This is a genomic window from Glutamicibacter sp. Je.9.36, from assembly GCF_051129975.1.
GTDB lineage: Bacteria > Actinomycetota > Actinomycetes > Actinomycetales > Micrococcaceae > Glutamicibacter.
This window is the reverse complement of the sequence record NZ_JBCPSN010000005.1, coordinates 224,617-317,889: the sequence shown is the minus strand read 5'-3', so window position 1 is coordinate 317,889 and position 93,273 is coordinate 224,617. Positions and strand designations below refer to the sequence as shown.

General features: G+C 60.5%; 87 protein-coding genes, 4 tRNA genes, 1 pseudogene and 1 riboswitch (1 of these 93 only partly in view). Of the genes and pseudogenes, 56 read left to right on the top strand and 36 right to left on the bottom strand.

From position 1 onward, the window contains the following. Positions 1 to 50: 50 nt before the first annotated feature. On the bottom strand, positions 51 to 707 hold the full coding sequence (locus AAZQ98_RS14310) for a GNAT family N-acetyltransferase (RefSeq protein WP_105656966.1): 657 nt from the start codon (positions 705 to 707) through the stop codon (positions 51 to 53). Between the two features lie 165 nt (positions 708 to 872). Here AAZQ98_RS14310 and AAZQ98_RS14305 point away from each other — a divergent pair, with 165 nt between their 5' ends. Beyond that, positions 873 to 1,772 carry a rhodanese-related sulfurtransferase gene (locus AAZQ98_RS14305; RefSeq protein WP_105656965.1) on the top strand — a complete coding sequence of 300 codons (900 nt, stop codon included), beginning with the start codon at positions 873 to 875 and terminating at the stop codon, positions 1,770 to 1,772. A 54-nt stretch (positions 1,773 to 1,826) separates the two neighbouring features. Here the strand turns inward: AAZQ98_RS14305 and AAZQ98_RS14300 are convergent, their stop codons facing one another. Then, positions 1,827 to 2,405, bottom strand: a complete 579-nt coding sequence (locus AAZQ98_RS14300; protein ID WP_434693187.1) for a GNAT family N-acetyltransferase — start codon at positions 2,403 to 2,405, stop codon at positions 1,827 to 1,829. A gap of 73 nt (positions 2,406 to 2,478) precedes the next feature. Between AAZQ98_RS14300 and AAZQ98_RS14295 the strand changes: the two genes are divergently transcribed. The 6 genes from AAZQ98_RS14295 to proC all read left to right on the top strand — a co-directional run bounded on the left by AAZQ98_RS14295 (position 2,479) and on the right by proC (position 10,459). Then, positions 2,479 to 4,068, top strand: a complete 1,590-nt coding sequence (locus AAZQ98_RS14295; protein WP_434693185.1) for a DUF7059 domain-containing protein — start codon at positions 2,479 to 2,481, stop codon at positions 4,066 to 4,068. 23 nt (positions 4,069 to 4,091) lie between these two features. Beyond that, a complete protein-coding gene (locus tag AAZQ98_RS14290) occupies positions 4,092 to 4,742 on the top strand; it encodes an ArsR/SmtB family transcription factor (protein ID WP_105657083.1) in 651 nt (216 codons plus the stop codon). 149 nt (positions 4,743 to 4,891) lie between these two features. Continuing rightward, positions 4,892 to 7,681 carry a type I DNA topoisomerase gene (gene topA / locus AAZQ98_RS14285; RefSeq protein ID WP_434693181.1) on the top strand — a complete coding sequence of 930 codons (2,790 nt, stop codon included), beginning with the start codon at positions 4,892 to 4,894 and terminating at the stop codon, positions 7,679 to 7,681. A gap of 32 nt (positions 7,682 to 7,713) precedes the next feature. Next, positions 7,714 to 8,733, top strand: a complete 1,020-nt coding sequence (locus tag AAZQ98_RS14280) for a Ppx/GppA phosphatase family protein (protein WP_434693179.1) — start codon at positions 7,714 to 7,716, stop codon at positions 8,731 to 8,733. 54 nt (positions 8,734 to 8,787) lie between these two features. Next, the gene (locus AAZQ98_RS14275; RefSeq protein ID WP_105656960.1) at positions 8,788 to 9,612 is read left to right on the top strand and encodes a sugar phosphate isomerase/epimerase family protein; all 825 of its coding nucleotides are present in this window, start codon (positions 8,788 to 8,790) and stop codon (positions 9,610 to 9,612) included. Between the two features lie 4 nt (positions 9,613 to 9,616). Then, a complete protein-coding gene (proC, locus tag AAZQ98_RS14270) occupies positions 9,617 to 10,459 on the top strand; it encodes a pyrroline-5-carboxylate reductase (protein ID WP_434693177.1) in 843 nt (280 codons plus the stop codon). A gap of 75 nt (positions 10,460 to 10,534) precedes the next feature. Here proC and AAZQ98_RS14265 read toward each other — a convergent pair whose 3' ends face one another. Beyond that, a complete protein-coding gene (locus AAZQ98_RS14265) occupies positions 10,535 to 11,173 on the bottom strand; it encodes a potassium channel family protein (protein ID WP_105657082.1) in 639 nt (212 codons plus the stop codon). Positions 11,174 to 11,198: 25 nt separating this feature from the next. After that, complete coding sequence (locus AAZQ98_RS14260; protein ID WP_434693174.1) at positions 11,199 to 12,632, bottom strand: TrkH family potassium uptake protein; 1,434 nt, start codon at positions 12,630 to 12,632, stop codon at positions 11,199 to 11,201. Between the two features lie 205 nt (positions 12,633 to 12,837). On the opposite strand from AAZQ98_RS14260, the gene AAZQ98_RS14255 reads away from it, so the two are divergent. The 5 genes from AAZQ98_RS14255 to AAZQ98_RS14235 all read left to right on the top strand — a co-directional run bounded on the left by AAZQ98_RS14255 (position 12,838) and on the right by AAZQ98_RS14235 (position 16,800). Then, the gene (locus AAZQ98_RS14255; RefSeq protein ID WP_434693201.1) at positions 12,838 to 14,007 is read left to right on the top strand and encodes an acetoin utilization protein AcuC; all 1,170 of its coding nucleotides are present in this window, start codon (positions 12,838 to 12,840) and stop codon (positions 14,005 to 14,007) included. Positions 14,008 to 14,102: 95 nt separating this feature from the next. Then, positions 14,103 to 14,546, top strand: a complete 444-nt coding sequence (locus tag AAZQ98_RS14250; RefSeq protein WP_434693171.1) for an ArsR/SmtB family transcription factor — start codon at positions 14,103 to 14,105, stop codon at positions 14,544 to 14,546. Between the two features lie 191 nt (positions 14,547 to 14,737). Further along, positions 14,738 to 16,081 (top strand): NADP-specific glutamate dehydrogenase, encoded by a 1,344-nt coding sequence (gene gdhA / locus AAZQ98_RS14245; RefSeq protein WP_434693169.1) that lies wholly within the window; start codon positions 14,738 to 14,740, stop codon positions 16,079 to 16,081. Positions 16,082 to 16,337: 256 nt separating this feature from the next. Further along, positions 16,338 to 16,562 (top strand): helix-turn-helix domain-containing protein, encoded by a 225-nt coding sequence (locus AAZQ98_RS14240; RefSeq protein WP_013349804.1) that lies wholly within the window; start codon positions 16,338 to 16,340, stop codon positions 16,560 to 16,562. Positions 16,563 to 16,701: 139 nt separating this feature from the next. Next, entirely contained in the window at positions 16,702 to 16,800 is a 99-nt protein-coding gene (locus tag AAZQ98_RS14235) for a 30S ribosomal protein bS22 (RefSeq protein WP_005504750.1), read from the top strand. Positions 16,801 to 16,902: 102 nt separating this feature from the next. Here AAZQ98_RS14235 and AAZQ98_RS14230 read toward each other — a convergent pair whose 3' ends face one another. Beyond that, entirely contained in the window at positions 16,903 to 17,709 is an 807-nt protein-coding gene (locus tag AAZQ98_RS14230; RefSeq protein WP_434693164.1) for an HAD family hydrolase, read from the bottom strand. 62 nt (positions 17,710 to 17,771) lie between these two features. Here AAZQ98_RS14230 and AAZQ98_RS14225 point away from each other — a divergent pair, with 62 nt between their 5' ends. Further along, complete coding sequence (locus tag AAZQ98_RS14225; protein WP_332485935.1) at positions 17,772 to 18,017, top strand: glutaredoxin family protein; 246 nt, start codon at positions 17,772 to 17,774, stop codon at positions 18,015 to 18,017. Between the two features lie 27 nt (positions 18,018 to 18,044). Further along, a complete protein-coding gene (locus AAZQ98_RS14220) occupies positions 18,045 to 18,719 on the top strand; it encodes a redox-sensing transcriptional repressor Rex (protein WP_286134124.1) in 675 nt (224 codons plus the stop codon). Between the two features lie 106 nt (positions 18,720 to 18,825). On the opposite strand, the gene AAZQ98_RS14215 is transcribed toward AAZQ98_RS14220, so the two are convergent. Then, the gene (locus AAZQ98_RS14215) at positions 18,826 to 19,602 is read right to left on the bottom strand and encodes a DUF3824 domain-containing protein (RefSeq protein WP_105656954.1); all 777 of its coding nucleotides are present in this window, start codon (positions 19,600 to 19,602) and stop codon (positions 18,826 to 18,828) included. A gap of 174 nt (positions 19,603 to 19,776) precedes the next feature. On the opposite strand from AAZQ98_RS14215, the gene AAZQ98_RS14210 reads away from it, so the two are divergent. Genes AAZQ98_RS14210 through ccsB form a run of 5 tightly spaced genes read left to right on the top strand, consistent with a single transcriptional unit; the run spans position 19,777 to position 24,518 of the window. After that, positions 19,777 to 20,439 (top strand): histidine phosphatase family protein, encoded by a 663-nt coding sequence (locus AAZQ98_RS14210; protein ID WP_434693161.1) that lies wholly within the window; start codon positions 19,777 to 19,779, stop codon positions 20,437 to 20,439. Between the two features lie 6 nt (positions 20,440 to 20,445). Continuing rightward, on the top strand, positions 20,446 to 21,069 hold the full coding sequence (locus tag AAZQ98_RS14205) for a TlpA family protein disulfide reductase (protein ID WP_434693159.1): 624 nt from the start codon (positions 20,446 to 20,448) through the stop codon (positions 21,067 to 21,069). A gap of 8 nt (positions 21,070 to 21,077) precedes the next feature. Then, positions 21,078 to 21,833, top strand: a complete 756-nt coding sequence (locus AAZQ98_RS14200; RefSeq protein WP_332485938.1) for a cytochrome c biogenesis CcdA family protein — start codon at positions 21,078 to 21,080, stop codon at positions 21,831 to 21,833. Next, positions 21,833 to 23,461, top strand: a complete 1,629-nt coding sequence (gene resB, locus AAZQ98_RS14195) for a cytochrome c biogenesis protein ResB (protein WP_434693156.1) — start codon at positions 21,833 to 21,835, stop codon at positions 23,459 to 23,461. Before AAZQ98_RS14200 ends, resB begins: the two co-directional genes overlap by 1 nt. Further along, positions 23,454 to 24,518 (top strand): c-type cytochrome biogenesis protein CcsB, encoded by a 1,065-nt coding sequence (ccsB, locus tag AAZQ98_RS14190; RefSeq protein ID WP_105656949.1) that lies wholly within the window; start codon positions 23,454 to 23,456, stop codon positions 24,516 to 24,518. Before resB ends, ccsB begins: the two co-directional genes overlap by 8 nt. A gap of 265 nt (positions 24,519 to 24,783) precedes the next feature. On the opposite strand, the gene AAZQ98_RS14185 is transcribed toward ccsB, so the two are convergent. Further along, positions 24,784 to 25,227 (bottom strand): PLD nuclease N-terminal domain-containing protein, encoded by a 444-nt coding sequence (locus tag AAZQ98_RS14185; protein ID WP_434693151.1) that lies wholly within the window; start codon positions 25,225 to 25,227, stop codon positions 24,784 to 24,786. Here AAZQ98_RS14185 and AAZQ98_RS14180 point away from each other — a divergent pair. Continuing rightward, a complete protein-coding gene (locus AAZQ98_RS14180) occupies positions 25,128 to 25,571 on the top strand; it encodes a DUF4229 domain-containing protein (RefSeq protein WP_434693148.1) in 444 nt (147 codons plus the stop codon). The genes AAZQ98_RS14185 and AAZQ98_RS14180 overlap by 100 nt on opposite strands. A 134-nt stretch (positions 25,572 to 25,705) precedes the next feature. Here AAZQ98_RS14180 and AAZQ98_RS14175 read toward each other — a convergent pair whose 3' ends face one another. The 3 genes from AAZQ98_RS14175 to AAZQ98_RS14165 all read right to left on the bottom strand — a co-directional run bounded on the left by AAZQ98_RS14175 (position 25,706) and on the right by AAZQ98_RS14165 (position 28,783). Further along, positions 25,706 to 26,590, bottom strand: a complete 885-nt coding sequence (locus AAZQ98_RS14175) for a 1,4-dihydroxy-2-naphthoate polyprenyltransferase (protein WP_332502785.1) — start codon at positions 26,588 to 26,590, stop codon at positions 25,706 to 25,708. Between the two features lie 75 nt (positions 26,591 to 26,665). Continuing rightward, a complete protein-coding gene (locus tag AAZQ98_RS14170) occupies positions 26,666 to 27,793 on the bottom strand; it encodes an AMP-binding protein (protein WP_434693146.1) in 1,128 nt (375 codons plus the stop codon). Positions 27,794 to 27,820: 27 nt separating this feature from the next. Then, positions 27,821 to 28,783 (bottom strand): 1,4-dihydroxy-2-naphthoyl-CoA synthase, encoded by a 963-nt coding sequence (locus AAZQ98_RS14165; RefSeq protein ID WP_402695857.1) that lies wholly within the window; start codon positions 28,781 to 28,783, stop codon positions 27,821 to 27,823. A 185-nt stretch (positions 28,784 to 28,968) separates the two neighbouring features. Between AAZQ98_RS14165 and AAZQ98_RS14160 the strand changes: the two are divergent. Further along, a pseudogene (locus AAZQ98_RS14160) lies at positions 28,969 to 30,409 on the top strand (amino acid permease). 72 nt (positions 30,410 to 30,481) lie between these two features. On the opposite strand, the gene AAZQ98_RS14155 reads toward AAZQ98_RS14160, so the two are convergent. Beyond that, positions 30,482 to 31,909, bottom strand: a complete 1,428-nt coding sequence (locus AAZQ98_RS14155) for an MFS transporter (protein ID WP_434693142.1) — start codon at positions 31,907 to 31,909, stop codon at positions 30,482 to 30,484. A 336-nt stretch (positions 31,910 to 32,245) separates the two neighbouring features. On the opposite strand from AAZQ98_RS14155, the gene AAZQ98_RS14150 reads away from it, so the two are divergent. From AAZQ98_RS14150 to AAZQ98_RS14140, 3 genes are read left to right on the top strand one after another with little or no spacing between them, the layout of a single operon-like run. Then, complete coding sequence (locus tag AAZQ98_RS14150) at positions 32,246 to 33,469, top strand: thiolase family protein (protein WP_105656942.1); 1,224 nt, start codon at positions 32,246 to 32,248, stop codon at positions 33,467 to 33,469. Between the two features lie 2 nt (positions 33,470 to 33,471). Further along, positions 33,472 to 34,266: an enoyl-CoA hydratase/isomerase family protein gene (locus AAZQ98_RS14145; protein ID WP_332594626.1), complete on the top strand. Its 795-nt coding sequence runs from the start codon at positions 33,472 to 33,474 to the stop codon at positions 34,264 to 34,266. A gap of 2 nt (positions 34,267 to 34,268) precedes the next feature. Further along, complete coding sequence (locus AAZQ98_RS14140; protein ID WP_434693137.1) at positions 34,269 to 35,141, top strand: 3-hydroxyacyl-CoA dehydrogenase family protein; 873 nt, start codon at positions 34,269 to 34,271, stop codon at positions 35,139 to 35,141. A gap of 59 nt (positions 35,142 to 35,200) precedes the next feature. Here the strand turns inward: AAZQ98_RS14140 and AAZQ98_RS14135 are convergent, their stop codons facing one another. Continuing rightward, positions 35,201 to 36,058: a LuxR C-terminal-related transcriptional regulator gene (locus AAZQ98_RS14135; protein WP_434693134.1), complete on the bottom strand. Its 858-nt coding sequence runs from the start codon at positions 36,056 to 36,058 to the stop codon at positions 35,201 to 35,203. Between the two features lie 122 nt (positions 36,059 to 36,180). Between AAZQ98_RS14135 and AAZQ98_RS14130 the strand changes: the two genes are divergently transcribed. Then, positions 36,181 to 36,795: an acetate uptake transporter gene (locus AAZQ98_RS14130; RefSeq protein ID WP_434693132.1), complete on the top strand. Its 615-nt coding sequence runs from the start codon at positions 36,181 to 36,183 to the stop codon at positions 36,793 to 36,795. Positions 36,796 to 36,838: 43 nt separating this feature from the next. On the opposite strand, the gene AAZQ98_RS14125 is transcribed toward AAZQ98_RS14130, so the two are convergent. Then, positions 36,839 to 37,741, bottom strand: coding sequence for a serine protein kinase RIO (locus AAZQ98_RS14125; protein WP_434693130.1), 903 nt, complete (start codon positions 37,739 to 37,741; stop codon positions 36,839 to 36,841). 140 nt (positions 37,742 to 37,881) lie between these two features. Here AAZQ98_RS14125 and AAZQ98_RS14120 point away from each other — a divergent pair, with 140 nt between their 5' ends. Next, positions 37,882 to 38,598, top strand: coding sequence for a tyrosine-protein phosphatase (locus AAZQ98_RS14120; RefSeq protein ID WP_434693128.1), 717 nt, complete (start codon positions 37,882 to 37,884; stop codon positions 38,596 to 38,598). 109 nt (positions 38,599 to 38,707) lie between these two features. Further along, a complete protein-coding gene (paaZ, locus tag AAZQ98_RS14115; RefSeq protein ID WP_434693125.1) occupies positions 38,708 to 40,831 on the top strand; it encodes a phenylacetic acid degradation bifunctional protein PaaZ in 2,124 nt (707 codons plus the stop codon). 84 nt (positions 40,832 to 40,915) lie between these two features. Here the strand turns inward: paaZ and AAZQ98_RS14110 are convergent, their stop codons facing one another. From AAZQ98_RS14110 to AAZQ98_RS14085, 6 genes are all read right to left on the bottom strand, one after another. Then, complete coding sequence (locus tag AAZQ98_RS14110) at positions 40,916 to 41,644, bottom strand: nicotinamide mononucleotide transporter (protein WP_434693122.1); 729 nt, start codon at positions 41,642 to 41,644, stop codon at positions 40,916 to 40,918. Between the two features lie 216 nt (positions 41,645 to 41,860). After that, the gene (locus AAZQ98_RS14105) at positions 41,861 to 42,478 is read right to left on the bottom strand and encodes a TetR/AcrR family transcriptional regulator (RefSeq protein WP_434693120.1); all 618 of its coding nucleotides are present in this window, start codon (positions 42,476 to 42,478) and stop codon (positions 41,861 to 41,863) included. 32 nt (positions 42,479 to 42,510) lie between these two features. Then, positions 42,511 to 43,830, bottom strand: coding sequence for a phenylacetate--CoA ligase family protein (locus AAZQ98_RS14100; protein ID WP_434693118.1), 1,320 nt, complete (start codon positions 43,828 to 43,830; stop codon positions 42,511 to 42,513). 32 nt (positions 43,831 to 43,862) lie between these two features. Next, on the bottom strand, positions 43,863 to 44,309 hold the full coding sequence (locus tag AAZQ98_RS14095) for a hotdog fold thioesterase (RefSeq protein WP_434693115.1): 447 nt from the start codon (positions 44,307 to 44,309) through the stop codon (positions 43,863 to 43,865). 116 nt (positions 44,310 to 44,425) lie between these two features. Beyond that, positions 44,426 to 45,439 (bottom strand): GNAT family N-acetyltransferase, encoded by a 1,014-nt coding sequence (locus tag AAZQ98_RS14090; RefSeq protein ID WP_434693112.1) that lies wholly within the window; start codon positions 45,437 to 45,439, stop codon positions 44,426 to 44,428. A 20-nt stretch (positions 45,440 to 45,459) separates the two neighbouring features. Next, a complete protein-coding gene (locus tag AAZQ98_RS14085) occupies positions 45,460 to 47,613 on the bottom strand; it encodes a S9 family peptidase (RefSeq protein WP_434693109.1) in 2,154 nt (717 codons plus the stop codon). Between the two features lie 202 nt (positions 47,614 to 47,815). On the opposite strand from AAZQ98_RS14085, the gene AAZQ98_RS14080 reads away from it, so the two are divergent. The 9 genes from AAZQ98_RS14080 to AAZQ98_RS14040 all read left to right on the top strand — a co-directional run bounded on the left by AAZQ98_RS14080 (position 47,816) and on the right by AAZQ98_RS14040 (position 55,452). Next, complete coding sequence (locus tag AAZQ98_RS14080; RefSeq protein ID WP_434693107.1) at positions 47,816 to 49,282, top strand: amino acid ABC transporter substrate-binding protein/permease; 1,467 nt, start codon at positions 47,816 to 47,818, stop codon at positions 49,280 to 49,282. Then, on the top strand, positions 49,279 to 50,034 hold the full coding sequence (locus tag AAZQ98_RS14075; RefSeq protein WP_105656927.1) for an amino acid ABC transporter ATP-binding protein: 756 nt from the start codon (positions 49,279 to 49,281) through the stop codon (positions 50,032 to 50,034). Before AAZQ98_RS14080 ends, AAZQ98_RS14075 begins: the two co-directional genes overlap by 4 nt. Before the next feature lie 195 nt (positions 50,035 to 50,229). Next, a complete protein-coding gene (locus AAZQ98_RS14070) occupies positions 50,230 to 50,679 on the top strand; it encodes a DoxX family protein (protein ID WP_434693104.1) in 450 nt (149 codons plus the stop codon). Between the two features lie 141 nt (positions 50,680 to 50,820). Next, positions 50,821 to 51,807 (top strand): 1,2-phenylacetyl-CoA epoxidase subunit PaaA, encoded by a 987-nt coding sequence (paaA, locus tag AAZQ98_RS14065; protein WP_434693101.1) that lies wholly within the window; start codon positions 50,821 to 50,823, stop codon positions 51,805 to 51,807. A gap of 1 nt (position 51,808) precedes the next feature. Then, positions 51,809 to 52,099 (top strand): 1,2-phenylacetyl-CoA epoxidase subunit PaaB, encoded by a 291-nt coding sequence (gene paaB, locus AAZQ98_RS14060; protein WP_434693098.1) that lies wholly within the window; start codon positions 51,809 to 51,811, stop codon positions 52,097 to 52,099. Continuing rightward, the gene (gene paaC / locus AAZQ98_RS14055) at positions 52,096 to 52,956 is read left to right on the top strand and encodes a 1,2-phenylacetyl-CoA epoxidase subunit PaaC (protein ID WP_434693097.1); all 861 of its coding nucleotides are present in this window, start codon (positions 52,096 to 52,098) and stop codon (positions 52,954 to 52,956) included. The genes paaB and paaC overlap by 4 nt, the downstream gene beginning before the upstream one ends. A 37-nt stretch (positions 52,957 to 52,993) precedes the next feature. Next, positions 52,994 to 53,491: a 1,2-phenylacetyl-CoA epoxidase subunit PaaD gene (gene paaD, locus AAZQ98_RS14050; protein ID WP_332489069.1), complete on the top strand. Its 498-nt coding sequence runs from the start codon at positions 52,994 to 52,996 to the stop codon at positions 53,489 to 53,491. Beyond that, the gene (gene paaE / locus AAZQ98_RS14045; RefSeq protein WP_434693094.1) at positions 53,488 to 54,648 is read left to right on the top strand and encodes a 1,2-phenylacetyl-CoA epoxidase subunit PaaE; all 1,161 of its coding nucleotides are present in this window, start codon (positions 53,488 to 53,490) and stop codon (positions 54,646 to 54,648) included. Before paaD ends, paaE begins: the two co-directional genes overlap by 4 nt. Positions 54,649 to 54,666: 18 nt before the next feature. Further along, positions 54,667 to 55,452, top strand: a complete 786-nt coding sequence (locus AAZQ98_RS14040) for an enoyl-CoA hydratase/isomerase family protein (RefSeq protein ID WP_434693091.1) — start codon at positions 54,667 to 54,669, stop codon at positions 55,450 to 55,452. A 76-nt stretch (positions 55,453 to 55,528) separates the two neighbouring features. Here AAZQ98_RS14040 and AAZQ98_RS14035 read toward each other — a convergent pair whose 3' ends face one another. Next, positions 55,529 to 55,981 carry an Lrp/AsnC family transcriptional regulator gene (locus AAZQ98_RS14035; protein WP_013349765.1) on the bottom strand — a complete coding sequence of 151 codons (453 nt, stop codon included), beginning with the start codon at positions 55,979 to 55,981 and terminating at the stop codon, positions 55,529 to 55,531. Positions 55,982 to 56,207: 226 nt separating this feature from the next. Here AAZQ98_RS14035 and pdhA point away from each other — a divergent pair, with 226 nt between their 5' ends. The 4 genes from pdhA to AAZQ98_RS14015 all read left to right on the top strand — a co-directional run bounded on the left by pdhA (position 56,208) and on the right by AAZQ98_RS14015 (position 61,125). Beyond that, positions 56,208 to 57,371 (top strand): pyruvate dehydrogenase (acetyl-transferring) E1 component subunit alpha, encoded by a 1,164-nt coding sequence (gene pdhA / locus AAZQ98_RS14030; protein WP_434693088.1) that lies wholly within the window; start codon positions 56,208 to 56,210, stop codon positions 57,369 to 57,371. A gap of 1 nt (position 57,372) precedes the next feature. Beyond that, positions 57,373 to 58,455 carry an alpha-ketoacid dehydrogenase subunit beta gene (locus tag AAZQ98_RS14025; RefSeq protein WP_105656918.1) on the top strand — a complete coding sequence of 361 codons (1,083 nt, stop codon included), beginning with the start codon at positions 57,373 to 57,375 and terminating at the stop codon, positions 58,453 to 58,455. Beyond that, entirely contained in the window at positions 58,456 to 59,865 is a 1,410-nt protein-coding gene (locus AAZQ98_RS14020; RefSeq protein WP_434693084.1) for a dihydrolipoamide acetyltransferase family protein, read from the top strand. Between the two features lie 234 nt (positions 59,866 to 60,099). Further along, a complete protein-coding gene (locus tag AAZQ98_RS14015; protein WP_434693081.1) occupies positions 60,100 to 61,125 on the top strand; it encodes a hypothetical protein in 1,026 nt (341 codons plus the stop codon). A 25-nt stretch (positions 61,126 to 61,150) separates the two neighbouring features. Here AAZQ98_RS14015 and AAZQ98_RS14010 read toward each other — a convergent pair whose 3' ends face one another. Then, the gene (locus tag AAZQ98_RS14010; RefSeq protein ID WP_434693079.1) at positions 61,151 to 62,014 is read right to left on the bottom strand and encodes a phosphatase PAP2 family protein; all 864 of its coding nucleotides are present in this window, start codon (positions 62,012 to 62,014) and stop codon (positions 61,151 to 61,153) included. Positions 62,015 to 62,094: 80 nt separating this feature from the next. Here AAZQ98_RS14010 and AAZQ98_RS14005 point away from each other — a divergent pair, with 80 nt between their 5' ends. The 3 genes from AAZQ98_RS14005 to menD all read left to right on the top strand — a co-directional run bounded on the left by AAZQ98_RS14005 (position 62,095) and on the right by menD (position 67,186). Continuing rightward, complete coding sequence (locus tag AAZQ98_RS14005; protein WP_434693076.1) at positions 62,095 to 63,090, top strand: o-succinylbenzoate synthase; 996 nt, start codon at positions 62,095 to 62,097, stop codon at positions 63,088 to 63,090. 125 nt (positions 63,091 to 63,215) lie between these two features. Beyond that, complete coding sequence (locus AAZQ98_RS14000) at positions 63,216 to 65,339, top strand: PhoX family protein (RefSeq protein WP_434693075.1); 2,124 nt, start codon at positions 63,216 to 63,218, stop codon at positions 65,337 to 65,339. Positions 65,340 to 65,494: 155 nt separating this feature from the next. After that, the gene (menD, locus tag AAZQ98_RS13995; RefSeq protein ID WP_434693198.1) at positions 65,495 to 67,186 is read left to right on the top strand and encodes a 2-succinyl-5-enolpyruvyl-6-hydroxy-3-cyclohexene-1-carboxylic-acid synthase; all 1,692 of its coding nucleotides are present in this window, start codon (positions 65,495 to 65,497) and stop codon (positions 67,184 to 67,186) included. Positions 67,187 to 67,256: 70 nt separating this feature from the next. Here the strand turns inward: menD and AAZQ98_RS13990 are convergent, their stop codons facing one another. The 4 genes from AAZQ98_RS13990 to AAZQ98_RS13975 all read right to left on the bottom strand — a co-directional run bounded on the left by AAZQ98_RS13990 (position 67,257) and on the right by AAZQ98_RS13975 (position 71,256). Then, the gene (locus AAZQ98_RS13990) at positions 67,257 to 68,039 is read right to left on the bottom strand and encodes an amino acid ABC transporter ATP-binding protein (RefSeq protein WP_434693072.1); all 783 of its coding nucleotides are present in this window, start codon (positions 68,037 to 68,039) and stop codon (positions 67,257 to 67,259) included. A 14-nt stretch (positions 68,040 to 68,053) separates the two neighbouring features. Next, positions 68,054 to 68,845 (bottom strand): amino acid ABC transporter permease, encoded by a 792-nt coding sequence (locus AAZQ98_RS13985; protein WP_434693071.1) that lies wholly within the window; start codon positions 68,843 to 68,845, stop codon positions 68,054 to 68,056. A 111-nt stretch (positions 68,846 to 68,956) separates the two neighbouring features. Next, positions 68,957 to 69,745, bottom strand: coding sequence for an ABC transporter substrate-binding protein (locus AAZQ98_RS13980; protein WP_434693070.1), 789 nt, complete (start codon positions 69,743 to 69,745; stop codon positions 68,957 to 68,959). A gap of 173 nt (positions 69,746 to 69,918) precedes the next feature. Next, a complete protein-coding gene (locus AAZQ98_RS13975; RefSeq protein WP_434693068.1) occupies positions 69,919 to 71,256 on the bottom strand; it encodes an isochorismate synthase in 1,338 nt (445 codons plus the stop codon). A gap of 290 nt (positions 71,257 to 71,546) precedes the next feature. Here AAZQ98_RS13975 and AAZQ98_RS13970 point away from each other — a divergent pair, with 290 nt between their 5' ends. Then, on the top strand, positions 71,547 to 72,644 hold the full coding sequence (locus tag AAZQ98_RS13970; protein WP_434693066.1) for a polyprenyl synthetase family protein: 1,098 nt from the start codon (positions 71,547 to 71,549) through the stop codon (positions 72,642 to 72,644). Between the two features lie 83 nt (positions 72,645 to 72,727). On the opposite strand, the gene AAZQ98_RS13965 is transcribed toward AAZQ98_RS13970, so the two are convergent. From AAZQ98_RS13965 to AAZQ98_RS13950, 4 genes are all read right to left on the bottom strand, one after another. After that, entirely contained in the window at positions 72,728 to 72,898 is a 171-nt protein-coding gene (locus AAZQ98_RS13965; RefSeq protein WP_434693065.1) for a hypothetical protein, read from the bottom strand. 183 nt (positions 72,899 to 73,081) lie between these two features. After that, a complete protein-coding gene (locus AAZQ98_RS13960) occupies positions 73,082 to 73,594 on the bottom strand; it encodes an HIT family protein (RefSeq protein WP_434693063.1) in 513 nt (170 codons plus the stop codon). After that, complete coding sequence (locus AAZQ98_RS13955; RefSeq protein WP_105656905.1) at positions 73,594 to 74,028, bottom strand: hypothetical protein; 435 nt, start codon at positions 74,026 to 74,028, stop codon at positions 73,594 to 73,596. The genes AAZQ98_RS13960 and AAZQ98_RS13955 overlap by 1 nt, the downstream gene beginning before the upstream one ends. 18 nt (positions 74,029 to 74,046) lie before the next feature. Further along, entirely contained in the window at positions 74,047 to 75,450 is a 1,404-nt protein-coding gene (locus tag AAZQ98_RS13950) for a PucR family transcriptional regulator (RefSeq protein ID WP_434693060.1), read from the bottom strand. A gap of 114 nt (positions 75,451 to 75,564) precedes the next feature. On the opposite strand from AAZQ98_RS13950, the gene AAZQ98_RS13945 reads away from it, so the two are divergent. From AAZQ98_RS13945 to gabT, 3 genes are all read left to right on the top strand, one after another. After that, positions 75,565 to 77,172, top strand: coding sequence for a sodium-dependent transporter (locus AAZQ98_RS13945; RefSeq protein ID WP_400342026.1), 1,608 nt, complete (start codon positions 75,565 to 75,567; stop codon positions 77,170 to 77,172). Positions 77,173 to 77,174: 2 nt separating this feature from the next. Then, positions 77,175 to 77,318, top strand: coding sequence for a methionine/alanine import family NSS transporter small subunit (locus AAZQ98_RS13940; protein WP_332487043.1), 144 nt, complete (start codon positions 77,175 to 77,177; stop codon positions 77,316 to 77,318). A 206-nt stretch (positions 77,319 to 77,524) separates the two neighbouring features. Continuing rightward, positions 77,525 to 78,868, top strand: a complete 1,344-nt coding sequence (gene gabT / locus AAZQ98_RS13935; RefSeq protein ID WP_434693057.1) for a 4-aminobutyrate--2-oxoglutarate transaminase — start codon at positions 77,525 to 77,527, stop codon at positions 78,866 to 78,868. Between the two features lie 94 nt (positions 78,869 to 78,962). Here the strand turns inward: gabT and rarD are convergent, their stop codons facing one another. Continuing rightward, the gene (gene rarD / locus AAZQ98_RS13930) at positions 78,963 to 79,901 is read right to left on the bottom strand and encodes an EamA family transporter RarD (protein WP_434693055.1); all 939 of its coding nucleotides are present in this window, start codon (positions 79,899 to 79,901) and stop codon (positions 78,963 to 78,965) included. Between the two features lie 238 nt (positions 79,902 to 80,139). On the opposite strand from rarD, the gene htpX reads away from it, so the two are divergent. Together htpX and AAZQ98_RS13920 are read left to right on the top strand one after the other, a co-directional pair. Then, the gene (htpX, locus tag AAZQ98_RS13925; RefSeq protein WP_434693052.1) at positions 80,140 to 81,018 is read left to right on the top strand and encodes a zinc metalloprotease HtpX; all 879 of its coding nucleotides are present in this window, start codon (positions 80,140 to 80,142) and stop codon (positions 81,016 to 81,018) included. A 216-nt stretch (positions 81,019 to 81,234) separates the two neighbouring features. After that, positions 81,235 to 81,831, top strand: a complete 597-nt coding sequence (locus AAZQ98_RS13920) for a hypothetical protein (RefSeq protein WP_434693050.1) — start codon at positions 81,235 to 81,237, stop codon at positions 81,829 to 81,831. Positions 81,832 to 81,946: 115 nt separating this feature from the next. Here AAZQ98_RS13920 and AAZQ98_RS13915 read toward each other — a convergent pair whose 3' ends face one another. Next, complete coding sequence (locus AAZQ98_RS13915; RefSeq protein ID WP_105656897.1) at positions 81,947 to 82,435, bottom strand: YajQ family cyclic di-GMP-binding protein; 489 nt, start codon at positions 82,433 to 82,435, stop codon at positions 81,947 to 81,949. Between the two features lie 182 nt (positions 82,436 to 82,617). On the opposite strand from AAZQ98_RS13915, the gene AAZQ98_RS13910 reads away from it, so the two are divergent. Together AAZQ98_RS13910 and trxA are read left to right on the top strand one after the other, a co-directional pair. Further along, positions 82,618 to 82,699 (top strand) — tRNA-Tyr (locus tag AAZQ98_RS13910). Between the two features lie 141 nt (positions 82,700 to 82,840). Then, positions 82,841 to 83,215, top strand: coding sequence for a thioredoxin (gene trxA / locus AAZQ98_RS13905; RefSeq protein WP_105656896.1), 375 nt, complete (start codon positions 82,841 to 82,843; stop codon positions 83,213 to 83,215). A gap of 25 nt (positions 83,216 to 83,240) precedes the next feature. On the opposite strand, the gene AAZQ98_RS13900 is transcribed toward trxA, so the two are convergent. Continuing rightward, entirely contained in the window at positions 83,241 to 84,203 is a 963-nt protein-coding gene (locus tag AAZQ98_RS13900; protein ID WP_434693047.1) for a DNA-3-methyladenine glycosylase family protein, read from the bottom strand. A gap of 139 nt (positions 84,204 to 84,342) precedes the next feature. Here AAZQ98_RS13900 and AAZQ98_RS13895 point away from each other — a divergent pair, with 139 nt between their 5' ends. Both AAZQ98_RS13895 and AAZQ98_RS13890 read left to right on the top strand, forming a co-directional pair. After that, on the top strand, positions 84,343 to 85,707 hold the full coding sequence (locus AAZQ98_RS13895) for a pyridoxal-phosphate dependent enzyme (RefSeq protein ID WP_434693045.1): 1,365 nt from the start codon (positions 84,343 to 84,345) through the stop codon (positions 85,705 to 85,707). A 27-nt stretch (positions 85,708 to 85,734) separates the two neighbouring features. Next, the gene (locus AAZQ98_RS13890) at positions 85,735 to 86,892 is read left to right on the top strand and encodes a cystathionine gamma-synthase (RefSeq protein WP_434693042.1); all 1,158 of its coding nucleotides are present in this window, start codon (positions 85,735 to 85,737) and stop codon (positions 86,890 to 86,892) included. 88 nt (positions 86,893 to 86,980) lie between these two features. Here AAZQ98_RS13890 and AAZQ98_RS13885 read toward each other — a convergent pair whose 3' ends face one another. Next, positions 86,981 to 87,397, bottom strand: coding sequence for a hypothetical protein (locus AAZQ98_RS13885; RefSeq protein ID WP_434693040.1), 417 nt, complete (start codon positions 87,395 to 87,397; stop codon positions 86,981 to 86,983). 308 nt (positions 87,398 to 87,705) lie between these two features. Between AAZQ98_RS13885 and AAZQ98_RS13880 the strand changes: the two genes are divergently transcribed. Further along, on the top strand, positions 87,706 to 89,625 hold the full coding sequence (locus AAZQ98_RS13880; protein ID WP_434693038.1) for a DEAD/DEAH box helicase: 1,920 nt from the start codon (positions 87,706 to 87,708) through the stop codon (positions 89,623 to 89,625). A gap of 92 nt (positions 89,626 to 89,717) precedes the next feature. On the opposite strand, the gene thiC is transcribed toward AAZQ98_RS13880, so the two are convergent. Both thiC and AAZQ98_RS13870 read right to left on the bottom strand, forming a co-directional pair. Continuing rightward, positions 89,718 to 91,460, bottom strand: a complete 1,743-nt coding sequence (gene thiC, locus AAZQ98_RS13875) for a phosphomethylpyrimidine synthase ThiC (RefSeq protein ID WP_434693036.1) — start codon at positions 91,458 to 91,460, stop codon at positions 89,718 to 89,720. Next, a riboswitch (TPP riboswitch) is annotated at positions 91,457 to 91,564 on the bottom strand. (Overlaps the previous gene by 4 nt.) Positions 91,565 to 91,849: 285 nt before the next feature. Beyond that, a tRNA-Thr gene (locus AAZQ98_RS13870) sits at positions 91,850 to 91,921 on the bottom strand. A gap of 534 nt (positions 91,922 to 92,455) precedes the next feature. Between AAZQ98_RS13870 and AAZQ98_RS13865 the strand changes: the two genes are divergently transcribed. Together AAZQ98_RS13865 and AAZQ98_RS13860 are read left to right on the top strand one after the other, a co-directional pair. Continuing rightward, positions 92,456 to 92,527: transfer RNA gene (locus tag AAZQ98_RS13865), tRNA-Thr, on the top strand. A 47-nt stretch (positions 92,528 to 92,574) separates the two neighbouring features. Then, positions 92,575 to 92,651 (top strand) — tRNA-Met (locus tag AAZQ98_RS13860). 82 nt (positions 92,652 to 92,733) lie between these two features. Here AAZQ98_RS13860 and AAZQ98_RS13855 read toward each other — a convergent pair. Further along, positions 92,734 to 93,273, bottom strand: the 3' portion of a protein-coding gene (locus AAZQ98_RS13855) for a GTP pyrophosphokinase (protein ID WP_434693034.1). Its footprint extends 237 nt past the window's final position; the window shows 540 of its 777 coding nt (coding positions 238-777); its start codon lies beyond the right edge, outside the window; its stop codon occupies positions 92,734 to 92,736.

The following is a 93,273-nucleotide window of genomic DNA, read 5'->3' as shown; positions in this document are numbered from 1 at the left end:
TGCTTGACGCGGAAGCGTCAAGCACGGCGATAAGGATAATCTTGGAGGCTCTAGGCCTTGAACATGACAACCTTGCCCAGCGAAGTCCAGCCCAGCGAAGCGTAAAGCTGCTGGCCATCGACCGAAGCGATCAACAGGCCTTCATCAACATCGTGTTCCTGGGCCAGCGAAGCCAGCGCACGCATGATCAGGGTACCTAGGCCCTTGCGGCGGAAATCGGCGCCGGTGATGATGCGGTCGAAGATTGCGTATCCGCCAACTGCTGAGACATGGCCGGATGCCGCAACGACTTCCTGGTTGTCCTCGGGATGCAGCGAAACGTAGGCATGAGTGCCATCGCGTTCAATCTGGAAGACGAAGCCGTCTGCAGGCAGTGGGACCTCGACGTCGTGCACGGCTAGTTCGGTGACCATCAGTGCTTCGTCATCGGCAGTGACCTGCAGGCCTACTTCAGCCGCAATGGCAACCAGGTTCTCGGCGGAGTCGTCGAAAGCCGTCAGCCGACGGTTCGGGTGCTTCGTCAGGGTCTCGGCTACTGCTGCGAGTTCCTCTTTGGAGGGACCATAGATGACGTATTCCCAGTCTTCAGTGGTGTCGTGGCGCAGCGCAGCGTGGACCCGTCCTTCGTTGCGGGTTTCATAACCACGAGCCCCAGCCCAGCCTGCTACCCAGGTGCCAATCAGTTCATCGCTTGCGTTTGATGCCATAATTTGACCCTACCTTGTCTTTCCTAGGAATTAGCTGACATTGAACTAATCGTTGCCTACTTGGAACTATTGCACTGGCCGAGAGCCCGATATTTTCGGGAAAGATCAATGTGACATTGCTCTTTTCCTCGGCGTTTCGCGGCCAAAAGCTACTAACATTGTAGGGTGGCCATTCATCGTATTGTTCTGTATTACGCTTTTACTCCGCTCCCAGACCCGGAGGCAATCCGCCTTTGGCAGCGCTCGCTACTGGAGCGCTGGGGCTTGCGCGGACGCATCATCATCTCCAAAGACGGCATCAACGGCACCGTTGGTGGCGAGATCTCCGCAGTCAAGGCCTACGTCAAGGCCACGCGAGAACTGCCAGCTTTCAAGAAGATGGATATCAAGTGGTCGGAAGGTTCGGCAGAAGACTTCCCGCGTATCTCCGTCAAGGTTCGCGACGAGATCGTGACCTTCGGCGCTCCTGGCGAACTAGAAGTTGACGAGAACGGTGTGGTCGGCGGTGGCACCCACTTGCGCCCCGAAGAGCTTCACGAGCTGGTTGACAACAAGAAGAAGACCGGCGAGAAGGTCCATTTCTTCGATGGCCGCAACGCATTCGAAGCGCAGATCGGCAAGTTCAAGGACGCGATTGTCCCCGAAGTGGATACCACCCGCGATTTCGTTGCCGAGCTGGATTCGGGCAAGTACGACCACCTGAAGGACCAGCCGGTGGTCACCTACTGCACCGGCGGCATTCGCTGCGAAGTGCTTTCGGCTTTGATGGTCAAACGCGGATTCCAAGAGGTGTACCAGATGCAGGGCGGCATCGTCCGCTATGGCGAGAAGTACGGGGATGAAGGCCTATGGGAAGGCTCTCTCTACGTTTTCGATAAGCGCATGCACACCGAGTTCTCCGAAGACGCTGTCACCATCGGTGAATGCGTGGGCTGCCAGGGTCCAACCAACAAGTTCGAGAACTGCTCGGACCCGGCCTGCCGCAACCTGCGCCTGTTCTGCGAGGACTGCGCAAAGGACGAAGCACTGCGCCGCTGCCCAGACTGCAGCACCGTAGACGCCTAACTTCAGCTTTCACCAAAGGCGGCCTGGACTTTCCATAAGTCCAGGCCGCGTTTTCTATGCGGTCACCTTCGGCCACATTCCGCGCGACGCATCCTTGACTTCGACCTGTTCCACCTCGGTCCGGTAGATACTCAACCCTCGCGCCTGGTAGTTCGGTAGCGCCGCCGGTCCGTCCAATGAGCAGGTATGCAGCCATACCCGGCTGACTGCAGGCAGCTGCGGCCATCGTGAACCCAGGGTCCAGGCCTGTTGCAGTGCTTCGCTGAGCAGCACCCCGCCAAGGCCGCGGCCGGTAGCTTCGGGAAATAAGCCGAAGTAGAAGATCTCGACCTCGCTGCCGGCGTCCGCGACTTCCGTGACGAGCTCCACGTACCCCTGGGGAGCACCGTGCTGGTAGAGCACCCAGGTTTCAGAGCCCGGGCGTCGGAGCACTTCGTCCCACTGGTCTCGGGTCGATCCCAGGCGGTCAGCCCAGTTCAATTCGCTGCCCACGCTCTGATACAGGAACCGCGAAAATTCCGGGGTGATCTCCTTCGCCAGCTCGATCCGGGCGTCCTCGGGCAAGGACTTGGCCGAGCGAATGACATCAGCGGAGTCGAGTTGCTGGAGATAGGTCACCGTTACTTGGGTCATGCCCACATCATAGGTTGCCGTAGTTTGCCTGGCCTAGCTATCACCGGTTGAGTTACTCGGTAGACTTGGAGGTGTGAATGCTGCTGAATTTTCTTCCATTGATGACGCTCCCCAGAGCTACAATCAACTGCTCATCGACTCGCTAGCCAAAGACCTCACTGATGTCGGGTACAACTATGAAAATGTTGCGGGGCTGCTTGGTGAGGAAACTGCGGCAGCATTTGCCCGCGACCAGCTCCACCCTGCCTTGCGAAACCTGGATCGTAGCAGGCCAGATAGCTCTCTTGCCTGCGTGGTTCGCCTCTTCCAAATGGGCCAGACCCAGGAAGACGCGGCCATCAATGCCGCCTTCCCGACATTGAAGACCGACGGCTTGCTCAAGCTGGGCCTGATCGAGTCCTGGGCTACCGGTTACCGGGCCAAGATTGCCCTGGCGCTGCATTCCTCCGATGCTGACGGTGAATTGTGGGTGGCCCACGACCTGGGTGCCCACCAGCGTCCCGGCGTGTTGCGCACCGACCATGTGCTGGGCATTGGCCAGGCGTCCCTGACCCTGGCGCAGATCACGATCCGCGAAAAGGTCGAGCGCGCACTGGACTTGGGTACCGGCTGCGGCATCCAGCTGTTCCATCTGCTTTCGCACGCGGAGCATGTTACCGCCACCGACCTGTCGGCCCGAGCCCTGGGCTTCACCCGCTTCAACCTGATGCTCAACTACCAGGCCTTGGAACTGGATCCGGATAACCTCGAATCGCGGGTCACCCTGCTCCAGGGAAGCCTGTTCGATCCGGTGGCTGGATCCACTTTCAACCTGATCGCCAGCAACCCGCCGTTCGTGATTACCCCGCGAAGCAGCAACGAGCGCGCCAAGGACCGGTTCACCTACCGTGATGGCGGAATGGCCGGCGATACCCTAGTGAGCACCTTGATCGAGCAGGCTCCTGGCTTCCTGGCGCCGGGTGGCTGCATGCAAATGCTGTCAAACTGGGAGATTCCTCGCCTAGATGATGAATCTAACCAGCCGTGGGATGCCCGCGTGCGCCAGTGGTTCGGCGACCAGCTGGACGTATGGGTGATCGAGCGCGAGCAGACAACGCCAAGCGGCTACGCCGAGACATGGCTGCGCGACTCTTCCCAGACCGAGGACAGCACTTCATACATCTCCGCCTACAACGCATACCTCGATGACTTCGAGTCCCGCGGCGTGGGTGCCATCGGCTTCGGTCTGGTGTACTTCCGCCGTCCAGCCGCAGGCCATCCGGTACTGCAGCGCTACGAGCAGATCTCGCACCAGGTGGAACAGCCGCTGGCCCCGACCCTGCAGCGGGACATTGCCATGTCCGACCAGCTGGCAGCCGCCAATGAAGGGTTCAAGGATTGGCACCTGCTGGTGGCCGAGGATGTTACTGAGGAGCGCCATCAGCGTCCGGGGGCGGAGCACCCCGGGGTGATCTTGCTGCGGCAGGGGGCAGGGCTGCGCCGTACTGAATTGCTTGATACCGCGCAGGCAGGATTTGTTTCCGCCTGCGATGGTGATTTGTCGGTATCGCAACTAGTCAACGCGTTGGATTCCTTGATTGGAGAAGGGCAAGAAGACTTCGCGGACCTGCTTTATGAAGCAGTGAAGCGACTCTTGCGACATGGCCTGCTTCAGAAAATGTGAAACAAGCGCTAAAGTTTTTCCCTATGACACGGAACACAATTGAGGAACAAGGTGGGGCCGCCTCGCGCGATGAGGCGGAAATCCCACAAGTTGTCTCGATCACTGACCCCCAGGCGATTCGAGCGTTGGCCCATGACGCTCGACTGATCGTCTTGGATGAGCTCTTTGCTTCGCAGACCACCCGCACCGCTACAGAACTTGCATCCCTGTGTGCGCTGACACCTAGCGCCATGAGCTATCACCTCCGGGCCCTGGAGAAGTACGGGTACGTGATTCGTGCTGCCAGCGAAGGAGACGCACGCGAGCGGCGCTGGCGAGCGGCTGGTGAACGGCTAGAGCTGAACACGCAGATCGACTCGGCGAACGCCAAAACTGCGTACTTGAACGTGCAATTGAACGCATTCCGCACCCGGCTCAATGCTGAAGTCCAGCGGCGCGAGGCAGAAGCGAAGACCGGAATCGCTCCGGACCCCGATCGTCCGCCGATGCTGACTAGCGGTTTGGTCTTCCTCTCGGAAGCCAAGCAACGCGAGTTCAACCGCAGAATGCTGGATCTGGTCTACGAATACGAGGCACAGGCAACAGCCGAGGAACGCAGTATTGATTCGCGGCGTATGTTCTACTTAATCTCATTGCTTCCCGAATACCAGAGCATGGGGGAGGCATCATCATAAGTATGCCCGGCTCAGGGAGCGCAGATTCTTCGGTGTAAGATCATCGGGAAATGTGCTTATAGAGTAGGCATGAAGAACGAAGCTGCGATGGCGGATCGATCAGGGCCCGGAAATGGGTGTCCAAGGTCCGTGTTGTCTAAAGGAGTGCTGTGCCCCCCAAGGCCAAGGAAAAGACTGGTAAGAAACTCGTAATCGTGGAGTCTCCTGCCAAGGTGAAGTCGATCGCCAAATATTTGGGTGAAGGCTTTGACGTGGATGCCTCAGTGGGCCATATCCGCGACCTTCCGCAGCCCTCAGAACTGCCAACCGAGCTGAAAAAGACCTCAGTAGGCAAGTTCGCTGTCGATCTGGACAACGACTTTGAGCCTTACTACATGGTCTACCCGGACAAGAAGAAGCGCGTTTCCGAACTGAAGGCGAAGCTCAAAGAAGCTGACGAACTTTACCTCGCAACCGATGCGGACCGCGAAGGCGAAGCCATCGCGTGGCACCTGCTGCAGGTCCTGAAGCCAAAGGTTCCGGTACGCCGCCTGGCATTTACCGAAATCACCAAGGAAGGCATCGCCCGCGCACTGGAAAACATGCGCGAGCTCGATACCGACCTCGTCGACGCCCAGGAAACCCGCCGTGTCCTGGACCGCCTCTATGGTTACGAAATTTCACCGGTGCTCTGGCGCAAGGTGGCTCGCGGGCTGTCCGCAGGCCGCGTGCAGTCCGTGGCAACCCGTTTGGTCGTCGAGCGCGAACGCGAACGCATGGCCTTCATCCCCGCCGGATACTGGGATGTGAAGGGCAACTTCGCCACCAGTGAAGGCGAAGGCTTCGCAGCCAAGCTCTCGGCAGTGGACGGCGCCCGTGTCGCCTCCGGCCGTGACTTCGATGACCGCGGCCAGCTGAAGACCACCCGCAATAAGCTGGCCCACCTGGATCAGGAGTCGGCCCAGTCGCTGGTGGCGAACCTGTCGGACACCGGCTTTGCGGTGACCTCCGTCGAGGACAAGCCGTACACCCGTCGTCCGGCGGCCCCTTTCACCACCTCCACGCTGCAGCAGGAAGCATCCCGCAAGCTGCGCTGGAGCTCCAAGATCACCATGCAGATCGCTCAGCGGCTGTATGAAAACGGCTACATCACCTATATGCGTACCGATTCGGTCTTCCTCTCGGGCGAGGCAGTGAATGCCGCGCGCAAGCAGGCAACCGAACTGTATGGCGCGGATTCCGTTCCAGCCAAGCCGCGCGTTTACAAGGCGAAGAACGATGCCGCGCAGGAAGCCCACGAGGCAATCCGCCCGGCCGGCGACATGTTCCGCCGCCCGAAGGACGTGCGTTCCTCGCTGTCCAAGGATGAGTACGCACTGTACGAGCTGATCTGGAAGCGCACCGTCGCCTCGCAGATGGCCGATGCCAAGGGCTTCACCGCCACCATCAAGCTGCAGGGTACCGCCAGCGATCAGCGCGTGGCCGAGTTCTCGGCTTCTGGCACCGTAATCACCTTCCGCGGTTTCCTTTCCGCCTATGAGGAGGGCAAGGACGAGCAGGCTCTGGAAGCCGCAGCAGAGAATGCCGAGGCCCGACTGCCGCAGCTGTCTGTGGGCCAGCAGCTGGCTGGCGATGAGCTGACCGCTCTGGGCCACGAAACCTCCCCGCCGGCTCGTTACACCGAAGCTTCGATCGTGGCCGAGCTGGAAAAGCGCGAGATCGGCCGCCCGTCGACCTACGCGCCAACCATCTCCACGATCATGGACCGCGGCTATGTCACCAAGCGGGGCGGCGCCCTGGTGCCGAGCTGGATCGCCTTCTCGGTGATCCGCTTGCTCGAAGAGCACTTCGCGAAGTACGTGGACTACGATTTCACCGCCCGCCTGGAAGATGATCTCGATGAGATCGCCAAGGGCCATCGTGCCCGCACCGACTGGCTGAACCTGTTCTACTTCGGCAAGGGCGCGGAGACCGAATCCGAAGGCTTGAAGCATGTGGTCGATAACCTCGGCGACATCGACGCCCGTGCGATCAACTCGATCAAGGTCACCGACGACATCACCTTGCGTGTGGGCAAGTTCGGCCCGTACCTGGAACGTGCCATCCCGGAAGGCGCCGAGGAAGGCACCGAGCCGCAGCGCGCCAACGTGCCTGAGGATCTGGCCCCGGATGAGCTGACTGCTGAAAAGGCAGAGGAGCTCTTTGCCAACTCGCAGGTCTCCGAAATGCACTTGGGCATTGATCCGGAAACCGGTCGCCAGATCGTAGCCAAGGATGGCCGCTACGGCGCTTACGTCACCGAGATCATCCCGGAGCCAACCGAAGAGGAATTGGCGGCCCAGCCGGTCGAGTACTACAAGAATGGCAAGCCGAAGCCGCCGAAGAAGCCAACCAAGGTCAAGCCGCGCACCGCGTCGCTGTTCAAGTCCATGACTGTCGAATCAGTGACCTTGGAAGATGCCCTGAAGCTGATGAGCCTGCCTCGTGTGCTGGGTGCTGACGCTGAAGGCGAAGAGATCACCGTGCAGAACGGCCGCTTCGGTCCGTACCTGAAGAAGGGCAGCGATTCGCGCTCGATCGAGAGCGAAGAGCAGATCTTCACGATCACCTTGGACGAAGCGCTGGCGATCTACGCGCAGCCGAAGCAGCGTGGCCGTCGTGCCGCGGTACCGCCATTGGCCGAGTTCGGAGTGGATCCGACCAGCGAGAAGAACATCGTGGTCAAGGATGGCCGCTTCGGTCCGTACATCACCGATGGCGTCACCAACATCACCGTTCCGCGCACTACCTCTCTGGAGGAACTGACACGCGAGCAGGCTATCGAGCTGCTGGCAGACAAACGTGCCCGCGGACCGGTGAAGCGCACGGCAAAGAAGGCGCCGGCCAAGAAGCCAGCAGCCAAGAAGACCCCGGCGAAGAAGGCTACGGCCAAGAAGACGACCGCGAAAAAGACTGACTAGTCTTTCTTGCCAGGCCTAACGAGGAGCGCACCATGAGACTCGGTGTATTGGATATCGGTTCGAATACCGTTCACCTGTTGCTCGTCGATGCATATCCGGGAGCCCGCCCGGTTCCCTATGCCTCGCACAAGCGACCCTTGTCCTTGGTGCGCTACCTCAATGAGTATGGCGCCATAACTGAAGAGGGCCAGCGCGAGCTGATCTCCTTCATCAAGGAAGCCGCCAAGTTCGCCGAAAACCACCAGGTTGAGGACTTCATGGCTTTCTGCACTTCAGCGATTCGCGAATCCTCCAACGGTGCTGCCGTCCTGGAACGGGTCGAGGTTGAGACGGGCGTGAGCTTGATGGAACTGACCGGCGAAGAAGAAGCCGGCATGACCTTCTACTCCGTACGCCGTTGGTTTGGCTGGTCTTCGGAATCCATCCTGAACCTGGATATGGGTGGAGGCTCGCTGGAGCTGGCCTTGGGCGTTGACGAGTTCCCGCAAACAGCCTTCTCCGTGCCCCTGGGCGCCGGCCGGCTGACCCGCGAATGGCTACCAAACGACCTGCCGTCCATTAAGGAAGTCAAGGAACTGCGTACGTACGTGCGCGACGTTCTCACGGACCCAACTACCGAGCTGCGCCAGTATGGCAAGCCCACCTTGGCCACCGCTACTTCCAAGACTTTCCGCTCGCTGGCTCGCATCACCGGAGCCGCGCCGAGCACGGAAGGCCCCTATGTTAAGCGCGTGCTCAATCGCGACGCATTGAAATTGTGGACCAACCGATTGACCGCGATGAGCTGGGCTGAACGGGCAGAACTGCCCGGTGTCTCAGAGATTCGCGCCCCGCAACTGCTTGCCGGGGCGATTGTCGCTCATGAAGCGATGAGTGCCTTGAAACTGAAAACTGTGCGGATTTGCCCTTGGGCGATTCGCGAAGGCTTGATGCTGCGACGTTTTGATCACGTGATGTTTGACTCTGCGACACCGCTCAGTAGTAGCGTTGGAGTTGGGGAAGTAGCTCTGGATAACGAGAAGTACAAATTTCTCGCCAAACCCAGCAGCTAACCTTCTTGGCTAAGCGGTGCCCGCACAGTGGACACGGTAACAGGAGGCAAGAGCATGGAAGACCAGAAGAGCACAATGAAGGTGCCAGTCACCCTCTCTAGCGCGTCAGTTTATCCGCTGACCGTCCATGACGCCTTCGCGATGGCCAAGGACGTGGGATACGACGGGCTGGAAGTGCTGATCACCGGCAACGCAGCCAGCCAATCTGCGACCGCGCTCAAAGCCTTGATGGACAAGTACCAACTGCCGATCATGGCCATTCACGCACCGACACTGCTGCTCACCCAGCAGGTGTGGGGCTCTGCTTGGGCAAAGATCGAACGTTCGGTCATCCTGGCCCAAGCGGTCGGCGCAAATGTGGTTGTCGCCCATCCGCCATTCAGGTGGCAGGGCGCCTACGCCGAAGAATTCGCCGAAGGCGTGCAGCGATTGGTTGAGACCACGGGGATGAAAATCGCCGTGGAAAACATGTACCCATGGCGTGCCCGGGGCCGTGAAGCGAAAATGTACCTTCCGCACTGGAACCCAGTCCCGCAGCACTACCAGCATGTGACCTGGGATTTCTCCCATGCGGCGATTGCCAATATGGATTCGCGCCAAGCTGTCGAGGACCTGGGCCAGCGACTGGCGCACGTTCATCTGTGCGATGGTTTGGATAACGGCAAAGACGAGCACCTCGTGCCAGGCCTGGGCACCCAACCGGTGGCCGAAACGCTGCAATATCTGCGTGATGCCAATTGGAGCGGAACCGTAGCGGTCGAGGTCTCCACACGCAAAGCTCGCAACACCGGGCAAAAAGAAGAATGGCTGGGAAAGACCCTAGAATTTGCCCGCCAGCACTTAACAGTCGGCAGCGACCCCAAGCCAATGACACAATAGCCATATGAGTGAAGCAACAAAGAATCTGTCCCTGTCCTTCCTCGGCGCCGGCTCCATGAACGGCGCCATCCTGCGTGGCATCATCGCCTCGGGCCATGACCCGAAGCTCATCACCGCTACCGTGCGAAGCGATAATCGCGTAGCGGAACTGCGCGAATTGGGCATCAACGTCTTGGTCAGCGAGGAAGATCCCGAAGCCAACCGTCGGGCTGCCTCCAGCGCAGACATTATCTTCCTGGGCGTGAAGCCGGTAGGCATCACCGAACTGTGCGAGGAGATTTCCGGATCGCTGGACGCGCAGAAGGTCGTTGTTTCCGTAGCCGCCGCTATCACCCTGAGCAGCATGCAGTCTCATCTGCCAGCTGGCCAGCCGGTCATCCGTTCCATGCCGAACACCCCTTTGATGGTCGGTGCCGGCGTGGTGGGAATCAGCCCAGCGGCGAGCGTGAGCGACGAGCAGACCAAGTTGGTCACCGACCTGCTCTCCGGATCCGGCGACGTGCACGTCATCGACGAAGAGCAGCAAAATGCGCTCTCGGCAATTTCCGGGTCCGGTCCGGCCTATGCTTTCTACCTGGCTGAGGCCATGGCCAATGCCGGTGTGGCCATGGGCTTGGATGAAAAGCTTTCAATCGCGCTGGCACGTGCCACTGTGGCCGGTGCTGGCAAGATGCTCTCGAACCCTGACGCGGATCCCGCGGGCCTGCGCAAGGCGGTAACCAGCCCGAAGGGCACCACCGAGCAGGCTATCGCCACCTTCGATGAGCAGGGAATTCCAAAGATTATTGCTGCGGGCACGCAAGCGGCAGCCGCCCGTGCAGCGCAGCTGAGTGAAGAGCTCGGCTAGGAACGAGCATTCAATACGGCGGTGGCCGGTAACCAATTGGTTGCCGGCCATCGCCGTATTCCCGATCCTCGAGTCCTACGGGCGTGCTGCGAAACGCTCGAGCAGGTCCACGTGCCCCGAGACGATCAGGACATCTCGGCGCGTCACCATGGTATCCGGCATGGCGTAGGTGAAATCCTCGCCCGGGGACTTCACGCCAACGATCGTCACCCCGTACTTAGAGCGGACTTGGGACTGGGCCAAGGTGAAGCCCTGGGTCTCCTTGGGCGGGTACATCTTCACGATGGCGAATCCGTCATCGAATTCGATGAAGTCGAGCATGCGGCCACCGACCAGGTGCGCGGCACGTACACCGGCATCGGCTTCCGGGTAGATGACGTGGTTGGCACCGATGCGAGTAAGAATCTTGCCATGGGAGGGCGTAATGGCCTTGACCCACAGATGCTCGATGCCCAGATCCACCAGGTTCACGGTGATCAGCACGGATGATTCGATGGAGGTACCCACGCCCACGACGGCAGAGGAGAATTCCTGGGCGCCGAGCTGGCGCAGGGCGTCAATATTGGTCGCGTCGGCCGCGACCACGTGGGTCAAGGTGCTGGCCCACTGCTGAACGAGCTCCGGGCTGCGCTCAATGGCCAGCACTTCGCGCCCCTGCTTGACCAGCGTTTCAGCGACAGAAGCACCGAAGCGGCCCAGGCCGATCACCAGCACCGGGGCATTGTGGTCTATGTTCTTGTCAGCCAATGAGCGGCCTTTCTTCTGGGAGTCTGAACAGCGTATTGCGGTGGCGCATGGTCAATGCGCTGGCGAGCGTAATACTGCCGATGCGTCCGGCAAACATCAACGCGCTGAGCACATACTTGCCGGCCGGAGGCAATTCTTGGGAAACCCCGCTACTCAGGCCCACGGTAGCAAAGGCCGAGATCGACTCGAACAGTGCTCGCGAGAAGCCCACCGATTCGTCGATGGTCACAAGCGCGCCGGTAGCGACCATCACCAGCGAAGCACCCATGGCGACCACGGAGATGGCCACGCGCATGGTGCCCTGCGGAATCTGCCGGCCAAAGGCCTTCGCATCGGTATCGCCACGGACCTCGGCCAAGATCGCCAAGAACATCACGGCAATGGTGGTGACCTTGATGCCGCCAGCAGTCGAAGCTGAACCGCCACCGGCAAACATCAATGCGTCGGTCAACAAGATGGTCACCTGGTGGATGTCGTTCTGGTCCACCAGGTTGAAGCCGCCCGAACGGGTCATGGTCGAGGCGAAGAGCCCATGAATGAGCTTTTCGCTGATCGATAAGCCGCCGATGGTCTTGGGATTGGCCCATTCGAAGATCAGCCACAAGAAGGATCCGGCAAAGAGCAGGATAGTGGTGGTGAGCATCGTCAGCTTGGTGTGCAGGTTCCACTTCTTCATATTGAACTTGTGCGCCAGCAGCACCATGATCACCGGGAAACCCAAGGAACCGGTGAACACGCCGGCCATCAATGGGCCCAGGATCCACAGGTCGGTTTCGTAGGGAACCAATCCGTCGGAGTGCGGGGTGAAGCCTGCATTGTTGAAAGCCGAAACGGCATAGAAGATTCCATGCCAGATGGACGACAGGACGCTTTCACCCAGAATGTAGAAACGCGGGATCAGAAAGAGCGCGATGACCGCCTGCAGGCTGATCGCCGTGAGGATCACGATGCGCAGCAATGAGCTTACTTCACCCAGCGCTGAGGCTCCAGAACTGTTCATCGAATTCTGCGCCATCAGCTTGGCTCGCACGCCCAGCTTGCGGGATACCGCCAAGGACATGATGGAGGCCAGGGTCAGAATGCCCAGGCCGCCCATGAACGTTGCGACCAGCATGATCAGCTGGCCGGCGAATGACCAGTGCACAGCGGTGGAGACGGTCGTTAGGCCAGTAACGCAAACTGCCGACACCGCGGTGAATAATGCGTCATGCAGCGCGGTGGCTTCCCCTGTGGCCGAGGAAAACGGCGCCGCGAGCAGGGAGGTGAACAACGTGATTGCCAGCAAGAAGGCGCCAAGAGTTAAGCGCGCGGGGGAGCGCACGGTGAAGTCCGCAACTGCGATGCGAACGGTCAGCCATTTCTTGCGTCGCTGCTCGCGCATTTCAGCTGCCCGGGCGCTGGGGCCCGATGCACTGGCTGTGCTCATTTATTACTCGCCGTTTCCTGGGGAACAGTTCTTTGCCATGAGGATTTGAAGTCCTTCTAGTAATTTACGCGTTTCCACCGCTAAACGCTTGTGTTGCCCGGCTAAAGACCCGACAAGCCGCGCAAACTGCCATGAATTCATGAGTTGGGTCACTATCGGGTAGCCTGAAATCGTGTTAGATCCGCAGCATGCCCCACGGCCCACCATGGTGATGTGGGATGAAGAGTATCTGAAGTACAAATTCAGCGACTGGCATCCCATGCACCCTTCGCGGCTAGAACTGACCTATCGGCTCAGCGATGAGCTGGATATCTTCGATGCGCCGAACGTCACGATACAGGCTCCGGATATTGCCGACGATGCGGTCATCGGCTCCGTCCATGACCAGAGCTATATCGATCAGGTGCGGCGGGTGAGCCAGGATCCAACACTGGTTGCCGAAGAATTCGGCTTGGGCACCGAGGACGACCCGGTATTCGCCGGGATGCATGAAGCCGCCGGACGCATTGTTGGCGGTTCGGTAGCAGCGGCCCAAGCCATCATGGACCAAAACGTGGTCCGTGCGGTGAACTTCGCCGGCGGCATGCACCACGCCGCGAAAAGCAAGGCTAGCGGTTTCTGCATCTACAACGACGCTGCTGCCGCGATCCATCGCATGCTGGAGCAGGGTGCCCAACGCGTGGTCTACATCGACGTGGACGCGCATCATGGGGATGGCACCGAGTCGATCTTCTGGGATGACGAACGCGTGCTGACCATTTCCATCCATGAATCCGGGCTATCGCTGTTCCCCGGCACGGGATTCGCCAATGAAATCGGCGGCAAGAACGCCGAAGGCAGCGCAGTAAATGTTGCTCTGCCGGCAATGACCGGGGACTCCGGATGGATGCGTGCCTTCCATGCGATCGTTCCGCAGCTGGTACGCGCTTTCAAGCCCGAAATCATCGTCTCCCAGCACGGTTGCGATGCGCACCGCGATGATGACATGACCAACCTGAAGCTGTCTGTCGATGCGCAACGACAGGCGGCCCTGGATATATCCCAGTTGGCAGATGAGCTGTGCGAAGGCCGGTGGCTGGCTACCGGAGGCGGGGGATACAACGTCACCGCCGTCGTGCCGCGTACCTGGACCCACCTGACGGCGATTGTTGCCGGCAAGCCGGTGCCGTTGCGTACCTATGTTCCCGAGACCTTCCGCCGCTACGTTCTGGAAAGGTACGGCCGTGCCATGCCTTACCTCATGGGCGATGACGCCCAGCTGTGGTGGCGCAATTGGGAAGTCGGCTATGATCCGGCCGATCCGGTGGACCGAACCATCATTGCTACACGCAAGGAGATATTCCCGCTTTTCGGGCTCGATCCATGGTTCGACTAGCCTCGCATGGCTGCGGCCACCGGAGACAGAGGCGAGACTTCACAGCATTTTAGGCATGGTAATCGATGGCCAACCGTTCATATGCCGTTAGGGTTATGTGTGTGGCAATTGATGAAGTGTTTTCGGCGTTGGCTGAACCAACCCGACGAAAGATTATAGAAGCGCTCAAGAACGAGCCGAAAGCAGTGGGTACCCTGGTCACTGAACTGGAGATCTCGCAGCCGACTGTTTCCAAGCACTTGAAGGTGCTGCGCGAAGCTGAACTCGTGAGCATGGCCGCTGCCGGGCAGCGGCGCATCTACAGCATTGACACCTCAGCGCTGGAAGACCTCGTGCGCTGGTGCGCCGATTTGGTACCTGCCCAACCGGCGGGCCAGGATCTGGCAGCCACGCAGGCCGAAGCCGAGGGGCAGCTGGCCGCGGTGTCGAATCCAACCGCTCAGCAGATCGGCCGGCGCGTTGGCCAAGGCCTGGAACAAGTGACTGGACGTGCGCAGGAGTTTTTCGAGAAACTTCCGCGGTTCGGGCGTCGGCGCTAGCTCTTGTCCAGTCATCGGCGCTGCAACCGTGCAATATGGTCAATCTTTTAAGTTACGCCCGCAATCCTGTTTTATAACATGAAAATTTTGTTCAGAATGCCCAAGCATGGCATTCTCGTGTGCGGGGCAGTGACGCCGGCAACGAGGCCCCTTGTGCGCCTGTGCCTGCCCCAAGTGATGAGGAGAAAAACTTGGATAAGCACTTAGCGACGATTCGCGACGAAGTCTTCCGCCGCAATCCCGGCGAAGCAGAATTCCACCAGGCCGTCACGGAAGTATTCGACAGCCTTGAAGCTGTATCGGTCAAGCATCCTGAATACGCCGAAGCCGCAATCCTGCAGCGTTTGTGCGAACCTGAACGCCAGATCATCTTCCGGGTGCCATGGGTTGACGACGAAGGCCGCGTGCAGATCAACCGCGGCTTCCGCGTTGAATTCAACTCGGCTCTGGGCCCATACAAGGGCGGTCTGCGTTTCCACCCATCGGTTTACCTTGGCATCGTCAAGTTCCTGGGCTTCGAACAGATCTTCAAGAACTCCCTGACCGGCATGCCCATCGGCGGCGGCAAGGGCGGCTCGGACTTCGACCCGCGCGGCAAGTCCGATGGCGAAGTCATGCGCTTCTGCCAGTCCTTCATGACTGAGCTCTACCGCCACATTGGCGAATACACCGACGTGCCAGCTGGCGATATCGGCGTTGGCGGCCGCGAAATCGGTTACCTCTTCGGCCAGTACAAGCGCATCACCAACCGCTACGAGTCCGGCGTATTGACGGGCAAGGGCTTGAGCTGGGGCGGTTCCCTGGTTCGCCCGGAAGCCACCGGCTACGGCGCAGTGATCTTCACTGAAGAAATGCTCAAGACCCGCGGCCAGACTTTCGATGGCCAGCGCGTGGTCGTTTCCGGTTCGGGCAACGTGGCAATCCACGCCATCGAGAAGGCGCAGGCACTGGGAGCGAAGGTCGTTACGGCTTCCGACTCGGCCGGCTTCATCGTTGACGAGGGCGGGATCGACCTGGACCTGCTGCGTCAGATCAAGGAAGTTGAGCGCGGCCGCATCTCCGAGTATGCCGAACGCCGTGGCACCAAGAAGGTCAAGTACGTTGCCGGTGGCAGCGTCTGGGACGTTGCAGGCACCGTGGCACTGCCCTGCGCCACCCAGAACGAATTGGGCGCTGAGGCTGCAAAGAAGATGGTTGCTGCTGGCACCGTCGCCGTGGCCGAAGGCGCCAACATGCCTACCACCGCTGAAGCGACCTCGATCTTCCAGGATGCAGGGGTGCTCTTCGGCCCGGGCAAGGCTGCCAACGCTGGTGGTGTTGCTACCTCGGCTCTGGAGATGCAGCAGAACGCCAGCCGCGATGCATGGAGCTTCGAGCACACCGAGCGTCGCCTGACTGAGATCATGGTCGGCATCCACACCAGCTGTGCTGCTACTGCAGACGAGTACGGCATGCCGGGGAACTACGTCGCCGGTGCCAACATCGCGGGCTTCGTGAAGGTCGCAGACGCAATGCTCGCACAGGGCGTCATCTAATAATCTGCAGCGCTGCAATCCGCGTGAATTCATTGGGGACCCGGTGAAATCACGCGGATTGTCTCGTTCAGGCATCAAAAAATGTGATTCAGATGGTCACGTGTGTGTTTCGTGATGCAAAAGTTACAAAAGTGCGATTAGACTAGTACAAAGCGAACGTGAACCTGAACCGCCGATGTTGATCCAAAGTCGTGTAAGTTCATCTTCGCTAAATTAACGCGACGAATAAGAGATCAGCGTCAGGAGAATATCCCGCATGACGGATAAACAGAATTTTGCCGGAGCCCGTTTCATGACTGTGGCCGAAGTGGCCGACATGATGCGCGTTTCCAAAATGACCGTTTATCGGCTGATCCACGCCGGTGATTTACCTGCTGTTCAGTTCGGTCGCTCCTATCGCGTTCCGGAAAACGCCGTGGAATCATATCTGAATGCCGCGGCCATTGATCCGCAGCACGGTACCGGTTCTTACGGTCGATAGTCCGCGCGATGGTCAGAGCATGACCGAAAAGCGGGTAATCTGTTAAGGAACGTTTAACGTCCGGTCAACCTTGTCCTTGGGCTCGCGCGCAAGCAGGCATTTGGGGTTGACGCATTTATTTAGTTTGTGAGGAACCACTATGGGCTCTGTTATCAAGAAGCGCCGCAAGCGTATGTCGAAGAAGAAGCACCGCAAATTGCTTCGTAAGACCCGCCACCAGCGTCGTAATAAGAAGTAAATCTACTTCTGAGCATTTGCCGCTTGGCAATCATCGCCACCGCTTCACAGTGAAACTGTTGAACGGTGGCGATTGCTTTATCCAAAGCCGCCCAGCGCCGGTCTAAGAGCCGGAACGGCGCAGAATGGACCGTCGCGCCGCCCAGAGCGCACCAAGCACTCCAGCGGCCTTCAGGCCTAGTTTGGCAGCTCGCTGGCCGGTGCGGAAGTCGTAGACCTGCCAGCCGCGGCGCTTGGCGTAGGCGCGAAGCCGCGCATCGGGATTGATGCACACGGGATGTCCCACAGCTTCAAGCAAGGGAACATCATTGTAGGAATCCGAGTACGCCCATGATTTCGACAGCGAGATGCCACGAGCCTTCGCCAGGGTGCGCACCGCCTGCGCTTTTTCTGCAGCGTGCAGGATCGGGCTGGCCAGCGCTCCGGTGTAGAAACCGTCTTCGCTGGCCACTACGGTGCCCAATGCACCGGTAAGTTCGAGACGTTGCGAGATGACATTCGCCACTTCCAGGGGAGTGGCAGTGACTAGCCAGACTTCACGGCCCACCGTCCGATGCTGGCGAGCAATGGCTACCGTACCGGTCCAAAGCTTGGGTTCGATGTATTCGTCATAGATCTCGTTGCCGATCTGCTCGATCTCGGACACCGGGATCCCTCGGACCATCATCAACGCACGGTCGCGAATCTGGTGAATGTCCCCCAGATGCTCACCGCGCGCGGCGAAGCGCAACTGCTTGAGCGCGAACCAGAGGATTTCGCGGAATTGGAAGAAACGGCGCTCATGCAGTTTCCGGGCCAGCAGATACAGCGATGCACCGCGCACAAGGGTGTTATCGACATCGAAGAAAGCGGCGACCGTGTCCGGAGCCAGGGCGGAATTCGGGCTGGGGTGATGATCGATGGAAGACATTTGATCCAGTTTATTTCATTGCCAAGTTTAAGGGCGGTTACGGCTCGTGAGATTATAGGCAGGTGAGTACTTTGAATCAGATCCAGCTGTTGGTTCGAGAAGGCTGCCACCTGTGCCAGGCCGCACGCGCAACCGTGGCCGAGGTGACTGGCCGGTTGAATATGGAGTTTTCCGAACTGGATATTGACCAGCACCCTGAATTGCTGGCCAAGCACCACGAGGAAGTGCCGGTTCTGCTGATCAACGGAGAAGTCCGCGACTTCTGGCATATCGACGCACAGCGTCTGGAACGACTACTGAGCAGCTAGCCGCTGCCGAATAAATGAAAATGCGTTGTGCTCTTCAAGAGCACCGAAAAGTGCGGGAGAACGAAGATGTCAGAGCTTGAAGCCCGGGTCCTGCCTGAGGCCACGCTGGCTCGACTGACCCAGTACTTGCGCGCGCTGAACGCCTTGGAAGCCCAGGGCCTGGAACGCACCAGTTCCGGGGTGCTGGCCAAGGAAGCTGGAGTGAACCCTTCCATCCTGCGCAAAGACCTTTCCTGGTTGGGTTCTTACGGAACCCGCGGGGTGGGCTACGTGGTCCGCGAACTGGCAGAACATATCAGCCGCACCCTCGGCCTGAACCAGGACTGGCGTGTGGCCATCCTCGGCGCCGGTAACCTGGGGCGCGCGCTCAGCGGATATGCAGGCTTCAGGACTCGTGGCTTCAACGTCAAGGCGATCCTGGATATCGACCCCGCACTGGTCGGCAGCCCGGTCGGCGAGCTGCACGTGGAAGCGATCGCGGACTTGGCCGCAGTGGTTGAACGCGAAGAAATCAACATCGCTGTTCTGGCAATTCCGGGCGATGCTGCGCAGGACCTGGTCTACGAACTGGCCGCACTTTCGGTCCGCTCGGTGCTCTCGTTCGCACCGATGCCGCTTCGCGTACCCGCGGGCATGAACCTGCGGCGCGTTGATCTTTCCACTGAATTGCAGATCCTGGCATACCTCGCCGTGCAAGGCTGAAGCCGCGCAGACGACAAAAGGCGTAGCCGCGTCATCCCTTGGGTGGATGGAGCGGCTACGCCTTTATTCTCCCTGCCGGGCCTCGCGAAGAGGCTCGGCCATGCGTTTAGCGGAAGCCGGCCAGGCGAGCCTGGCGGCGCTGCGCAATGTATTGCGAAGAAGGGCGCAACCAGGCGAAGACCACGCCTGCAATGCCCAGCAAGATGCCCACAACGTAGACAGCGTTGATAATTCCGGCTTGAGTGTCAGCGAACATGCTGATCATTGGAACGATAGTCACCAGATTCAGCAGTGAAAGCGCACCGAGGATCGTGGCGATAATTCGCATGGCTCCCACGCCGCGGCCAACGAAGAAGCCCACCAGGAAATACAGGGCCAAGGTGATGATCATGGAGATAATCACGAAGGTCGACATCATGGAATTGACCTGGGCCATGAAGGCCTCAGGGCTTGCCATCATCTGTTCAACCAGTGGATCCTGCTCCATGCCCGGGGTGCTCTGCATCTGGTTCTGGAACTCTTCTTGCACCAGCGACCACTGCTGGCCAATCATGTTGGCCATCATGTTGGAGTTGGTCATCAGCCAGCTGGCGAGGGCACTGAAGATGCCCGCGAGCATGATCAAGCCAAAGGCGATAGCCAAGGTCCGCGGCCGCTCGGTCGGTGGCTGCACGCCGGCGTAACCGCCCTGCTGGGCATACTGGTCGTAGCCCGGTGCCTGCGGTTGCCCGTAAGGATTCGGATTCTGGCCGTACGGGTTCTGGCCGTATGGCGAGGGCTGCTGGCCATAGGGGTTTTCGCCGTACGGGTTCTGCGATGAACCCTGGCCGGAAGGGCCCGGGTTGTAGGGCTGGCCCGGCTGGTTAGGATCGTTGTCGCTCATGATGCGTCCTTCTGGGTCGAACTGTCTTATTAACTAAGCGTAGTGGCAGTCGATTGTGAGCAACCCCTCCGAAAGGATGGTTTTTCCATATGGGATTCCAATGCGTGTCCTGTGAATAGTTGACGGTGGCCACAATATGGCTAATTTGCACCGAATATTTGAGACACTGGAGGCATGCCTTTATCGACAGTCCATTTGTTGCGCCACGGGGAAGTTTTCAATCCTGACCGTATGCTCTACGGCAGGATCCCCGGCTTCGGGCTCTCGGAACTCGGATTCCAGATGGCCGATGGGGCAGGAGAATATTTTGCCAAGCGCCAAGCAGAAGGCGGCAACGTCGTGCGCCTGGTGGCCTCACCGCTCCTGCGCGCCCAGCAGACAGCCGCGCCAACCTCTAATGCTCTGGATCTGCAAGTCCACACCGACGAGCGGGTTATCGAAGCCGGCAACAAGCTGGAAGGGCTGTCCAAGGTTGCGGAGCACCTGCGCCAGCCGAAGTACTGGCCGCTGCTGGTCAACCCGCTGAAGCCTTCATGGGGCGAACCATATGCCCAGCAGGTTGCTCGCATGCGCCTGGCCATGGATGAGCACCGCAAGGCCGCCCTCGCCGAGCACGGTGAAGGAGCGGAAGTGATTATCGTCAGCCACCAGTTGCCGATCTGGGTCACGCGCCGCGCCGCCGAGAAGAAGCCGCTGTGGCACGATCCGCGCCAGCGCGAGTGCACCCTGGCTTCCATCACCAGCTTTGATTTTGAGGGAGACGATTTGGTCTCCGTGCGTTACACCGAACCGTGCCCCGAGCTACTTGCCGGCGCGGCGAATATCCCTGGAGCCTAAAGCAAAATGACAGATCCTGTGCCTAATCCTCGCCACTTGAGCCGCCGCACCATGTTGCGTTCGCTCATGGTTGCCGCCGCCGCGGTGCCCTTGGCTGCCTGCAGCGGCAAGGAAGATGCGCTGACCGCGCAAGCAAACAGCGGCGACGGCAAGAACTACATCGCTGGCGACGGCGCCGTGGAAGAGTACGAAGTCTCCAAGCGCAGCGAACCGGTTGCCCTCAAGGCCACGACCTACCATGGCACCGATATCGACTTCACGCAGTGGCAGGGCAAGCCCGTAGTCATGAACTTCTGGTATGCCGCCTGCGCTCCGTGCCGCATCGAGGCACCGGATCTGAAGGAAATCGCTGAAGGCTTTGGAGAGAAAGTCGAATTCATTGGCGTCAACGTACGCGATGAAGCCGAAGCGGCGAAGGCCTTCGAGCGCACTTTCGAGATTCCCTATGAGTCGGTACAGGACACCTCCGGGGACATCCAGCTGGCGATGACCAAGTACGTCCCGTTGCAAGCGGTTCCATCCACCTTGGTGCTGGACCGCCAGGGCCGTGTCCGTGCCCGCGTGATCGGTGCCGTAGAGCCTGGCACCCTGAAGGCATTGATCGACTCCGCTCTGACCGAAGAGTTGTGAGCTGATCAGTGACCACTAATCCCTTTGCCGACATCGTCCTGGACGGGTCGTTGCTGCTGGCTGCCCCAGTAGCACTGCTGGCCGGGCTGGTCTCTTTCCTTTCGCCTTGCGTCCTGCCGCTGGTGCCGGGCTATCTCGGTTACGTCACCGGGTTGACTGGTGCGGATCTGAAGGAGCACCGACGCGGCCGCGTGGTCTCCGGCGTACTGCTCTTTGTCCTGGGATTCTCCGTGGTCTTCATCGCAGCGGGCGTGCTTTTCAGCCAGGCCTCCGCGTGGCTCAGGTTCAACGGCTCCTGGGTCACCCAGGCATTGGGCCTGGTCGTGGTCTTCATGGGCATCGTGTTCATGGGCGGCTTCTCCTGGATGCAGCGTGACCGCAAGATCCACAGGAAACCGCCTGCAGGCCTGTGGGGTGCCCCGGTTCTGGGGCTGACCTTCGGCCTGGGGTGGGCACCGTGCATCGGCCCCACCTTGAGTGCGGTACTGATCATGTCCACCGGTGTGGACGCGAACGTAGGGCGTGGAACGCTGCTGACTGTGTTCTATTGCCTCGGATTGGGCTTGCCCTTCATCCTGATTGCAATGGGGTTGCAGCGCGGCATGCAGGCGCTGGCGTTCTTCCGCAAGCACCAGGTTTTCATCATGCGTTTGGGCGGGGGACTACTCATTGCCTTGGGACTGGTCATGGTGACCGGTCTGTGGGGAACATGGGTAGCAGAACTGCAAAACTGGTTTGCCAATGAAGTGAGGTTGCCAATTTAATGGCGAAACAACAACGGAATTCCAAGGGAACTGGCGACGCGCCTGCTCTGGGATTCATGGGTTCCATGCGTTGGATCTGGACCCAGCTGACATCGATGCCAACAGCCTTGTTCCTGCTGTTGCTGCTCGCCGTCGCTGCGGTACCGGGATCGATCTTCCCGCAGCGCGACGCCAACCCCGAATCTGTAGCCCAGTACCTGGAACAGCACACCACCGCTGGTCCATGGCTGGATCGCTTCCAGATGTTCGAAGTGTATTCATCGGTGTGGTTCTCCGCGATCTACATCTTGCTGTTCGTCTCGCTGATTGGCTGCATCATCCCGCGTGTGAAGAAGCACGCCAAAGCCTTGCGCACCCCGCCGCCGAGGACCCCGGTGCGCCTGGAACGACTGCCCCAGTACAGCTCGCATGAAATTCTGGAAGGCGAGACGGATACGCCCGATGACCAGCAGGTCATCGAGGATTCGTTCAGGATCCTGAAGAAGCGCGGCTACCGTGTCGAGCGCCGCGAGGATGCCACCGGGGCCTCGGTTGCCGCAGAGCGCGGGTATACCCGCGAAATCGGCAACCTGCTCTTCCACATCTCGCTGATGGGTGTACTGGCTTCGGCCGCGATCGGCGGAGCCCTGGGCTACACCGGGCAGCGCGTGGTTGTCGAGGGGGAGACCTTCGTGAATTCGCTGGTGGCCTACGACTCCTTCACCCCGGGCACCGGCTTCAATGCCGACAATTTGCCGCCCCTTGCTGTGACGCTGGACAAATTCGACATCATCTTCGACCGCGAATCCGAATCGCATTTCGGACAGCCGCTGGACTTCACCGCCCACGTCAAGGTGCGCGAATCGGCCGAAGCCGAGCCAGTGAAGCAGGAGCTGAAGGTCAACCATCCGCTGCGCATCAGCGGCGGTGACGTTTACCTGGTCGGCAATGGCTACGCCCCGGTGATCACCGTCAAGGATGGCAACGGCAACGTCTCCTATTCCGGCCCGGCGGTTTCCATTCCGCAGGATTCGGTCTACACCTCGATGTTCGTGCTGAAGGTTCCGGACGCCGAGCCATCGCAGCTGGGCTTCCAGGGCTTCTTGCTGCCAACCGCACTAGTGGATGAGAACGGCTTCGGCATCTCGGGCGACCCCAACGCCATCAACCCCCAGCTGCACCTGAACTCGTACTTCGGGGATCTGGGCCTTGACGACGGCAACCCGCAAAACGTGTTCGTTTTGGACACGGAGAAGATGGAACCGCTGAACAGCCGGGATTTGGATGCCGGCGGCATCATCCTCGAAGCGGGGCAGACCTACGAACTGCCCGACGGCAAGGGCTCGATTACCTTTGAAGACCTCAAGCGCTTTGTCGCATTGGACATCAATCATGACCCGGGCAAGCTGCCAATCGGCATTTTCTCAGGTCTGGCGCTGATCGGCCTTGCGGTCTCGCTGTTCACCCCGCGTCGCCGCGTCTGGGTGAAGCTGAAACAAGAAAACGGCAAGCGTAGTATCGAGTACGCACTGCTGGCACGTGGCGAGGATCCGCGTCTGGAACGCGAAGCTGCAGAACTACAGAAGATCTTTGACAAGGCTTGGCCATTGGCAAGCCAGGAGCAGAACCAAGGAGCAGTAAATGGATAACGCTGGGGCATTAGCGCCAATCAATGAAACGCTGGGTGAATACAGCCAGTTGTTCATGCTGCTGGCCGCCATGGTCTACGGAGTGGTCTTCATCATTTTCGCCTTGGACCTGGCAAAGACCAACAAGTCCATCAGCGAAATGGATTCCGAAGCGCTCAAGCGCGACGAGGAACTGCTGGTTAGCGCCGGCGGCGCCGTGGGCACCAAGCCCCGTTCGCGCCGGGGTGCCGCTGTGCGTGCCGACAACGTCGGCGAGCATATCGTGACCGACAAGATGGAGTACACGCAGTTGTCGGCCAAGCGCCCCACGGCTCGCATTGCCGTGGTGCTGATGTGGCTGGCCGCTGCCCTGCACGGCGGTGCCGTGGTTTCCCGTGCGATAGCCGCGCACCGAGTGCCCTGGGGCAACATGTACGAGTTCCTGTCCACCGGTGCATTCCTGGTGGCTCTGGTCTTCTTGCTGGTGCTGATCTTCAAGGACCTGCGCTTCATGGGATCCTTCATCTCCGGCCTGGTCACCTTGATGCTGTGCGGTGCCACCATCGGCTTCCCGACACCGGTTGGCCACCTCGTTCCTGCCCTGCAGTCGCCATGGATCGTCATTCACGTCTCCATCGCCGTCCTGGCGTCGGCACTGTTCGCCATCAGCTTCGCCATGAATGTGCTGCAGCTGGTACAGCATGCTCGCATGAACCGGCTGGCCGCTGGACAGGACGACAAGCTGCCCTTCATGCGCGTGGTGCCAGGTGCCGGCGCATTGGAGAACTTCGCCTACCGCATCAACACCATCGGCTTCGTGATGTGGACCTTCACTGTCATCGCTGGTGCGATCTGGGCTGAGGCTGCTTGGAGCCGCTACTGGGGCTGGGATCCAAAGGAAGTCTGGTCCTTCGTGATCTGGGTTGTCTACGCAGGCTACCTGCACGCCCGTGCCACCGGTGGCTGGACGGGCCCACGCTCGGCCTGGTTGTCGATCATCGGCTTCCTGTGCGTGGTCTTCAACTTCACCATCGTGAATATCTTCTTCGACGGTCTGCACTCCTACGCCGGAGTCTAGTTCCCCAGAATCCAGCACTGCGAGCGGTTTCCCCTTAGCGGGGAGGCCGCTCGCAGTACTTTAAGCGCTCGCTGCAGGCCCTGGTACTCAAGCGCGGGGCACTGACCGGCGCCTGCCCCCGTCCGCCCCTCCAGCGCCCGTAGAGGAAGCCCCGCGCCCCGGGCCGCCTGCAAGAATGCCCGAAGTTCCCACTAGGCATGAAAAAGCCCAGCGGCGCTGGCACGCGTGCTGGGCTGGTTGCCGGGATCCCGGCAGAACTAGGGGGTTATTCGGTTTCAGACGAAGAGCTGTCGGTGCCTTCTGGCTTGTTCTTGCGTTCTGCACCTGGCTTCGGTTCCTTGGCCTCAGGCTTGGCTGGTTTCTCGCCATCGGCCTTCTGCTCGTCTTCACGTTTCGTGAGGTCTTGCTCACGCGCCCTCGAGTCGGCTTCACGTTGCTGCTGGCGGCGCCAGACCTCCAGCTGGCGCAGGAAATCCTCATCGTCGTCCGGAGCCATGGACTTCTGTGCAGGGGCGCCATTTGACGCAACAGGGCGACCTAGGAGGAACCACAAACCGGCTCCGATGAGCGGAAGGAGGATGACGACCGCAATCCACGCAGGCTTAGGCAATGAACGAATGCTGCGGCGTTCTGCACGAGCGCATTCGATCAGGGTATAAATCGTCAAAGCAACCGAAACCACTGCGGCGAAAATCAATAAGCGGACCATGCTTCCATTCTAGTGATAATCCTGTTCACAGGTTCACCGGTAGACTTGAGACTATGCAGTTTGTGAAATATACCGTTATCCGCCTAGGCATATTCCTAGCCGTTTTCTTGGGCCTCTGGTTAGGTATGAAGTGGCCAATCTTCGTTTCCGGAATTATTGGCCTGGTCGTGGCCTTCGCGGTGGCCTACCTTTTCTTCAATAAACTTCGGCTAAAGGCGAACGAAGATATCCGCAACGCTTTCAACAAGACCTCGGCAAACAAGACCAGGATGCAGCTAGCTGATGAAGCCGTTGAGGATGAATTCGACGAATCACAGCGCAAGCAGGCCCCCGGCGCCGAGTAAATTTTCCCACGCAGGTTCACCTCGAACTGCATAGCCCAGCCATTCACGCATGGCCGGCAGGACAATTAACGAGATGGGCTGGCCGGATCAATTGATCCGGCCAGCCCATCTCGTTTTTCCTTCTGCAGCGGTGGCTAGGCCAAAACCTCGATGGCGATAGCCAAGGAGAAGAGCACCGCATACACGACATTGACCATGCCGGTCTGCTTGAGCACCAGCACCAGCTTTGGCAGCTGCTGCTCGCGAAGCATCAGCAGCGATGGTGCCACTGCAGGAACGAAGGTGAGCAGGACCAGCCACATCCACGGGAAGGCGCTGGTGGCCAGCAAGGGGAGCAGGATGGCTACCGCCAGCATCAGCACGTAGCTCAAGCGGGCATTGTGTTCGCCAAGGCGCACCGCCAAGGTAATCTTCCCCACCTCTTTATCGGTAGGAATGTCTCGCACATTATTGGCCATCAGCAGGGCGCAGCCAATCAGGCCGGTGCCGATGGCACCCCACAGCGAAGCCATGGTCAGCTGGTTGATCTGGGTGAAGGTGGTACCCAAGGTGGCGACCAAGCCGAAGAAGATGAAAACGTAAATATCGCCCAAGCCGCGGTAGCCGTACGGGTTCTTGCCGCCGGTGTAGCCCCAAGCGGCGAAGATCGCGGCGACGCCTACCAGCAGCAGCGGCCACGAGGAAGAAATGATGACTAGCACGAGGCCGAAGATGGCGGCTAGCCCGAAGCAGCCGAAAGCGGCATTGCGCACGTTCTTCGGCTCGGTGAGCTTGGAACCGGTCAGGCGCAGCGGGCCGACGCGTTCGTCATCGGTGCCTCGGATGCCGTCCGAGTAGTCGTTGGAGTAGTTCACTCCGACCTGGAGCAGCAGGCCCACCAGCAGAGCCAAGACGAAACGGAACCAATGAACGGTTCCAGTTTCGCCCAGCGCGGCTGCGGTACCGATGACAACCGGGGCAATGACGATAGGCAAGGTGCGCAAACGCGCCCCAGAAACCCACTGGGAAAGTGTGGCCACTTTCTGTCCTTTCAGGGCAAGCGGAAACTCGTACCCTCTAGTTTCCCGCGATTAGGCGTGCAAGGCGAATCGAGACTAGTCGCGAACGGCCAGTTCTTCGATGACCAGCTGTCGATTGAACTTGCCATTAGGCAGCTGCGGCAAGCCAAGAGGGTAGTGGCGCACGTGCTTGGGCACCGCTTCCTTGCCCAAGGTCCGGCGCACCGCTTCGAAGGCATCGGCGGTATTGGTCGGGCCCGCATAGGCCAGGCCGACGCTGTGGCCCCATTGCGGATCGGGTACCGGGACCACGATTGCCTGCGTGAAGAATTCTTCCAGCAGCCCTTCAATCTTCGATGCCGAAAGCTTGATGCCCCCGGTATTGATCACATCATCGATGCGTCCGATGATCTTCAAGCGCTGTTTTTCAACGGTGCCCAGGTCATCGGTGACGTACCAGCGGACACCATCGCGTTCAATGAAGTGCTCGGCGGTGGCTTCGGGGGAGTTGGCGTATCCGTCGGCGAGCATGGGGCCGGCGACCCAGATGCGCCCCTCATGCGCTGCCAGCTGCACGCCGGGAAGGGCCGTGCCGTTGTAGACCAGGCCGCCGGAAGTTTCCGAGGACCCATAGGTCTGGAAAATCTTCAGCCCATGGTGGCGGGCGCTGACCAGCAGGTCCTTGCTGGCTCGCGCGCCGCCCAAGAGGATGGCGTCGAAACGCTTCAGCGCCTGCAAGGTTTCTGGCGCCGGGTTATCCAGCAGCCGGGCAAGCTGGGTTGGAACCAGCGAGGTGATCCGGCGGGAGTCGATCATTTGATTGGCGGCTTCGGTGAATGCCGTGGCCGAGAAACTGCCCTCGGTGTCCATCACCACGGGCTTGGTGCCGGCGAACAATGAACGCGTCAGCACGCTCAGCCCCGCGACATAGTGCACCGGCAAGGCCAGCAGCCACTGGCCTTCGAAGCCGAGGAACTCGGCCGTGGCCTGCGCACTGGATGCCAACGCCGAAACGCTGAGCACCGTGCGCTTGGCCCGGCCGGTGGAACCGGAAGTCCGCACCACTGCCATGGGCTGCTCGAAACCTGGCAGGTCCTGTGGCGCCAAGTACTCGATGCGCCAGCCGTTGGGGTTGCCCTCATCGAGCAATACCTCAACAGCCGGGCCCCCGTCATTGGCTGCCGTAGCCAAGGCTGCGAGCAGTTCAGAGAGTTGTTCGTCCATATCCGGTCCTCGTTCCGTCGCGGAAGATTAGAAGTAGTAAGGGTAGTTGGACCAATCCGGGTCGCGCTTGCCCAGGAACGCGTCGCGTCCTTCTACTGCCTCATCAGTCATGTACGCCATGCGGGTGGCTTCGCCAGCGAAGACCTGCTGGCCGGCCAAGCCGTCATCGGCCAGGTTGAAAGCGAACTTCAGCATGCGGATGGCCTGCGGGGACTGGCGGGCGATGTCGGCAGCGTACTCCAGGGCCACCTCTTCGAGGCGTTCATGCTCTACCGACTCGTTGACGGCGCCCATGCGGACCATGTCATCGGCCGAGTACTCGCGGGCAAGGAAGAAGATTTCGCGGGCGGTCTTCTGCCCGACCTGGCGGGCGAGCAATGCCGAACCGTATCCGGCATCGAAGGAACCGACGGTAGCGTCGGTCTGCTTGAACTTGCCGTTCTGCTTCGAGGCAATGGTCAGATCCGAAACCACGTGCAGCGAATGGCCGCCACCGGCAGCCCAGCCGTTGACAACGCAGAGGACAACCTTGGGCATGGTGCGCATCAGGCGCTGGACTTCCAGGATATGCAGGCGCCCGGCACGCGCCGGGTCGATGGATTCGCGGGTCTCGCCTTCGGCATAGCGGTAGCCGTCACGGCCGCGGATGCGCTGGTCGCCGCCGGAGCAGAATGCGTGTCCGCCGTCCTTTTCCGAGGGGCCATTGCCGGTCAGCAGGACGGTGGCCACGTCGCTGGTCATGCGGGCATGGTCCATGGCGCGGAACAGCTCGTCCACGGTGTGCGGGCGGAAGGCGTTGCGCACCTCGGGGCGGTCGAAAGCGATGCGCACGGTCGGAAGGTCGCGCACGATGCTTCCATCGTCGGCTCGCTGGACCTGGCGATGGTAAGTGATGTCGGTGAAGTCGAATCCCTCGACCACGCGCCAGCGCGTTGGATCGAAGACATCGGAGACCTTCTCGGGCAATGCGGAATTATTCAGGCTACTCACCCTATGAATGCTAGTCGGTTTCGTCCGGAACTCTAAGAAAGGAGGAGTAGACTTTTCACGGCCCGACTCGCGGTTGCGCGTGGAATCCCCGCCCGTACGACTTGGACCATCCAGTGAATCACCGGATTCATTTCACGATTTTTGCACGGATTCATTGAACGCGTCCGTAGGTCAGGAGTTCATCTATGCCATCTGGTCAGCATCGCCCGGCAACCCCGGAAATCAGCGCCGAGGGCTACAAGAAATCCCTGAGCCGCCGCCACGTCCAGATGATCGCGATCGGCGGAGCCATCGGTGTGGGCCTGTTCATGGGCTCCGGCGGGCGCCTGGCCTCGACCGGTCCGGCGCTGGTGCTGTCCTATCTGGTAGCTGGCGCATTGGCCTACCTGCTGATGCGGGCACTGGGCGAACTGATCATGATACCGCCAGACTTCCGGTTCCTTCGTCTCGTATGCGGCTGAGCTCTTCGGCCCCAAAGGCGCCTTCATCTCCGGATGGATGTACGTGCTGAATTGGATCATGACCGGCATTGCCGAGCTGATCGCCATCGGCCTGTACTTCCAGTATTTCTTCCCGAATGTTCCGGTAACCGTTTCCGCGTTCTGCGCGTTGCTGCTGCTGGTGGCCATCAACCTCTTCAGCGCCAAGGCTTTCGCAGAATTCGAGTTCTGGGCAGCCTGCATCAAGGTGACCGCGATCGTCCTGTTCCTGGCCGTGGGGACATACATGGTGGTGACCAACGCACAGGTGGGAGACCACACCGCGTCGGTGGCCAACCTCTTCATCGGCGATGAGAACGGCGAGGGCGGTATGTTCCCCCGTGGTTTCTTCGTCAGCATCCTGGTTCTGAACTCGGTGATCTTCGCCTATAACGCCATTGAACTGGTGGGCATTGCCGCCGGAGAGATGGAGAACCCGGAAAAGGAAGTTCCATCGGCAATCCGTGCGGTGGTTGTTCGCATCCTGGTCTTCTACGTAGGCAGCGTCTCCCTGCTGGCCATGGTGCTGCCATGGAACGAATACGAATCCGGGGTCAGCCCGTTTGTCACGGTCTTCGAGAAGATGGGCCTGGGCTGGGTTGGCAGCGCGATGAACCTGGTGGTGATTACCGCTGCGCTGTCCTCGTGCAACTCGGGCCTGTATTCCATCGGCCGCATCCTGCGCACCATGAGCGGCAACGGGCATGCACCGCAGTGGCTCGCGAAGATGAACAAGCACTTTGTTCCGTCCACCGGCATTATCACCGTGGGCGTGGTCTATCTTGCCGGCGTCATCCTGAACATCTGGCTCGGTGATTCCTTCGCCTTCGACCTTGCCTTGAATACCGCATCCATCGGCGTGCTGTTCACCTGGGCCTCGATTTTCGGATGCCAGCTCATGCTGCGCAAGAAAAAGGGCTCTGTTTCCTCGCTGCCCATGCCCGGGTCGCCCATTACCGGTTGGGTCGGATTGATTTCCTTGCTGGTTATCACCGTCCTGATTTCTTTCGATACCTTGACCGGGGAAAATGGCGAGGTCTTCCCGGTGGGGCTGTACACGATCGCCACAATTCCGGTGTTCGCCTTGCTGTTGTGGGGCGGATGGCATTTTGCTCGCAAGCACGCCCGGGTGGGCATCGATTTCTAGGCCGCCAGCGACAATGCGCCAGCCGCCAAGGGGAGCAGTTCAACTGATGCGCCCCCTTGGCGGCTGGATGGCTCAGGACGTTCGGTTTTCATCCCGCTGCACCGTGGCGAGGATGCCGGTGTCCAAGGCATCGGGAATCGCGGTGCCGCGCAGCGAAGCGCCGGCGGTCTCCGGCATGAACTTGATGGCGATCGCACCAATCACGCACGCTGCCATCATGTAGATGGCCGGGAAGAGCAGGAAACCGGTGGCATTGATGGCCGCTTCGTTGACCATCGCGGCGGTGCCGCCGAAGACCGCCGTAGCGATGTTGTAGGTAATCGCGAATCCTGCGAAGCGCACCTGCGAAGGGAACATCGCCGGGAACGTCGCGGTAATCGTGGCCAACTGCGGAATGTAGAGCAGACCCAGCACGGCGAAGCCGACAATGGCCCAGGCGAAGGACTTGCCCATCAGCCAGAACATCGGTATTGCCAGCACGAACAGGCCAATGACGGAGGCGTACCACATTGGCTTGCGTCCGACCTTGTCCGAAAGCGAGCCCGCAAACGGAATAACGGCCATCATGGCCACCTCGCCTATCAGGATGGTGGCCAGCGAAGCGTTGGGGTCCAGCCCCAACTGGGTTTCCAGGTACGTCGGCATGTAGCTGAGCAACGTGTAGTTCACGACGTTCAGCGCGATGACCAGTCCGGTCATGGTCAGCATGGGGCGCCAGTAGGTGAATACCAGTTCCTTGAGCGACCCGCCCTGCTGGGCTTCGCCGGATTCTTCCATCTCCTGGAAGACCGGTGTGTCCTCCAATCTGCTACGCAGGTACAGGCCGATCAGGCCCATGGGCAAAGCGAGGAAGAATGGGATACGCCAGCCGTAAGCCATCATGGCTTCCTCGCTGAGCACCACCTGCAAGCCCAGCATCACGGCGGTGCCGAGGGCGAAACCGCCCAAGGTGCCGAATTCCAAGAAGGAACCGAAGAAGCCGCGTTTGCGATCGGGCGCATACTCGGCCATGAAGGTTGCCGCGCCGCCGTACTCGCCACCGGTGGAGAAGCCCTGGACCATGCGCAGCAGCACCAGCAGGATTGGAGCGGCGACGCCAATGGCTTCGAAGGTTGGCAGGATGCCGATGAGGAAGGTGGCCAGCGACATCATGATGATGGTCAAGGCCAGGATTTTCTTGCGCCCCAGCTTGTCGCCCAGCGGGCCCCAGACCAGGCCGCCAATCGGGCGGACCAGGAAGGAGAGGGCGAAGGTGGCTAGGGCCATGAAGGTGCCGCCCTCGGTGGGGAAGAAATGGGCGGTGATGTAGGTGACGGCCACGGCATAGACACCGTAGTCGAACCACTCGGTCATGTTGCCCATGGCCGATGCCGCGGTGGCCTTGCGAACTTCTTGCCGGCCTTCTTGCGTGTTCATGTCCGGCCCGATGTCATGGTCCAGGTCGGGAGTGAAATTATGTGCATTCGAGTTGTCGTTTGGCTGGCTATGTTCCGGTTGCATTGCTGCTCCGTTGTTTTCAGCTTTCCGTCGACCGATCGCCCTAAGGCCAGGTAGGAATTCATGGCCTTGGCCGCGGTCCACGATCCGGGCGTTCCCCGGAGTCGGTTAAATACCAGAGGCTATTCGAATCAATTTTCAAAATCAACCACTGACATGGAATTGATTGTCCGCAATTGCGGACAGAACGGGGGTTGGCCCGTGGCCCGGCCGTGTGGTGCCGGCGGGCTGGAAATGGTCAATTGTGAAAATCCGGCGACCCGCGACTTTATTATTGAACGAATGGTCGGTAAGTTTAGGTGTTGAGGGTCACTAACCATTTTGGCATAAGGAGCACAGATGACCGAGGCATTTCTCGTAGGTGGAGCACGCACGCCGGTAGGCCGTTATGGAGGTGCGCTCAGTGCCGTGCGCCCCGATGACCTGGCCGCGCTGACTATTCGCCGAGTCATTGAAGACGCGGGCATCGATCCGGCCGACGTTGATGAAGTCATCTACGGAAACGCCAACGGCGCGGGCGAAGAGAACCGCAATGTTGCCCGCATGGCTGCGCTGCTGGCCGGCCTGCCCGTGACCGTCCCGGGCATCACGGTCAACCGCCTCTGCGCCTCGGGCATGAGCGCCATCACGATGGCCAGCCACATGATCAAGGCCGGCGCCGCGGACATCGTGATCGCCGGCGGCACCGAATCCATGTCGCGGGCACCTTGGGTCATGGAAAAGCCTTCCAAGGCCTTCGCCAAGCCGGGGGCAACCTTCGACACCTCCATCGGCTGGCGCTTCACCAACCCGCAATTCCTCTCCGGCCAGTACTCGCGCGATGGCAAAGCCACCTTCTCGATGCCGGAAACCGCCGAGGAAGTCGCCCGCGTCTACAACATCTCGCGTGAGGATTGCGACCAGTTCGCCGTCGAATCCCACGCCAAGGCCATTGCCGCCATCGAGGCCGGGCATTTCCGCGATGAAATCGTTCCGGTCACCGTCAAGGGACGCAAGGCAGAGAGCATCGTGGACACCGACGAGGGACCACGGCCAGGGACCACCATGGATGTGCTTTCCGCCCTGCGCCCGGTAGTCAAGGGAGGAAGCGTCGTCACTGCTGGCAATGCGTCGACGCTGAACGACGGAGCGTCGGCAATCCTCGTAGTCTCCGAACGGGCCATCAAGAAGTACGGGCTGGCGCCGCGCGCCCGAATCGTCGATGGGCAGGCCGCGGGCCTGGAACCAGAAATCATGGGCATGGGACCGGTCCCGGCGACCCGCAAGGTACTTGAACGCGCGGGACTGGGCATTGACCAGATCGGTGCCATGGAAATCAATGAAGCCTTCGCCAGCCAGTCCCTGGCCAGCATGCGCGAGCTGGGGGTCGATGCAGGAATCGTCAACCGCGACGGCGGCGCCATCTCGCTGGGCCATCCGCTGGGTTCCAGCGGTTCCCGCATTGTCATCACCCTGCTGGGCCGCATGGAACGGGAGCTGGCTTCCGAGCAGCGCAAGCTGGGCATTGCCACCATGTGCGTTGGCGTGGGCCAAGGCACCGCGATCTTGCTGGAAGGCGTCTAGAAGTGGGCGATTTGAACAGCGGGTTCACCACCCTCAAGCTGACGGAAACAGATGACCGCCTCTGGGTGCGCCTGCACCGCCCAGCGGTCCGCAACGCCATTGACCAGGCCATGGTCGACGAGCTGCACACCATCTGCGATTATCTGGAGAAGAATCCCAAGATCCTGATTATGGCTGGCACCCCCGCAGAGGCAGCGAGCGAAGCGAATCCCAAGGGGCGCAAGGGCATCTTCGCTTCCGGAGCCGATATTTCCCAGTTGCGCGAACGCCGCCGGGATGACGCGCTCGCCGGGATCAACTCGGGCATCTTCGACAGGATCGCCAAGTTGCCGATGCCGGTGGTTGCGGCACTGGACGGCTTCGCCCTGGGCGGGGGCGCCGAACTGGCCTACGCCGCGGACTTCCGCATCGGCACCCCTGAGCTGCGCATGGGCAACCCGGAAACGAATCTGGGCATCATGGCCGCCGCAGGCGCCACCTGGCGCCTGAAGGAACTGGTCGGCGAGCCGCTGGCCAAGGAAATCCTGCTCGCTGGCAAGGTGCTCACCGGCGAGCAATGCCTGGCCGCCAACCTGGTGACCGAACTGCATCCGGCTGCCGAGCTGGATGCCGCCGCCGATGCCTTGGCAGATCGCATAGCAGCCCAGGATCCGCTGGCGGTGCGCATCACCAAGTCCGTCTTCCATGCTCCGCGCGAAGTCCATCCGGTGATCGATACCTTGGCCCAGGGCATGCTTTTCGAGTCCCAAGCCAAGTTCGACCGCATGCAAGCATTCCTAGATCGAAAGAAGAAGTAACCATGAGCGCACAAACCAGCTTCACCACCGGTGCGTTGCCGCAGCAGATGGGCGTGCTCGGCGGAGGACGCATGGGTGCAGGCATCGCCCACGCCTTCTTGACCAGCGGCAGCGCAGTTCTCGTTGTTGAACGCGACGACGAGGCGGCGCAGGCGGCCTATGAGCGCGTAGCCGGATCCGTGGACAAGTCCATTGCCCGTGGCCAGATCAGCGAAAGCCGCGAAGAGGTTTTGGCCCGTTTCTCCACCAGCACCGACTACGAGCAGTTCGCCAGCGCGCAGCTGGTGGTTGAAGCCGTTCCGGAAATCTGGGATCTGAAGGTTTCTTCCCTGCAGGCCGTGGAGCAGGCGCTGAACGCCGAGGCGGTGCTCGCTTCGAACACCTCGTCGCTGTCGGTTAGCGGCTTGGCCAAGGAATTGCAGCGTCCCGCGAACTTCCTGGGCTTGCACTTCTTCAACCCGGTTCCCGCCTCCACCCTGATCGAGGTCGTGATCGGCAAGCAGACCGATAAGACCCTGGTGGACGCATCGCGCGGATGGGTTCAAGCACTGGGCAAGACTGCAGTGGTGGTCAATGACGCTCCCGGGTTCGCTTCTTCCCGCTTGGGCGTGGCTATCGCCTTGGAAGCCATGCGCATGGTCGAGGACGGCGTAGCCAGTGCCGAAGACATCGATAACGCGATGGTCCTGGGATACAAGCACCCTACCGGCCCGCTGAAGACCACCGACATTGTCGGTTTGGATGTGCGCCTGGGCATTGCCCAGTACCTGCACGAGACTCTGGGGGAGCGTTTCGCTCCGCCGCAGATCCTCAAGGACCTGGTGGCCCAGGGCAAGCTCGGACGCAAGACCGGCCAGGGCTTCTACAGCTGGTAAACGGCTGAAGCCAGTTGCGAGGCTCGTAGCCCGGGTCCCGGGGTCCCCGGAATGGCCGCCTAGGGGATCAGGCCCCGGCTGCGAGCGCGCAACACCACATCAAAGCGATTCGTGGCACCCAGCTTTCGCACGGCCGAGGCCAAATAGCTTTTGACGGTGCTTTCGGCTAATCCCAGATGCGTCGCAATCAAGGCGTTGCGCTTGCCCAGTGCCAGATGGGAAATCACATCCAGCTCACGCGGCGAAAGGATCGAGGGGCCGTCGATTGCCCGCGGCGCCGGCCCCTGCCCTGGGCGCAGCATCGTGCTGGCCGTGCTGAGCCGGGCGGCGAGTTCCGGATCCTGCACCATCCGCGCAATATCGCGCAGCTCGGTGTAGAGCGCATTGAAATCTTCTTGGCTCAATGCCATGTCCGAGGGGTGCGCGGCTTGCGGTTCGGAGGCACTGAGCACCGCCATGCGCCTCTGGGTCTCTTCATGGACCGATAGTTCCCAGGCGAGCCGGCGGGCCTCTGCTGCGGCGGCGGACAGCATTCCATCGGTCAGCTGCCGGCGGTTTCTCAGTCCGGCATAGATCAGCGCACGCACCTGGTCGTCAACCACGACCGGTACTGCCAGCAAGGCCAGTATTCCCTCGCCGCCAATTTCCCGGTCATAGCTGTGAATGATTTCCGGGGTCTCGTGGTACGAATCCGTGGCTGCCAATTGACGCCGCGATAGCGCCAAGCCGCCTAGGCCCTCACCGGGCTTGACCACCAGGCCTCGCAGCGAACCGGTACGGGTTCCTGCGAAACAAGTCAGCTTCGTACCCGTGGACCGGGCGAAACCGCCAAAGGCAACTGGCAGGCCGGTGCGTGCCGCCAAAGTATTGAGCGTGCGGTCCAAAAGGGCTATTTCGTGTGAAGAATCAGTGGTCACCGGCTACCTCCTTTAGATGGTAGTGATCCGACTCACCATCAATTTAGGATACCTGCTAAAGGCAAGTGATCGGCATCACTTGCGTGGATTGAATTGACCGCTGACACGATGGAGTATCCGCCATGACCGCACTGCTGACCCGAGAAGACCCCATTGGAATCGCCTCACCAGCCGCACCGGCCAAGCCGGGCCTGGCTGACCCCGCGGCACTGGGATTGGGCGCCTTTGCGCTGACGACCTTTGCGCTGAGCCTGTCCAACGCCGGGATCATTCCAGAAGCTGGCGCCGCTGTCCTGGCGATTGCCCTATTCTACGGTGGCGTGGTCCAGTTGATTGCTGGCGTCATCGAATTCGCGAAAGGCAATGTCTTCGGCGCCACCGCGTTCACTTCCTATGGCGCGTTCTGGATGGCCTTCTGGTGGCTGGAAACCAACCCGGAGGTAGCGCAGGCGGCGGGCCCGGCGGGCCTCGGTGCATTCCTTCTAGGGTGGACCATTTTCACCGCCTACATGACGGTCGCCGCCCTGCGCACCAATGGCGTGCTGGTTGCCGTGTTCACCATGCTGACCGCGGCCTTCATCTGCCTGACTATCGGCGCCTTCACCGGCAGCACGCTGATACACGAACTCGGAGGCTGGTTGGGCCTGGTCACCGCATTCCTGGCCTGGTACGGCTCCTTCGCCATCGTCACGAACGCCACCTGGGGACGCCAAGTCCTGCCTTCCTGGGCGAAGTAGGCGGCGGAAAGCTGGTCGCGGGCGCGCGCAGTTCTGGCTGTCCTCAGAAGAGGTAGCTCATCAGCGAGGAGAACAATTCATCGGGGTCATTGGGCAAGCCCTTGGAAGTGAACCAATCGCAAAGATTCACGCAATCACGGTGCAGGAAGTCCAAGCCGTTCGGGTTGCCGGCAAGATCTACGCACTGCGGGACATCGATTACTACTAGCCTTTCGCCGGAGACAAGAATGTTGTACGCGGAGAGGTCTCCGTGGGCGATGCCGAGCCCGGCAAATTTCTCCAGTGCGCCGGTGAGCTGGTCCCATAGCGATGGGAGGCGCGGGTCAAAGCGCGAGAGCTGCTGCAGGCGAGGCGCTGCCGCGTGCTGATCGTCTGGATCGGCAATGAACTCCATGAGGATTTCGGTGCCATCGATTTGCACAGGGTAGGGAACAGGTATGCCCGCCTCGTAGCAACGGAGCAAATAGCTCCATTCGGCGTTGGCCCACTGCAGGGCAGCGATCTGCTTGCCGTACGCGGAGTTGTTGCGGATAGCGCGGTTATCACGCGAACGCCGTGCGGAGCGCCCGTCGCTATAGGACTGCGAGCGGCTGAACTGCATTTGCTCGCGCGAACGATAGCGCTTTGCTGCCAGAAGGCTGCTGCGATCTTCGGTGGCACGTTCCAGCAGGAAGACATCGCCTTCTTTGCCCGTTTTCAAGATGCCCAGCTCGGTGTCGATGGCTGCGGCCTCTTCGATGAGCCAGTGCGGATACGGTTTGGGGCCGCGCAAGCCCTTCTCGATAAATGGCCATGTCGAATAACGTTGGCCGTTTGCCGGATCACCGGTCTCGGAGTCGTTCCAGACCGGCTTGTGCTTGCTGAATTTCAGTTGTTGATCGGCCTCCGTGGAGGCAGCAGCGATCAGTGGCGAATTTGCGGCCTCGAGGCCAGCTGGAAAATGCATTGGAAGTAGTCCTTGGGAGAAGGGGGAAATGGCTTGTTCAGGCGGTAAGCAATCATCGTTACCCCTCCTTCAATAGACTGATTGACGTTTGCCAATGACTAGAACAATACAACAGCCGGGCAATGTGTTGCAATAGGCTTATGAGCCACAGCCTTACCTACCGCAAGCAAGCCGGGGACCTGGACTGGAGCGGAGCCGTTAATGCGCGGCATATCTGCGGAGCCTTCTACCGCATGGGCAGGCATGAGTGGCTGACGGCTGAGGGCTGGCAGCAAATGCACGCTGCTGGCGTCAATAGAGTCATCGACCTGCGCAACCCGGATGAAATCCGCCGTCGCGAGCATGACCCAGCGGTGCCCGCGGCAAGCCTCGCAGGGATCGAGCTGGTGAACCTGCCGCTGGAATCGCCAGGCAATGAACGTTTCGAGTCGGTGGCGGTGCCGTACATGAATCACACCGGGATGTACCAGCTGGTGTGCGAGGAATTCGGCGACCACCTGCGGGCAGTGTTCGAGAGCCTCGCGACCGCGGATCAGGGCACGGTGGTCCACTGCTCGGCTGGACGCGACCGATCGGGATTGATAGCCACAATGCTGCTTCAGCTGGCTGGCTTGGATGGCCAGATCCTGCTCCATGATGAACTCGCGGTCAGGGGGATCAATGAGTGGCATCGCATTTCCCCTCGCAAGCACCCGTACGAGAGCTACCGCAGTGAAGAGCAGCTGCGGGAAATCATTCGTGGCCGAGCTGGCGAACTGGAGAATTTCCTCAGGTGGCTCGGGTCCACGCGGAGGTATTTGCTGGACCAGGGAATGAGCGAGAACGCCGTGGAGCGCCTGCGCCAGCTGGCACGCTAAGAGCCAGGGAACGCTGGCGAAGCAGCGAGGCGCGCAAGTGTCCTCGATCACCCCTTCCTGCTATGGTTAACGGTAATACTGACCGACCGTTCAGGAAGGAATTGCGTCAATGACGACAGAACAGATCACCGTAGTACCCAGCTACATCGCGGGGAACTGGCACAGCCCAGCGGCACAAGGCGGAACCGAGGTCCGCGACGCCAATACCGGCGAAGTGCTGGTCACCGTCACCAAGGACAACTTGGATGTTGCTGGCGCCGTGGCATACGGACGACAGACCGGCCAGCGCGAACTAGCCAAGCTCTCCTTGCATGAGCGGGCGCTCAAGCTCAAGGAACTAGCGCTGTACCTCAATGAGCGGCGCAAGGACCTGTACGAGGTTTCCTTCAAGACCGGTGCCACCAAAATCGACTCTATGGCGGACATCGACGGTGGCATTGGCGTGCTGTTCACCTTCTCTTCCAAGGGCCGGCGCGAACTGCCCAATTCCAACGTGATCCTCGATGGCCCCACCGAGCCGCTGAGCAAGGACGGTTCCTTCATTGGCACCCACATCTACACCGCGATGGCCGGCGTAGTCGTCCAGGTCAATGCCTTCAACTTCCCTGTCTGGGGGATGCTCGAGAAGTTCGCACCGGCCTTCATCGCCGGTGTGCCGACAATCGTCAAGCCGGCAACCCCCACCGGGTACCTCACCGAAGCGGCTGTGCGCATGATGCTGGACTCGGGCATCCTTCCAGAGGGTTCGCTGCAGCTGCTTTCCGGCTCTGCTCGCGACATCATGGACCACCTGGACTACCGCGATATGTTCGCCTTCACCGGATCGGCATCCACCGCAAGCAAGCTCAAGTCGCACCGCAACGTTATCGACGGAGGCGTGCGCTTCGCGGCTGAAACCGATTCCCTGAATGCAGCCATCCTCGGCCCCGACGCTGTGGAAGGCACCCCGGAATTCGACGCTTTCGTCAAGGTTGTCGTCAATGAAATGACGTCGAAGGCCGGCCAGAAATGCACCGCCATCCGCCGCAACATCGTGCCCGCAGCACAGGTGGATGCGGTCATTTCGGCCGTCGGCAAGCGCATCGATGAACGCGTGGTCATCGGCGATCCTCGAGTTGAGGGCGTCACCATGGGTGCCCTGGCTTCGCTGGAACAGCTGGCCGATGTGCGCGGGGCCGTCGAGGACATGATCGCTGCCGGCGGCGAGCTGGCCTACGGCCGCCTGGATGCCCCTGCGGTACGTGTTGCTCCCGAAAAGAACGCCGTGGCAGAAGGCGGAGCCTTCATGTCCCCAGTGGTCCTTCGCTGGAACGACGCGCGCAACCCGATGGTGCACTCGCGCGAAGCCTTCGGCCCTGTCAGTTCCGTCATCGGCTACAGCAGCGTTGACGAGGCCGTGGAACTGGCTGCCATGGGCGCCGGCTCGCTGGTCGCAACCGTGTGCACCAATGACGCCGAAGCCATGCGCGCCCTGTCCTTGGGCATCGCCGCGCACCACGGGCGCGTGCACATCCTGAACCGCGAAACCGCACGGTCCACCACCGGCCACGGCTCTCCGGTTCCGCATCTGGTCCATGGCGGTCCAGGCCGGGCAGGAGGCGGCGAAGAACTGGGCGGCATCCGCTCGGTCAAGCACCACATGCAGCGCACCGCGGTGCAGGGCTCGCCCAGCATGATCACCGCGCTGAGCGGCGTCTGGCATACCGGTGCCCAGCAGTCCCTTGCTGGCAGCCAGCAGTTTGGCGGCAAGCCGCAGAACGTCCACCCGTTCCGCAAGTCGCTGGCTGAGCTGAAGATCGGTGACGGTTTCGTCTCGGATCTGCGTGAAGTCAGCTTGGAGAAGATCACCGAATTCGCTCACGAAACCGGCGATACCTTCTATGCGCACACCGATCAGGCCGCCGCCGAAGCCAACCCGTTCTTCCCGGGGATCGTGGCCCACGGCTACTTGCTGGTTTCCTGGGCTGCGGGACTGTTCGTGGAGCCTGCTCCGGGACCCGTCTTGGCCAACTACGGCCTTGAATCACTGCGATTCATCACCCCTGTAGCTGCCGGCGACTCGATTCGCGTCACCCTGACGGCCAAGAAAATCACCCCGCGCGTCACCGACGAATACGGCGAGGTTGCTTGGGATGCGGTGCTGCACAACCAGAACGATGAACTGGTCGCCACCTACGACGTGCTGACCTTGGTTGAAAAGACCGACTCGACCTATGCCAACTGGAACGGCTAAGTCCGGCTGACCCCTTCGCGGGAAACAAGAAATGGCGTTGGGCCACGATGAGGAAATCGTGGTCCAACGCCATTTTTGCGAAGCCTAGGAAACGCCGTTGCTTCCGTGCTGCTTGTTCAGCTTCGCCAAGGTAGCTTCCTTGGCGGCGTCCAGTGCCAGCTCGGCCTCGGAGAGCTCTGCAATGCCTTGACCGGCCTGGCCGGCGGCTGGCAGATTGCGCCATAGGAAGAAGCCGTACAAGGCTGCCAGGGCGATGAATACGAAGAGGCCCATCATGCCCAGCATCGGGGAGATCAGGAAGTACACGACCAGATCGGCGATGGCCGCCACGGCCAGCACCAGCCAGCCGGCACGCACGCCGCGGGCAACCATGACAAATGAGGCGAAGAGGGCCGAATCAGCGAAGTACAGGACCCAGATTTCCGGGGTCGCGCTCATGAAGCCGCCATTGAACAGGAACGGGCCGAAGCGCAAGGCGACCAGCAGGATCAAGCCTACGAGCAGTCCAATCGCGGACCACACGGTCACCGGGGTGCCAGTGACCATGCGGGTGAATTTGCCCTTGAGCTCGTAGCGGGAGAAGCGCCAGAGGCCGAAGATTGCGATCAGCAGCAGCGGAACGGCGTAGATCAGGCCCAGCAGGTCGAACTGCATCGAAGAAATGACCGGGCCAACGAAGACACCCAGGATCAGGGTCCACCAACCCAGGTCGTTGCGGTGCGCCAGCAGTGCTGCGGAGACGAAGACGAGCAGCATGCTCGCAGCCGAGAGCAAAATCTGGACAAAGGAACTACTGCTGTCGGCGGTAGCCATGAAAAGGGTTTCTAAGATGGAATCCACAGCGCTCTTCACTTGGTTGATCGAGAATGACAGGTGCTAAAGCACCCCTTCGATGCTAACGGTGATTTCTGTGAGGACGGCAAGATTACAAGGTTGGCTGCGCCACATTGCAGCGGACGCCCAGCTTGGTTAACGACGTCGGCTCCCGCCTGGAAGGCGGGAGCCGATACGGGGAGCCTGGCCTTGGAATCAGGCGCCGGCGGTATGCAGGCCGTTGAAGAGCAGCGAAACAGCCTGGTCCTCCAACTCGGGTCCGTCGATTGGCCCGTCAGTGCGGTACCAGTCCACCACTGAGTTGATCAAGCCGAAAAGCAGCCTGGCGGTAGCCCGAGGTTCCAAGTCAGCACGCAACTTGCCATCCGACTGCGCGGCAGTCACCAATTCTGCCAGCTGGCGGTCCATTGCGCGGCGGCGTTCCAGCGCCTGGCGCTCCAGATCAGTGTTGCCACGCAGGCGCAACAACAAGGTCACGTAGGAACGCTTGGCCAGCAGGATCCTGAAGGTTGCGCGCAGGAAGAATTCCAGACGCTCATCCGCGGTACCCTCATGCGAGCGGACCTCGGCGATCACCGCCTCCAGGGGAATCAGCGCCTCATCCAACGCCAGGCGCAGCAGGTCCTCTTTCGACGGGACATGGTGGTAAATCGCGGATTTGCTGATACCCAGGCGGTCAGCGAGCTTGCCCATGGAGGTTGCATCGTAGCCGTATTCGTTGAATGCCTCGACAGCAATGCGCAAAACGGTTTCTTGATCATAACCAGGGCGGCCGCGCTTGGCCGGACGGTTGGCAGTATCGGTAGTTTCCATGATTAGTTGATTATCCCATGTCCCGGCGGAGGCTAGTTATTGCGCATGTCGTAGATGCGCTTGAGCTTGCCCATGGAGCGTTCCAGCGATTCTGGTTCGACGACGTCAATGGCGCAGGAAGAGCCGACGTGGATCTTGATCAGCTTGGCCAGTTCCTTGGCGCCGGTGGTTGCATCCGCCATGGACGCTTCACCGCGGCGCTCCACCTTCACTGCCAGCTGGTCCATGCGATCCGGACGAGTCAGGATCAGCTGGAAGTGCGGCGACAAGCTCGGCACCTTAAGGATCAATTCTTCGATCTGGCTTGGGAACAAATTCACGCCACGCAAGATGATCATGTCATCGCTGCGGCCAGTGATGCGTCCCATGCGACGGTGTCCGGGGCGGCTGGTGCCAGGCATCAGGCGGGTCAAATCGTGGGTGCGGTAGCGGATGATCGGCAGGGCCTGCTTGGTCAGCGAGGTGAAGACCAATTCTCCGTGCTCGCCATCGGGCAGAATCCTGGTCTCATCGAAAGCATCGATGATTTCGGGGCGGAAATGATCTTCCCAGATATGGCTTCCATCCTTGCGGTCGCCGGATTCGCCGGCCACCCCGGGGCCCATGACCTCGGACAGGCCGTAGATGTCGCAGGCGGTAATGCCGAACATCTCTTCCAGTTCGTGGCGCATCTCTTCGGTCCATGGCTCGGCACCGAGGACGGCCACCTTCAGCGAGGTGGACCGCGGATCAAGGCCCTTGCGCTGCATGGCATCGCCAATGGTCAACAGGTAGGTCGGAGTGCACAGGATCGCATCAGGCTCGAAATCCTGGATGAGCGAAATCTGCTTGTCGGTCTGGCCACCGGACATGGGGATCACAGTGGCCCCGAGGTACTCGGCAGCGGCATGCGCGCCCAGTCCGCCGGTGAACAGCCCGTAGCCGTAGGCGTTGTGGACCTTCCAGCCTGGCTTGACTCCGGCCAAGCGCAGGCAGCGGGCGCCGAGCTTGGCCCAGTCCTCCAGGTCCTTCTTGGTGTAGCCCACCACGGTGGGCTGGCCAGTGGTACCCGAGGAGGCATGGATGCGGGCGACCTCATGCTGCGGAACGGCGAACATGCCGAAAGGGTAGTTCTTGCGCAGATCTTCCTTGTCGGTGAAGGGGAACTTGGCGAGGTCGCTCAGTTCCTCCAGGTCATCCGGGTGCACGCCAGCGGCATCGTACTTCGCCTTGTAGTACGGAACGTTGTTGTAAGCATGGTGCAGACTTTCCTTCAAGCGGGTCAGCTGGATCGCTTCGATCTGCTCACGGCTCATGGTTTCTTCCGGATCAAGCGGATTCGGAAGGCTGTCGCGGTCGGTGTTCTGGGACATGCTAAAACTTTCGTGTCGAGTGGGCAGGGTGCTTAGCGGTTCTTCGGTTTCGGGACGGTGCGCGATCGTCCGCGGAACTCTGCGACGGTTTCAATTGAACCGTCGACCGCTGGCTGGGTCACCTTGATGTCGTAGATCCCGCTGCGGCCTTGCTGCGAGACCCGGTTGCCGGTGGCAGTCAGCACTCGTCCGGGAATGGCTGGCTTGAGGAAGTTGACGTCGGCGCCGGAAGCGACCGTGATGGTCTCGTCGGAGCCTTCCTGCGGATTGCAGCTCAGCGCGAACGCGGTGTCTGCCAGAGCGAAGATCATTCCGCCGTGGCCAATGCCGAAACCGTTGAGCATTTCCTGCCGGAGCGCCATGGTGATGACTGCGTGGCCGTCGGAGACCTCGACGACTTCGATGCCCATCCACTGGGTGGCGTAGTCATTGCGGAGAATGGCGTGCGGGACCGAATTTCCTACCTGCGTTTGGCTCATCGTCTTCCTTCGCCGAATTATTTACCGAACGATCATTAGGTAATAACATTATGTGAGCTAAGTCAAGTTATGCGACCGTATTGGCGGTACTGTTTCAGCGATGAAGCGCAGCGGATTCAGGCAGTGAAAATTCGTTGATGGACGTCAAGGATGAAAGGTTCCTTGATCCGGTTGTAGTCCATGACCAGGCCGTTCTCGCCGCCGCTTGCAGCCAGTGCGCGGGCGGCTTCCCGCTTTACCGCGGCGTATGCCAAACGGTCGGCTTCATGGTGTTTCAGATGCTCGCGGAAAATCACGAGTCGCAGATACTCGGGGCTTCCTGCACTGAAGACATGGATATTGGCCTCGGGGAGCCGCGAACCGGCAGCGGGCTTGAGCATGCGGTGGCCATACCAGCCAGGTTCACGGTGCCAAAGAAGCATGCCGCTGGATTCCAGCGCCGGAACGTAGGACGCTTCCTGATCCGCGTCGGGGACCAGCAAGACGATGTCGATGATCGGCTTGGCGGGCAGATCCGGGACGGATGTCGAGCCGGTGTGTTCAATGGCCAACGCGGTGGCCCCCAGGGCACTGGCGATTCGATGGTGCAGGCGGTGGAAGTGACTGGCCCATTGCTTCGATGGCTCGGCAATCTCAATGAGGCCGCGCGTCAGCTCTCCACCCACGGCCTCGTATTCCGGATCTTCATCTGGCTGGCCGGTGAGCAGCGGGTAGAAGGGCAAGGTGCACAGGTACCGCCGGGCATCCGGCCAGCGCGGGTCGGCAGAAGACTGCGAAACAACGCAACCCAGCGAGCGGTAAAAACCCACCGCATCCTCTGCAGTGGTGGCCCAAATGTTCTTCTCGTGGCAGTCGCGCAGCTCAGCGAGCAGCCTCGAGCCCAGACCCCGGCCCTGGTGGGATGTTTCAACGGCCAAGTATTCAACGCACACCGCGTATTTGCCGCTGTGCCGGTAGGCGGCCAGTGCCGCAATATCGCCCGCGGCAGTGGCGATGGCAAGCACCTCAAGGCCTTCGCATTCATCGAGCAGCGCTTCAAGCGCCTGCTCGTTGGCAGGTTCGGCGGCCAGCACCAGCAAGCGGCGAATCGCAGGGTCATTGCGGTAGTCGCTGATCTTGATGTGGTGCATGGCCGCCGTTCCTTTGCTGCTTAGATTTCGTCGGTGCATCCCAGGGCGTCCAAGGCGAAGGCGTAGTCCCACGCGCGGGCCTTCCAGGACTCGTAACGTCCCGAAGCGCCGCCGTGGCCGCCATCCATTTCGGTCTTCAGCACAATCGGGGCCTGTCCGGTACCGACTTCCCGCAGCTTGGCCACCCATTTAGCTGGCTCCACATACAGTACACGGGTGTCATTGAGCGAGGTGACCGCAGCGATCTTCGGGTAATCCTGTGCTGTGACGTTTTCGTAGGGAGTGTAGGACTTCATGTAGTCGTAGACCTCCTTGCTCTCGATCGGGTTGCCCCATTCTTCCCATTCCAGTGCCGAGAGCGGAAGCTCTGGATCCAGGATGGAGGTCAAGGCATCGACGAACGGCACCTGGGCGATGATCGCTGTATACAGCTGCGGAGCCATGTTCGCGATGGCGCCCATCAGCAGTCCGCCGGCCGAACCGCCCAGGGCGGCGATGCGCTGCGGATCGGCCCACCCGGAATCGAGCAGGTACTGGGTGGAATCAATGAAGTCGGTGAAGGTGTTCTTCTTGTGCAGCTTCTTGCCTTGCAGGTACCAGTCGCGGCCCAGCTCGCCGCCGCCGCGCACGTGGGCAATGACGAAGACCACGCCGCGATCGAGCACGCTCAAGCGGGGGATGCCGAAACCAGGATCCATGGAGGCCTCGTAGGAACCGTAACCGTAGATCAGCACCGGCTGGGGAACCGAGGTATCCAGGTCGGCACGGCGCATGATGGTCAAGGGGACCTTGGCGCCATCGGCCGCGGTGGCCCACTCGCGGGTGGACAGGTACTTGGCAGGATCGAAGTGGTTCACCGGGGTCTGCTTGCGCAGCACCAGCGACTGGTCCTGGAGCCACAGGTCGTATACGCGGGCCGGGGTGAAGTCTGCGGTGTAGCCGATGCGGATCAACGGAGCATCCAGCTCGGCAAAGGTCGCCGAGGCAGTGAACAGCTCATCATCGAAATCCGGTTCAATGGCTGGCTGCTGGGCTCTGGTGCCCAATCCGTCCAAGGCGATCAGCTGCACGCGCTCGCAGGTATCTCGGCGCACCGAGAGCACCACGTGCGAACCGGTCAGCGCGGTGCCTTCGATCTTGACCGTGTCCTCGTGGGCCACCACGGTCTGCCAGTGCGCCGGGTCGGCGTTTTCGCCCAGCTGGTCCAGGGAGGCCAGCGACACCATGTTGTTCGGTGCCTGGTGGTCGTGGGTGATCAATGCCTGGCCCGCGCCCGGCATCAGGTCGATTCCGTGCAGCAGGCGCAAGGAGCGCGGCACCAGCAAGGTCACGGCAGCCGAAGGATCGGCCAGATCCAGCATGCTGGTTTCGGCGTATTCGGAGTTGCCGCTGGAGATCATCAGGGTGTTGCGGTCCGGGCTCAGATCGAAGCCGAGCCACATGCCAGGATCATTTTCCTCGAAAATGATCTTGTCCTGCGTTGGGAGGGTCCCCAGCAGGTGAGCGCGAATCTGGTGCGGCCGCCAGGTTTCGTCAACCACCGTGTAGAAAACCGTTGAAGAATCGGGGGAGAAGGCCAGGCCGTAGAACACTCCTTCAATGGTGTCGCTCAGCAGCAGGCCGGTGTCCAGGTCCTTGATGAAAAGGGTGAATCGCTCATCGCCCGCATTATCGACACAGTAGGCAAGCAAGTTGCCTGCTTCATTCAACGCCATGCCGCCGAGCGAGAAGAACGGCTGCCCTTCGGCTAAGGCGTTGCCATCGAGCAGCACCTCTTCGGCTGGCAATGCAGTTTCCGCGTCGATGACCGGGGGAGTCCAGTCGGCAACCAGGTCCCCGGTGTCCGATGCCTTGACGCGGCACTGGATGGTGTAGGGCTTGCCTTCGGCCGAACGGGTGAAGTACCACCAGCCGCGGCGGCGCACTGGAACCGACAAGTCGGTTTCAACGGTGCGTGCCTTGATCTCGCTGAACAAGGCATCGCGCAGCGGCCGCTGGCTAGCGGTAATGGTGTCGGTGTACTCGTTTTCTGCGGTCAGATGCGCGATGACATCCGGGTTGGCTTTCTCCCGCAGCCACTCGTAGTTGTCGATGAAGTCATCGCCGTGGAAGCTGCGGGTGGTGGGCAGCTTTGCGGCACGCGGTGCATTGGCGGTCAACGATTCTGGAGTCATACCCCTATTCAATCCCACTGCCGTGCTATGCGGGTGCAGCTATGCTCAGCGCGGACAGAACAGCGGTTTCAAACCGATAACGATGCAAGTGCAGGCGAGTCGCGGGGTACCGGCTAGGCTTTATAAGTCCTAGGCTTGCAGGCAGAACGTATCATCTGCACCTTGGGCCATTCGCCCTTCAGTACGAGAAAGCGATACATCAGTGGAAAAGAAAAGAACAGCTGCCCCCACAGGGCGCCTGGCCCGATGGATAGCCGCGGCTGCCATCGGTTTGATGGCCTTGGTCGTCGGGGCACCCTCGGCCGTGGCCCAAGGCAGTGAAAGCGTCGAGGGCCAGACCTACGTCATCGGCACGGATACGACTTTCGCGCCCTTCGAGTTCCGCCAGAACGGCGAGCTGACCGGTATCGACATGGATCTTCTGCGCGCCATTGCCGAAGACCAGGGTTTTGAAGTCGAGATCAGGTCCCTGGGCTTCAACGCCGCTTTGGCCGCCCTCTCCTCCAACCAGGTGGATGGCGTGATCGCCGGCATGTCGATTACCGACGAGCGCAAGGAGATCTACGACTTCTCCGAGCCGTACTTCGAGTCCGGCGTGCAGATGGCTGTCGCTGCCGGCAATGACGAGATCACCAGCTACGAGGACTTGGAAGGCAAGACCGTTGTCGCCAAGACCGGCGCCGAGGGCGAAAGCTATGCAAAGTCCATCGCCGAGGAATACGGCTTCCAGGTCAAGTCCTTGGACCAGTCGGCCACCATGTACGAATCGGTCAAGGCCGGTTCTGCCGTTGCCGTCTTCGATGACTACCCGGTGCTGGCCTACGGCATTGCCCAGGGCAATGGCCTGAAGACCGTCACCGACAAGGTCCCGGGCGGTTCCTATGGCTTCGCCGTGAACAAGGGCGAGAACACCGCGCTGCTGGCAGCGTTCAACGACGGCTTGGCCGAGCTGAAGGCCAACGGCGAGTACCAGCAGATCCTGGACTCCTACCTTGCCGACCCGACCGCAGCGGCGCCAAGCAACTTCTTCGACCTGCTGGTCAAGTCCATTCCCGCATTGATGACCGGTCTGTGGCACACCCTGCTGGTGACCGCGATTTCCTTCGCCATTGCCATGGCATTGGGCCTGGTCTTCGGCTTCATGAAGATCTCCGGGAACATCGTGCTGCGCGGCATCGCCACGACCTTCGTGAACATCTTCCGCGGCACCCCGTTGCTGCTCTGGGCCTTCATGTTCTACTTCGGCCTGCCGCAGCTGACCGGCTGGGAGATCAGCGTCTGGACTGCAGGCGTGCTGACCCTGTCGCTGAACGCCGGTGCCTATGTCGCCGAAATCGTTCGCGGCGGTATCCAGTCGGTGGATCCAGGGCAGCTTGAAGCGTCCCGTTCGCTGGGCCTGGGCTATGGCAAGTCGATGCAGAAGGTCGTGATCCCGCAGGCTTTCAAGATGATGACCCCGTCACTGATCAACCAGTTGATCATCAGCCTGAAGGACTCCTCGTTGCTGCTGGCTATCGGCTTCACCGAGCTGCTCTACCAGGGCCAGCAGATCTACGCGGCGAACTTCCGTGTCACTGAGACGCTGCTGATCGTGGGCATTATCTACTTCATTGCCATTATGGCGCTGACCAAATTGGCAAATTATGCCGATCGGAGGTTCAACAAGTGAGCACCGTAACCGAGCAAAGCTCCAACGTGAAGATCCAGGTCAAGGACTTGCACAAGTCCTTTGGCTCCAACAATGTCCTCAAGGGCATCGACATGGATGTCCGCGAAGGCGAAGTGGTGTGCGTGATCGGACCTTCGGGGTCCGGCAAGTCCACCTTGCTGCGTTGCCTGAACAAGCTTGAGGACATTACCTCGGGCAAGGTGGTTGTCGATGGCTTTGATGTCACCGACCCCAAGGTGGACATCAATGAGGTGCGCCGCCATGTAGGCATGGTGTTCCAGCACTTCAACCTGTTCCCGCATATGAGCGTGGCAGAGAACATCATGCTGGCGCCGGTCGAGCTCAAGAAGATGAGCAAGGCGGAAGGCCGGGAGCGCGCACTTGAGCTGCTGGAACGCGTGGGCTTGCGCGAGAAGGCCAACGCCCGTCCGGCCTCGCTCTCTGGCGGCCAGAAGCAGCGTGTGGCCATCGCCCGCGCGCTTGCCATGGCCCCTGGCATCATGCTCTTCGACGAGGCTACCAGCGCTCTTGACCCGGAGATGGTCGGCGAAGTGCTGCAGGTTATCAAGGAGCTGGCCGACACCGGCATGACCATGGTTCTGGTGACCCACGAGATGGGCTTTGCGCGCGAAGTCGCTGACCGCGTGGTCTTCATGGCTGATGGTGTTGTCTGCGAGCAGGGTGCGCCCGAACAGCTGTTCGGCAACCCGCAGCAGGCGCGTACCCAGGACTTCTTGTCCAAGGTTCTCTGAGCCGTACCGCCAAGCCAGCGGAAAACCGTGCTGTCCACGACCAGGTGAAACTGGTTGCGGGCAGCACGGTTTTTTCGTGACGAAGCTTACGGGACAAAAACCTTCATATGCTTGAAGGTTCAACTTATTCCCTTGTAGGGTTGGAGCAGTAGCCACACGGGATCTTCCCGTGCCCCAATCACTAGGAGTTAAAATATGTCCGCTCTGGAAAACAACCCGGCCCTGCAGACCGCTGCGCGTACCCTGCTTCGCTTGGCCTTCGGCTTCCTCTTCCTGGCTCATGGCTGGCAGAAGTACTTCCAGTTCACCATCGAGGGCACCACTGCGGCCTTTGGCCAGATGGGCGTTCCTGCTGCCGGCTTGATTGCTCCAGTGGCGGCAACCCTGGAGATCGCAGGCGGCGCCGCGATCATCCTTGGCCTGCTGACCCGCGTCTTCGCTGGCCTGCTGGGCCTGCAGATGATTGCCGCCCTGTTCATGGTTCATGCCTCAGGTGGCGTGTTCGTGGAAAATGGCGGCTTCGAGCTTGTCCTGGCACTGGCTGCCGGCGCGCTGGCACTGCTCTTGACTGGCCCAGGCCGCATCTCGCTTGATGCGCTGATATTCAAGGGTAAGAAGTCGGAAAAGGCGCTGGCTAACGCCTAATCCCCAGCTTCAAGGAAACCCCGGGAATTCTTTCCCGGGGTTTTGTTGTGCCCGGAGGGGGTTGGTGTTGACGTGATCGAACGCACTCTGACATACTGAACGAACGGTCAGTATGTAATTTGTTTTCGATGAGGTGAACCCATGGCCCCGACCACACCGCAGGAGCCGGGACTGAGTGCCGTCCCGAGCTACGAAGAAGAGCAGTCCCAAGCGCGTTTCGACGCCTTGATCGATCAGGACTCCCGCGTCGAGCCGCGCGACTGGATGCCTGAGAAGTACCGCAAGACCCTCAGCCGCCAGATCTCCCAGCACGCGCACTCCGAAATCATCGGCATGCAGCCTGAGGCCAACTGGATCACCCGCGCTCCGTCGCTGAAGCGCAAGTCCATTCTGATGGCCAAGGTGCAGGATGAAGCCGGGCACGGGCTCTACCTCTACTCGGCTGCCGAGACCCTGGGCACCACCCGCGACGAGTACAACGAGCAGCTGCTCTCCGGCAAGGCCAAGTACTCCTCGATCTTCAACTACCCTGCACGCACCTGGGCGGATATGGGTGCTATCGGCTGGCTGGTCGATGGTGCGGCCATCGCCAACCAGGTTCCGCTGTGCCGCGCCTCCTACGGCCCTTACGGCCGTGCGATGGTGCGCGTGTGCAAGGAAGAATCCTTCCACCAGCGCCAGGGCTTCGAAATCCTGCTCTCGCTCTCCCGCGGCACCGACGCGCAGAAGAAGATGGCCCAGGACGCCATCAACCGCTTCTACGAACCGTCGCTGATGATGTTCGGTCCGCCAGATGACCAGTCGCCGAACTCCCAGCAGTCCATGGCCTGGAAGATCAAGCGTTTCTCCAATGACGAACTGCGCCAGCGCTTCGTTGGCATGATCGCCGAGCAGGTCAAGGTCCTTGGCCTGACCCTGCCGGATCCCCAGCTGCACTTCGATGAAGAAAAGAAGCAGTGGATCCACAAGGATTTGAACTGGGATGAATTCATGGCAGTGATCAAGGGCAATGGCCCGGCCAACGCGCAGCGGCTGGAACGCCGCCGTGAAGCGCACCGCGAAGGTGCCTGGGTCCGAGAAGCCGCCGCAGCATACGCAGCAAAACAAGCACGAAGTGAGGTCGCCTAGCATGAGCCAACAGAGCAATTGGCCCCTGTGGGAAGTATTCGTCCGATCGTCCCGAGGACTCTCGCACGTCCACGCCGGATCCCTGCATGCACCGGATCAGCAGATGGCACTGCGCAACGCCCGCGATCTGTACACCCGCCGCAATGAAGGCGTCTCGCTATGGGTCGTAGAGTCCTCGGACATCATCAGCTCCGACCCCGGTGAAAAGGATTCCTTCTTCGAATCCCCGCAGGGCAAGGACTACCGCCACGCGACCTATTACAAGGCCAGCGAGGGAGTGAAGCACCTGTGAAGCACGAAGAACTCGACGATGCGCTCGATAGCTTCGGCGACGCGCTTGCCTCGGCCACCCGCGTCACCCCGGGCAATGCCCTGCGTCCGGAGGACATCGCCGTGGACGGCGTCAAGCCAAGCGAAGAGGTTGCGCGCTACGCGCTGACCCTGGGCGACGATGCCCTGATCCTGGCGCAGCGCATGTCGCACTGGATTTCCCGCGCTCCGGAACTGGAAGAAGATGTTGCCCTGGGCAATATCGCCCTGGATATCCTGGGCCACGCCCGCTCGTTCCTGACCTACGCCGGACTGGCCTGGGACAAGACCGAAGACGAATTGGCCTACTGGCGCGAGGAAGAAGAATTCACTTCGCTGTGGATTGTCGAACAGCCCAACGGCCACTTCGGCGTGACCATCATCCGCCAGCTGATCGTTTCGATCTTCCAGAACCTGCTCTACAAGCAGCTGGCGCAGTCCAAGGACGAAACCTTGGCCGCCATCTCGGCCAAGGCAGTCAAGGAAGTCGACTACCACCGCGACCACGCCATCCAGTGGACCATCCGCCTGGGCCTGGGGACCGAGGAATCAGCGTCCAAGATGCGCCATGCCCTGGAAATCCTCTGGCCGTACGTCGATGAGATGTTCCGTGATGAGGAAGTCCACCAGGACCTTGCGGATATCGCCGTGCTGCCCTCCACCCTGCGCGGTGCATGGGATGAAGAAATCACTGCGGTATTGGCCGACGCCGGACTGGAGATTCCTGCTACCGGACAGGCCATGGCCTACGGACGCCGCGGCGAGCATTCGGAGCACCTGGGCTACCTGCTGGCAGAGATGCAAGTTCTCGCTCGCAAGCATCCCGGTGCCAGCTGGTAACTACGCAACATTTTTGCCCGAAAAGGGGGAAGCAGTCTTGAGCAAGACGATCGCTGGCGCCAAGGACCTGTTCGCTATCGCCTCCCAGGTGACCGACCCGGAAATTCCGGTGCTATCCATCGCGGACCTGGGAATCCTGCGCGAGGTGGACATGGCTGAGGACGGAACCGTGCAGGTAGTCATCACCCCGACCTATTCAGGTTGCCCGGCGATGGATGCCATCAATGGCGACCTGTACACCGCCTTCGCAGACGCCGGATATGAAAAGGTTGACGTCAAGCTGGTGCTGAGCCCGGCGTGGTCAACGGACTGGATGACCGCGGAAGGCAAGGCCAAGCTCGAAGAGTACGGGATTGCCCCACCGACCGGCCAGGGCCACGCAGGCCGCGTCACCCTGGGCATGAGCGTGAAATGCCCGCGGTGCCACTCGCTGAACACCCGGGAGCTGGCCCGCTTCGCCTCGACTTCCTGCAAGGCGCTCTACACCTGCAAAGACTGCTTGGAACCCTTCGACTACTTCAAGGTGCTCTCATGACCGAACAAACCACTCCCACCCGACGCCGAGCATCCTTCCATCGGCTCACCGTCTCGAATGTGCGCCGGTTGACCAAGGACTCAATTGAAGTCAGCTTCGCCATCCCTGGCGACTTGAGCGAGGAATACGACTACGTCGCAGGCCAGTACGTGGCGTTGCGCAAGGAAATCCCCAACGCCGAAGGCGAGCTGGTCGAACTGCGCCGTTCGTACTCGATCTGCGCCGCCCCGAAGGGCGACGAGATCAAGGTGGCGATCAAGCGCGACCTGGGCGGCCTGTTCTCCACCTGGGCCAACGAGTCCCTGGCCGCAGGGGACCAGATCGATGTGATGAGCCCTGCCGGCGCTTTCATTTCCAAGCACAAGCTCACCCAGATCAATAACCCGTCGACCATCGACACTAAAGCGCAGGACCGTTTCGTGGCCGTCGCCGCCGGCTCGGGCATTACCCCGGTGCTGGCCATTGCCCGCACGATCCTCGAAGCCAATGACCACACCCGCTTCGACCTGATCTACGCGAACAAGGCCGCCATGGACGTCATGTTCCTGGAGGAACTGGCGGACCTGAAGGACCGCTACACATCCCGGCTGGCACTGCACCACGTGCTCAGCCGCGAACAGCGCATTTCCCCGTTGCTTTCGGGCCGCATCGACGCAGAGAAGCTCACCACGCTGCTGACCAGCGTGGTCCAGGCACCGAATGTTGACGAGTGGTTCCTCTGCGGCCCATTCGAGCTCGTCCAGTTGGTCCGCGACCAGCTGGCCAGCTTGGAAGTTCCCGCCGAGAAGATCCGTTTCGAGCTATTCACCACCGGCGAGCCGACGAAGCCGCAAGGGCATATCGGCCGTCCCGTGGTGGCGGACGAGAATGAGGAAAGCTACGAGATCAGCTTCAACCTCGACGGCCTGAAGGGCGAGGTCAAGTCGCCGGTGCGGGCCAACGAAACCGTGCTGAACGCTGCCTTGCGCGTGCGTCCGGATGTGCCGTTCGCTTGCGCTGGCGGCGTGTGCGGCACCTGCCGTGCCAAGGTCACCTGCGGTACGGTCACCATGGCCGAGAACTACGCGCTGGAACCCGACGAAGTCGAAGCCGGCTACGTACTGACCTGCCAGTCGCACCCAACCAGCGAAAAGCTGAGCGTCGACTTCGACGCCTAGAAAGGCCAGGACGGATCCATGATCGAACTGACGATTGAAGATTCCATCGCGCGGGTGGTGCTCAACGCTCCGCAGAAGATGAACTCGCTGGATGAAGCTGCCTTGGCGCAGCTCTCGGAAGCCTATGACAAAGCGGCCGCCGCAGTGGCTGCGGGCACCGTGCGCGCGCTGGTACTGACCGGCGAGGGACGAGGATTCTGCGCAGGTCGGGACATCTCCGGGGTAGATCCCGCGGACGATGACGTGATCGGCTATCTTGACGGCAAGGTCCAGCCGCTGCTGGAAAAGATGTCCAGCTTCCCTGCGCCAACCTTCGCGCTGGTGCAGGGGGCCTGCCTGGGCGTGGGATTGGGGCTGGCGATCGCTACCGACGTAGTCTACGTCGCGGAAAACGCCAAGATCGGCTCGCCGTTCGCGAACCTCGGTGCCACCTTGGACTCGGGCGGGCACTGGCTGTTCACCGAGCGTCTCGGGGCACACCGCACGCTGGACATGATCTACACCGCGGAGCTGATCTCCGGTGCTGAAGCGGTGCGTTCGGGGCTTTTCTCCCGGGCATTCCCAGCAGAGGAACTGGCAGAGCGCAGCGAAGAAATCATTGCCAAGGTAGCCCAGGGTGCAACTCAGGCATTCATCGCTTCCAAGCAGCTGGTCAAGGAAATCCGTGACCAGCGTGCGGGGCTGTGGGAATCGATGCGTACCGAGAACCGGGCGCAGGCAGCCCTGTGCGACACCGCCGACTACGCCGAAGGTTTCAAGTCCTTCCAGGAGAAGCGCAAGCCGGTGTTCACCGGCCAGAAGTAGTTTCCCGGCAGACACGAGAAGAGCACCTGGAAATGGTATCCAGGTGCTCTTCTCGTGTCTTCTGGTGAACTGCTGCCTATCGGGTGTCGGTGTCTTCGAAGATCAGCAGGGTCTGCGTATCCAGGACCGTTGGCAAAGACTGCAATTGCTCGAAGACCACGCGGCGCAGATCCAGGTTGTCCTTGGCTCGCACCAGCAGGATCACATCGAAATTGCCTCCGACCAGGCCCACGTGATGCACCTCGGGAATGGACGCCAAGTGATCGCGCAGTTCGCGCCAGGAATGCTGGCGGAGTTTCAAGGTCACGTAGGCGCTGGCCTTGAGCCCTGCCTTCACCGGATCAATCACCGCCGTATAACGAGTGATCACCCCGGCATCTTGGAGCTTTGCGATACGGGAATAGGCGTGGGCACGCGATACATGCACCTTTTGTGCCACGGTGGTGACCGACTGGCGCCCGTCGCTGGTTAGCTCAGCGAGGATCGCATGGTCGACATCATCGAGTTTTAACTCCGCTTCCGCGGCCATTGGTACTCCTTGTTGACGTGTCGGACGTCTCTGTTCCAAACACAATCTATCGAAACTTTTCGTCTACGAGTATAAGGATACCAATCGCAACTTTCCACGATTCCACGCCGGACTGGATACAGAATGCCACGCATACCCATAATTGATTGCAAATGATGTTTAGGTGAAGTGAGTCACAAGCGGTTGTGCTCATGGACCGAGCCAGAACCACGAAAGGTGGGAGAACATGAGCACTGAAGCGCATGCAGATCGCATCTCTGATGTCAGCAAGAAATTCGGGATTACCCCCGAAGACTACATGCTGCCAGCACGCCACATGATCAACCTGTTGAACGCGGACGGAACCCTGCGCCCAGAGGACCAGCAGGGCACTGAACCTGGCCACGAGTACCCGCTGCCAAGCCCGGCCCGGCTGCTGGAAGCCTATGCGGCGCTGGTCACCGGCCGCCGCGTCAACGACCAGAACTCCGCACTGGTCCGCCAGGGCCGCATGGCTGTCTACCCCTCAAGCCACGGACAGGAAGCCTGCCAAATCGCAGCAGCCCTGTGCCTGGGCAAGAACGACTGGCTTTTCCCAACCTACCGCGACACCGTAGCGGTGCTGACCAAGGGCGTAGCCCCGATGGAAGTCATGACCAGCTTCCGCGGCGAATGGCACTGCGGCTATGACCCGAAGGCGTATAACTGCGCACCGATGTCCACCCCGCTCACGACCCAGCTGCTGCACGCAGTGGGTGTCGCCCACGCAGCCAAGCTGCGCGGCGAGGACACCGTAGTGGTGGCCATGTGCGGCGATGGCGCCACCAGCGAGGGCGACTTCCACGAAGCGCTGAACTTCGCCGCCGTCTTCAACCTGCCGGTGATCTTCTTCGTGCAGAACAACAAGTACGCCATCTCGGTTCCGCTCTCGCAGCAAAGTGCCGCCCCGTCCCTGGCCCACAAGGCTGTTGGCTACGGCATGGCCGGCGAGCGCGTGGATGGCAACGACCTGATGGCCTTGATGGCAATCATGACCCGTGCGGTGCGCATGGCTCGCGAAGGCAATGGCCCGCTGCTGATCGAGGCCCACACCTACCGCATGCAGGCGCACACCAACGCAGATGACGACAAGCGCTACCGCGAGGACTCCGAAGTCCAGGAATGGATCGCCAAGGATCCAGTGACCCGCATGAAGGCGTACCTGGACGATGCCGGGCTCTTGACCGAGAGCACCGTCGCCAAGATCACCGCAGACGCCGAGTCGGTCGCCAAGACCCTGCGTGATGGCATGAACCAGGAAGCCAACACCGATCCACGTGAGCTGTTCGAGCACGTGTACTCGGCCAAGACCCCGCAGCTGGCTGAACAGCAAGCCATGCTCGTCGACGAACTAGACCGTGAGGAGGCCTAGGATGACTGCCACTACTTCGCGCTTGAACCCGAACGTCAGCGCTGCCACCGCACGAGCCGCAGCCAAGGCCGCCAATGAGCACCAGCCGGTGACCTTCGGCAAGGCGCTGAATACCGCCCTGGCTGATTCGCTGGTTGCCGACAACTCGGTAGTGATCTTCGGCGAGGATGTGGGAACCCTTGGCGGCGTTTTCCGCATCACCGACGGGCTGACCGCACGTTTTGGTTCCGAACGCTGCTTTGACACCCCGCTGGCCGAATCCGGCATTGTCGGCATGGCCGTGGGCATGGCCATCAACGGCATGCGACCGGTTATCGAGATGCAGTTCGATGCATTCGCCTACCCGGCGTTCGAGCAGATCGCTTCGCATGTCGCCAAGATGCGCAACCGAACCCAGGGCAAGCTGAACCTGCCGATGGTCATCCGCATTCCGTACGCCGGCGGCGTGGGCGGCGTGGAGCACCACTGCGATTCCTCGGAAGCCTACTACGCCCACACTCCAGGGCTGAAGGTCTTCACGCCCTCGTGCGTAGAGGATGCCTACCTGATGCTGCGCGAAGCCATCGATTCGGATGATCCGGTGGTCTTCTTCGAGCCGAAGAAGCTGTACTGGTCCAAGGAGCAGGTGGACTTGGCGCAGCTGGCCGAGCAGTACGAGGCCAAGAAGAGCGCTAGGACCGAGGGCCAGGCGCGCATCGCCCGTCCGGGCAGCGATGCCACGCTGATTACCTATGGTCCAAGCGTTTCCACTGCATTGGAAGCTGCCAAGTTGGCAGCCGAGGAAGGCATCAGCCTGGAAGTTCTCGACATCCGGAGCATTGTGCCCTTCGACGACGAGACCGTCTGCGCATCGGTGCGCAAGACCGGACGCGCTATCGTGGTTGCCGAAGCCCAGGGCTTCGCCTCGGTAGCCAGTGAAATCGTGGCCCGGGTGCAGGAACGCTGCTTCCACTCGTTGGCCGCTCCAGTGCTTCGCGTGACCGGATTCGACATTCCATACCCGGCCCCAACGCTGGAAAAGTTCCATCTTCCAAGCGCCGAACGCATTCTCGACGCGGTTGACCAGCTTCAGTGGGAGGCGTAAATGAGCATCAAGACTTTTCTCTTGCCAGACCTTGGCGAAGGCCTGACCGAAGCCGAGCTGGTGCGCTGGATGGTTGCCGCCGGTGACGTTGTCGCAGTTGACCAGCCCATAGCGGAGGTGGAAACCGCGAAGTCGCTGGTGGAGATTCCTTGCCCGTTTGAAGGCGTAGTCTCGACCCTGCATGGGGACGCTGGTCAGATGATGCTGGTGGATGAGCCTTTCATCTCCGTGAACACCGGCGGCGAAGAAGCTGAAGCGCCTGAAGCCGAACGAGCGCAGTCCTACCGCGAGGAAGAGCGTGCTGGCACCCAGGCTCCTGCCGAAGAATCAGCAGAAGCCGATGAGGGTAGCGGCAATGTGCTCATTGGCTACGGCACCTCCTCTGCCCAGCGCAAGACCAGCCGTCGGCGCAAGCCGCGCGGCGGGGTAGCCGCGCCATCGGCACAGGCACCGGCCGAAGCGGCCCGCGTGATCAACCCGCTGGTACGCAAGCTGGCGCGGGATAACGCCTTGGATATCAGAACGGTTCGAGGTTCTGGTCCAGAGGGGCTAATTCTGCGCAACGACGTGGAAGCCGCCTTGTCGGCTGATGCGGGGCTGCCTGCAGCTGCGGCGGCCGCTGCCCCGGCAGCACCGGCCCCGACTTCCGCAGCCGCGGTGCCCGCTGCACCAGCCCAGGCTGGCGGGGCGGATTCGAAGACCGGCCTGCCGGTCGCATCTTCCCAAGTGCTCTCGGGCGTGCGCAAGACCATCGCCACCGCGATGAGCACTTCGCGCCGCGAGATCCCCGAGGCTACCGTGTGGGTGGATGTCGATGTCACCAAGCTGCTGAAGCTGCGATCGAAGATCAAGGAAGCCGAAGGCCAAGCTCCAAGCGTCATGGCACTGATCTCCCGTTTTGCGGTGGCCGGCTTGCGGCGCTTCCCTGAACTGAACAGCCGCATTGAGGCTGAAGCTGATGGGGGCTTGCGCCATACCCTCTTCGAGGGCGTGAACCTCGGGTTCGCAGCCCAGACCGATCGCGGCCTGGTTGTGCCAAATGTGCGCAACGCCCACAAGCTGAACGCCAAGGAACTGTCAGCCGAGTTCGCTCGACTGGCTACGGTGGCCCGCGAGGGCAAGGCCGGTGTCGCCGACCTGTCCGGCAGCACCTTCACCATCAACAACTACGGCGTGTTCAATGTTGATGGCTCCGCGGCCATCATCAACTACCCGGAAGCGGCCATTCTGGGGCTGGGGCGCATCATCGAGAAGCCGTGGGTGGTCAATGGCAAGATCAAGGTCCGTTCCATCTGCGAGATGACACTGAGCTTTGACCACCGGGTCTGCGATGGCGGAACCGCTGCCGGCTTCATGCGCTATGTTGCCGACGCGATGACGGATCCAAAGACTGCGCTGGCTTCGCTCTAGCGCCTACTGTGCGCAGTGCTCGCTCTCAAGAGTGATCTTGATGCCCGTCGAACCTCACGAGGATTGACGGGCATCACCCTTTTTGCTGATATTTCATCTATGTTCGATCATTTATCAGCATGTCAAATATAGGTTGCTAGAATTGTACCAATTATTATTTCTATGATGGAAATATGTTGGGTTGCTTTCCAGCCGCTTATGACGCGGGCTAGGCAGCAGGAACAGGGGATTGAGATGTCAACAGCGGGGACCGGAATCAAGAACCGGCCATTCATCTACCTGCTGCTCCTGCTACCGACGGCCATTGTGCTGGGCGCCTACGCCCTGCTCGCCGGCAAACTGCCGGAAATGACCGCCACTCACTGGAGTTCGACCTATCCGGACGGGTTTACCCGCACCGCGGTGTTTGTTCCCGTCTGCTTCGGGCTATGCATTCTCGGTGCCATCACCGGATTGATTTCTTTGGCGCTGCGCAGCAAACCGGCACTGCTCATGGTGCTGCTCTTCGCCGGCGGGTTGCTCTCATGGAGTGCAGCTGGCGTATTCGTCGGCTCGGCGGTGCCTACAGCGCTCGCCGAGACACCTGAAACCGCAGTGCTGGGCGGCATGATGGTTGTGCTGATTGCCTGCTCGCTGCTGGGCATTGCGCCACTGTGGGTCAGCGGCATCTACCAGCAATACACCAGGCAATCCGTTGAGGCCCGCCAGGCACGAAGTGATGCGGCGCAGGGCATCCAGCGGCCTGTTGCGGCGGGGACACCAGCCATGGCACGGCAAGAATTCCATCAAACGATGGCAGCCCCGTGGTGGATGTGGCTGCTATGCCTGGTGGTATTCGCGGCGCTTTTCATTGCTGTTGCGTTGCCGATGCTGACCGGTGACAGCCAAGATGGCGACTGGGTGGGCTTCATCGTTGCCATGACCCTGTCGGCCGTGGCGTGCGTATCGATTCTGGGTTTGATCTGGATTCGGGTATCGATCAGCGGCGATCGCTTCCGGGTATCATCAGCGGTCTTGGGGTTCCCGATGCGAACCATCAAAATCGACGAAATTGAATCTGCGACCAGCGAAAAGATCGTTCCCATGATGTGGGGAGGCTGGGGCTGGCGAATCATTCCAGGCGGTTCGGCCATCGTGATGAAAGAACACGAAGGCCTTGTTTTCGAACTCAAGAACAAGAAGCGTTTCGCCGTGACCATCCCGGAATCGCTGCAAGCCGCAGACCTGCTTAACGCCCGCATTGCCTGCGGGAAACAGTAGCGAACAACGTTTCTGGGTCTGCGCCCTACTTATTGAAGGTGCGCATGGGCCCGATAACCACCGAGCGCAGCACCAATCCGGATACCAGTGAAGCGGCCACGACATGGATGATCCCCAATGCCGCGTAGACCAATTGCAGGAACTCCGGGATCTTCTGGATATGCGGGTGCGGCAGGAGGAACGAGAGCCCGATTACCGCAGCCCAGACCACCAGGCTGCCGGCCCCAATTTTCCTCGACCAGGTGCCCTTTGGCAGTTCATGGCTCAGCGGCTGGATGCGCTGGAGCACTACCGAGGCCAAGACCATCCAGAATCCGGCCACCACGAAACCAGCTGCAATGTCACTTGGACGGTGCCAACCGCAGATCAAAGTGGCCACCCCGGTCACCGTCGCGAACAACCACGCGATCGGCTGGACTACCGGACGCAGTTTCGGTGGTGAAACCAGGTACATCAGTCCCATTGCGGCGGCAGCGGCGGTGGTGTGTCCTGAGGGAAAAGAATTTCCTGTGGTGCCGAAGTTGAAATCAGGGCGAGACAAGATCTCGTGCTTGAGCAATTGCGTGCTGCCCGCTGCAGCTGCGGCCGCGATGACCGCTACGATGGCCCGCAGGAAGCGCCGGTCGCGAATCACGCGATACAGCAGGAAAACTGCCGCAATGATGCCGCAGATTGCCGGCAAGAGATTCAGGAATTCACGGATCGGATTAATCAGGTCCGTTCGGGGCCACCATTGCGACCACGCTATGAATCCAGCCTGATCGGCCCATTGCCCCACACGCTGCTGGACGAAAAATACGTATTCGAGGCAGAACAGCGAAATCAGCAACAGCAGAGCCCACCACCACCTGATATGGTGCGGGCGCGCGGATGCTGGATTGCGAGGCATATCTCTAGGGTGTCATATCCGGCACGGGGAACGGCACAGTTCAGGCATGTAACTATGCCCACGCTCGATAGGCTTAGAGCATGAGTGTTGAACTTCCGCCCCTTGAAGATCTGCTGGCAAATTCGCATGTTGTCCGGTTGCCGATGCGTGTGAAATTCCGTGGTGTCACCCAGCGTGAAGCGCTGCTGATCAACGGGCCGGAAGGTTGGGGCGAGTTCTCCGCATTTGCCGAGTACGGACCGGCCGAAGCCTCACGGTGGCTAGCCGCCGGAATCGAGGCCGCTTACCAACCGTTCCCGGAACCGTTGCGCACCAGCATTCCGGTCAATGCCACCTTGCCTGCAGTTGCGGTAAAGGATGTCGGAGCGGTTCTCGAACGCTACGACGCGCCGCACACCATCAAGATCAAAGTGGCCGAAAAAGGCCAGGGGATTGAGCAGGACCTGGCGCGTGTAGCGGAGGCCCGTCGGCTCTACCCGCAAGCTGCGCTGCGCGTGGACGCGAATATGGGATGGGATATTGCCCAGGCGGTCCCGGCCTTGAAGGCCCTGAGCGAGTACGACCTGCAATACGCGGAGCAACCCGTGCCTGGCATTACCGGGCTGGCAGAAGTCCGCGAGCAACTGCGCAACGCCGGCAACCCCTTGAAGATCGCCGCTGATGAAGCGGTGCGGAAGCACACCGACCCCTTGGAAGTCTCGCGGTTGGGCGCCGCAGATCTGATGGTCATCAAGGCACAACCGCTGGGCGGCATCGGCGCGGTGCTTGAAATTGCCAAGCAAGCCGAACTGGATGTTGTCGTCTCCAGCGCCCTGGATACTTCGGTAGGGCTGGCCCAAGCCGCTGCCTTAGCCAGCGCGCTGCCAGAACTGCCCTATGCCTGCGGCCTTGCGACCGGGACTTTGTTCGCCGAAGACGTATGTGCCGAGCCGTTGCTGGCCACCGCCGGGTACTTGCCGGTGCGTCGCATTGAGCCGGATCACCAGAAATTGGATGGCTTGCGTCCGCAAGAGGCGCGCGTGCGCTGGTGGCTGCAACGCCTGGAGTCCTGTTATGCCGAGCTGACTAGGGGATAACCCCAGGCAAGAATCTATTTCCCCGGCGTTAACCTTTGCGTTGCATTTAGAACACTTCCAAGTGAAAACCTCAGTTCGAGTCATTCCCCTGACAATGAGCCACATACTGAGGAAGTGAGCGGATCATGAATCCCACCCGTACCCTTTTGCCAATGCTGGGCCACACCCGCGGCGGTCGTTCTGCAGCTACTTGCCACTTCAAGTGCGCCGACGCCTGCACCAAGCCGGATTGCAACACTTCGTCCAACGGCTACTTCAAGGACATTGCCGACAAATCGCTCTCCCGCCGCAGCATGCTGGGCCTGGGAGCCGTCGGTGCTTCAGCGCTGGTCATCGGCCCGCAGCTTTTCGGTGCAGCCGACGCTACCGCGGCACCACTGGTGCCAATGAAGCCGGGCAAGGGCGGGCACCTTTCATTCGATGCCATTGAGCCGGTGTCGCGTTCGGTGGATACTGTTTCCGTTCCAGAAGGCTATGACTGGAATGCCATCATCCGCTGGGGCGACCCGCTCTTCAAGAACACCGCGGAATTCGATGCTTCCAAGCAGTCCGCCCGCAAGCAGGCTGAGCAGTTCGGCTACAACTGCGACTACCTGGACATCATTGTCGACAAGTACTCGGGACGCACCGGCGTGCTGGTTGCCAACCACGAATACACCAATGAAGACATGATGTTCGACTCGGCTTGGTTCGAAGCGAACCAGGAAGAAGCCCGCAAGATCGCGATGAACGCGCATGGCTTCTCCGTGGTCGAGGTCAAGCGCAAGAAGAATGACAAGAAGTGGAGCTACGTGCAGGGCGGCGAACGCAACCGCCGCATCACCGCCAGTACTGAATTCCGGGTCGATGGCCCAGCCGCAGGCAGCGACCTGCTCAAGACCGCCGCAGATCCAACCGGTACCAAGGTTCTTGGCACCTTGAACAACTGCGCCGGTGGCACCACCCCATGGGGCACCGTACTCTCCGGTGAAGAAAACTTCGACCAGTACTTCCGCGGCAAGGGCACCGCCGAGGAATCCCGCTACGGCATTGGCACCGCTGCGACCGGCCGTGGCTGGGAAGAAAGCGATCCGCGCTTCGGCCTGCATAACGAAGGCTTCGAAAACGAAGCCAACCGTTTCGGCTGGGTAGTCGAAATCGACCCGCAGGACCCTTCGTCCACCCCGGTCAAGCACACCAACCTGGGCCGTTTCAAGCACGAGGGCGCCAACGTTCGCATTGCCAAGAACGGCAAGGTTGTTGCCTACTCCGGCGATGACTCGCGCTTCGAGTACCTGTACAAGTTCGTCTCGAAAAACACTTTCTCCAAGCACGATCGCAAGCACAACATGGGCTTGCTCTCCGAAGGCGACCTGTACGTTGCCAAGTTCGCCGGCAACTCCCCAGCAAGCGAGATCGACGGCAGCGGCGCAGTTCCGTCTGATGGTGCTTTCGACGGCATGGGAACCTGGCTGCCACTGGTGAAGAACGGCGAATCCAAGGTGGAGGGCATGGGCGTCGACGAGGTGCTGGTCTACACCCGCCAAGCAGCTGACAAGGTCGGCGCCACCAAGCTGGACCGTCCCGAAGACGTGGAGCCGAGCCCGGTATCCGGCAAGGTCTACGTGGCACTGACCAACAACACCGACCGCGGCAAGGACGGCAAGGAAGGCGCAACCGAGGTCAGCCCACGGGTACGCAACCGCGACGGCCACGTCCTGGAAATCACCGAAGCCGGCAACGACGCCACCGCCGCGAAGTTCACCTGGAACATCTTGCTGGTTGCCGGCGATCCAAATGTGAACGGATCGACCTACTTCTCCGGCTACCCAACGGACAAGGTCTCGCCGATTTCCTGCCCGGATAACCTGGCATTCGATTCCAAGGGCAACCTGTGGATCTCCACCGACGGCGCCCCTGGCACCATCGGCTACTCCGATGCACTGCACAAGGTCACCCTGACCGGCAAGGATCGCGGGCGTGTCGAGCAGTTCCTGGCCGTGCCAACCGGCGCAGAGACCTGCGGCCCGCTGATCCATGACAAGGACAACTCGGTCTTCGTCGCGGTGCAGCACCCGGGTGAAGGCGGCAGTTTCGCCAGCCCTACCTCGCTGTTCCCGGACTTCGTGAAGAACGCAGGAGGAGCCGGCAAGGGCGAGTTCTACGGCCCGCGCCCATCGGTCGTCCAGGTCTTCAAAGAAGAGCCGAAGCCGGGCAAAGGCAACGGCAAGGGCAAGGGTCACGACAAGGGCAAGGGTCACGACAAATAAGTCGGACTAGCCTGCACTGCAAGGGCGTCGGCAGGATCCTCTCCGGGATCAGGCCGGCGCCCTTTGCCGTTCCAAATCGGTTGACCGGCAGGTCAAGGCATAGACTTGGATCATTGCCTTCAGCTTTGGAATCTAAGGAGTCATGCGGCGTGGGAATGCAGCAACCTGGCGAGCAACGCGCCATCACTACGGCTCGCCATGTGCTCTCCGCCCTGATCAGTGCCGGGATCAGGGATCTGGTGATTTCTCCCGGTTCGCGCAGCGCGCCCTTGGCCTATGCTGCAGCCGAGGCAGAAGCCGCGGGGATCCTGGATATCCATGTGCGCATCGACGAACGCTCCGCGGCCTTCATGGCACTGGGCCTCGCCCAAAGCACCATGCGGCCGGTCGCCCTCGCCGCCACCAGCGGCTCGGCCATCGGGCAAATGCTGCCGGCAGTCATGGAAGCCAACCACACCGCGACACCACTTCTGGTCCTTTCTGCCGACCGTCCCGATGAACTGCACGGCACCGGAGCTAGCCAGAGCACGCGCCAGAAAACCCTCTTTGGCGAGCACGTTCGCCTGGCCGCCAATGTTCCCGCTGGGACAGATCCGCAACACGAGGTCCAACGCGCATTACTGGCCTTGGCCGGTGACCAGCACACTGCCGCAGGACCGGTCCAATTGAATCTGCAGTTCCGGGATCCGCTCACCCCCGCACAGGACGAGAGGATCGAGAGCCAAAGCTGGACGGCAGTTGAGCCGGGGCAGTGGCAGGCACACGACCAGCTGGACAGGGCGAGCTTGCCGGTCCAGCAGCTGGAGCCACGCCGGAGCGTTGTCATCGCCGGGCATGGCGCCGGAGAAGAGGCGCAACGTTTCGCCCAGGCTTTGGAGCTGCCATTATTTGCCGAACCATCTTCTAACGCACGGTTCTCGGCCAATGCCATTGGCCACTATCGTCCGCTGATCGCGGCAGGCATGGACCGCGTTGAACGAGTGGTGCTCTTTGGCCGTCCGACGTTGAGCCGCCCGGTGGGCCAGCTCCTGGCCAACCCGGCGATCGAATCGGTGATTTGGCAGCCTGCGCCAGCGGCCTGGTATGAAGCGGGACGGCGCCGCGAGACCCCGGTCAGCTCGTGGAGCGAATTGCAGGAGTTCGCCGGAACCGGCGCAAAGGGGTGGCTGGAAGCATGGCAGCAGCTTGATGCCCAAGCTTTGGCAGTGCGGCAACGCCTAAGCCGCGAATCGCTGATTAACGGGGTAGATGTTGCCGAAGCTATTTGGGATCACGCGCCGGAAGTCCTGCTGCTGGGCTCATCCAACATCGTTCGCGACTTCGACCTGGCCGCGTGGCCGGAGGCTGAACGAAGCATCACCGCCTACGCGAATCGTGGCCTTGCCGGAATTGATGGAACCGTCGCTACCGCCTTGGGCCTCGCCCAGGGAAGCAAAAAGCGGACGCTTGCGGTGATGGGAGATATTACCTTCGCCCATGACGCCAGCTCGCTGTCCTGGACCCCCGGCGAAGAGCAGCCAATGGTGGATATCGTGGTCTACAACGACGGGGGAGGAGCAATCTTCTCCACCCTGGAGCACGGTGCCGTGGACGCCTCGGGCCGCTACGCCAATGCGGTGGAACGGCTCTTTGCCACACCGCAGCAGCTGAGCCTGCCTGCGCTCGCCGAAGCCTATGGCTGGCAGTACGCCAGGGCCGCAAGCAAGGAAGAGCTCAGCGCCGTCTTGGCTTCAACGCAGCCGGCGAACCTGCGCCTGATCGAAGTGCCTGCATCGCGGAGCAGCCTGCGCGCCGAGAATCTTGAATTAAATCAACAGATCGGGCAGCTAGCCTGGCCAGACCTATAGGGAAAAAGAAATTCCCCTGCGTCGACCATCGGCAACGATGGGCAACGCAGGGGAATTTTTGCAGTTGAACTCAGATATCCACGTGCGTGGGATCGAGCACGCGACGCAGGAAGTCCTGGGTACGTGGCTGCTGCGGATTGCCAATGACATCCACGGCCTTGCCTTCTTCCACCACGACGCCACCGTCCATGAAGAACACGCGGTCAGCAACTTCCTTGGCGAAAGCCATCTCGTGGGTAACCACCAGCATGGTCATGCCCGCTTGGGCCAGATTCTTCATAATGGACAGGACCTCGCCAACAGTCTCTGGGTCCAAGGCACTGGTTGGCTCGTCGAAGAGCATCAAGGATGGTTCCATGGATAGCGCCCGGGCGATGGCCACGCGCTGCTGCTGGCCACCGGAAAGCTGGTCAGGGTAGCGATCGCCGAAGTCGCCCAAGCCTACGCGTTCCAAGTGGCTTTGCGCGATTCGCACCGCATCGGCTTTCTTGCGCTTGAGCACCTTGATGGGGGATACCGTGCAGTTCTCCATCACGGTCAGGTGGGGGAAGAGATTGAACTGCTGGAAGACCATGCCTACCTGCTGGCGCATCTTGTCCAGGTTTACCTCTGGGTCTGTGACGTTGAAGCCACCGACCATAATGGTTCCCCCGTTTGGCTGCTCCAACAAATTCACGCAACGCAACAACGTTGACTTTCCGGAGCCGGATGGACCGATCAGGCAGACAACCTCGCCGGGAGCAACATTCAAATCGATGCCCTTGAGCACCTCATTGCTGCCGTAGGACTTGCGCAGTCCGGTGATATCCACGCCCGCGGCATGAGCCGAAAGTTCACTAGTTCCAGTTGACATTTTCCACTGCCTTTCTAGCGCTTGGTCTTCGTAGTGCGGGATTCGAATTTACGGGCAACCAAACTCAACGGAATGGTAATGACAAGGTAGAACAGGCCCGCAACAACCAGCGGGGTGATGCCTGCGTCCAACTGCGTAATGCCGTCGCGACCGAATTTGGTCATTTCGTATTGGGCAATCGTTGCACCGAGAATAAACGCCAGCGAAGTGTCCTTGGTGAGCAGGATGATCTCGTTGGTCATTGGTGGAAGCACGATTCTGAATGCCTGCGGGATGACGATCGTGACCATGGCACGCCACGCTGGCATGCCCAGCGAACGAGCAGCCTCGGTCTGTCCCTTAGGCACAGCCTGAAGACCAGCACGCAGGGTTTCCGCGATGTATGCAGCGGAGACCAGCCCCAGTGCACACATGACGTTGACCGACTGAGGCCATTGGGTGCCGAATGCCTGTGGCAAACCGATGCCAAATGCCAAAAGGACAAGAATGGCGGGGATACCGCGGAAGAATTCGATGAACGCGGTGGCGAACCACCGGTAGGGCGCGAAGCTTGCCATCTTCATCAACGCCAGCAAGAGACCTAAGGCTAAGCCGAAGGCGAAGGAAATGATGGTGTAGAAGATGGTGTTCTTCAAGCCAACCAGGATCATGTCTGGGAACATCGGTCCGAGTTTGTCGAAGGAGAAGAAAGCGTAGGACGCTTTCTTCCAGTCCACAAGCGCAGCTAGGGCGATGATGATGACAAAGAAGAGCGCAATCTGAATGGTTTTGCTCATCCGGGCGCGCTGACTGGTAGTCATTGCCATTGGTTTGTACCTCTCGTAAAGGTAGCGGGGGTTCGGGAAGCAAAAATGCCAGACGGCAAAATTTGCGTGCCGAACCCCCGCTCGGTAGATCTATCCATGTTCAGCTGAAAATTACTTTTCGCCGAACCACTTCACGGTCAGTTCTTCCATGGTTCCTGCATCGGTCAATCGCTTCAACGTGCCATTGACCAGTTCCAGGGTGTCTGCATTGTCCTTGGGGACTGCGATACCGAGCTGTTCACCGGTCTTGAAGTTGGCGACCGCCTTGAAATCAGGCTCGTCCTTCACTGCGTAACCGAGCACCGACTGGTTGCCCAATACGGCTTCCACCTGGTTTGCCAGCAATGCCTGGGTCTGCAGACCAGCATCTTCGAAGCCGACTAATTGCTCGAGGCCCTGCTCCTTGCCGTACTTTTCACCAGTCGTAGCCTGCTGGACGCCAACCTTCTTGTCCTTGGCGGTTTCGAGATCGGTGATGCCCGAGCCGTTCTTAGCGATCAAGACCAAGTCGTCATCCATGTAAGGAGTAGAGAAATTCATCTTCTCCTTGCGCGCATCGGTGATGGAGATCGATGAGATGGCAATATCGCACTTCGTGTTGAACAGACCAGATTCAATGGAATCGAAGCTGTCGTCGATGATGTTCAGATCGAGCTTGGCATCCTTGGCGATTTCCGCGGCGACGTCCATATCGAAGCCAACAATCTCGTCGCCTCTCTTGAATTCAAATGGCTCGTAGGGGATATCCGAGCATACTGTCAGCTTGCCCTCGTTGAGTGGGAAGGCTGCTCCCTCCGACTCTGAGCTGGAGCCGCTATCGGAACCGCAGGCGGTCATAGCTAGAAGTGCTACGGAACTGAGCGCGATGGCAGCGGCGAATTTTTTCCTGGGGCTACGCATAGGATCAAAACCTACTTTCGGGTTATTGCGAGTGGATCACTGCGATGTCCCAATCATAACCGCGCTAACACCAGCACGAGACGCACTTCACACAAGTGTCGTTTAGGGTAAGGAAAATTTACGCTAGTGAAACATAACCCCGAAACAATAGCCCGTCCACTTTGGCAATGAGCTTATTCGGCTCCGAGGGCTTGGCGCATGGGGCGCATCTTCGCCCATGATTCGGCTAGTTCATCCTCGGGCACCGAGCCCGGAACGATGCCGCAGCCCGCGTACAGGCGCATCAGCTTTTCGTCTTCCAGGATTCCGCCACGCAGCGCGATGCCGAATTCGCCATCGCCACGGCTGTCAACCCAGCCCACGGGGCCGGCATACGGTCCCCGGTCCATGCCTTCCAGCTCGCGCAAGAGCACGCCAGCCTTCTTGGTCGGCGTGCCGCACACTGCAGCGGTCGGATGGAAAATCTCGGCAACATCCAGAGCGGTAGGCAGAACCCCGGCGGCATCGGCGCGCAACTGGGCGCGTACGTCGCTGGCCAAATGCCAAACATTGGGAAGCTGCAGAATAAAAGGTTCTTCCGGCGCGCTCATGCCGTGCGAAATGGGATTCAGGGAAGCCGTGAGCGAATCTATGGCCAGCTGGTGCTCGTTGCGCTGCTTCGGATCTTCAAAGAGGTTGCGGTGCGCGAATCCGGGGTCCTCGGCGCCAGCAGCCGCTCGGTCCAGTGTCCCAGCTAATACGCGGGCCTCGGCCAAGCCGTCGGTAACGCGCACCAGCATCTCCGGGGTAGCGCCTACCAGGCCGTCAACTGAATAGGTCCAGCAATTGCCATAGTGCTCGGTCAGCGCATCGACCACGCGGGCAAGATTGATCGGGGTGGAACTGTGCGCCAACACGTCGCGGGCCAGCACCAGCTTGGAAATTCCGCGTTCCTCGAAACGGCCCAGCGCCTGATCCACGGCATCAAGATAGGAACCGGCGGTCAGCTGTCCGCTGGTCAGTTCAATGCTGCCCGGTTCGCCCGCCGGCAGCGACGCATCGGCCATCGCGGCTTCGGCGCGGGCCAAGGCCTGCTGGTAGGTCAGCCCGTCGAGTTCCTCTGCGCTGCCGGTGATGGTAATCCAGGACTTTTCCTCATCGCGGCCAATCACCAGCTGCGGGATCACCATGCGCGATTCGAAGACGCTGGTGAAGGAGAACGCAAAAGAACCGAAGGAAACCAGGCCGCTGCCGGGGCGGGCGATCGGGTCAATGATCTGTGCCTGTTCGATGACCTGTGCAAGCCAGGCGCGGGCACGTGCAAAGCGCTCTTCGCCGTGGGTGTGCAAGCGGGCCGCGGTGCCAAAGCCAACCAGACCGTGGCCGTTGCGGGTCCAGACCAAGCTTCGGTGACGCAATGAGTCGGCAACTAGTGTTTCGGGGGCATCAAGGTATTCAAAGGTGATGCTGGTGAGAACAGGAGCCGACGGCTGATGAGCACTGGCGCTAAGAACGGGCGAATCTGCAGACATGATAAGGCTAAGCCTACCGCGCAATGCCGGGGGAAAAGGCTTGCGGGTGTCCGTGGTCACCCCTGTGAGATCGGCCGGGTCTGGTGAGAAGTGCCGGGGGAACCCGGTAAACTCTAAAACGACCTCCTAGGTCGCTGGTACCAGACCGGTATGCCCGGTCTGGCCATGCCAGCAATGTGCAGTGGAAAGCATCGGCTAGAGTGAAGAGATGTTTGCGTGCATCTTGCAGGCAGATTGCCTTCGCATACCGCGATGGCCAACCCGATGAAAGATAAGTAAGCCGTAGAACAGTGACTGATTCGAAGAGCAACTGGACCGCAGCCGGACACGACGTGTCCGACTCGATTGAGCTGAATCCTGAAACCGCTGCATTAGCTGCGGCCATCAATCTTCCCTCGGGCTTCGCTTTGCTGGCCGAGGACCCGGACTTCGGTCCGGCTATTTCCATCGGCATGGCAAAGGTGGAGAAGCTGCTGCGCGACGCGCTGGCCAACTCCGACCCCTTGATCGACGCATCCAGCCGCCACCTCGTTGAGGCCGGAGGCAAGCGAGTGCGTCCCCTGCTGGTGCTGCTGACTTCCCTGCTGGGCGACGGCGTGAATGACGATGTCATCAAGGCCGCTGCCGTCGTGGAACTCACCCACCTGGCAACCCTGTACCACGATGACGTCATGGACTCTGCTCCAATGCGCCGCGGTGCACCAACTGCTCACGAGGTGTGGGGCAACTCGGTGGCGATTCTCGCCGGCGACCTGATCTTCGCCCGTGCTTCGGTCTTCGGATCCGAGCTGGGCCCAGAAGCAGTCATGTGGCAGTCGCGCACCTTCGAGCGCTTGTGCCTCGGACAGCTGCATGAATCCATCGGCCCGCGCGAGGGCGACGATGCCATCGAGCACCACATCCAGGTAATCAGCGACAAGACCGCGTCGCTGCTCTCCACTTCCGGAGCCTTCGGCGCCCGTTTCGGTGGCGCCCCGCAGTACATTGAGGTACTGCGCGAGTATGGCGAAAAGGTTGGCGTTGCCTTCCAGGTCGCCGATGACGTGATCGACTTGGCATCCACGGAAGCCGACTCGGGCAAGACTCCGGGCACCGATTTGCGTGAAGGCGTGCCGACTCTGCCAATTCTGCTGCTGCGCCAGGCAGCAGCCGAGGGCGACGCGCAAGCGCAGCAGGCTGTCGAACTGGTTGATGCGGATCTGGCCACCGATGAAGCACTGGCGGCCGCTGTGGAAGCTGTCACCGCGCACCAGGCAATCCATGATGCATGGAAGGCCGCACGCCAGTGGGCCGATGACGCGATTGCCGTCTTGGCTCCACTGCCTGAGGGCACCGTGAAGCAGGCGCTGATTTCCTTCGCGGATGCGGTTGTTACCCGCGAAGCCTAGGCAAGCTTGAACAAGCAAAACCCCGGAAGACTGCAAAGGTCTTCCGGGGTTCTGTTTTGCCCGCGGCTGCTGCTAGATCCCTGCTAGAGCTGGTCGTTGCAGTTCTGCCCGTCGTCGGTCGACGCTTTACTCCCAGGGCGATTCTTGCTGGCGATGAAGAATCTGACGGCGAGAATGACCAGGCCGATGGCCACAAGCGCCGGGATGATGTAGAAAATAATCAGTTCGTAGGTATTCGGGACCAGGGGATTCATCTCTTCATCTTATGAAGGTCCTGACAGATGCAGTACCACCTCAGTGACGATATTTCTGTAGACCGGGAGCATGGCCGTAGTGCTGAGCGGAAAATGCCTGAGGTCTCCCATAAGTGGCAAGCAGGCCCCGGCAACGAATTCTCGTTTCCGTGGCCCGCTCGCGCCAACGTCATGCACTCGTGCTTATCGGACGATGTCCTCCGGGGCCAGAGGCTGCGGATGCTCGGGGGAAAAGAGCGCTTGGCGCAGCTGCTGCGCTTTACCGGCCCGATCCTGGATCGATACCCGGTGGCGCAGCTGCCGATAGAGCTCGTCATCGGCGTAGCGTGGGAAAACGTGCTGATGGTAATGCCAAACATGCTGATTGCCCGCAGGCTCATTATGCTGCCGAGTGCTCGTGCCCTCGGGATTCCAGGCGAGCTTCATCGCCAGGGCAACGCGCTTGGTTTCCCGCATGATCGCGGCACCGGTCTGCTCATCCAGATCGTAGAGCGCTTCCAGATGCGCGGTCGGAATGATCATCACGTGCCCGCCGTAATTACCGAACCCATCACAAGCCATGATTGCTGCCACCAGATCTGTCTGGTAGATCAGATCCGTGGGCGCGCACAAGTTGTCCTGGCTGAAAGGCTGGTCGTTGACCAGCTCGCAGAAGGGACACTGGTAGTTGGCTGGTTCATGGGAACGGTGGAGCACTAGTCCTCCAATTCGGCGGCCAGCTCTTCAAACACCCAGGTGTACATGTCCAGGGTGAACTCGCTGAAGGTGCCTTCCTCGCTGGTCCATTTTCCCTTGGCATTGCTGCGGCGGTAGACGATTGGATCCGGAACATCGAGCTGGGATGCCTTGAAGCCCCACACGAACTTCTCTTCCTCGTCTTCCAGGAACAGGAGGTAGCCGTCTTCGATTTCCAGTTCTTCAGGGTCGAAGAAGTAGTGGTAGGCCTCCATGAAATCCTCATTGTTGCCCAGAGCACGATAGAACTCTTCAAGGACAAATGGAATTGAGACCTCGGACTGCGCCAGCCCTTCGCGCAATTCTTCGGCGCTCAAGCCATCGGCTTCGTTCCACTGGTCTTCCAAGTACTTGGGAACCAGGGAACAGAACTTCTCTAGAAACATGTCTGCCATGTCTTTATCCTATCGAGATTAGCCCAGCTCAAGGGCACTCAACGCGATCCAGAGCTGGACTCGGTCGCTAGTCACATTCGGGTCGTAGCCTGAGAGATCTGAAATTTGCTGGATCCGGTAGCGCACTGTGTTGCGATGCAGGCCCAAGGACTCGGCCACGGCCCCCACCGAGCCATCGCGGTTGAGGTATTCACGCAAGGTCAGCAATAGGTCGGAATCGTGGGAGGCGTCGAATTCCTGCAACGGTCCCAGGGCTTCGATGGCCAAATCCTGCAGCGGAACATCGTGGGCGGCGAGCAGGAGCGAGGTGAGGGAAAGCTTGGTGGGTTCGTTGACACGTTCTCCGTGGCGCAGGGACTCCAGGGCCTCGAAGTAGCTCCAGCGGATGCCGGTGGTATTCGGGTAGCGCCCGCCGTAGCCCACCCGAGCCGGAAGGCCGGCCGCGAGCAGATACTCGTCGAGGTGCTTGATGGACAGCTGCAGTTTGCTGTGCGCGACAATGATCGCCAAGCGGCCATCTATGATGGCTGAGACCTGCGAGGACAGATCGGCGGGCAGCGGCAGGGTTTGCAAGCGCTCGACCTGTGCTGGAGCCTGCACCAGGATGACCGAGTGCTCACGCTGGGTATTCAAGCCGAGTGCCGCCAGCCGGCCAGCGGCATCGGCGCCAACCAGGGCTCCAGTGGCGAGGTCCTCCAGCACCTGGCCGTTGGCCTGGCGCTGCGAGGCGCGCAGACGGGATTTATTAGCCAGTTCCAGCCCGATCAGCGACTGCGCGTAATCGACCACTGGATGGTGGACATAGGGTTCTGCAATATGCAGGGTGCACTTATCACGCAGACCCGTGGCCACCGGACGTTCATTCCAGGAACGTGCAGGATCATGGTAGCCGCTGATCACTTCGCCGTGCAGGGTCAGCGCTACCTGGGTGCCGAGCATTCGCTCGAGTTCCTCGAGCATGCTGTCCAGATCCGAGGAAAGCAGTGTCTGGGCCAGCTTCTGGTGGGATTTCAGCAGGCTTTCAACACGCTTGAGGTGGTCGGAATTCAGTGCTTCGGCGATCAGCCGGGTAATTGCGGCAAAGGGTATCTGATAGGGCACCTCGAAGACCGGAAGCCCTACTTCGCGGGCGGCTTCAACGGTCGCTTGCGGGACTGAGGCGTGTTCCAGGCCTGTGCCGAAACCCAGGGCTACGGCATCGTTGGCCGCAAGGACTTTGACGAACTGCCGCTGTGCGGCCTTGGTCTTCTGGCGCACCCCGGTGGTCAACACGATTTCTCGCCCGGTGAGGAACTGCGACGGGTCAAGCAGCTCGGTCACCGCACCCCAGGTGATGACCATGCCATCGCGATGAGTGTGTTCAGTCAGCGGTCGAAGGTCGAGCTCGTCATGTTCCAGAAGACCGCGTAAACTAATTGCCATGTAGCCATTCTAGAGGGATGGCGAAAAGTTCCCGATTCAGCAAATTGCTCAAAATATGGACACGCGACCTCGAAAAATGACCACAATGTGAAAATTTTGCAGTAGCTTAGACACATGAGCACTCCATCTTCATCACAGGGCGCTCCACTCGCAACCGAGAAGCGTGAAACTTTCAGCTCCCGAAAGTTGTTCATCCTTTCAGCGATTGGTTCGGCCGTTGGTCTGGGAAACATCTGGCGTTTCCCTTACGTCGCCTACGAAAACGGCGGCGGCGCATTCTTGATCCCATATCTGGTCGCAATTCTCTGCGCCGGCATTCCGTTGCTGTTCCTCGACTACTCCATCGGCCACCGCTACCGCGGCTCTGCTCCGCTGGCATACCGCCGGGCCAACCGCAAGGCCGAGGCCCTGGGCTGGTGGCAGGTGCTGGTCTGCTTCATCATCGCCATCTACTACGCGGCCATCATTGCGTGGGCCGCGATGTACTGCTGGTTCTCGGTCACCAAGGCGTGGGATAAGAACCCGGACGGGGCTGCCGGATTCTTCATGGGCGACTTCCTGCAGGTCGCGGACGATGTCACCGTCGGGTTCGACTTCGTCGGCAGCGTCTTCTTCCCGATGCTGTGCGTTTGGCTGATCGCCATCGTGATCATGGTTGCCGGCGTGAACAAGGGCATTTCGCGGGCCAACGCGATCTTCATGCCTTTGCTGATCGTGATGTTCCTGATCCTCGTTATCCAGTCGGTCTTCCTGCCAGGTGCTGTGGACGGCTTGAATACCTTCTTCACGCCGAACTTCGAGGCGCTGTCGAATCCTTCGGTGTGGGCAGCGGCATTCGGCCATATCTTCTTCTCGCTGTCGGTGGCCTTCGGCATCATGGTGACCTACTCGTCCTACATGAAGCGCAAGAGCGACCTCACCGGTTCGGGCTACGTTGTAGCTTTCGCCAACTCCAGCTTCGAGCTGCTCGCCGGCATCGGCGTCTTCGCGGCCCTGGGATTCATGGCGTACAACGCCGGCAGCTCCGTCGACGAAGTGGCAACCAGCGGAATCGGCCTGGCCTTCATCGCCTTCCCGACCATCGTTTCGCAGGCTCCCTTGGGCGGCGTCATCGGCGTGCTGTTCTTCGGTTCGCTGGTCTTTGCCGGCATTACCTCGTTGATCTCGATTCTCGAGGTGATTGTTGCGGCCTTCCAGGACAAGCTGGGCTGGAAGCGCCAGTCGGCCACCCTGGTTGTTGTCGTTCCAGTGGCATTGATCTCCATGATCTTGTTCCCAACCACCACTGGATTGTATTTGCTGGACACCATGGATGCGTTCGTGAACCAGTTCGGCATCCTCGCTTGCGCACTGGTGATCGTGATCGTCTTCGGTGCAGGCCTGGGCATGCTGCCTAAGCTGGCCAAGCACTTGAACCGCCACAGCTCCATCAAGCTGGGTACCGGCTGGATGGTCCTGGTCGGCGGCGTGGGCCCAGCTGTCTTGGGCTACATGCTGATCAATGAAATCCAGACCAAGCTTGCAACTCCCTATGAGGACTACCCTGTTTGGTTCCTCGGGATCTTCGGTTGGGGCATGGCCGGGGCATTGATTGTCGGCGCGGTCCTGCTGTCCCTGGTCCCTTGGAGCAAGAACTCCAAGAAAAACGACCCCGAGTTCGATCAGCATCGTGCGAACGTCGAGGCAGAAGAAGTCCCTGAAGTGTCCAGGAAGGAATACTAGCCATGAGTCCTATCGCGATTGTCTTCATGATTATCTCCATGCTGACCATTTGGGGAGGCCTGGCCATCGCCTTGATCAGCCTGAATCGCCATCCTGAAAAGCACGATGACGATGTGATCGAGCCTGCTGGCTCGGCAGGCAATTAGAACCTGTAGACTGCATCAAGATTGAAGGCCTCTTCGCTTCAAGTTCCGGCTTGAAGCGAAGAGGCCTTTTCCTGTGCAGATGCACTATGCGACACGAAATGTGTTGTGCCGATCCGCGTAGTGGCTTGGAGCTCAGGAGAATACTCTCTAGTTATAGAGAAAACTGGGCCAGAGAGCTCACTCATAAGTTCTGGAAGGACAAGCACATGGACGTTACCTACCGCATTGAACAGAAGCGCAAGATCAATGGTCCGTTCCCCGGCCCGAAGTCGCAGGAACTGGCCGCACGCCGAGCCAAGGCAGTTGCTGCCGGTGTAGCTTCCAGCCTGCCTGTGTACGCGGCCGAGGTTGATGGCGGCATCATTGTCGATGTCGATGGCAACCAGCTCATCGACCTGGGCTCCGGCATCGCCGTCACGACCATTGGCGCCTCGAATCAGGCAGTAGCCAAAGCCGTCGCCGAACAGGCCGCGCGCTTCACCCACACCTGCTTCATGGTCGCTCCGTACGAGAACTACATCGAGCTGGCCGAGAAGCTGGCTGCCATCACTCCGGGCAACTTCGAGAAGCGTGCAGTCTTCTTCAACTCGGGTGCCGAAGCGGTCGAGAACGCCATCAAGGTAGCCCGCATTGCTACCGGCCGCCAGGCAGTCGTCGCCTTCGACCACGCCTACCACGGCCGCACCAACCTCACCATGGGCTTGACCGCCAAGGCCGCCCCATACAAGCGCGGCTTCGGCCCACTGGCACCGGAGATCTACCGCATGCCAATGAGCTACCCATACCGCGAAGAGAACCCGAACATCTCCGGCAAGGAAGCAGCCGAGCGCGCGATCCTGGCCATGGAAAAGCAGATCGGCGGCGACCAGATCGCTGCGATCATCATCGAGCCGATCCAGGGCGAGGGCGGCTTCATCGTTCCGGCCACCGGCTTCCTGCCGCGCATCGCCGAATGGGCCAAGGAAAACGGCATTGTCTTCGTCGCTGACGAAGTCCAGGCAGGCTTCGCACGCTCCGGTGCCTGGTTCGCCTCGGACATCGAAGGCATTGAACCAGACATCATCACCCTGGCCAAGGGCATCGCCGGCGGCATGCCGCTGTCTGGCATTATCGGCCGTGCCGACCTGCTGGACTCGGTGCACGGTGGCGGCCTGGGCGGCACCTACGGCGGCAACCCGGTTGCTGTGGCCGCGGCTCTGGAATCCATCAAGTTCATGGAAGAGCAGGACTTGGCGGGCCGCGCCCGCGAGATCGAAGAGAAGTTCTTCACCCGCTTCGGTGCGCTGCAGAAGGACATCAGGGAACTGGGCGACATCCGTGGCCGTGGCGGCATGGTTGCAATGGAATTCGTCAAGGCTGGTGGCAAGGAGCCGGACGCCGAGTTGACCAAGGCCATCGCAGCCGAATGCCTGGCCCAGGGCGTCTTGATCCTCACCTGCGGCACCTACGGCAACGTGGTTCGCCTCTTGCCTCCGCTGGTGATCGGCGACGAGCTGCTCGAAGATGCGTTCAATGTACTGGAAGACGCAATCCGCAACGCTGTTGCCTAGGTAGCTCAAAACTGGCCCTAAACGGCGAATGCCTCGAACCTCCTACGGGAGATTCGAGGCATCCGCTGTATCGGCGGTGACTGCTACCGGGCGTTCAGACCAGCTTTTTCGGTTCGGGCATGGAGCCAATGCGTGGAATTCGCATCATATCCACGAGCACGAAGAGCACCGCAACCCATACCAAGGCGAAACCAACCCAGCGTTCGAATGGCATGTGCTCGCCAAAGACCAGCAGGCCCAGGATGAACTGCAAGAGCGGGGCGAGGAATTGCAATGAGCCCAGGGTGCTCAAAGGCAGGCGGCGAGCCGCACCCCCGAAGAGCAAGAGCGGAACGGCAGTGATGATGCCGCTCGCTGCCAAAAGCGAGAGGCCAGGAACATCAGCCGAGAACAGCGCAGACTTCCCGTCAGCGGCCAGCCAGACCAGATAGCCGATGGCCAACGGGGTCAGCCAGACGGTTTCAATGGTCAAGGACCCCAGTGCAGTTCCGCTTTGGCCCACTTTGTTCTTCACCAGGCCATAGAAGCCAAAGGAGAAAGCCAAACCGAGGGAAATCCAAGGGACCTGTCCCAAGCCGATCGTCAAGACGAGTACAGCAACGGTGGCTATGGCAACAGCGATCCATTGCAGCCGACGCAATTTTTCTTTCAGGACGACGACACCCAGAAGGATTGCCACAATTGGGTTGATGAAGTAGCCCAGCGAGGCTTCCAGCACATGTCCGGTCAAGACCGCCAGTGCATAGAGAGTCCAGTTAGCTGCAATCAGAACACTAGCCAGTCCCAACTGCCAGATGGTCTTGGAATCCTTGAACATCGCAAGGAACTGCTTGACCTGGCGCGTGAACGCCAGCAGCAGCAGGCAGAAAACCAGCGAGAAGATCACGCGAACGCCAACGAATTCGAAGGCCGAGATGTCAGGCAGCAATAGGAAGTAAGCCGGGAGCATGCCCCAAATCAGGTACGCAGCGGTACCTTGGATCAGTCCGTAGCTATGTTCTGAACGGATCGGTTTAGCGGTACTTACGGACATGCAGGGCGCACACTTTCAGAAACAAAATGGATCAAGGGAGCGGCCCACCGGGAAATAAGTTGTGGAACCGCATCTTAAAACTACAACGTTCCCGCCGTCTGGATATTCCCCTGGGCCGGCGGTGACTGCCATTCCACACGGCACTGTGATATTTTCACCGGAACATAAATGGAATTCCAGTCGTTGACTAGACTAGAGAACACCAACTTGGTTTGCTTCATTGAGGGAGTGCATCGCCGTGCATGGACATAACAACGGACTTAAAACCGCCTTTTTGATGGGCGGAATGTTTGCCCTGCTGCTGGCCATTGGCTCGCTGATATCCGCGGGCACCGGCCGTTCAATGTTCATTTGGATATTTGCCTTGATCGGCCTCGGAACTACTGCCTACAGCTATTGGAATAGCGACAAGCTGGCTCTGCGCTCGATGCACGCCTACCCGGTCAGCGAAGCGGAACAGCCGGGAATGTACCGAATCGTGCGTGAGCTGTCGATGAACGCGCAGCAACCGATGCCGCGACTGTACGTTTCGCCAACCACTTCGCCGAACGCCTTTGCCACCGGCCGCAACCCGCAGAATTCGGCGGTGTGCTGCACCGAAGGCATCCTGCAGTTGCTGAACGAACGCGAATTGCGCGGGGTGCTGGGCCACGAGCTGATGCATGTCTACAACCGGGACATCCTCACTTCTTCGGTCGCCGCCGCGGTTGCGGGCGTCATCACGTCCGTTGCCCAGTTCCTGATGTTCTTCGGCGGCGGCAACAGCAATGACAACCGCGGGGTGAATCCGATCGCCTTGATTGCCCTTTCCCTGCTGGCGCCACTGGCAGCGTCGATCATCCAGATGGCCGTGAGCCGCACCCGCGAATATGATGCAGACGAGGACGGAGCCAAGCTGACCAATGATCCGCTGGCTTTGGCGAGCGCGCTTCGGAAACTGGAATCGGGGATTACGCAGGCTCCGCTGGCTTCCAATGACCAGAAGCTGGTCAACAGCTCGCACCTGATGATCGCCAATCCATTCGGCTCGCGCCTCAAGCGCATGTTCTCCACTCACCCGCCAATGGCGGATCGCATCGCACGGCTTGAAGCGATGGCTGGCGGACGCGGATACTAAGTGCAAAGCAGCTCCTGGGCTTAAGACCGCATCTCATATGGAGATGCGGCCTTTAGCTTGTTTTTCGGCCTTTACCGTTGAACTGATAGCTATCTGCCCTCCTACTAAAGGATGAGGTGAAGATCTTCGTCTTCCCTAGTCAACCGAAGATAGGCTGACCGTAGCGGCACCGAAGAGAAGGCTCTCTGCCGTCTGATGATGGAGCAAGGAGCAAGGATGCGAGACGACGACGCGGCACTTCTGCCCAGGCTTGGGGATGCCATAGCCGGTCAACTGGCCACCGGAACGGTCAAAGGATTGGCTTGCCTGCTTGCGGCCTGGATTTGTTCATCATGGATTGCCCTCGACACTGCTTTCGGCACATTCGCTATCGCGCTGGCGATCTCGTATCTCCTCTCGGAAATCCTCGGCGCCATCATCGTTCGACCGATTGTCCTGAAAGCACGCCGTCCCGACCCCGGGGGAGTGCTGTACCTCGTCCTTCCATTCGTGGTGTCCATCGTGGTCAGCTTTGCTGCGTCCTATGCGGTTACCAGCTCATTGCGTGACAGCAGTTTTGTGACAGTGCTCGTTGCCGCATGCAACGCCGCTGAGATCCTCTGGATCGAACCATGGGTGCCGGGCCCTTCGCCGGAAGAGATGGCCGCGAAGTTCAATGAATTCAAAGCCATGACCAAGGACCACTTCGCTGATGATGTGGCCGAGGTCAAGCGGCGGGCCAGGGAAAGGACTCGCGAACAGTACTACGCGAAGAAAGCCCGCGAAGAAGCCAAGAGGCTGAAGAGTCACAAGCGCGACGAGGATCAGCGCTGATCCTTCCCGGGTCCATGATCCAGTGGTGCGCAGAATGGCAGCGAGGGCTGTTTCCCATGGTGAATGGGAAACAGCCCTCGCTGTGTATCACGTGATTTCTAACGCTGGGTCAGTCCTAGCGGAAGTTCACGAACTGCAGATCCGCTTCTTCGAAGTCGCGCAGCAGAGCCATGGTGGCCTGCAGGTCATCGCGGGACTTGGAAGAGACGCGCAGCTCGTCACCCTGAATGGTTGACTTGATGCCCTTAGGCGCCTCATCGCGAATCAGCTTGTTGATCTTCTTGGCGACATCCTGGGCAATGCCCTCCTTGATGCTTGCCTCGATGCGGTATTCCTTGCCGGATGCAAATGGCTCGCCGGCATCCAATGACTTCAGGGAAATGCCGCGCTTGACCAGCTTGGACTGGAAAACATCCAGTACTGCGTTGACGCGCTCTTCCGAGTTGGCCTTCATCAGGATCTTCTCGCCGCTGAAATCAACTTCAGCGCCAACGCCCTTGAAGTCGTAGCGCTGGGCAATTTCCTTCTGGGCCTGGTTCATCGCGTTGGCGACTTCCTGGCTATCAACCTTGCTTACGACGTCGAATGTGGAATCACTAGCCATGTGAATACTCCTAGTTGAAACGGGTCTGATTCGCTTCATAGCCTACCGGTTTTGCCCCCTGGATTTGGGGTGTGATCAGGCTTACAGCAAAAATGCCCCTCTCGATTTCACAACATCGAAAAACTCCTGTAGAGTTATTTCTCGTTCCGACAAGAGCAAATGTTCTTGAAGCGAACGTACTCGGCAGATTACCCGAGTGGCCAAAGGGGGCTGACTGTAAATCAGCTGGCAACGCCTTCACTGGTTCGAATCCAGTATCTGCCACAAAATAACTCCCGGATCCCAGGATCCGGGAGTTTTTTGCATGCGGAAGGAATGCATGGCAACCCGGATCTTTCCTATTCCCGGTTCCGAACAAGATCACCTTTCTACGTATTTCAAATAAGGATCGGCTACCGTATAACCATGGCAACGAAAAATGTGAGCGAAGACGACTTCGCGAAGTTGATTGAAGACAACGACATCGTCCTCGTGGACTTCTGGGCTGACTGGTGCGGGCCGTGCAAGCAGTTTGCACCGGTTTACGACCAGACCTCGGACAAGTTCAGCGACGTCGTTTTTGCCAAGGTGGATACCGAAGCTGAGCAGGGCCTGGCACGTGCAGCTAACGTGACCTCGATTCCTACCATCATGGCGTTCCGCGAGCAGGTCCTCGTGTTCTCGCAGGCTGGTGCGTTGAACCAGACCCAGCTCGAAGATCTCGTCACCGCGGTCAAGGGCATTGACATGAGCGAAGTGCACAAGCAGATCGCCGAGGAAGCCGCGCAGGCTGATTCCTAAGAACCATTAGAGGCTTCGGGCTCCTTTACCTCCGCCGGTGATCCAGCGGTGCGTAACGGGGCCCGAAGCTTTGTTTTTTCTGCCCCGAAAGCACCAGCAAGCGCACTACGCGTTGACGGTGCGGGGCGTATGGCGCCAATAGCTCCAGCATCTGCCCATCGCTGATTCGGGAACCGGTAAGCACCTGGCCCACGAAATCAGCCAGATGGAAATCTCCCACCGAAATATGGTCACTGGATCCGTGGGAGCGCTGCAGGGTTTCGGCAATTGTCCAGGGACCAATGCCCGGCACCGAACCCAAGGCGGCTTCCAGAGTGCCCGGAGCCTTGGCGGTGGGCCGTGCATGGTCCACTGGCTTCTCTGCCCACCACTGCAAACTGCCGGTAACCTGCAGCAGGCGTGCCATGGTGTTAGCCCGCTGTCCTTCAACGCGCGCCTTTTGCCAGTCCCAGCGCCTCATTGAGGCTAGCTTTTGCGGTCCGGGGAAAATCATCAGGCCCTCGGGAGCCGGACCCGGAGCCCGCTGTCCCAGGTGGCGGATCAGCCAGCGCCAGGCATAATTCGCTTCAATCCCGGTCACCCGCTGTTCCAAGATCGCCCCGGCGGCGTGCTCAAAGATCCTGCCGGTGCTGGGCAGAACGAAGTCCGGATGCAACGAGCGGGTGCGTGCGATAATTTCGGGGAACTGCCCTTCTTTGATCCTCGCGTCGAAATCGCTCCAGTCATCGAGCGCCCCTAGAAGGTTCGGCGCTGAGCCGATGGCCCATTGGGCTCCGGGACCCCATGCTCGAAACGTTGCCGGGGCGGTGGGTGCGGGCTTGCTGATTTGCAGCGTGGCATCTCCGAACGGTGTTCCAAAGGCCAGCCATGCTTCGCTCTGGGACAGGCGGATGGTCGGATCGCCCAGTCCCCGGCGCAGGATTCCCAAAGTCTTGAGCAAGGACACGGGGCGGTGCGGATCGTAATCGGCGCTCAACGGCTTCTCCATGAATCGCATCCTATAGCCTCGTGCCTGCGGTAGCTTGCGGCAGGCTTGCCTAGCACTGATGAAAAGTGCCCGTCCACTGCGTGACGTTTCGCTACGTGCCGGAACGACATGTATGACAACCGCCGGTAAAGTTCTTGACATGAAGTATGCGTCCACAGTCCTAGATCTGATCGGCAATACCCCTTTGGTGAAGCTCAATCGAGTCACCGAGGGGATCAAAGCCACTGTATTGGTGAAGCTTGAATACTTGAATCCGGGTGGTTCCATCAAGGACCGCATCGCATTGAAGATGGTCGAGCGCGCCGAAGAATCCGGCCAGCTCAAGCCCGGCGGAACCATCGTGGAACCAACCAGCGGCAACACCGGTGTCGGCTTGGCCATGGTGGGCCAGCTCAAGGGCTACAACACCATCTTCGTCACCCCGGATAAGGTCGGCGAGGAAAAGCGCGACGTACTGCGCGCCTACGGTGCCAAGGTAGTAGTCACCCCAACCGCGGTGGCCCCGGATTCGCCTCAGTCCTACTACGGCGTATCGGACCGCCTGGTTACCGAGATCGACGGCGCCTACAAGCCCGACCAGTTCTCCAACCCGGCAGCACCCGACAGCCACTTCGAAACCACCGGACCGGAAATCTGGAACGACACCGACGGCAAGCTGACCCATGCGGTCATCAGCGCAGGAACCGGCGGCACCATCACCGGCACCGGACGCTACCTCAAGCAGGTTTCCGCCGGCCGCGCCTCGGGCCCGGTCAAGATCATTGCCGCTGACCCGGATGGCTCGGTCTACTCCGGTGGCACCGGACGCCCGTACTTCGTCGAGGGCGTCGGCGAAGACATGTGGCCAGGAAACTACGACCCCTCCGTGCCGGATGCCGTGGAACCAGTTACCGACGCTGAGGCCTTTGAAATGACCCGCCGGTTGGCCAAGGAAGAAGGCCTGCTGCTGGGCGGTTCTTCGGGCATGGCAGTGGTCGCCGCGCTGCGTGCAGCCAAGGACCTGGGCGAAGACGACGTAGTTGTCGTGATCGCCCCGGATGGCGGCCGCGGCTACCTGGCCAAGATCTTCAACGACCAGTGGATGCTGGACCAGGGCTTCACCACCGATGAATACTCCGCCTTGGACTTCATTGGCGCGGCACTTGCCAAGCAGGGCACCACCACGGTGGCCTCGGATACCACCCTGGCCGAAGCGGCCAAGGCACTGCGCGAGCAGGGCGATGACGCACTGGTCGTGTCCACGTCGCCGCTGCCAGCGCGTATCGGCGAGATCCGCGGTGTCATTGGCGCGGGGGACATCACCGACGCACTGCTGGCTGGCGCAGAACCAACCAGTACGCTGGCAGACCTGGGCGACCTGGCCAAGCCATTCATCGGCACCGCAGACACCCCGGAACATGCACAGGAAGTGCTCAAGAGCCACCCGGCCGTACTGCTGACCAAGGGCGGCGAAGTGATCGCCGCGGCTACCGCAGCCGACCTCTTGGCCTACTCCACCCGCTAGAGACAACACCTCAAAGGATTGATATCGATGACTGAAAACCATCAGGGAGCAAACACCCGCTTTGTCCATGCGGGCCAGGAATTCGAACCGGTCACCGGCGCGGTAGTTCCGCCGCTGCACTTCTCCTCGACCTACGCGCAGGACGGCATTGGCGGCCTGCGCAACGGCTACGAGTACGGCCGCGGCACCAACCCGACCCGCGACGCGCTGCAGGCGCAGCTGGCCGGCGCAGAATTCGGCACCCACGCCTTCTCCTTCAGCTCCGGCCTGGCCGCCGAGGATTCGCTGATCCGCGCGATCCTGCGTCCGGGCGATCACATTGTGCTGGGCAACGACGCCTACGGTGGAACCTTCCGCCTGATTGACCGTGTGCTGGGCGACTGGGGCATCGGCAACACCCCGGTGAACATGGCAGATGAAGCAGCCCTGGCTGCCGCTATCGAAAAGAACCAGGCCAAGCTGGTGTGGGTTGAGACCCCTTCGAACCCGATGATGACCATCACCGACATCGCCAAGGTCGCTGAAATCGCCCATGCTGCCGGCGCATTGCTGGTCGTGGACAACACCTTCGCCAGCCCATTCCTGCAGCAGCCGCTGACCCTTGGTGCTGACATCGTGGTCCACTCGACCACCAAGTACATCGGCGGCCACTCAGATGTGGTGGGCGGTGCAGTGATCGTCAAGGATGCGCAGCTGGCAGAAAAGATCGGCTTCATCCAGTTCGCCGTGGGCGCCGTCTCGGGCCCGATGGACGCTTTCTTGACCACCCGCGGCCTGAAGACCCTGGGCGTTCGCATGCGCGCCCACTCGGAGAACGCCGCACAGGTGGCCGGGTGGCTGCGTGAGCGCAGCGAAGTCGAGCGCGTGCTCTACCCGGGCTTCGAAGACCACCAGGGCCACGAGATTGCCAAGAAGCAGATGTCAGGCTTCGGCGGCATGGTGTCCGTCCAGTTCACCGGCGGAGAATCGGCGGCCCGCAAGATTGCCGAGAGCACCAAGCTATTCACCTTGGCAGAATCCCTGGGCGGCATCGAATCGCTGATGAACTACCCGTCGGAGATGACCCACGCTTCGGTGAAGGGTACCGAGCTGGCGGTTCCGGTGAACCTGCTGCGCCTGTCCGTTGGCATCGAAGACCCTGCGGATTTGATTGAAGACCTGGATAAGGCCTTCGCCAACCTGTAAGAACCAAGCGCAAAGGACCTGGGTTCCGCTGCCCGCAAAGGGCAACGGAACCCAGGTCCTTGGTGCTTTGAACGAAGTTCCGGATCGGCTACCGGCGGCGCTTGGCCGGTTTGGGATCCACGATCTTGAAATACCTGTTGCTCGCTGGCATCCACATCAAGGCCACGCTGAACATGATGATGGCAGCCAACAGCGAATAGCGGCCGAATCGCAGCAACAGCGGCAGCGCGGTAATCAGGCCCAACCAGGACAGCTGGGCGCGCGCGGCCCGGTCCCCGGTGAATAAGCGGTAACCCAGCACACAGCAGGCAAGGCCGGCGACGGCGAAAAAGATCATCAGCGCAATGGCTCCGAAATCCAGTGCGGAATCCTGGACATGCTCGTAAGCCAGGAAGCCCCCGAAGCCGAGAAAAAGCACTCCGGCTAGGAGCCATAGCATTTGGGCGATGAACAATCCGCCTGGGGTGGGCTCATCTGGACGTCGCGGAAAAAGTGGTTTCTTCACGTTCTCAACCCTACGTGCTTTGGTGCGGTGCCCGATCTCACACGCTCTCGACACTGACAATAGTGGCCTGTTCAAGCTAGCATTAAGTGTTCGCGAACATCAGGGTATCCCTCTCGCATCCAGCCCAATTTTTGAGGCCGGAGCCTTCTCGTGTTGTATTTTCCGCAAAGTGTGTGCGGGTCTTTATGTCATAGGGGAGCGCTTGATGAGCGTGACTTGTATCTGACTGTGCAGCCTATACGTCGTTTCTTTGGGGACGGCCAAGGCCTATCCCCTAACGAATGAGGTAATTCTTCGTGTCTTCTGACATGCCCGTAAACACCGACGACAACCAGACCCCGGAAGAGCCAACCGTGCTCTTCTCCGAACTTGGCCTGGATGCCCGCGTGCTTGCATCGCTTGCCGACCTTGGCTACGAAAAGCCATCGCCAATCCAGGCAGCGACCATTCCACTGCTTCTCGAAGGCCGCGACGTTGTCGGCCTGGCCCAGACCGGTACCGGCAAGACCGCTGCTTTCGCGCTTCCTGCCCTGTCCCGCATGGCAGAGCTGGCTGACACCAATGGTCCAGCCAAGACCCCGCAGATCCTGGTTCTGGCTCCAACCCGCGAGCTGGCCCTCCAGGTCGCCGAAGCCTTCACTTCCTACGCCAAGTACCTGCCGAACTTCACCGTTCTGCCAGTGTACGGCGGCTCGCCATACGGCCCGCAGCTCAACGGCTTGCGCCGTGGCGCCCAGGTAGTCGTTGGTACCCCAGGTCGCGTTATCGACCACATCAACAAGGGTTCCTTGGACCTGTCGAACCTGCAGTACGTTGTCCTTGATGAGGCCGACGAAATGCTGCGCATGGGCTTCGCCGAAGAGGTCGACAAGATCTTGGAAGCTACCCCAGAGGACAAGCAGGTTGCCCTGTTCTCGGCAACCATGCCACGCACCATCCGCCGCATCGCTTCGGAATACCTGCGCAACCCGCAGGAAGTTGCCGTGAAGTCCAAGCAGTCCACCGGCACCAACATCACCCAGCGCTACCTGCAGGTCATGGGCGCCCACAAGCTGGACGCCATGACCCGCATCCTGGAATCCGAGTCGTTCGAAGGCGTTATCACCTTCGTCCGCACCAAGATGGCTACCGAGGACCTGGCCGACAAGCTGAAGGCCCGCGGCTTCACCGCGGCCGCCATCAACGGCGACATCCCTCAGCAGCAGCGTGAGCGCACCGTTGAGAACCTGCGCTCGGGCAAGATCGACATCCTGGTTGCTACCGACGTGGCAGCTCGTGGCTTGGACGTTGAGCGTATTTCGCACGTTATCAACTTCGATATCCCGCATGACACCGAGTCCTACGTGCACCGCATTGGCCGTACCGGCCGTGCCGGCCGCTCGGGCGACGCGATCCTGTTCATGACCCCGCGCGAGAAGTACTTGCTGCGTGCCATCGAGAAGGCTACCCGCCAGCCGGTGACCCAGATGCAGCTGCCTTCGCTGGATTCGGTCAACGACCGTCGTATCCAGAAGTTCACCGATCGCATCGACAAGACCATCAGCGGCCAGGACCTGACCACCTTCCGCGAAATCGTGGAGAAGTTCGCTTCCGAGCACGAAGACCTGGACCAGCTGGAAATCGCAGCTGCACTGGCTCTGATGGCCCAGGGCGGCCGCCCGCTGCTGATGACCGAACCAGTCATGTCCCCTTCGAAGAAGGCACGCATGGATCGCCCAGAGCGCGGCGAGCGTAGCGACCGCGGTGACCGTGGCGATCGCGGTCCACGTGCCCGCAAGACCGCTGCCGAAGGCAACGCCATGTACCGTCTGGCCGTAGGCCGACGCAACCGCGTGCAGCCGGGCTCGATCGTTGGCGCACTGGCCAACGAGGGCGGCTTCGATTCTTCGGAAATCGGCGGCATCGAGATCCGTTCGGACCACACCCTGGTCGAGTTGCCAGCAGAGCTGAGCAAGGACCAGTGGCGTGCACTGTCCAAGACCCGCATCGGCGGAGAAGCCATCGAGCTCGAGCTCGACAATGGCCGCAGCCCGCGCCGTGACGACGAAGGCGACCGCGGTGGCTTCCGTGGCGGCCGTGGTGGTGGCTTCGGCGGCGGACGCAGTGGCGGACGTGGCGGTTTCGGTGGCGGACGCGGCGGCGGCCGTGGCGGCTTCGGCGGCGGCGGACGCGGCGGCAAGGATCGCTTCAGCGACTCGGGCCGCAGCGGTGGACGTCGCGACTACTAAGCCTGTCGCACGCAGCTGAACAGCATTGAATAACGCCTTTGGGGCAAGCCGAAAGCTTGCCCCAAGGGCGTTTTTCGTGCGCCGCAGGCTATTTACGGAGCAGGAGTTCCCACCGGGATCCCGTCCCCGAGATAGACCGTGCCGCCGCTTTCCAGGAACTGCCTGCTTTTCTGCGCCATCCCGGCCAATGCGGCTTGCGCCTCGGCCGAGCCGTACTCGTCGCGGATATCCTGGGAGATTCGCATGGAGCAGAACTTCGGCCCGCACATGGAGCAGAAGTGGGCGGTCTTGGCCGGCTCGGCCGGCAAGGTCTCATCATGGAATTCCTGTGCGGTGACCGGGTCAAGGGACAACGCGAACTGGTCATTCCAGCGGAACTCGAAGCGCGCCTTGCTCAGCGCATCATCCCGCGCTGTGGCGCCCGGGTGGCCCTTGGCAAGATCGGCGGCGTGCGCAGCGATCTTGTAGGTGATCACCCCGGTCTTCACATCATCCCGGTTGGGCAGTCCCAGATGCTCCTTGGGAGTGACGTAGCAGAGCATCGCGGTCCCGTACCGTGCGATCTCCGTGGCGCCAATGGCGCTGGTGATGTGGTCGTAGCCCGGGGCGATGTCGGTGACCAGCGGGCCCAGGGTATAGAACGGCGCCCCGTCGCACAGCTGCTGCTGGCGTTCCACATTCTCGCGCACCAGATGGAACGGGATATGCCCCGGGCCTTCGACCATCACCTGCACATCGTATTTCCAGGCGCGCTTGGTCAGCTCGGCCAGGGTGTCCAGCTCGGCGAACTGGGCGGCGTCATTCGCATCTGCGATGGAGCCCGGGCGCAGGCCGTCGCCCAGCGAGAAGGCCACGTCGTACTGCGCGAAGATCTCGCACAGCTGATCGAAGTGGGTGTAGAGGAAATTCTCCTGGTGGTGCGCCAGACACCAGCCGGCCATGATGGACCCGCCACGCGAGACCATGCCGGTGACCCGGTTGGCGGTCAGCGGGATGTAGCGCAGCAGCACCCCGGCGTGGATGGTCATGTAGTCCACGCCCTGCTCGCACTGCTCAATGACGGTGTCGCGGAAGATCTCCCAGGTCAGTTCGTTGGCTTCGCCATTGACCTTCTCCAACGCCTGGTAGATCGGCACGGTGCCGATGGGGACCGGGGAGTTGCGGATGATCCACTCGCGGGTGGTGTGGATGTCATCTCCGGTGGACAGGTCCATTACCGTGTCCGCGCCCCATTTGGCCGCCCACTGGAGCTTGGAGACTTCTTCTGCGATGGAGCTGGTCACCGCCGAGTTGCCGATATTCGCGTTGATCTTGACCAGGAACGCCTTGCCGATGATCATCGGCTCGGATTCCGGGTGGTTGATGTTCGCCGGGATGATGGCTCGTCCGGCCGCGAGCTCGCTGCGCACCAGCTCGACATCGCATTCCTCGCGCAGGGCCACATAGCGCATTTCCGGGGTGATGATCCCGGCACGCGCATAGTGCATTTGCGTCACGCGGGCTCCGCCAACGGCCCGCAGTGGCGGGGCTGAGCGTCCGGCCCATTCCGCGCTGGCCGTGCCGCGGCGGACCGCTGAGCGCCCGTCGTCGTGCAGGTTGCGTTCGCGGCCTGCATAGGTTTCCACGTCCCCGCGTTCCAGAATCCACCGCTCGCGGAAGGGCTGCAGGCCTTGGGTGGGCTCGCTTCCCGGTCCGCTGGTGCGATATACCGCCAGCGGCTCGTTGGGCTTTCCATTGGGGGAGTCTGCCAATTGGATCTGCGTGACGGGAACAGAAATTCCCGCAGATTCGCGGTAGGCAAGGGTGTGGGCAGGGTGCTGTTCAATTTGTTCCACTGGGGAAACTCACTTCCTTCGCCGGCATTACCCGGACAGGTTCAACGGTCGCGGACGGCGATAGCCCGATCTCAGCCCTTGCCAGGGCACCCGTGTGGTCGCGAACAACTTAGCACGCTTGCGAGGAAGAAACGCAAACCCAGTGGTCAGGGCCTGACATCAAGGAAGTGGGAAGGGCCGGCTGCTGCGGGCCAGGATGCTTTTCGTTGGCCGGAGACTCTTGCCGGTGGTACCTGGAATCCGGGGGCGCAAGACGCGGCCGATAGCCGGTGCTGCAGGGTGGGGTGCGCCCTGGGGTGCGGCCTGGGCCACGCTCGCAGTGAGTTCACGGCATCTGGGGGCAAACGAAAAGAGAGGCAATCTGGAACCAGATTGCCTCTCTTATTTCGAGCCCCCTGCCGGAATCGATCCGGCGACCTCGTTCTTACCAAGAACGCGCTCTACCACTGAGCTAAGGGGGCAACAGGTAAATACTTTACACAGGTTTTTGAGGTTTGCAAAATCTGTCGGGGATTTGTTGCTGAGGTCACAATATTCCTACTCAAGACCGGAATGGGCGGCAAGGAGCTGTTGTCTTCCGGGCGGTTTCCAGCACCTCGGTTCACGGCCTGGGATCCAGCTGCCGGGCACCGGAGCAGCGCCTGGGCGCCTGGGTGGATCGGGCGTTGCCCAAGTGCCGCTCGACCCGGGGTTCTGGAGCGGGAAAAGGGGGAGGTGTTCCGAAGTTCCAAGCGGGGTAATTCGACGCTTGGCCCCCGGGAAGAATCCGCGGGATTCTATCCTGCGCACCCGGGCAAATCCGCGATTGACCACGAGGAGCACTCCCGTGAGCATCGTCACCAGGGCACTTTTTGTCCCACCCTTCGTCCCCGGGGGTAGTGAGTGAGGGGGTAAATGGTCATTGACTAGTGATTTTGCAGAATTTTTCGGATCTCTTCCGAGGCGATCCGCCGATTTTTCTTTGCCGGGAAATCCGTGTAGAGTATTTACTCGTTGCCCCCTTAGCTCAGTGGTAGAGCGCGTTCTTGGTAAGAACGAGGTCGCCGGATCGATTCCGGCAGGGGGCTCTGAGTGAGAAGCTTTCTTGGCTTCTACTGGATTGCTTCTCACTTGTGGCGGCGTAGCTCAGCTGGTTAGAGCGCACGACTCATAATCGTGAGGTCCCGGGATCGAGTCCCGGCGCCGCTACCAAATCAAAGATCCTCGGCTTCGGCCGAGGATCTTTTTTGGTTTCCGGCCCCGAAGCAGCATTGCCCTTCGAGGTCATGAACGGCTAGTGCTCCAAGTCCTTCTCCTGGTTCCCGTCCTTGGCTTGCTGAGCCAGGGACAGCAGCCCCTGGATCGCTGTCGTATCGAAATCCGACTCATGGCTCGGTGCCTGATTGGCATCATGGCCGTGGACTTCGGTATGCAAGCGCTGCATCTGCATGTCGAGTTTCGTCGCCATGGCCGCCGCGTCGGCAAGCTCTTGCACGAGATGTTCCGGAACTTCGCCCTCGTACTTGTAGAAGATCTTATGTTCCAGGCTTGCCCAGAAATCCTGGGCAATGGTACGGATCTGCAGCTCCACCACGACATCGACCGGGCCATCGGACAAGTAGACCGGGATCTGCACGATCGCATGGACACTTTTATAGCCGTTGGGCTTCGGGTTCTTGATGTAGTCCTTGATTTGCAGGACCTTCAGGTCATTCTGCGAGGTTAGCGTGTTCAGAACCTTGTAGATGTCCTTGACGAAACTGCAGGTAATGCGCACGCCGGCAATGTCGCTGATGTTCTCGCGAATGGCAGGCAGGGACGGGGAGATGTTCCG

What these genes read in the sequence shown, in the direction of transcription:
- AAZQ98_RS14300 (WP_434693187.1), bottom strand. Translation starts at nt 2,405, where the DNA reads ATGACCCAAGTAACGGTGACCTATCTCCAGCAACTCGACTCCGCTGAT.
- AAZQ98_RS14255 (WP_434693201.1), top strand. Translation starts at nt 12,838, where the DNA reads ATGGTGATGTGGGATGAAGAGTATCTGAAGTACAAATTCAGCGACTGG.
- AAZQ98_RS14040 (WP_434693091.1), top strand. Translation starts at nt 54,667, where the DNA reads ATGATCGAACTGACGATTGAAGATTCCATCGCGCGGGTGGTGCTCAAC.
- pdhA (WP_434693088.1), top strand. Translation starts at nt 56,208, where the DNA reads ATGAGCACTGAAGCGCATGCAGATCGCATCTCTGATGTCAGCAAGAAA.
- AAZQ98_RS14020 (WP_434693084.1), top strand. Translation starts at nt 58,456, where the DNA reads ATGAGCATCAAGACTTTTCTCTTGCCAGACCTTGGCGAAGGCCTGACC.
- AAZQ98_RS14100 (WP_434693118.1), bottom strand. Translation starts at nt 43,830, where the DNA reads ATGTCCCAGAACACCGACCGCGACAGCCTTCCGAATCCGCTTGATCCG.
- AAZQ98_RS14015 (WP_434693081.1), top strand. Translation starts at nt 60,100, where the DNA reads ATGTCAACAGCGGGGACCGGAATCAAGAACCGGCCATTCATCTACCTG.
- AAZQ98_RS14125 (WP_434693130.1), bottom strand. Translation starts at nt 37,741, where the DNA reads ATGCATTTTCCAGCTGGCCTCGAGGCCGCAAATTCGCCACTGATCGCT.
- AAZQ98_RS13945 (WP_400342026.1), top strand. Translation starts at nt 75,565, where the DNA reads ATGAGCACTCCATCTTCATCACAGGGCGCTCCACTCGCAACCGAGAAG.
- paaA (WP_434693101.1), top strand. Translation starts at nt 50,821, where the DNA reads ATGGCCCCGACCACACCGCAGGAGCCGGGACTGAGTGCCGTCCCGAGC.
- AAZQ98_RS14170 (WP_434693146.1), bottom strand. Translation starts at nt 27,793, where the DNA reads ATGGACGAACAACTCTCTGAACTGCTCGCAGCCTTGGCTACGGCAGCC.
- AAZQ98_RS13950 (WP_434693060.1), bottom strand. Translation starts at nt 75,450, where the DNA reads ATGGCAATTAGTTTACGCGGTCTTCTGGAACATGACGAGCTCGACCTT.
- AAZQ98_RS14310 (WP_105656966.1), bottom strand. Translation starts at nt 707, where the DNA reads ATGGCATCAAACGCAAGCGATGAACTGATTGGCACCTGGGTAGCAGGC.
- gabT (WP_434693057.1), top strand. Translation starts at nt 77,525, where the DNA reads ATGGACGTTACCTACCGCATTGAACAGAAGCGCAAGATCAATGGTCCG.
- AAZQ98_RS14095 (WP_434693115.1), bottom strand. Translation starts at nt 44,309, where the DNA reads ATGAGCCAAACGCAGGTAGGAAATTCGGTCCCGCACGCCATTCTCCGC.
- AAZQ98_RS14070 (WP_434693104.1), top strand. Translation starts at nt 50,230, where the DNA reads ATGTCCGCTCTGGAAAACAACCCGGCCCTGCAGACCGCTGCGCGTACC.
- AAZQ98_RS14035 (WP_013349765.1), bottom strand. Translation starts at nt 55,981, where the DNA reads ATGGCCGCGGAAGCGGAGTTAAAACTCGATGATGTCGACCATGCGATC.
- AAZQ98_RS13895 (WP_434693045.1), top strand. Translation starts at nt 84,343, where the DNA reads ATGAAGTATGCGTCCACAGTCCTAGATCTGATCGGCAATACCCCTTTG.
- AAZQ98_RS13880 (WP_434693038.1), top strand. Translation starts at nt 87,706, where the DNA reads ATGCCCGTAAACACCGACGACAACCAGACCCCGGAAGAGCCAACCGTG.
- AAZQ98_RS14140 (WP_434693137.1), top strand. Translation starts at nt 34,269, where the DNA reads ATGAGCGCACAAACCAGCTTCACCACCGGTGCGTTGCCGCAGCAGATG.
- rarD (WP_434693055.1), bottom strand. Translation starts at nt 79,901, where the DNA reads ATGTCCGTAAGTACCGCTAAACCGATCCGTTCAGAACATAGCTACGGA.
- AAZQ98_RS14205 (WP_434693159.1), top strand. Translation starts at nt 20,446, where the DNA reads ATGACAGATCCTGTGCCTAATCCTCGCCACTTGAGCCGCCGCACCATG.
- AAZQ98_RS14260 (WP_434693174.1), bottom strand. Translation starts at nt 12,632, where the DNA reads ATGAGCACAGCCAGTGCATCGGGCCCCAGCGCCCGGGCAGCTGAAATG.
- AAZQ98_RS14275 (WP_105656960.1), top strand. Translation starts at nt 8,788, where the DNA reads ATGGAAGACCAGAAGAGCACAATGAAGGTGCCAGTCACCCTCTCTAGC.
- AAZQ98_RS14005 (WP_434693076.1), top strand. Translation starts at nt 62,095, where the DNA reads ATGAGTGTTGAACTTCCGCCCCTTGAAGATCTGCTGGCAAATTCGCAT.
- AAZQ98_RS13890 (WP_434693042.1), top strand. Translation starts at nt 85,735, where the DNA reads ATGACTGAAAACCATCAGGGAGCAAACACCCGCTTTGTCCATGCGGGC.
- AAZQ98_RS13980 (WP_434693070.1), bottom strand. Translation starts at nt 69,745, where the DNA reads ATGCGTAGCCCCAGGAAAAAATTCGCCGCTGCCATCGCGCTCAGTTCC.
- AAZQ98_RS14010 (WP_434693079.1), bottom strand. Translation starts at nt 62,014, where the DNA reads ATGCCTCGCAATCCAGCATCCGCGCGCCCGCACCATATCAGGTGGTGG.
- AAZQ98_RS14215 (WP_105656954.1), bottom strand. Translation starts at nt 19,602, where the DNA reads ATGAGCGACAACGATCCTAACCAGCCGGGCCAGCCCTACAACCCGGGC.
- menD (WP_434693198.1), top strand. Translation starts at nt 65,495, where the DNA reads ATGCAGCAACCTGGCGAGCAACGCGCCATCACTACGGCTCGCCATGTG.
- AAZQ98_RS13975 (WP_434693068.1), bottom strand. Translation starts at nt 71,256, where the DNA reads ATGTCTGCAGATTCGCCCGTTCTTAGCGCCAGTGCTCATCAGCCGTCG.
- AAZQ98_RS13920 (WP_434693050.1), top strand. Translation starts at nt 81,235, where the DNA reads ATGCGAGACGACGACGCGGCACTTCTGCCCAGGCTTGGGGATGCCATA.
- AAZQ98_RS14185 (WP_434693151.1), bottom strand. Translation starts at nt 25,227, where the DNA reads ATGGTCCGCTTATTGATTTTCGCCGCAGTGGTTTCGGTTGCTTTGACG.
- AAZQ98_RS14235 (WP_005504750.1), top strand. Translation starts at nt 16,702, where the DNA reads ATGGGCTCTGTTATCAAGAAGCGCCGCAAGCGTATGTCGAAGAAGAAG.
- AAZQ98_RS14180 (WP_434693148.1), top strand. Translation starts at nt 25,128, where the DNA reads ATGAACGAATGCTGCGGCGTTCTGCACGAGCGCATTCGATCAGGGTAT.
- ccsB (WP_105656949.1), top strand. Translation starts at nt 23,454, where the DNA reads ATGGATAACGCTGGGGCATTAGCGCCAATCAATGAAACGCTGGGTGAA.
- proC (WP_434693177.1), top strand. Translation starts at nt 9,617, where the DNA reads ATGAGTGAAGCAACAAAGAATCTGTCCCTGTCCTTCCTCGGCGCCGGC.
- AAZQ98_RS13900 (WP_434693047.1), bottom strand. Translation starts at nt 84,203, where the DNA reads ATGGAGAAGCCGTTGAGCGCCGATTACGATCCGCACCGCCCCGTGTCC.
- AAZQ98_RS13965 (WP_434693065.1), bottom strand. Translation starts at nt 72,898, where the DNA reads ATGAATCCCCTGGTCCCGAATACCTACGAACTGATTATTTTCTACATC.
- AAZQ98_RS14210 (WP_434693161.1), top strand. Translation starts at nt 19,777, where the DNA reads ATGCCTTTATCGACAGTCCATTTGTTGCGCCACGGGGAAGTTTTCAAT.
- AAZQ98_RS14105 (WP_434693120.1), bottom strand. Translation starts at nt 42,478, where the DNA reads ATGGAAACTACCGATACTGCCAACCGTCCGGCCAAGCGCGGCCGCCCT.
- trxA (WP_105656896.1), top strand. Translation starts at nt 82,841, where the DNA reads ATGGCAACGAAAAATGTGAGCGAAGACGACTTCGCGAAGTTGATTGAA.
- AAZQ98_RS14000 (WP_434693075.1), top strand. Translation starts at nt 63,216, where the DNA reads ATGAATCCCACCCGTACCCTTTTGCCAATGCTGGGCCACACCCGCGGC.
- AAZQ98_RS13955 (WP_105656905.1), bottom strand. Translation starts at nt 74,028, where the DNA reads ATGGCAGACATGTTTCTAGAGAAGTTCTGTTCCCTGGTTCCCAAGTAC.
- AAZQ98_RS14120 (WP_434693128.1), top strand. Translation starts at nt 37,882, where the DNA reads ATGAGCCACAGCCTTACCTACCGCAAGCAAGCCGGGGACCTGGACTGG.
- AAZQ98_RS14130 (WP_434693132.1), top strand. Translation starts at nt 36,181, where the DNA reads ATGACCGCACTGCTGACCCGAGAAGACCCCATTGGAATCGCCTCACCA.
- resB (WP_434693156.1), top strand. Translation starts at nt 21,833, where the DNA reads ATGGCGAAACAACAACGGAATTCCAAGGGAACTGGCGACGCGCCTGCT.
- AAZQ98_RS13915 (WP_105656897.1), bottom strand. Translation starts at nt 82,435, where the DNA reads ATGGCTAGTGATTCCACATTCGACGTCGTAAGCAAGGTTGATAGCCAG.
- AAZQ98_RS14290 (WP_105657083.1), top strand. Translation starts at nt 4,092, where the DNA reads ATGACACGGAACACAATTGAGGAACAAGGTGGGGCCGCCTCGCGCGAT.
- paaZ (WP_434693125.1), top strand. Translation starts at nt 38,708, where the DNA reads ATGACGACAGAACAGATCACCGTAGTACCCAGCTACATCGCGGGGAAC.
- AAZQ98_RS13985 (WP_434693071.1), bottom strand. Translation starts at nt 68,845, where the DNA reads ATGGCAATGACTACCAGTCAGCGCGCCCGGATGAGCAAAACCATTCAG.
- AAZQ98_RS14240 (WP_013349804.1), top strand. Translation starts at nt 16,338, where the DNA reads ATGACGGATAAACAGAATTTTGCCGGAGCCCGTTTCATGACTGTGGCC.
- AAZQ98_RS13940 (WP_332487043.1), top strand. Translation starts at nt 77,175, where the DNA reads ATGAGTCCTATCGCGATTGTCTTCATGATTATCTCCATGCTGACCATT.
- AAZQ98_RS14230 (WP_434693164.1), bottom strand. Translation starts at nt 17,709, where the DNA reads ATGTCTTCCATCGATCATCACCCCAGCCCGAATTCCGCCCTGGCTCCG.
- AAZQ98_RS13990 (WP_434693072.1), bottom strand. Translation starts at nt 68,039, where the DNA reads ATGTCAACTGGAACTAGTGAACTTTCGGCTCATGCCGCGGGCGTGGAT.
- AAZQ98_RS14025 (WP_105656918.1), top strand. Translation starts at nt 57,373, where the DNA reads ATGACTGCCACTACTTCGCGCTTGAACCCGAACGTCAGCGCTGCCACC.
- paaB (WP_434693098.1), top strand. Translation starts at nt 51,809, where the DNA reads ATGAGCCAACAGAGCAATTGGCCCCTGTGGGAAGTATTCGTCCGATCG.
- AAZQ98_RS14155 (WP_434693142.1), bottom strand. Translation starts at nt 31,909, where the DNA reads ATGCAACCGGAACATAGCCAGCCAAACGACAACTCGAATGCACATAAT.
- AAZQ98_RS14085 (WP_434693109.1), bottom strand. Translation starts at nt 47,613, where the DNA reads ATGACTCCAGAATCGTTGACCGCCAATGCACCGCGTGCCGCAAAGCTG.
- paaE (WP_434693094.1), top strand. Translation starts at nt 53,488, where the DNA reads ATGACCGAACAAACCACTCCCACCCGACGCCGAGCATCCTTCCATCGG.
- AAZQ98_RS14280 (WP_434693179.1), top strand. Translation starts at nt 7,714, where the DNA reads ATGAGACTCGGTGTATTGGATATCGGTTCGAATACCGTTCACCTGTTG.
- AAZQ98_RS14110 (WP_434693122.1), bottom strand. Translation starts at nt 41,644, where the DNA reads ATGGCTACCGCCGACAGCAGTAGTTCCTTTGTCCAGATTTTGCTCTCG.
- AAZQ98_RS14150 (WP_105656942.1), top strand. Translation starts at nt 32,246, where the DNA reads ATGACCGAGGCATTTCTCGTAGGTGGAGCACGCACGCCGGTAGGCCGT.
- AAZQ98_RS14090 (WP_434693112.1), bottom strand. Translation starts at nt 45,439, where the DNA reads ATGCACCACATCAAGATCAGCGACTACCGCAATGACCCTGCGATTCGC.
- AAZQ98_RS14250 (WP_434693171.1), top strand. Translation starts at nt 14,103, where the DNA reads ATGTGTGTGGCAATTGATGAAGTGTTTTCGGCGTTGGCTGAACCAACC.